The organism is Kribbella sp. VKM Ac-2569 (genome assembly GCF_004216905.1).
Classification (GTDB): domain Bacteria; phylum Actinomycetota; class Actinomycetes; order Propionibacteriales; family Kribbellaceae; genus Kribbella.
Map to the genome: position 1 here is coordinate 1185189 of NZ_SGXJ01000002.1, position 112305 is coordinate 1297493.

General features: G+C 68.3%; 116 protein-coding genes, 1 tRNA gene and 1 pseudogene (2 of these 118 running past the window's edge). 47 read left to right on the plus strand and 71 right to left on the minus strand.

The window, feature by feature from the left end; genetic code table 11:
- A protein-coding gene (locus tag EV649_RS18895; protein ID WP_130384745.1) for an LLM class flavin-dependent oxidoreductase crosses the window boundary here: on the minus strand, window positions 1-760 show its 5' portion. It extends 125 nt beyond the left edge of the window; 760 of the gene's 885 nt are visible here — the first part of the coding sequence; the start codon lies at window positions 758-760; its stop codon lies beyond the left edge, outside the window.
- A gap of 91 nt (window positions 761-851) precedes the next feature.
- Here EV649_RS18895 and EV649_RS18900 point away from each other — a divergent pair, with 91 nt between their 5' ends.
- Both EV649_RS18900 and EV649_RS18905 read left to right on the plus strand, forming a co-directional pair.
- Complete coding sequence (locus EV649_RS18900; RefSeq protein ID WP_130384746.1) at window positions 852-1277, plus strand: MarR family transcriptional regulator; 426 nt, start codon at window positions 852-854, stop codon at window positions 1275-1277.
- A complete protein-coding gene (locus EV649_RS18905; RefSeq protein WP_130384747.1) occupies window positions 1274-1960 on the plus strand; it encodes an alpha/beta fold hydrolase in 687 nt (228 codons plus the stop codon). The genes EV649_RS18900 and EV649_RS18905 overlap by 4 nt, the downstream gene beginning before the upstream one ends.
- Here EV649_RS18905 and EV649_RS18910 read toward each other — a convergent pair.
- From EV649_RS18910 to EV649_RS18930, 5 genes are all read right to left on the minus strand, one after another.
- On the minus strand, window positions 1957-2475 hold the full coding sequence (locus EV649_RS18910; RefSeq protein ID WP_130384748.1) for a YciI family protein: 519 nt from the start codon (window positions 2473-2475) through the stop codon (window positions 1957-1959). The two genes, EV649_RS18905 and EV649_RS18910, sit on opposite strands and share 4 nt — an antisense overlap.
- A gap of 88 nt (window positions 2476-2563) precedes the next feature.
- Window positions 2564-3655 (minus strand): hypothetical protein, encoded by a 1092-nt coding sequence (locus EV649_RS18915; RefSeq protein ID WP_130384749.1) that lies wholly within the window; start codon window positions 3653-3655, stop codon window positions 2564-2566.
- 80 nt (window positions 3656-3735) lie between these two features.
- The gene (locus EV649_RS18920; RefSeq protein WP_130384750.1) at window positions 3736-5928 is read right to left on the minus strand and encodes a PQQ-binding-like beta-propeller repeat protein; all 2193 of its coding nucleotides are present in this window, start codon (window positions 5926-5928) and stop codon (window positions 3736-3738) included.
- An 18-nt stretch (window positions 5929-5946) separates the two neighbouring features.
- Window positions 5947-6714 carry a potassium channel family protein gene (locus EV649_RS18925; protein ID WP_130384751.1) on the minus strand — a complete coding sequence of 256 codons (768 nt, stop codon included), beginning with the start codon at window positions 6712-6714 and terminating at the stop codon, window positions 5947-5949.
- A 426-nt stretch (window positions 6715-7140) separates the two neighbouring features.
- Window positions 7141-8058, minus strand: coding sequence for an aminoglycoside phosphotransferase family protein (locus tag EV649_RS18930; protein WP_198682554.1), 918 nt, complete (start codon window positions 8056-8058; stop codon window positions 7141-7143).
- A gap of 178 nt (window positions 8059-8236) precedes the next feature.
- On the opposite strand from EV649_RS18930, the gene EV649_RS18935 reads away from it, so the two are divergent.
- Window positions 8237-9019 (plus strand): tyrosine-type recombinase/integrase, encoded by a 783-nt coding sequence (locus EV649_RS18935; RefSeq protein WP_241998343.1) that lies wholly within the window; start codon window positions 8237-8239, stop codon window positions 9017-9019.
- Between the two features lie 127 nt (window positions 9020-9146).
- Here the strand turns inward: EV649_RS18935 and EV649_RS18940 are convergent.
- Window positions 9147-9229: transfer RNA gene (locus tag EV649_RS18940), tRNA-Tyr, on the minus strand.
- Between the two features lie 82 nt (window positions 9230-9311).
- Between EV649_RS18940 and EV649_RS18945 the strand changes: the two genes are divergently transcribed.
- Entirely contained in the window at window positions 9312-9803 is a 492-nt protein-coding gene (locus EV649_RS18945; protein WP_130384753.1) for a YajQ family cyclic di-GMP-binding protein, read from the plus strand.
- Here the strand turns inward: EV649_RS18945 and EV649_RS18950 are convergent.
- Entirely contained in the window at window positions 9790-10248 is a 459-nt protein-coding gene (locus EV649_RS18950) for a DUF6882 domain-containing protein (RefSeq protein WP_130384754.1), read from the minus strand. The genes EV649_RS18945 and EV649_RS18950 overlap by 14 nt on opposite strands.
- An 80-nt stretch (window positions 10249-10328) precedes the next feature.
- Between EV649_RS18950 and EV649_RS18955 the strand changes: the two genes are divergently transcribed.
- Window positions 10329-11270, plus strand: a complete 942-nt coding sequence (locus tag EV649_RS18955; RefSeq protein ID WP_157996259.1) for a phosphotransferase — start codon at window positions 10329-10331, stop codon at window positions 11268-11270.
- Window positions 11271-11383: 113 nt separating this feature from the next.
- Here EV649_RS18955 and EV649_RS18960 read toward each other — a convergent pair whose 3' ends face one another.
- The gene (locus tag EV649_RS18960) at window positions 11384-12115 is read right to left on the minus strand and encodes a hypothetical protein (protein WP_130384756.1); all 732 of its coding nucleotides are present in this window, start codon (window positions 12113-12115) and stop codon (window positions 11384-11386) included.
- 10 nt (window positions 12116-12125) lie between these two features.
- On the minus strand, window positions 12126-12941 hold the full coding sequence (locus EV649_RS18965; protein ID WP_130384757.1) for a helix-turn-helix domain-containing protein: 816 nt from the start codon (window positions 12939-12941) through the stop codon (window positions 12126-12128).
- A 101-nt stretch (window positions 12942-13042) separates the two neighbouring features.
- On the opposite strand from EV649_RS18965, the gene EV649_RS18970 reads away from it, so the two are divergent.
- Together EV649_RS18970 and EV649_RS18975 are read left to right on the plus strand one after the other, a co-directional pair.
- On the plus strand, window positions 13043-13909 hold the full coding sequence (locus tag EV649_RS18970; RefSeq protein WP_198682555.1) for a phytanoyl-CoA dioxygenase family protein: 867 nt from the start codon (window positions 13043-13045) through the stop codon (window positions 13907-13909).
- The gene (locus tag EV649_RS18975; protein WP_198682556.1) at window positions 13906-14202 is read left to right on the plus strand and encodes a hypothetical protein; all 297 of its coding nucleotides are present in this window, start codon (window positions 13906-13908) and stop codon (window positions 14200-14202) included. The genes EV649_RS18970 and EV649_RS18975 overlap by 4 nt, the downstream gene beginning before the upstream one ends.
- 3 nt (window positions 14203-14205) lie before the next feature.
- Here the strand turns inward: EV649_RS18975 and EV649_RS18980 are convergent, their stop codons facing one another.
- Window positions 14206-15219: a lactonase family protein gene (locus EV649_RS18980; protein ID WP_130384758.1), complete on the minus strand. Its 1014-nt coding sequence runs from the start codon at window positions 15217-15219 to the stop codon at window positions 14206-14208.
- An 18-nt stretch (window positions 15220-15237) separates the two neighbouring features.
- Window positions 15238-15750, minus strand: a complete 513-nt coding sequence (locus tag EV649_RS18985; RefSeq protein WP_157996260.1) for a GNAT family N-acetyltransferase — start codon at window positions 15748-15750, stop codon at window positions 15238-15240.
- A gap of 19 nt (window positions 15751-15769) precedes the next feature.
- Between EV649_RS18985 and EV649_RS18990 the strand changes: the two genes are divergently transcribed.
- Complete coding sequence (locus tag EV649_RS18990; RefSeq protein WP_157996261.1) at window positions 15770-16618, plus strand: arylamine N-acetyltransferase; 849 nt, start codon at window positions 15770-15772, stop codon at window positions 16616-16618.
- Here EV649_RS18990 and EV649_RS18995 read toward each other — a convergent pair.
- The 12 genes and pseudogenes from EV649_RS18995 to EV649_RS19045 all read right to left on the minus strand — a co-directional run bounded on the left by EV649_RS18995 (window position 16608) and on the right by EV649_RS19045 (window position 27549).
- A complete protein-coding gene (locus EV649_RS18995; protein ID WP_130384761.1) occupies window positions 16608-17036 on the minus strand; it encodes a hypothetical protein in 429 nt (142 codons plus the stop codon). The two genes, EV649_RS18990 and EV649_RS18995, sit on opposite strands and share 11 nt — an antisense overlap.
- Window positions 17037-17089: 53 nt before the next feature.
- Window positions 17090-18541, minus strand: a complete 1452-nt coding sequence (locus EV649_RS19000; protein WP_130384762.1) for an NADH-quinone oxidoreductase subunit N — start codon at window positions 18539-18541, stop codon at window positions 17090-17092.
- Window positions 18542-18656: 115 nt separating this feature from the next.
- On the minus strand, window positions 18657-20150 hold the full coding sequence (locus tag EV649_RS19005) for an NADH-quinone oxidoreductase subunit M (RefSeq protein ID WP_130385107.1): 1494 nt from the start codon (window positions 20148-20150) through the stop codon (window positions 18657-18659).
- Between the two features lie 5 nt (window positions 20151-20155).
- Window positions 20156-21919 (minus strand): NADH-quinone oxidoreductase subunit L, encoded by a 1764-nt coding sequence (locus EV649_RS19010; RefSeq protein WP_130384763.1) that lies wholly within the window; start codon window positions 21917-21919, stop codon window positions 20156-20158.
- The gene (gene nuoK, locus EV649_RS19015; protein WP_130384764.1) at window positions 21916-22224 is read right to left on the minus strand and encodes an NADH-quinone oxidoreductase subunit NuoK; all 309 of its coding nucleotides are present in this window, start codon (window positions 22222-22224) and stop codon (window positions 21916-21918) included. The genes EV649_RS19010 and nuoK (EV649_RS19015) overlap by 4 nt, the downstream gene beginning before the upstream one ends.
- Before the next feature lie 2 nt (window positions 22225-22226).
- Entirely contained in the window at window positions 22227-22757 is a 531-nt protein-coding gene (locus EV649_RS19020; protein ID WP_130384765.1) for an NADH-quinone oxidoreductase subunit J, read from the minus strand.
- Between the two features lie 134 nt (window positions 22758-22891).
- Window positions 22892-23113, minus strand: a pseudogene (locus tag EV649_RS41665) (4Fe-4S binding protein); the annotation flags it as partial.
- Between the two features lie 183 nt (window positions 23114-23296).
- Entirely contained in the window at window positions 23297-24064 is a 768-nt protein-coding gene (locus tag EV649_RS19030) for a methylenetetrahydrofolate reductase (RefSeq protein ID WP_130384767.1), read from the minus strand.
- Window positions 24065-24102: 38 nt separating this feature from the next.
- Window positions 24103-25299: an RNA polymerase sigma factor gene (locus tag EV649_RS19035; RefSeq protein ID WP_198682558.1), complete on the minus strand. Its 1197-nt coding sequence runs from the start codon at window positions 25297-25299 to the stop codon at window positions 24103-24105.
- Entirely contained in the window at window positions 25296-25637 is a 342-nt protein-coding gene (locus EV649_RS41155) for a YciI family protein (RefSeq protein ID WP_198682559.1), read from the minus strand. The genes EV649_RS19035 and EV649_RS41155 overlap by 4 nt, the downstream gene beginning before the upstream one ends.
- A gap of 35 nt (window positions 25638-25672) precedes the next feature.
- Window positions 25673-26884, minus strand: a complete 1212-nt coding sequence (locus EV649_RS19040; RefSeq protein WP_198682601.1) for a HAMP domain-containing sensor histidine kinase — start codon at window positions 26882-26884, stop codon at window positions 25673-25675.
- Between the two features lie 8 nt (window positions 26885-26892).
- Window positions 26893-27549, minus strand: coding sequence for a response regulator transcription factor (locus EV649_RS19045; protein ID WP_130384769.1), 657 nt, complete (start codon window positions 27547-27549; stop codon window positions 26893-26895).
- Window positions 27550-27654: 105 nt separating this feature from the next.
- Here EV649_RS19045 and EV649_RS19050 point away from each other — a divergent pair, with 105 nt between their 5' ends.
- Genes EV649_RS19050 through EV649_RS19065 form a run of 4 tightly spaced genes read left to right on the plus strand, consistent with a single transcriptional unit; the run spans window position 27655 to window position 31089 of the window.
- Window positions 27655-28164: a hypothetical protein gene (locus tag EV649_RS19050; RefSeq protein ID WP_130384770.1), complete on the plus strand. Its 510-nt coding sequence runs from the start codon at window positions 27655-27657 to the stop codon at window positions 28162-28164.
- Window positions 28164-29216: a peptidoglycan-binding protein gene (locus tag EV649_RS19055; protein ID WP_130384771.1), complete on the plus strand. Its 1053-nt coding sequence runs from the start codon at window positions 28164-28166 to the stop codon at window positions 29214-29216. The genes EV649_RS19050 and EV649_RS19055 overlap by 1 nt, the downstream gene beginning before the upstream one ends.
- Complete coding sequence (locus EV649_RS19060; protein WP_130384772.1) at window positions 29213-29878, plus strand: ABC transporter ATP-binding protein; 666 nt, start codon at window positions 29213-29215, stop codon at window positions 29876-29878. Before EV649_RS19055 ends, EV649_RS19060 begins: the two co-directional genes overlap by 4 nt.
- On the plus strand, window positions 29875-31089 hold the full coding sequence (locus tag EV649_RS19065; protein WP_198682560.1) for an ABC transporter permease: 1215 nt from the start codon (window positions 29875-29877) through the stop codon (window positions 31087-31089). Before EV649_RS19060 ends, EV649_RS19065 begins: the two co-directional genes overlap by 4 nt.
- On the opposite strand, the gene EV649_RS19070 is transcribed toward EV649_RS19065, so the two are convergent.
- Window positions 31086-32033 (minus strand): complex I subunit 1 family protein, encoded by a 948-nt coding sequence (locus tag EV649_RS19070; protein WP_241998345.1) that lies wholly within the window; start codon window positions 32031-32033, stop codon window positions 31086-31088. The genes EV649_RS19065 and EV649_RS19070 overlap by 4 nt on opposite strands.
- Before the next feature lie 62 nt (window positions 32034-32095).
- Between EV649_RS19070 and EV649_RS19075 the strand changes: the two genes are divergently transcribed.
- Together EV649_RS19075 and EV649_RS19080 are read left to right on the plus strand one after the other, a co-directional pair.
- Window positions 32096-33280, plus strand: a complete 1185-nt coding sequence (locus EV649_RS19075; RefSeq protein ID WP_157996262.1) for an NAD(P)H-binding protein — start codon at window positions 32096-32098, stop codon at window positions 33278-33280.
- 30 nt (window positions 33281-33310) lie between these two features.
- Entirely contained in the window at window positions 33311-33532 is a 222-nt protein-coding gene (locus tag EV649_RS19080) for a ribbon-helix-helix protein, CopG family (RefSeq protein ID WP_130384774.1), read from the plus strand.
- A 297-nt stretch (window positions 33533-33829) separates the two neighbouring features.
- Here the strand turns inward: EV649_RS19080 and EV649_RS19085 are convergent, their stop codons facing one another.
- From EV649_RS19085 to EV649_RS19100, 4 genes are read right to left on the minus strand one after another with little or no spacing between them, the layout of a single operon-like run.
- Window positions 33830-34762 carry a GNAT family N-acetyltransferase gene (locus EV649_RS19085; RefSeq protein WP_241998347.1) on the minus strand — a complete coding sequence of 311 codons (933 nt, stop codon included), beginning with the start codon at window positions 34760-34762 and terminating at the stop codon, window positions 33830-33832.
- Entirely contained in the window at window positions 34759-35469 is a 711-nt protein-coding gene (locus EV649_RS19090; protein ID WP_130384775.1) for an NADH-quinone oxidoreductase subunit C, read from the minus strand. The genes EV649_RS19085 and EV649_RS19090 overlap by 4 nt, the downstream gene beginning before the upstream one ends.
- A complete protein-coding gene (locus tag EV649_RS19095; protein ID WP_130384776.1) occupies window positions 35466-36023 on the minus strand; it encodes an NADH-quinone oxidoreductase subunit B in 558 nt (185 codons plus the stop codon). The genes EV649_RS19090 and EV649_RS19095 overlap by 4 nt, the downstream gene beginning before the upstream one ends.
- Before the next feature lie 4 nt (window positions 36024-36027).
- Window positions 36028-36882, minus strand: a complete 855-nt coding sequence (locus EV649_RS19100; RefSeq protein ID WP_241998349.1) for an alpha/beta hydrolase — start codon at window positions 36880-36882, stop codon at window positions 36028-36030.
- A gap of 68 nt (window positions 36883-36950) precedes the next feature.
- On the opposite strand from EV649_RS19100, the gene EV649_RS19105 reads away from it, so the two are divergent.
- The 7 genes from EV649_RS19105 (at window position 36951) to EV649_RS42055 (ending at window position 43536) form a co-directional block, all read left to right on the plus strand.
- A complete protein-coding gene (locus EV649_RS19105; RefSeq protein ID WP_130384777.1) occupies window positions 36951-38402 on the plus strand; it encodes a cytosine permease in 1452 nt (483 codons plus the stop codon).
- On the plus strand, window positions 38402-38917 hold the full coding sequence (locus EV649_RS19110) for a cysteine hydrolase (RefSeq protein WP_130384778.1): 516 nt from the start codon (window positions 38402-38404) through the stop codon (window positions 38915-38917). Before EV649_RS19105 ends, EV649_RS19110 begins: the two co-directional genes overlap by 1 nt.
- Window positions 38896-39624, plus strand: a complete 729-nt coding sequence (locus tag EV649_RS19115) for a GntR family transcriptional regulator (protein WP_241998351.1) — start codon at window positions 38896-38898, stop codon at window positions 39622-39624. The genes EV649_RS19110 and EV649_RS19115 overlap by 22 nt, the downstream gene beginning before the upstream one ends.
- A 189-nt stretch (window positions 39625-39813) precedes the next feature.
- The gene (locus tag EV649_RS40825; protein ID WP_157996263.1) at window positions 39814-39972 is read left to right on the plus strand and encodes a hypothetical protein; all 159 of its coding nucleotides are present in this window, start codon (window positions 39814-39816) and stop codon (window positions 39970-39972) included.
- Between the two features lie 216 nt (window positions 39973-40188).
- Window positions 40189-40317 carry a hypothetical protein gene (locus EV649_RS42050; protein ID WP_277875675.1) on the plus strand — a complete coding sequence of 43 codons (129 nt, stop codon included), beginning with the start codon at window positions 40189-40191 and terminating at the stop codon, window positions 40315-40317.
- Window positions 40318-40330: 13 nt separating this feature from the next.
- Window positions 40331-40492, plus strand: a complete 162-nt coding sequence (locus tag EV649_RS40830) for a hypothetical protein (RefSeq protein ID WP_157996264.1) — start codon at window positions 40331-40333, stop codon at window positions 40490-40492.
- Between the two features lie 104 nt (window positions 40493-40596).
- Window positions 40597-43536 carry a helix-turn-helix transcriptional regulator gene (locus tag EV649_RS42055; RefSeq protein ID WP_277875676.1) on the plus strand — a complete coding sequence of 980 codons (2940 nt, stop codon included), beginning with the start codon at window positions 40597-40599 and terminating at the stop codon, window positions 43534-43536.
- Between the two features lie 14 nt (window positions 43537-43550).
- On the opposite strand, the gene EV649_RS19125 is transcribed toward EV649_RS42055, so the two are convergent.
- The 5 genes from EV649_RS19125 to EV649_RS19145 form a co-directional block, all read right to left on the minus strand.
- Window positions 43551-43778: a hypothetical protein gene (locus tag EV649_RS19125; RefSeq protein ID WP_130384779.1), complete on the minus strand. Its 228-nt coding sequence runs from the start codon at window positions 43776-43778 to the stop codon at window positions 43551-43553.
- Window positions 43779-43959: 181 nt separating this feature from the next.
- Complete coding sequence (locus EV649_RS19130) at window positions 43960-45309, minus strand: serine hydrolase domain-containing protein (RefSeq protein WP_130384780.1); 1350 nt, start codon at window positions 45307-45309, stop codon at window positions 43960-43962.
- A gap of 4 nt (window positions 45310-45313) precedes the next feature.
- On the minus strand, window positions 45314-46330 hold the full coding sequence (locus EV649_RS19135) for a dipeptidase (protein ID WP_130384781.1): 1017 nt from the start codon (window positions 46328-46330) through the stop codon (window positions 45314-45316).
- Window positions 46331-46353: 23 nt separating this feature from the next.
- Window positions 46354-46710 carry an NADH-quinone oxidoreductase subunit A gene (locus EV649_RS19140; protein WP_130384782.1) on the minus strand — a complete coding sequence of 119 codons (357 nt, stop codon included), beginning with the start codon at window positions 46708-46710 and terminating at the stop codon, window positions 46354-46356.
- Window positions 46711-46723: 13 nt separating this feature from the next.
- Entirely contained in the window at window positions 46724-47479 is a 756-nt protein-coding gene (locus tag EV649_RS19145; RefSeq protein ID WP_130384783.1) for a hypothetical protein, read from the minus strand.
- A gap of 268 nt (window positions 47480-47747) precedes the next feature.
- Between EV649_RS19145 and EV649_RS19150 the strand changes: the two genes are divergently transcribed.
- Both EV649_RS19150 and EV649_RS19155 read left to right on the plus strand, forming a co-directional pair.
- Entirely contained in the window at window positions 47748-49724 is a 1977-nt protein-coding gene (locus tag EV649_RS19150; RefSeq protein WP_241998353.1) for a 2-oxoacid:acceptor oxidoreductase subunit alpha, read from the plus strand.
- The gene (locus EV649_RS19155) at window positions 49721-50800 is read left to right on the plus strand and encodes a 2-oxoacid:ferredoxin oxidoreductase subunit beta (protein WP_198682561.1); all 1080 of its coding nucleotides are present in this window, start codon (window positions 49721-49723) and stop codon (window positions 50798-50800) included. Before EV649_RS19150 ends, EV649_RS19155 begins: the two co-directional genes overlap by 4 nt.
- Here EV649_RS19155 and EV649_RS19160 read toward each other — a convergent pair.
- The gene (locus EV649_RS19160) at window positions 50797-51441 is read right to left on the minus strand and encodes an HAD family hydrolase (RefSeq protein ID WP_130384784.1); all 645 of its coding nucleotides are present in this window, start codon (window positions 51439-51441) and stop codon (window positions 50797-50799) included. The genes EV649_RS19155 and EV649_RS19160 overlap by 4 nt on opposite strands.
- A complete protein-coding gene (locus EV649_RS19165) occupies window positions 51438-52589 on the minus strand; it encodes an alpha-hydroxy-acid oxidizing protein (protein ID WP_130384785.1) in 1152 nt (383 codons plus the stop codon). Before EV649_RS19165 ends, EV649_RS19160 begins: the two co-directional genes overlap by 4 nt.
- Window positions 52590-52714: 125 nt before the next feature.
- On the opposite strand from EV649_RS19165, the gene EV649_RS19170 reads away from it, so the two are divergent.
- Genes EV649_RS19170 through EV649_RS19180 form a run of 3 tightly spaced genes read left to right on the plus strand, consistent with a single transcriptional unit; the run spans window position 52715 to window position 55751 of the window.
- The gene (locus EV649_RS19170) at window positions 52715-53914 is read left to right on the plus strand and encodes an MFS transporter (protein WP_241998355.1); all 1200 of its coding nucleotides are present in this window, start codon (window positions 52715-52717) and stop codon (window positions 53912-53914) included.
- Between the two features lie 35 nt (window positions 53915-53949).
- Complete coding sequence (locus tag EV649_RS19175; protein WP_130384787.1) at window positions 53950-55197, plus strand: DUF445 domain-containing protein; 1248 nt, start codon at window positions 53950-53952, stop codon at window positions 55195-55197.
- A complete protein-coding gene (locus EV649_RS19180; RefSeq protein WP_130384788.1) occupies window positions 55194-55751 on the plus strand; it encodes a DUF402 domain-containing protein in 558 nt (185 codons plus the stop codon). Before EV649_RS19175 ends, EV649_RS19180 begins: the two co-directional genes overlap by 4 nt.
- Here EV649_RS19180 and EV649_RS19185 read toward each other — a convergent pair.
- Entirely contained in the window at window positions 55748-56494 is a 747-nt protein-coding gene (locus tag EV649_RS19185; protein WP_130384789.1) for a D-Ala-D-Ala carboxypeptidase family metallohydrolase, read from the minus strand. The genes EV649_RS19180 and EV649_RS19185 overlap by 4 nt on opposite strands.
- Window positions 56495-56647: 153 nt before the next feature.
- On the opposite strand from EV649_RS19185, the gene EV649_RS19190 reads away from it, so the two are divergent.
- Both EV649_RS19190 and EV649_RS19195 read left to right on the plus strand, forming a co-directional pair.
- Window positions 56648-57184, plus strand: coding sequence for a SigE family RNA polymerase sigma factor (locus EV649_RS19190; RefSeq protein ID WP_347233135.1), 537 nt, complete (start codon window positions 56648-56650; stop codon window positions 57182-57184).
- A complete protein-coding gene (locus EV649_RS19195; protein WP_130384790.1) occupies window positions 57184-58608 on the plus strand; it encodes a hypothetical protein in 1425 nt (474 codons plus the stop codon). Before EV649_RS19190 ends, EV649_RS19195 begins: the two co-directional genes overlap by 1 nt.
- Here the strand turns inward: EV649_RS19195 and EV649_RS19200 are convergent.
- Both EV649_RS19200 and EV649_RS19205 read right to left on the minus strand, forming a co-directional pair.
- A complete protein-coding gene (locus EV649_RS19200) occupies window positions 58605-59357 on the minus strand; it encodes a TIM barrel protein (protein WP_130384791.1) in 753 nt (250 codons plus the stop codon). The genes EV649_RS19195 and EV649_RS19200 overlap by 4 nt on opposite strands.
- Window positions 59358-59420: 63 nt before the next feature.
- Entirely contained in the window at window positions 59421-59960 is a 540-nt protein-coding gene (locus tag EV649_RS19205) for a hypothetical protein (RefSeq protein WP_130384792.1), read from the minus strand.
- Window positions 59961-60083: 123 nt separating this feature from the next.
- Between EV649_RS19205 and rarD the strand changes: the two genes are divergently transcribed.
- The 5 genes from rarD to EV649_RS19230 all read left to right on the plus strand — a co-directional run bounded on the left by rarD (window position 60084) and on the right by EV649_RS19230 (window position 65673).
- Entirely contained in the window at window positions 60084-61001 is a 918-nt protein-coding gene (gene rarD / locus EV649_RS19210) for an EamA family transporter RarD (protein WP_130384793.1), read from the plus strand.
- 99 nt (window positions 61002-61100) lie between these two features.
- Window positions 61101-63167, plus strand: coding sequence for a PhoX family phosphatase (locus tag EV649_RS19215; RefSeq protein ID WP_241998356.1), 2067 nt, complete (start codon window positions 61101-61103; stop codon window positions 63165-63167).
- Window positions 63168-63240: 73 nt separating this feature from the next.
- Window positions 63241-63723 carry an Rrf2 family transcriptional regulator gene (locus EV649_RS19220; protein WP_130384795.1) on the plus strand — a complete coding sequence of 161 codons (483 nt, stop codon included), beginning with the start codon at window positions 63241-63243 and terminating at the stop codon, window positions 63721-63723.
- A gap of 94 nt (window positions 63724-63817) precedes the next feature.
- On the plus strand, window positions 63818-64273 hold the full coding sequence (locus EV649_RS19225; protein WP_130384796.1) for a cupin domain-containing protein: 456 nt from the start codon (window positions 63818-63820) through the stop codon (window positions 64271-64273).
- A gap of 92 nt (window positions 64274-64365) precedes the next feature.
- On the plus strand, window positions 64366-65673 hold the full coding sequence (locus EV649_RS19230; RefSeq protein WP_130384797.1) for a cytochrome b N-terminal domain-containing protein: 1308 nt from the start codon (window positions 64366-64368) through the stop codon (window positions 65671-65673).
- Here EV649_RS19230 and EV649_RS19235 read toward each other — a convergent pair.
- From EV649_RS19235 to EV649_RS19250, 4 genes are all read right to left on the minus strand, one after another.
- Window positions 65660-66778, minus strand: coding sequence for an XdhC/CoxI family protein (locus tag EV649_RS19235; protein ID WP_130384798.1), 1119 nt, complete (start codon window positions 66776-66778; stop codon window positions 65660-65662). The genes EV649_RS19230 and EV649_RS19235 overlap by 14 nt on opposite strands.
- Entirely contained in the window at window positions 66771-67253 is a 483-nt protein-coding gene (locus EV649_RS19240; protein WP_130384799.1) for a (2Fe-2S)-binding protein, read from the minus strand. The genes EV649_RS19235 and EV649_RS19240 overlap by 8 nt, the downstream gene beginning before the upstream one ends.
- Window positions 67254-67260: 7 nt before the next feature.
- Window positions 67261-69591, minus strand: a complete 2331-nt coding sequence (locus tag EV649_RS19245) for a molybdopterin cofactor-binding domain-containing protein (RefSeq protein WP_241998358.1) — start codon at window positions 69589-69591, stop codon at window positions 67261-67263.
- Between the two features lie 148 nt (window positions 69592-69739).
- Window positions 69740-70945 carry a helix-turn-helix domain-containing protein gene (locus EV649_RS19250; RefSeq protein WP_130384801.1) on the minus strand — a complete coding sequence of 402 codons (1206 nt, stop codon included), beginning with the start codon at window positions 70943-70945 and terminating at the stop codon, window positions 69740-69742.
- 121 nt (window positions 70946-71066) lie between these two features.
- Between EV649_RS19250 and EV649_RS19255 the strand changes: the two genes are divergently transcribed.
- Window positions 71067-71831, plus strand: a complete 765-nt coding sequence (locus EV649_RS19255) for a hypothetical protein (protein ID WP_130384802.1) — start codon at window positions 71067-71069, stop codon at window positions 71829-71831.
- Between the two features lie 533 nt (window positions 71832-72364).
- Here the strand turns inward: EV649_RS19255 and EV649_RS19260 are convergent.
- The 18 genes from EV649_RS19260 to EV649_RS19345 all read right to left on the minus strand — a co-directional run bounded on the left by EV649_RS19260 (window position 72365) and on the right by EV649_RS19345 (window position 91502).
- A complete protein-coding gene (locus tag EV649_RS19260; protein WP_130384803.1) occupies window positions 72365-72817 on the minus strand; it encodes a hypothetical protein in 453 nt (150 codons plus the stop codon).
- A 42-nt stretch (window positions 72818-72859) separates the two neighbouring features.
- Window positions 72860-73882: a polyprenyl synthetase family protein gene (locus EV649_RS19265; protein WP_130384804.1), complete on the minus strand. Its 1023-nt coding sequence runs from the start codon at window positions 73880-73882 to the stop codon at window positions 72860-72862.
- Window positions 73879-75459, minus strand: a complete 1581-nt coding sequence (nuoN, locus tag EV649_RS19270; protein WP_130385117.1) for an NADH-quinone oxidoreductase subunit NuoN — start codon at window positions 75457-75459, stop codon at window positions 73879-73881. The genes EV649_RS19265 and nuoN overlap by 4 nt, the downstream gene beginning before the upstream one ends.
- 5 nt (window positions 75460-75464) lie before the next feature.
- Window positions 75465-76988 (minus strand): NADH-quinone oxidoreductase subunit M, encoded by a 1524-nt coding sequence (locus tag EV649_RS19275; RefSeq protein ID WP_130384805.1) that lies wholly within the window; start codon window positions 76986-76988, stop codon window positions 75465-75467.
- Entirely contained in the window at window positions 76985-78853 is a 1869-nt protein-coding gene (nuoL, locus tag EV649_RS19280) for an NADH-quinone oxidoreductase subunit L (protein ID WP_130384806.1), read from the minus strand. The genes EV649_RS19275 and nuoL overlap by 4 nt, the downstream gene beginning before the upstream one ends.
- Before the next feature lie 11 nt (window positions 78854-78864).
- Window positions 78865-79164, minus strand: a complete 300-nt coding sequence (nuoK, locus tag EV649_RS19285) for an NADH-quinone oxidoreductase subunit NuoK (protein WP_130384807.1) — start codon at window positions 79162-79164, stop codon at window positions 78865-78867.
- Window positions 79161-79955, minus strand: a complete 795-nt coding sequence (locus EV649_RS19290; protein WP_130384808.1) for an NADH-quinone oxidoreductase subunit J — start codon at window positions 79953-79955, stop codon at window positions 79161-79163. The genes nuoK (EV649_RS19285) and EV649_RS19290 overlap by 4 nt, the downstream gene beginning before the upstream one ends.
- A complete protein-coding gene (nuoI, locus tag EV649_RS19295) occupies window positions 79952-80458 on the minus strand; it encodes an NADH-quinone oxidoreductase subunit NuoI (protein ID WP_241998450.1) in 507 nt (168 codons plus the stop codon). The genes EV649_RS19290 and nuoI overlap by 4 nt, the downstream gene beginning before the upstream one ends.
- Before the next feature lie 55 nt (window positions 80459-80513).
- Window positions 80514-81824 (minus strand): NADH-quinone oxidoreductase subunit NuoH, encoded by a 1311-nt coding sequence (gene nuoH, locus EV649_RS19300; RefSeq protein WP_130384810.1) that lies wholly within the window; start codon window positions 81822-81824, stop codon window positions 80514-80516.
- Complete coding sequence (locus EV649_RS19305) at window positions 81821-84250, minus strand: NADH-quinone oxidoreductase subunit G (RefSeq protein ID WP_130384811.1); 2430 nt, start codon at window positions 84248-84250, stop codon at window positions 81821-81823. Before EV649_RS19305 ends, nuoH begins: the two co-directional genes overlap by 4 nt.
- Window positions 84247-85557, minus strand: coding sequence for an NADH-quinone oxidoreductase subunit NuoF (gene nuoF, locus EV649_RS19310; RefSeq protein ID WP_130384812.1), 1311 nt, complete (start codon window positions 85555-85557; stop codon window positions 84247-84249). Before nuoF ends, EV649_RS19305 begins: the two co-directional genes overlap by 4 nt.
- Window positions 85558-85559: 2 nt before the next feature.
- A complete protein-coding gene (gene nuoE, locus EV649_RS19315; protein WP_198682562.1) occupies window positions 85560-86288 on the minus strand; it encodes an NADH-quinone oxidoreductase subunit NuoE in 729 nt (242 codons plus the stop codon).
- Window positions 86289-87626: an NADH-quinone oxidoreductase subunit D gene (locus EV649_RS19320; RefSeq protein WP_130384813.1), complete on the minus strand. Its 1338-nt coding sequence runs from the start codon at window positions 87624-87626 to the stop codon at window positions 86289-86291.
- Window positions 87626-88333, minus strand: a complete 708-nt coding sequence (locus EV649_RS19325) for an NADH-quinone oxidoreductase subunit C (RefSeq protein ID WP_130384814.1) — start codon at window positions 88331-88333, stop codon at window positions 87626-87628. Before EV649_RS19325 ends, EV649_RS19320 begins: the two co-directional genes overlap by 1 nt.
- The gene (locus EV649_RS19330) at window positions 88330-88884 is read right to left on the minus strand and encodes an NADH-quinone oxidoreductase subunit B (protein ID WP_130384815.1); all 555 of its coding nucleotides are present in this window, start codon (window positions 88882-88884) and stop codon (window positions 88330-88332) included. Before EV649_RS19330 ends, EV649_RS19325 begins: the two co-directional genes overlap by 4 nt.
- A gap of 1 nt (window position 88885) precedes the next feature.
- A complete protein-coding gene (locus tag EV649_RS19335; RefSeq protein ID WP_130384816.1) occupies window positions 88886-89245 on the minus strand; it encodes an NADH-quinone oxidoreductase subunit A in 360 nt (119 codons plus the stop codon).
- Between the two features lie 91 nt (window positions 89246-89336).
- Complete coding sequence (locus EV649_RS19340; RefSeq protein ID WP_130384817.1) at window positions 89337-90650, minus strand: geranylgeranyl reductase family protein; 1314 nt, start codon at window positions 90648-90650, stop codon at window positions 89337-89339.
- Window positions 90651-90803: 153 nt separating this feature from the next.
- Entirely contained in the window at window positions 90804-91502 is a 699-nt protein-coding gene (locus EV649_RS19345) for a demethylmenaquinone methyltransferase (RefSeq protein ID WP_130384818.1), read from the minus strand.
- Window positions 91503-91561: 59 nt separating this feature from the next.
- Here EV649_RS19345 and EV649_RS19350 point away from each other — a divergent pair, with 59 nt between their 5' ends.
- Complete coding sequence (locus tag EV649_RS19350) at window positions 91562-92842, plus strand: isochorismate synthase (RefSeq protein ID WP_130384819.1); 1281 nt, start codon at window positions 91562-91564, stop codon at window positions 92840-92842.
- A 2-nt stretch (window positions 92843-92844) separates the two neighbouring features.
- On the plus strand, window positions 92845-93459 hold the full coding sequence (locus EV649_RS19355; RefSeq protein WP_130384820.1) for an MBL fold metallo-hydrolase: 615 nt from the start codon (window positions 92845-92847) through the stop codon (window positions 93457-93459).
- Here EV649_RS19355 and EV649_RS19360 read toward each other — a convergent pair.
- The gene (locus tag EV649_RS19360) at window positions 93452-94273 is read right to left on the minus strand and encodes a GNAT family N-acetyltransferase (RefSeq protein ID WP_130384821.1); all 822 of its coding nucleotides are present in this window, start codon (window positions 94271-94273) and stop codon (window positions 93452-93454) included. The genes EV649_RS19355 and EV649_RS19360 overlap by 8 nt on opposite strands.
- Window positions 94274-94329: 56 nt before the next feature.
- On the opposite strand from EV649_RS19360, the gene EV649_RS19365 reads away from it, so the two are divergent.
- The 4 genes from EV649_RS19365 (at window position 94330) to mptB (ending at window position 98307) form a co-directional block, all read left to right on the plus strand.
- Window positions 94330-94959 (plus strand): PadR family transcriptional regulator, encoded by a 630-nt coding sequence (locus EV649_RS19365; RefSeq protein WP_130384822.1) that lies wholly within the window; start codon window positions 94330-94332, stop codon window positions 94957-94959.
- A gap of 153 nt (window positions 94960-95112) precedes the next feature.
- On the plus strand, window positions 95113-96102 hold the full coding sequence (locus EV649_RS19370) for an ATP-binding cassette domain-containing protein (protein WP_130384823.1): 990 nt from the start codon (window positions 95113-95115) through the stop codon (window positions 96100-96102).
- Window positions 96099-96863: an ABC transporter permease gene (locus tag EV649_RS19375; protein WP_130384824.1), complete on the plus strand. Its 765-nt coding sequence runs from the start codon at window positions 96099-96101 to the stop codon at window positions 96861-96863. The genes EV649_RS19370 and EV649_RS19375 overlap by 4 nt, the downstream gene beginning before the upstream one ends.
- 40 nt (window positions 96864-96903) lie before the next feature.
- A complete protein-coding gene (mptB, locus tag EV649_RS19380; protein WP_130384825.1) occupies window positions 96904-98307 on the plus strand; it encodes a polyprenol phosphomannose-dependent alpha 1,6 mannosyltransferase MptB in 1404 nt (467 codons plus the stop codon).
- Here mptB and menD read toward each other — a convergent pair.
- Genes menD through menE form a run of 3 tightly spaced genes read right to left on the minus strand, consistent with a single transcriptional unit; the run spans window position 98294 to window position 101945 of the window.
- A complete protein-coding gene (gene menD / locus EV649_RS19385) occupies window positions 98294-99934 on the minus strand; it encodes a 2-succinyl-5-enolpyruvyl-6-hydroxy-3-cyclohexene-1-carboxylic-acid synthase (RefSeq protein ID WP_130384826.1) in 1641 nt (546 codons plus the stop codon). The two genes, mptB and menD, sit on opposite strands and share 14 nt — an antisense overlap.
- Complete coding sequence (locus tag EV649_RS19390) at window positions 99931-100857, minus strand: o-succinylbenzoate synthase (RefSeq protein ID WP_130384827.1); 927 nt, start codon at window positions 100855-100857, stop codon at window positions 99931-99933. Before EV649_RS19390 ends, menD begins: the two co-directional genes overlap by 4 nt.
- Window positions 100854-101945, minus strand: coding sequence for an o-succinylbenzoate--CoA ligase (gene menE, locus EV649_RS19395; protein WP_130384828.1), 1092 nt, complete (start codon window positions 101943-101945; stop codon window positions 100854-100856). The genes EV649_RS19390 and menE overlap by 4 nt, the downstream gene beginning before the upstream one ends.
- A 62-nt stretch (window positions 101946-102007) precedes the next feature.
- On the opposite strand from menE, the gene EV649_RS19400 reads away from it, so the two are divergent.
- The gene (locus EV649_RS19400) at window positions 102008-102880 is read left to right on the plus strand and encodes a 1,4-dihydroxy-2-naphthoate polyprenyltransferase (RefSeq protein ID WP_130384829.1); all 873 of its coding nucleotides are present in this window, start codon (window positions 102008-102010) and stop codon (window positions 102878-102880) included.
- Here EV649_RS19400 and EV649_RS19405 read toward each other — a convergent pair.
- The gene (locus EV649_RS19405; RefSeq protein ID WP_130384830.1) at window positions 102863-104047 is read right to left on the minus strand and encodes an FAD-dependent monooxygenase; all 1185 of its coding nucleotides are present in this window, start codon (window positions 104045-104047) and stop codon (window positions 102863-102865) included. The genes EV649_RS19400 and EV649_RS19405 overlap by 18 nt on opposite strands.
- 78 nt (window positions 104048-104125) lie before the next feature.
- Here EV649_RS19405 and EV649_RS19410 point away from each other — a divergent pair, with 78 nt between their 5' ends.
- On the plus strand, window positions 104126-104590 hold the full coding sequence (locus EV649_RS19410) for a MarR family transcriptional regulator (RefSeq protein WP_198682563.1): 465 nt from the start codon (window positions 104126-104128) through the stop codon (window positions 104588-104590).
- Between the two features lie 199 nt (window positions 104591-104789).
- Here EV649_RS19410 and EV649_RS19415 read toward each other — a convergent pair whose 3' ends face one another.
- The 3 genes from EV649_RS19415 to EV649_RS19425 all read right to left on the minus strand — a co-directional run bounded on the left by EV649_RS19415 (window position 104790) and on the right by EV649_RS19425 (window position 106514).
- Window positions 104790-105023, minus strand: a complete 234-nt coding sequence (locus EV649_RS19415) for a hypothetical protein (RefSeq protein WP_130384831.1) — start codon at window positions 105021-105023, stop codon at window positions 104790-104792.
- Window positions 105024-105483: 460 nt separating this feature from the next.
- Window positions 105484-105921 carry an AAA family ATPase gene (locus tag EV649_RS19420; RefSeq protein WP_130384832.1) on the minus strand — a complete coding sequence of 146 codons (438 nt, stop codon included), beginning with the start codon at window positions 105919-105921 and terminating at the stop codon, window positions 105484-105486.
- Window positions 105918-106514: a TetR/AcrR family transcriptional regulator gene (locus EV649_RS19425; RefSeq protein ID WP_130384833.1), complete on the minus strand. Its 597-nt coding sequence runs from the start codon at window positions 106512-106514 to the stop codon at window positions 105918-105920. Before EV649_RS19425 ends, EV649_RS19420 begins: the two co-directional genes overlap by 4 nt.
- Before the next feature lie 112 nt (window positions 106515-106626).
- On the opposite strand from EV649_RS19425, the gene EV649_RS19430 reads away from it, so the two are divergent.
- Window positions 106627-107604 (plus strand): NADPH:quinone oxidoreductase family protein, encoded by a 978-nt coding sequence (locus EV649_RS19430; RefSeq protein ID WP_130384834.1) that lies wholly within the window; start codon window positions 106627-106629, stop codon window positions 107602-107604.
- A gap of 8 nt (window positions 107605-107612) precedes the next feature.
- Here EV649_RS19430 and EV649_RS19435 read toward each other — a convergent pair whose 3' ends face one another.
- Entirely contained in the window at window positions 107613-108731 is a 1119-nt protein-coding gene (locus tag EV649_RS19435) for a PLP-dependent cysteine synthase family protein (protein ID WP_130384835.1), read from the minus strand.
- An 82-nt stretch (window positions 108732-108813) separates the two neighbouring features.
- Between EV649_RS19435 and EV649_RS19440 the strand changes: the two genes are divergently transcribed.
- Genes EV649_RS19440 through EV649_RS19455 form a run of 4 tightly spaced genes read left to right on the plus strand, consistent with a single transcriptional unit; the run spans window position 108814 to window position 111026 of the window.
- The gene (locus tag EV649_RS19440) at window positions 108814-109182 is read left to right on the plus strand and encodes a hypothetical protein (protein ID WP_130384836.1); all 369 of its coding nucleotides are present in this window, start codon (window positions 108814-108816) and stop codon (window positions 109180-109182) included.
- On the plus strand, window positions 109179-109490 hold the full coding sequence (locus EV649_RS19445) for a hypothetical protein (RefSeq protein ID WP_130384837.1): 312 nt from the start codon (window positions 109179-109181) through the stop codon (window positions 109488-109490). Before EV649_RS19440 ends, EV649_RS19445 begins: the two co-directional genes overlap by 4 nt.
- A 34-nt stretch (window positions 109491-109524) precedes the next feature.
- Window positions 109525-110544 carry a M48 family metallopeptidase gene (locus EV649_RS19450; protein WP_130384838.1) on the plus strand — a complete coding sequence of 340 codons (1020 nt, stop codon included), beginning with the start codon at window positions 109525-109527 and terminating at the stop codon, window positions 110542-110544.
- Complete coding sequence (locus EV649_RS19455) at window positions 110544-111026, plus strand: GNAT family N-acetyltransferase (protein ID WP_130384839.1); 483 nt, start codon at window positions 110544-110546, stop codon at window positions 111024-111026. Before EV649_RS19450 ends, EV649_RS19455 begins: the two co-directional genes overlap by 1 nt.
- 59 nt (window positions 111027-111085) lie before the next feature.
- Here the strand turns inward: EV649_RS19455 and EV649_RS19460 are convergent, their stop codons facing one another.
- Window positions 111086-112305: the 3' portion of an MFS transporter gene (locus EV649_RS19460; protein ID WP_130384840.1), read on the minus strand. The gene runs 340 nt beyond the window's last position; the window shows 1220 of its 1560 coding nt (coding positions 341-1560); the start codon falls outside the window, past its right edge; it ends in the stop codon at window positions 111086-111088.

The window sequence follows — 112305 nt, forward strand, 5'->3', positions numbered from 1 at the left end:
CGGTAAGTTCCTCGATCCATTGCGCCGGGGAGCCGCCGAGCCAGCGGCCTTCCTCGTCGCGGGTACGGCGCAGCGGGGTCGCGGTGATCGCACCGGGGAAGTTGTAGATCGTCGCGACGTCCGACGGTTTCCGGCCGGCCGAGAGCGCCGCCTCGTCGATGATCGGGCGGGACCAGCGGAAGCGGTCGCTGAGCCAGTCGGCGGCATGACCGGGGATCCAGCCGTCGGCGTTCCGGCCGGTCGCCGCGAGCGACTTCGGGCCGTTCGAGCCGGTCCAGATCAGCGGCGCGGGTACCGCGGCCGGACGGAGCGCTCCGATCGGGTAGTGCTTGGTCGGCGCCGGCGTACCGCCGTCGGACATCGAGTGGACGAGCTGCATCGCCTCCTCGAACGCCTCGACCGCCTCGGCCGGGCGCAGTTCCGGCACGCCCATCATCGTGATGCGGTCCCACGCTCCGCCGGCACCGAGGCCGAGCACGAAGCGGCCGTCGGACAGTGCCGACAACGAGGTCGCCGTACGGGCGAGGACCGGCGCGGGCCGCAGCGGCAGGTTGGTCACGTTGACGAACGCCGACAGTCGCTCCGTTCGCCCCAGGATGAAGGCGATCGCGGCGTACCCGTCGAGCATGTCCGGTACGTACGGGTGGTCGGCGAGGCTGACGTGATCGAGACCGTCCCGATCGGCCTGCTGCGCGAGCCGGACGATCCCGGCGGACTCCCGCACCGCGTCCGGCGACCCGTATCCGAACCGCACGTTCATATCGACTCCTCAGATAGTTCGCTGTTCTAACTAGTTGTAGCACGAAATATTAGAACCGCAAACTATTAGGTCAACGGACTATCATGAGGACATGGTGACGACGACGGCTGCCCGGGACACCGATCTCGCGAGCGCGCTGGTGCAGACGATGCACCGACTGCAGGACCTGCACGGCGAGACCAGCCGCCCGCTCGGCCTGACCCCGCAGCAGGCGCATCTCCTGTGCGTGCTGCTCGCCGGCCCCCTCGGCATGACCGAACTCAGCCGCATCCTGAACATCGAACGCTCCAGCCTGACCAGCATGGTCGACCGCCTGGAACGCCGTACCTTGGTCGCTCGCACCCCCAACCCGACCGACCGCCGGGCCAGCCAGATCGAGCTGACCCCCGACGGCCTGGCCCTGGCTCACGAGGCCCACAACGCGGTGGTCGACCGCATCAACGCGATGACTGCTGACCTCCCGCGCGCTACTCGCGCGACCATCACCACAGCGCTGCAGTCGATCCTGACCCGATGAGCTATCAGTACGTCGCTGTGGCCGGCGCCCGCATCGCCTACCGGGCAAACGGTTCCGGGCCGGCGCTCGTATTGATGAAGAACAACCGCCGCCCGCTGGACTACCCGGTCGCGGACGTGCTCGCCCAGCGATTCCGGGTCCTGCAGATCCATCCGGTCGGGTTCGGCGCCAGCGACCGGCCGGAGGAATACGATTTCGGCAGCATCGGCCGGCAGGTTCTCGCCGTACTCGATCACGAAGGCATCGATCGGTTCGCCATCTGGGGATTCTCACAGCCGGCTTGTATGTCGGCCCTCGTCGCCCGGTCGACGGATCGGGCCGCTGCGCTGGTGATGGGCGGCGTAGCGCCGATCGGGTTCCCCAACGATGCCACGATGCGCCGGATGGCGCGGGAGCCGCGGCTGCCCAAGGCTGCGTTGGAGTTCTGGCGGAGCTATCGCTCGTACGACTGGCACCACGAACTCAGGTGCTATGCGGGGACCAAGGTGACGTACATGGGTACCGCTGACCCGGCGATCCGCCGGCTGCGGAAACTGAAGCCGGTGCTGGAAGGTATCGGCTTCAGCTATCTGGAGTTCGACGGGTTGAGCCATACCGCGTGCGGGCTGGGCGACGAGTCGGCCGACGGTCGGCGCGTCGCGCAGACGGTGGCGGATCGGCTACTTGGTCGCGAGACTCGCTAGCGCCGGCCGCCGAACTCCCACGGGTGTACTTCGGCGTTGTCGGCTTGGATGAGGTTCGTGGCTGCCTCTGGGGTCGGTGCCTCCAGCAAGGCGGCTCGTCCTACGTGACTGTTGTTGGTCATGAGGTCGCCGTACATGATCAAGTGGTCCGATGTGAGAGGGCGCGCGGCGTCCTTGGTGAGGACGAGGTAGCGGTTGTAGCCCTCGACGGCGGCCGCGAAGTCCCACATCGTGCGGCCCGGGTTGTGGTTGTGAAAACGCTGGATTTCCACGGTCTCGAAGGCGCCGGCGCGGTAGTACGGCTCGTCGTACGCGAACTTGCTCGCCGCATCGTCGTCCGGCAGTACGACGATGTGCAGGCTGCCCGTGGTTCGTTCGCCGTCCTCGGTCAACGTCGGGCCGCGGGCGATCAGGCCATCGGCGTACCCGTCCATGAACGCCCAGTGTTCCTCGTTCAGGGCAACCTTGATCTCGAACCCATCCGGCTTGTCCCGCCCGAAAACGAAGTACTCCATGCTCCGACCCTACGGCTCCTCCGGCCCGTGAGAGCACAGACGGTAGTGCGTACGACGGGTCGCCGTACGCACTACCGCGTGGTGCGGGTCAGGCTGTGGCGGCCAAGTGGATGCGCAGGATCGTGTCGTAGTCGACGACCTCGACGCCGGCCGCGGGGGCAACGGTTTCCTGGGAGGGGACGATCACCAGCTCGCGCAGGTCGTTGACGTCGACGTCGTACTTCGACTTCACCTGGGAACGGTTCTCCGGGTTGGCGAGGTACTCCGCGTACTGCGCAAGCTCGGTCGCGCTGTCCTGCACCGGCGTACGGAAAACGCGGCGGCGCTTCTTTCCGTTGACCGTGTCGACGACCGGGAGCTCTAGCCGGCCGACGACGTGGCTGCCGTCCGCGCGCTCGAGGATGAAGTCCGGGTGCAGGTCGCCGAGCGCCGGCTGCCGGACCAGCTTGGTCGCGTCGAACGCCGACAGCAGGATGCTCTCGTGCTTGTCCAGGAACTCGTCGACGGTCGAATCCTGCAGACCGTGCGCGAGGTACGTGCTCTCGAACGCGTCCGCCTTCAGCACGGCCGGGTCGATCGGCAGACTGACCGTGCCGATCGGGTCGAGGTGCGGGCTGGCGTTGGAATAGTTCCGCAGGAAATCGAGGTACTTGTCGGCCGGCTCCGAGCGGTGGATCGCGAGTGCGAAGAACACCCAGTGCGCGCGCAGCGACTCGCCTGCCGTGTGCACGAGCAGGGCGCGGTCGAAGGTCGAGTAGTTGCCGGGCGCGAACCGCAGCAGCTCGTCCGCCGGACCGACCACCTCGTCCGCAGAGATGTTCCCGGTGCCCGGAAAACGTTTTTCGAGGGCGCTCTTACCGACCTCGGTCGTGATGGTCGCGTCCTTGAACCAGTTCTGTCCTTGGAGGTTCGCAACCACGGTGCGGCCGTCGCCGAGCCCGAAGTACTCCTCGACGCTGGCAGCCTTCTGCCGCCGGACTTCGAGCGTCCGGTACTCGCGGCTCAGCCCGACGAGCTCGAGGATGTTCCAGTCCGGCGTCTCGGTCAGCACCATCATCCGCGGGAACAGCATCGGCCCGGGCAGCTCGGTCCGGTGACTCACCGGCAGGTGCCCGGCGGCCTCCTTCAGGTGCTCCCCCCAGAACTGGCTGTTCACCTTCACGAACTCGGTGGGTTTCATCGTTCTCCTCGCTCAGACACTCGGACTCAATCTTCAACTCCCGCCCGAGCAGACCCTATTCCCGGCTGCCCCGTTCCCCGCTATCTCAGGGCGATCAGGCTGTCTTTGTTGCTGACAAGGATCAGCTCGCCGGCGGCGACGACACCAGCTCGGCAGGTGACCTCCGGATCCAGTGCGACGTACTCGACGGGTGCGCCCGCGACGACCTTCGCGATCCGGCAAGCGTTTTCGTTGCCCATCAGGAACACCCTGCCACCCGGCGTCACGGCGTACCGGGTGCCCCACGGAATGCTCGGCTGCACGGTCGAGACGACCTGCCCGTTCGCCACGTCGACGAACCGTACGACGGTCTGCGACGTGCGCTCGGCAGCACCCGGGCAGCTGAGCAGTACGACGCGGTTGCCGGCCGGCTCCATCCGGACCGGGCAGGTCCAGTCCTCCGGAATCTCGGACTGCCAGCGCACTTCCCCGGAGTGCGGATCGACAGCGGTCAGCTGCCTCGGATGATCGACACCGCCCTCGATGCCGACGACCAGGCCGCCGACCGTCGTCAGGTCGCTGAGCGAGCCGTCGCGCATCCAGCGTTTTCCGCCGTCCTTCAGGTCCAGGCCGACTAGCTGGTCGGGGAGGTTGCCACAGCTGTGCCCCAGGTTGACGACGACCATGTCGGCAGTGGCCTCGGCGCTGATGCTGGTGCAGCGGCCGGGTTCGTACGTCCAGCGGTTGGAGCCGTCGAGGTTCGTGCCGTACAGCTTGTCGGAACCTTTGCTGACCGATTTTCCGGTGATGAGCGGGTCGTTGTCGTCGATGTCGTAGTCGCGGGTGCGGTCGCGCCAGCCCGCCGTACGTTTTCCGGTGTCGGCGTCGAGGACGAGGTACCCGAAGTCGTCGTACCGGACGAGCAGTTTCCGACCGCCGTCCAGGACGGACAGGTTCGCCTCGTCGTTCGTGTTCGCGCGGATGTAGCGCCAGCGGGTCTTGCCTGTCGCAGGGTCGAGCATCTCGACGGTGCCGCGTCCGCGCGCGACCGCGATGCCGTGCGCGGTCGCGACGGTCTCGCTGAAGTCGAGCCGGCCGGTGTTGGTCCACATCCGGTCGCTGCCGTACACGACAGATGCTGCGTCGACGTTCGCCGGAGGATGGTCGCCTTCGAGGTGCTCGTTCGCGCTCAACATGTAGGCGCGCTGGAGCGGGTCGATGACGTAGAGAGTCACGAGGACCACTGCCACGACGGCGCCGAGAGTGGCGAGCATCTGGCCGCGATTCCTGGTGACGCCCGGCGCGAATCTGGTCGCGGCGAAGGCCGCCGCGCTGGCCAGGATCAGCAGGACGGACACGATCACCAGGAGTGGAACACGTTGTCCGACCCCTGAGGCTCCGGTGGTCGGCGGGACGGTGAGCAGGACGATCACCAGGCAGACGAGCCCGATCGCTGCGGGTACGGCGGTGAGGATGCGGGCCTTGCGGTCGGCACGCCGTACCGCCCACCAGAGGCCGGCGACCGCTGCCGCCGCGAGCAACGCCATGACGATCGCTTGCCACTTCGGATCGCTCTTGAACGCGGGGATCTGCCACGGCTGCCCGATCGCCGCAGCGCCCGCCACGAAGGCCAGGAATGCGGTCAGCACAGCGAGCACCGACAGCCCGGTCCGCTGCCAGCCACGCCATACGGGCGGAGTCAGCTGGTCCAGCAGCTCCAGCTCGGCGGTGAGATTGGCCTGGGCCGCTTCGTCGTACCGCTCGTGAGCGAGCTGCGTCCGGTAGATCCGCTCGGACCCGAGCATGGTCTGGAGCTGCTCCCGCCGCGCCTTCGCGTCGAAGCGGGTGTCGTGGCGTACTTCGGACGCGTACGTCGAGTACTGCGAATCCGCGAGTACGGCGTCGACCGCATCAAGCAGCACGTCCGCATTGGCACCGTGGCCTTGGGCGGGCTCGCCTCCGGTGAGCCGGACCAGGCGGGCAACCTCAGCAGTCCGCACCGCGGTCACGCCGTACGTCGGCAGCAACTCCTCCGCCAACTGCGCCGACGCCTCAGCATCCTCCCGCGCCGTGTTCCCCTTGGCATGCTCCGCCCGATGGAACCAGGCAGCCAACCGCACCGCGACCGGGTCCGTGCACAACTGCTCCAACGATTCGAGTGCAGTCAGCACATCGACGAGATACCGATCCCGATAGGCAACCCGCCGCTTCTCCGCATACCGCCCCGCCAACTCATCCGCGAGCGCCCCCGCACCAGGAACCACGTCATCCCACATGCCCCGTAATCCAGCCACCCGCCGATACTGGCAGATTCAGGCGGCCGGGCCGATCCGTGTACTCGGTTCGGGCTGCGCCAGTTCACTCGGCGTACGGCGCAACTCGACGCGCAACGCCCGAACCTCCTCGACGAGCGCGGAGACCTGCACCCTCAGATCCGCCTCCTCACGTTCCTGCCGCGAGACGTGCTCGACGAACCAAGAAGCCAGCGCAGCAGTCACCACACCAAGCAGCGCGATCCCACCGAGCATCAGCCCAACACCAGCAACGCGGCCCGCCCCCGTAATCGGATACCGATCCCCATACCCCACCGTGGTGATGGTCGTCACAGCCCACCACGCGGCATGCCCGAAGTTCCTGATACTCGCCGACGGCTCGGAACGCTCCGCATCCAGCACCGCAACCGCCGCAGTGAACCCCAAGAGGCCAACTCCACCAACCACATAAACCATCGCGCGACCCCGCAACGAGGTCGCCGCCCGTCGATTCAGCCGACCCAACGCAGTCACAACCCGCAACGCCCGCAACGGCCGAAGCAGCGGCAACGCCAGCACCACCAGATCAACCACATGCTCCCGAAGAAACCGCCTCCGCCGCCGAGCAAGCCCCAACCGAAGTAGAAAGTCGCCCGCAAACACCACCCAGATCACAACCGTCGCGACCGAACAGACCTGCCGCAGCCCGCCCGCCATCCCAGGCTCAAGAACCGGCCAAGAGTAGGCCCCCAAGAACAGGACGGCGACCCCAGTCAACGGCCACTCAACAACCCTCTGATACCCCTCAGCGAACGCGTCCCTCCCCATAACTCCCCCTCACAGACAAACCCGCTCCCCAACCACAGTGTGTTACGAAACCCGCACCCCACCTACACCCCGACCCCAAGCTTCCCGCCCAGGCCAGCCACCGGAGCCGAGCGAAGCGAAGGCGCAAGGGGGTGCGGGTGGCGAAGCCCCCGCTAGCGGCAAGCGGAGCGCAGCCGCACAACACGACGAAGGCGAGGCGGTCAGCGCAAGAATTGCGCGACACACCTCGCCTATCGCGTCCGTGGCGGGTGCAGGGTTCGAACCTGCGTAGGCATAAGCCGACAGATTTACAGAGGGCGACGCGAAACGCTCTGACCAGCGCGGGAGCACACTTCGGACTCAATCTCCGCACCAATTCCACCCAACACGACTGTCTTACAGGCCCCCAAGTGGAGAGCAGCGTCGATTTCGGCACGCGCGACCACTTTATGACCACTGACTGAGAGCGGTGCGAAGGAAAGCGTCGCGCCTTTCGGTGACGGCAGCGGCGCCCAGGAGGCTACCGTCGTCGGCGAATCCCGCCCAACCGTCCATCACTGTCGGCGTGTTCAGCGCCGCCACGGCATCCCAGTAGGGCACGCCGACTGCCTCCCGGCCCGCCTGCCGCTCCCAGCCCTCCAACACATGGGACGGCGCGTCCTGGCCGTACTGAAGGGTCATCTGCATCCGCAGGCTGCCGAGATCGACGCCCGGATTACCAGCCCCGGCTGTATTCCAGTCGATCAGCGCAACGCAACGGTCACCCTCCCACAGCATGTTGCCGCCCCAGGCGTCACCATGCACGAACACCGACGCGACTGCCGGCATCCCGTGCGACCTGACCCGCTCGTCGGCCTGCTGCAGCAAAGGTGTGGTCGGCATCAGGCCCCGCCAGCGTTCATCGGCGCGGTCGTCGACGGCGCACGGCCGGGGCCGGTATGGCAGGTGGGCCTGCGGAACCAGCCTGAAGGCGTGGACCCTGGCAAGGGCCGCTCCCGCTTCGCGGAGCCGGGCGACCGAAACCGTCGGCGAGAGACCGGCGCTGCCGGGCAGGAAGGTCTCCAGGGTGGCGACGGTTCCGCTCGCCTTCCCGTCGAGATCCGCAGCGATCAGCCGCGGCGCGGCCAGGCCATGAGTCTCGGCCAGCTGAAGCGCGCGTGCGTTCGTGATCACCCACGCGGCGGCGATCCATCCCCGGACAGGGACCTTCAAGATCACGTCCCTGGTCCGGGCCTCCGGTCCTTCGATTCCCAGGCGGAACGTGCCCGAAGGGCGGTGCTCGCCGCGGGTCAGGCCCTCGGACGAAACGACGCTCGTCCCGCCAACCGCGTCGGCCGCCCAGCGCAGAACCTGGTCATTCGGCATCTTGCCTGTGTGTGCTCTTGCCATTTCATTACTTTATTACGCAGCAGTGGCTTTCCCAACACACAGTTAGAGGCAACGGCAACCGCGATTTGGATGCTCGCACCGGCATCACGGTCAACCAGAGTCACGCGCAGGCTCTCGCTGGCCGCCAAGGACGCACAACGCCTTGGAATACGCCGTGGAACTGGAACTCTTCGAGGCGAATCCGATTGACAAAGTGCAGTACATGAAGCGAGAGAACACGGACGTTGTTGACCGCCGTGTCGTCGCCAATTCTCAGCAGGCCTGCGCTTTTCTCAAGGCAGTCCGCGAGATCCATCCCGCCTTGGAGGCATTCTTCGGGTGCCTGTATTTCGCTGGGCTTAGGCCGTCCGAGGCAAAGCATCTACGCCTCACGGATTGCACGCTGCCAGAGAAAGGCTGGGGCGAACTGCTGCTGACCGGCTCAACCCAGCATGCCGGTGCGGAGTGGACCGACAGCGGCGAGGCGAGCGAGGATCGAAGTCTGAAGCATCGGCCCGACAAGGCGACGCGTCTTGTCCCGGCCTGCCCGGAACTGGTCGAGCTGCTGCGTCGGCACACGACCGAATTCCGCTGTGGCCCCGGCGGCCGACTGTTCGTCAGCCGCACTGGCCGGGCGGGCATTCCCCTACCTCCGCCGTACAGCAATCCGGTGTCCTCGAACACCTATGCCCGGGTCTGGGCAAAGGCCAGAGCGAAGGCTCTCGGAGAGACCCAAGCCGCGACGCCGCTCGCCCAGCGGCCGTACGACCTCCGACATGCGGCAGTGTCGCTGTGGCTGAACGCTGGCGTCCCCGCGACACAGGTAGCCGAGTGGGCAGGGCACAGCGTGAACGTCCTGCTGAAGGTCTACGCGAAGTGCGTCGATGGACAAGACGAGATCGCCCGGCGGCGAGTCGAGGCGGCACTGAGGGACGCGCCGGACGAGCGGGCCGCCTAGCGTTCAAACTTCCTCACGTATTCCGCACGGACAGCCGTGGTGGCCCGGATTTGGCCGGACGTGGCCGGACAGACGAAGACAGCCCCTGACCTGCGTTTCCGCAGGTCAGGGGCTGTTTTAGCGCTTGTGGCGGGTGCAGGGTTCGAACCTGCGTAGACATACGTCGACAGATTTACAGTCTGCTCCCTTTGGCCGCTCGGGCAACCCGCCAGGGTGCTGCCGGTTCGTGAACCGGCGTGGGAGACGATACAACAGGTAGTGGCCCTGACAGCAAATCGGAAAGGATGTGCCCATGGCTTCGGAGTCCTCCTTCGACATCGTGAACAAGGTGGACCGTCAGGAGGTGGACAACGCCGTGAACCAGGCGGCGAAGGAGATCAGCCAGCGGTTCGACTTCAAGAACGTGGAGGCCGGGATCAAGTGGTCCGGTGAGGCGATCGACCTGCAGGCGAGCACCGAGGAGCGGGTGAACGCCGTTCTCGACGTGTTCAAGGACAAGCTGGTCAAGCGGCAGATCTCGCTCAAGGGTCTGCAGGCGGACGACCCGAAGCTGTCCGGGAAGATCTACAAGATCAACGCCACGATCGACGCTGGCATCACCCAGGAGAACGCGAAGAAGCTGTCCAAGCTGATCCGCGACGAGGGCCCGAAGGGTGTCAAGGCCCAGATCCAGGGTGAGGAGCTGCGTGTCTCCAGCAAGAGCCGCGACGACCTGCAGGCGGTTCAGGCGCTGATCAAGGGTCAGGAACTCGACTTCGCCGTGCAGTTCGTCAACTACCGCTGAGGTCGTGGAGCAGGAAGTGCAGCTGGATGTCGCCGGCCTGGTCGGTCCACAGGCCGACGGCGTCCAGTACGGCGGCTGACACCACCCTGGCCTCCCGCACCAGCGCTGGATGATGGTCGAACGACTCCCACGGCAAGACCGGGAACCCGTGGAGCTCGCCGTACTGGCGCACTGCCTCCATGTCGCCGACCGCGCTGCGCGGTAGCGAGTCGTTGGCCCACGACCAGAGCCAACTCGACTCGGCCAGGCTCACCGTGCCGATCAGGGTGAGCCGCGCACTGCAGAACTCGGCGCCCGCCCGCGACCAGGTGATGGCGGCCTGCTCGAGGTCCCAGGAGTACTGCGCGTCCTCGCCGAGCCACCCGATCAGGCGCTCCTGACGCTCGGCGGCACGGTGATGGGCCGCCTGTACGACGGCCTCCCAGTCGGCGTGATCGTGTTCCATCCAAGCGATCGTTCCAGCTCGCGAGGGCACCTGCCGTAATCGGTTCGCTGGTCGGCTGGTTGCCGGGCATGCTGGCGGGTGTGGGTGAGACGTTGATGCGGAAGTGGTTGCTGGCGGACTTCGGGCTCGAGGTGGTGGAACTCACACCGGTCGTGTACGGCGCGGACGTCGCGGCGCAGGTGTGGCGGGCGACCACGGCGACCAACACGTACGCCGTGAAGTGGAGCGGCGCGGGCACCAACACGGGCCATCAGGTCGCGGCGTTCCTCGCCGACAGCGGGCTGTCCGGCGTACCGGAGATGATCCGGACGTCCGAGGGCGGGCTGTGGAGTGTGCACGCGAAGAAGCGGTTGACGATCACGCCGTGGATCGACGGTCCCCGGGCGGCTCAATCCGGGCTGACGGACGAGCAGTGGTCGGGGTACGGCGTACTGCTGCGGCGGGTTCACGACGCAGAGCTCCCGCCCCGGCTGCGGGACGCGTTGCCGAAGCACAGTCACATCGATGCCCGTACGCCGGCGCTCGCGGAGGAGGTCCGTATGCGGCTCGAGACCCCCGAGGGCGAGGTTGAGGAGGAGCTGGCGGCGGTGTGGAAGCAGTACGAGCACGTGATCGCGGACCTGCTCACCAACCGGCCGCCCGCGCCGTACGGCCCGCGGGTTGTGTGCCACGGCGACCCGCATCTCGGCAACGTTCTGGTCAACGATGGACTGCACCTGATCGACTGGGACGACGTCATCTACGCGCCCCGTGAGCAGGACTTGATGTTCATGCTCGGCGGCATGGGCGATGTCGGGCCCACGACCCCCGCGCAGCAGGATGCCTTTCTCGCCGGCTACGGCCCGCACACGCTCGACCAGGACGCTGTCCACTACTACCGCCACGTCCGGGCGTACGAGGACGTGGTCGGCTGGTCCCACCAGGCGATCACCGGGCCCGACGAGGCCGAGGCTCTCGAGGTGACGAAGGGCATTCTCGCCGAGGGGCTCGCTGCCCTGGCGGTTCAGTCCAGTAGGAGCTGACTGTCGATCAATCCAGCGGATCGCCACGCCATCACAATCGACGAGCGGCGGCGATTCGCACGCTGAGCTCTGCCGACGGCGGGTGATTGTGATGGCCTGGAGAGCCGGGACAGTCAGGCGTGGCGGAGCCAGATGTTGGGCTCGACGTAGATGCCGGTGTCGGCCTCGCGGTCGATGGTGAGGGTGGTCAGGCCGTCCGGGATCGTGTACGTGCCGGTGGACGGGAAGGGCATCTTGGTCCACTTCTCCCAGTCCTCGACGGTGCCGGTCATGGTCTGGGAAGCGGGGGCGGGCGCGAGCAGGGTGGCGCCCAGGCGGACGTGGGTGCGGAGCCACGGGTCGAGCGGTAGACCGTCCTCGCGCGTCCAGGTCATGAACGTCTCGACGGGGGTCAACGGGTAGCGCGACTTCAAGGTCGGGCGCACGGGAGCGATCACCTGGCCCAGACCTTTGTCGACGGCGCGGTCGCGGATGGCAGTGATCACCCGGCCGGCGTGGCCACGGCCCTGTTCGTCGGACCGTACGGCGGCCGCCATCAGCACGAACGTGTTCGGTACGACGTTTTCCTCGTACGACGTCACGGCCCGCGCCAACGTGTCGGTGAAACCACCGGGCAGATCCGCCACCGTCGCGTCCCAGGCGATCGGCACGCCCCAGCAGCCCGCGATCAGCCGGTCATCGGCGACGAGGTAGAACTCCCAGTCGCGGAAGTACTCAACCCGCCGCTCCCGGAACGGCGTCACGCCCTCGTCGTGGAAGATGAACTCCGGCCAGTCCTCGGCGAATCGCTGCTCGGCCTCGTCGTCGTACTGCGTGCCCTCGGCAGCCGGAATCAACTCGTACATGTGCCGAAACCTAGTCGTCGTGCAGCGTTTTCCGCAGCTGCATTTTCCGCGTTCCGGAAACAGTTTCTCCCGCGGCCTGCCGCACCGACCGGGGTGAGGCGCCCAGCTCGCGGCGGCAGGTCTTGTTGAACGCCTGCAGGTCGGAAATCCCGACGGATGCGGCGATTGCCGGAATCGACAGCGTCGACGAGATCAGCAGGTGACGCGCCCGCGCCATCCGGCGTCGGCGGAGGTATGCGATGACGGTTGTCCCGGTCTCCTCCTGGAACAGGCGGGTCAGATGGTTGTGGGAGACGCCGGCCAGACGGGCCAGGTCGGGTACGACGAGCGGCTGGGCGAGGTTGGCCTCGATGTACGAGATCGCGGCGGCAACCGCCGGATGGCCGGCCTCGGTGGTGGCGGGCGTCAGCTCGACGATCCGCCAGAGTGCCGTCCACACCTCCGCGGTGGTGCGGGCCGAACCGGACGGAGACGACTCGATCGCGGACCGCAGCAGACCGGACAGCAGCGGCGCAGCCGCCCCGGCATCCTGTACGACGGGAACGTACGACGGATCGCCCGCGACGACCGGCCGGAAATGCGCGTAAAGGTGCTCGGAACGTCCGCGGTAGTCGAACTGCACCTGGGTCCCCGCCGGCGTCAGCGAGACGTAGCCGGGCGCCACGGAATACGTCGTACCGAGCAGCGTCAGCTCGGCCGAGTAGTTGAAGAGGTGCAGCTGCCAGAGGTCCGGCAGCCGGAACCTGTCCCGCAGGCCGCGGACGCCGTGGATGCCCGCGCCGGCGTTCACCACCTCCGGCGGTTGCGCGAGGTGCAACTCGATCATGGTGAGAAATTACCAGCAGTGGTGAACACAACCAACGCGAGCGAACGACGTTTTTGCCTAGCCTGGTGGAGTAGCAACCACTACCCACCATGGGAGTCTCCATGCCCCATCCGCATCGCAAGCACCTGCTCACCTCGGTACAGATGGCACAGTTCGTGGCCACCGGCGCGTTCCGGATGGACGCCGTCGTACCGGACGACATGAACCAGCAGGCGATCGAGGTCCTGAAAGCCGGCATTCCGGGCGTTCCGTACGGCACCCCGCTGTCGGAGGCGTTCGTGGACAGCGAGTTCGTCGAGCGGCTGGTGCAGCTGCCCGAGGTGGCCGGCGCGATCCACAGCCTGGTCGGCCCGGAGCCGACCGTCGACCACCACGCGGTCCACATCCGCAAGGCCCACGAGGGCGAGGCGCAGAACCTGCACGGTGACGCGATCATCGACGTCCGCACCGACGCCTTCGACGTACAGCTCATGTACTACCCGCAGGACGTGACGCTCGAGATGGGCGGCACGCTCAGCGTTCCCGGCAGCCACCTGCGCCGGACCAACGAGTCCGACACCGGCCGCTACCAGAACCTGCGCGGTCAGACCCGCCTGGTCTGCCCGGCCGGCACCGTCCAGTTCCTGCACCACGGCATCTGGCACGGCGGCCGCAAGAACGACAGCGACCTCGACCGCTACATGTTCAAGATCCGGTTCAACCCGACCGTTCGCCAGGTGCGGCTCTGGAACACCGACGACCTGTACGAGGAGCAGGTCGCGGCCGAACTCGAGCAGAACTTCCCCTGGTACGAGAACGCCACCGGCCGGTTGGAGAAGTACAACCGGATCAAGCTGTGGCAGGCGATCACCGGTGATGACACCTACGACCCGAACTACTGGGTCACCCGCGTCTCGAACCGCCCGCAGCGCGTGGTCGCCGACCGCTCCAACAACCCGCACGCCAAGCAAAAGAAGGAGATGGTATGACCGCCACCGCAGAGACTCCGCAGCAGACGGGCCTGCGTCAGCAGGTGCTGGTCCTCTACCTGGCCTCCTCCGCGCTGGACGCGCGCGTGGTCGGCTGGTCGACGTACGACGGCACGGGCGAGACGCACCCCACAACGGGTGACAGCGACGTACCGCCGTACGAGACCGGGCTGGACGCGCTCAAGGACGGCTGGCGCCTCTTCCAGGCGTCCCAGCTGAACCCGCCGTACCCGGGTCACGAGTACGACGTGTCCTTCCTCAAGCACGAGTTCTTCTTCGAGAAGCTGGCCTAGGTCCTACACAGGCACGACGCACACCGGCTTCGGCCAGACGGCCGGCTCGCCCACCTGGGTGAGCCGGCCGTCGGCGATGGTGAACGTCGCGATCTGGTCGGAGCGCTCGTTGGCGGCGTACAGCGTTTTCCCGTCGTTGCCGAAGGCAAGGTGCCGCGGCCAGTCCCCGCCGGAGGAGATGGTCTGCACCAGCTCGACCGACTGCCCGTCGGCGGCGGTCTCGAACACCGCGATGGTGTTGTCGCCACGGTTCGATCCGTACAGGAACCGGCCGTCGGCGGAGATCAGCAGCTCGGCCGGGAAGTTCTCGCCGGGCGAGTCGGCCGGCCGGGTCGAGGCGGTCTGCACGACCTGCAGCTTCCCGTCGGAGTAGCTGCAGACGGTCAGCGTCGAGTCGAGCTCGTTGATCACGTACGCCGCGTCCGCCGTCGGGTGGAACACCATGTGCCGCGGACCGGCGCCGGGGTGGATGCGCAACTGGTCGACCTCGTGCAGCACGCCGTTCTCGTCCAGGGTCGACGAGTAGACCGTGTCTGAGCCGAGGTCGATGTCGAACACGTAGGCACCGGCCGGGTCGAACGCGATCTGGTGCGCGTGCGGCCCCTCCTGACGCTCCGCGTTCGGTCCGGTCCCGGAGCGCTGCACGAAGTACGCGCGCTTACCCACCGATCCGTCCTCGTTCAGAGGGTGGACGGCAACGGACCCTGACGTGTAGTTCGCCGACAGCAGGAACCGGCCGGACGGGTCAATGTCCAGGTGGCACGGGTGCACACCACCGGTCGGCTCCTGGTTGAGCAGCTCGAGCCCGCCGTCCGGCTGGATCGCAAACGCCGCGACCCGGCCGTTGTCCTCCTCGTCGGTCGAGTAGAGGAACCGCCCGTCCGCGGAAATGACCAGGAACGACGGGTCGGCGACCGTCGCCACCGTCACGATCCCGTCGAGGGGGCCGAACGCGATCCCGTCCCCGCCACCGGCCTGACTGGTATAGCTCCCGACATAGATCCGCTCAGAAGTCATGACCCATACCCTGCCAGGTCAGCGGTCGACGGGCATACCTCTGTCCATTCCGTAGAGCGCCGAGCCCCAGCCGAGGTCCGGGACGAGGAGCTTCCACCCCAACCGTCGGTACAGGCGCGGTGCCGGACGGTCGTCGACGTACGTCGTGAGCAACGCCCGCAGGTTCGGCAGGTCGCGCATCAGCTCCTGCATCAGCGCGGTCCCGATGCCCTGCCGTCGAGCGTCCGGGAGTACGGCGAGCTCGACGACCTCGAAGTGCCCGCCGATCCATTCCGCCGTCAGCTCCGGCCCGATCGCCTCACCGACCCGGTCGGACCACCACTGTCCACGTTTTCCGGTGAATCCGTACGCGAACCCGACAACGTTTTCGTCCCGCGCCGCGACCAGCTTGAAATCGTCGCGGTCCGCGTGCGTGGGGAGCTGGTCGGTTGCGAAGTGCTCGGCATTCGCATCATCGAACGAGGCGGCGAACACCTGGCCGAGCTCATCGGCGATGGCAAGAGCGGCAACTCGGTCGAGGACGCTGATCACCTCGCTTAGCCTAAGGCGCATGGACACCAAGGCGCTCCTGCAGCGAATCGGAATCGACAGGTACGACGGTCCGCCGCGGCTGGAGGCGTTGACGCAGTTGCACGCGGCGTACGTGGACCAGGTGCCGTACGAGACCGTGCAGTACCAGCTCACGCCGGGTGGTCCATTCGAGCCAGAGGATGTGGCGAAGCGGATCGTGGCGCGGGAGACCGGCGGGTACTGCTTCCAGCTGAACGGCACGTTCGCCCTGCTGCTGACCGAGCTCGGGTACCACGTCCAGATGCACCGCGGCGGCGTACAGACCGTCAACCGCCCCGGCGACATCGACGGCAGCCACATGGTGCTGACTGTCAGCGGGCTGGTCGAGGATCCCGAGCGCCAGTGGCTCGTCGACGCCGGCCTCGGCGACGGGCTGCGCTTCCCGATGCCGCTGGAGACCGGCGAGATGGAGCAGCACCCGTTCACGTTGCGGCTCCGCCCGTCCGAGAAGACCGACGGCTGGCGGCTCGACCACGATCCGCGCGCGAGCCTGATCGGCATGGACTTCGAGTCTGCCCCGGTTATCCTCGACGCGTTCGCAGCCCAGCATGCAGCGCTTTCCGCCGACCCCGCGTCCCCGTTCGTACGATTGGCGTCCGCGTTCCGCCGTACGCCGGAAAGCGTTGTCGTACTGCGTTCCGTCGGCCTGAGCGAAACGTTTTCCGACCACGTCGACAGCACGTTGCTCGAGAACCCGACGGACTACTTCGCCGCGCTGGCCGACATTTTCCGTCTGCCCCTCCCGCACTACTCCGCCGCAGACCGCGACACCCTGTGGCGCCGCGTCTGGTCCCAGTACGAGGACTTCCTGACGCGGGCTACTGCGTAGCGAAGGTCACGAGGACGGTGTCACCTTCGGCGTACGTCAGGGTGGCGATGTGGAGAGGGCCGCCCTGTTCGCTCCAGCTGACTGCGGCGAGACCGCCGGAGGCGCCTCCGGCACTGCCGCCGCCGCTGCGGCTGACGTCGCTGCCACTCTTGCTCAAGGAGATGTACCCCTTGGAGTCGGTGAGCTTGAGCGCGCCGTCGAGCACCGTCGCCGTGAACTTGTCCCCGTTGAGGTTAAGGGCAGCCTTCTGACGGATCAGCACCTCACAGACGCCGTCGGCACAAGCCTTGTAGTTCTGGCCGTCCTTGGCGACCGGAACTGTCGGGCTCGCCGACGTCGCAGAGCTGGTCGGTGTCTCAGAGCTACAACCGACCGCCGCAGCCAGCAAGGTCAGCACGATGATGCCTCGCGTGATCATTCATCGAAGGTAGATCCCCGACGCCCCGCGCCTCCGCGTATGGCCGGAACCTGTCAGGTTGCGAGGGCGAACATGATGCTCGGGAGGACCGAGAGTACGGCGGCTACTGCGGTGCAGAGGGAGATCATCGTGACGGCCGGGGTCTCGATGTCGACCGAGAAGGGGTCGTCGGCGGGGAGGCGGAAGAGTTCCGCGATCCAGCGCAGGTAGACGGCGAGGCCGATCATGACGTTGACGGCCATGACGATCGCCAGCCAGCCGAGGTGGCCGTCGATGACAGCCTGGAACGCGGCGAACTTGGTGAACAGGCCCGCGAGACCCGGCGGCAGGCCGGCCAGGACCACCAGGAAGAAGATCAGAGCCGCGGCCAGACCGGGCTCGGACCGAACCATGCCGCGGTAGTCGGTCAGCAGACCAGCAGGGCGATGACGTTGGACGACGGCCACCGCTCCGAAGGCGCCGAGCGTGACCACGACGTACGCCGCGAGATACCCGACAACCGCCTGCGCATTATCCACGGCCAACGGCGCCAGCAGGAAGCCGACTTGGCCGATCGACGACCAGGCCAGCAGCCGGACCGCCTCGACCTGACGCAGCGCTGCCAGGTTGCCGACCGTCATCGTGACCGCTGCCAGGATCGCGATCACCGTCTGCAGTTGCGAGCCGTCCGGCGCGATCCCGGACGTCACCAGCACGAGCAGTCCGGCCACACCGGCGGACTTCGACACGACCGCGAGGAACGTGGTCACCTCGACCGGCGCGCCGACGTACGTGTCCGGCAGCCACGCGTGGAACGGCACCGCCGCGATCTTGAACGCGAAGCCGACGATCACGAACAGCCCCGCCGCGAACGCCACCCGTGCGAGGTCCGGATCCAGCCCGGTCAGCCGGTTCGCGATCGTGGACAGGTACAGCGACCCGGTCACGCCGTACAGATAGGAAACTCCGAACAGCATCACGGCCGTCGACAGCACCGACACCAGGAACGCCTTCATCGCGCCCTCGGAACCGCGCCGGTCTCGCCGCAGCGCGACCATCGCGAAGCTCGGTAGCGACACCACCTCGAGCGCGATCACCAGCGTCGCCAGATCCCGCGCACCGGCCAGCACCGTCGCGCCGGTCAGCGCGCTCAGCAGCAGGAAGTGGTACTCCCCGATCGGCACGTCCGCGGCCAGCAAGCGGTACGCCGACAGTCCGACGACGCCGAGCCCTCCGATCAGCAGCACCGCCCACAACCCGGCCGTCAACGGTTCGAAGACCAGGCTGCACTGCGCCGGCCCCTCGACCGCGGGCCGGCAGAACGCGGGCTTGAAGTCGTCCCGATGCGCCCACACGAACACGAGCCCGAACAGGATCACCACGCTGGTCAGCAGCGTGACAACGGTGTGCCGCAGCTCGGCCGAAGCACTCCTCCAGAAGCTGTCGACCAGCAGTACGGCGACCGCACCGATCGCCAGCACCAGCGGTACGGCGATCGCCTGCCAATCGGTCCAGGTCAAGGTCATGGGGCCTCCCGTCCTGGACTGAGGAGCGGAGGGAGCGAAGCGACCGGAGCGACGAGGGAAGGACGGGAGTTACAGCCCCATGACCCGCCGCGACGGAGTCGCGGCATCAATACCGTCACAGGGCACCCCACTGTTGGAGGAGGAGGCCGGGCCAGACGCCGAGCAGCACCGTCAAGGTGATCAGCGGGGCCCAGGTGACCAGCTCGATGCGGCTGAGGTCGACCGCGAACGCGGCCGGTGGGTTCTCGGCCGGATCGCCCTGGCACAGGTTGCGGACCAGCCGCAGGAAATACGCCGCGGTGAGCACCGTTCCGAGGCCGGCGATCACCATGAACACCAGGAACGTTGTCCGGGGCAACCATGGCGCCGGGTGGTAAGCGCCGAGCAGAACCAGCATCTCGCCCCAGAACCCGGCCAGCCCCGGCAACCCGAGCGACGCGAGACAGGCGAACGTCAGCAGCGCAGCGATCCGTGGCAACCGGGCGTACAGCGCCCGCCCGATCGTCCGCAGGTCGCTGGTGTCGTGGCGATCCTTGATCGCACCGGCCAGGAAGAACAGCAGCCCGGTGATCAGCCCGTGCGCGATGTTCGCGAACAGCGCGCCGCGCAGACCGGCCGGCGACAGCGTCGAGATGCCGAGCCCGATGAATCCCATGTGCCCCACGCTCGAGTACGCGATCAGCCGCTTCACGTCGGTCTGCGCCAGGCAGGCCAGCGAGCCCGCGACGATCGCGACCGTCGAGAACGCCCCGAGGTACGGCGCGATCGTCGCTGTCGCGTCCGGCAGCACCGGCACGAGGATCCGGATCATGCCGTACGTCCCCAGCTTCAGCAGTACGCCGGCCAGCAGCACCGAGCCGACCGTCGGCGCCTTCGCGTGCGCGTCCGGCAACCAGATGTGCAGCGGCCAGAGCGGCACCTTCACCGCCAGCCCGACCGCGATCAGCAGCGCCGCGACCAACGGGATCCCGTGCCCGCCGCGCACCGGCGAACTGGTCAGCTCGACGATGTCCAACGTCCCCGCCACCCGCTGCACCAGCAGAAATCCGAGCAGCATCAACGCGGAACCGAACACGGTCATCAGTACGAAAGTGTTCGCGGCGCGTTTCCGTCCGGCAGGATCGTGGTGGTCGCCCCAGATGTCGATGACCAGCCACATCGGGATCAGCACGATCTCGAAGCAGACGAAGAACAGCACCAGGTCCAGCGCGGAAAACGTTCCGATCACGCCGGTCTCGATGACCAGCAGCAGCGCGATCAGGGAGCGGGTCCGGCCGATCCGCGGCGTGATCTTCAGCGAGTACAGGCAGCACAGGAAGGTCAGCAGCGCGGTGAGCACGATCAGAGGCACCGAGATCGAGTCGACCCCGAGGTGGAAGCGGACGCCGAGCGACGGGATCCACGCGACGTCGATCTCGGTCCTGGGCTCGTCCTGCGGACCGTAGGCGAACCAGCCGCCGTTCTGCGGCCAGAGCAGCACCGACCCGACCAGCACGAGCCCGGAAATCACCGATCCGTACGCCGCCGCCAACCGATCCCCGATCACCGCCGGGACCGACCAGAGCGCACCCGCGGCCAGGAGCGGCAGCACGAGGATCGCCAGCAGCATCGCGTTCACGAGCCGATCACCCCCGCCAGCACAGCCAGCGCGACCACGCCGATGACGGCCGCGGTGAGATAGGTCTGCACGTTCCCGGTCTGCATCCGCCGGAAACCTTGCGACGCCAGCGTCCCCGTCCGGCCGACCGCGCGTACATAAGCCCCGATGACATCGCGATCCCCCGCCACAGTCAGCTTCGCCAGCCACCGCACGGGTACGACGACCAGACCGTGGTACGCCGGATCGGCGCCGAACTCACGCTCCAGCAGGAGCGGCCGCGGATCCGCCCCACGCCGCCACAGCGAGTACGCCGGGAGCGCACCGAGGAGCACGAGCGCGGTCGAGATCAGCCCGATCACCCAGTTGAGATGCACGCCGTCGGCGTACCCGAGCGCGATCGCGGCGACCGCAAGGAGAACGAGCGGCGCCAGCATCACCCAGGGCGCGTCGCGCAGCTTCGAGCTGTCGGGCTCGTCGAGGTCGGCCGCCGCGTCACCGTCCTCGAACGCACCGATGCCGCCGGCGAGCGCCGGCGTACGGAAGAAGGTCCACAGCCACAACCGCACGCAGTAGAACGCGGTCAACGCCGCCGTCAGGCAGACCGAGAGCAGCACGACCCAGCCGACGGCCGACCCGTCGTGCGCCTGCTCCCAGGCCGCTTCGATCACCGTGTCCTTGGAGAAGAACCCAGCGAACCCGGGTACACCGGCCAGTGCCGCGAGCCCGACCGTCATCGTCAGGAACGTGACCTGCAGCGCTTTCCGCGACTTTCCGCGGCGCGTGTACCGACGCAGGACGACGAGGGCCGCGCTGCCGACCTGGTGCAGGAGCACGCCGGCGCAGAGGAACAGCAGGCCCTTGAACGCGGCGTGCGTGACGAGGTGGAAGAGCGCCGCGTGCCGGCCGTCCGCCGTACCGAGGGACAACGCGGAGAACATGATCGCGAGCTGGCTCACCGTCGACCAGGCGAGGACCCGCTTCACCTCGATCGCCGCGGACGCGCAGAGAGCGGCGAACAGCATCGTCACGCAGGCGACGATCGCCAGCACCGTCAGCGTCGTCTCCGAGGCGGAGAACACAGTATAGAGACGGGCGATCAGGAAGACGCCGGCGGCAACCATCGTGGCCGCGTGGATCAGCGCACTGACCGGGCTCGGACCCGGCATCGCGTCCGGGAGCCAGGTCTGCAACGGGACCTGCGCCGACTTCCCGACGACACCGACCAGGAGCAGCAGGGTCCCGGTCGTCAGCACCCCGGGGGAAATCCGAGCCGGATCGATTTCGGAAATCCGGAAAGTGTGCGCCCCCAGACCGAGCACGAAGATTCCGAACAGGAATCCGACGTCGGCGAACCGCGTCATCAGGAACGCCTTCACCGCGCCGGAGCGGGCGTCGCGGCGTTCCCAGTAGTGGCCGATCAGCAGGTACGAGCAGGCGCCCATCACTTCCCAGCCGATCAGCAGGAAGAACAGGCTGTCCGAGATCACCACGGTCACCATCGCGGCGGTGAACAAGGCGACGAGAGCGTGGTACGACGCCGGGCGCTGGTGCAGGTACCCGAGTGAGTAGACCTGGACGCACGTCGCGATCACGCCGACCACCGCGAGCAGCAGGACGGTCAGGTCGTCGGTGCGGACCGCGAAGCCGATCGTGAGGTCGCCGACCTGGGAGTTCATGAACGCGTACTGGTCCGGGGTGGCGCCGTACAGGAGCGCGGCGAACAGGAGGATCAGCAGCGAGAAGCCGACGCCGGCCACCCGCCAGACGGTGGCGATCACGACGCCTCCTCCAGGTCGCGGGCCGCATCGGCGTCGACGTGGCCGTGACCGCGGAACAGCAGCAGGACGATCGCCAGGCCGAGTCCGATCTCCGCCGCGGCCAGCGTGATCACGAAGATCGCGAGCGTCTGCCCGGTGGCTTCGTCCACCCGCCACGCGTCGAACGCGACCAGGTTCAGGTTCACGGCGTTCAGCATCAGCTCGAACGACATCAGCATCGTGATCACGTTCCGGCGCGCGAGGACGCCGTACACGCCGATGCAGAACAGGACCACGGCCAGCAGCAGCGGGAGGACCAACGGCATCGTCAGTCCTCCTTCTTCCGCTGCGCCGAGTCGCTCCGTTGGGCCGAGTCGCTTCGTTGGGACAGGGCGATCGCGCCGATCAGCGCCGCCAGCAGCAGGACCGACAGGACCTCGAACGGGAGCACCCAGTTCTTGAAGATCTGAGTGCCGATCGTGGTGGCCGATCCGTCGGTCACCGGCTTGACCTTCTCGTTGCCGAAGGCAAGCACAACGCCGGTGCCGAGGATCAGCGCGAGCACCGCGGCGACGACGGCAGCGAACGGGCTGCGGCGGGTGGTGAGCTCGGGCAGCGGATTCGTCGGCGCCTTGGTGAGCATCAGCGCGAACAGGACGAGGACGACGATCGCGCCGACGTACACCAGGATCTGGACCAGCGCGACGAACTCGGCCTGCAGCGCGCCGAAGCAGCCGGCGACCGCCCCGAGCGCGAGCACCAGCCAGAGCGCGGCGTGCACGATCCGGCGGGACACCACCACGACAACGGAGGCCACCACCGCCACCACGCTTGCGACGGAGAAGAGAGCAGTGGTCACGCTTGGTCCTCGGAGGCCTCGGATGCCGCCGGACCAGGGTCGATGGGCTGCGGCGCCGGGACCGTCCACATCCAGTCGCGGAGCCGGTCCTTCTCGTGGGTCAGGTTCCGGATGTCGGTCTCGGCGTACTCGAACTCAGGCGACCAGAACAGCGCGTCGAACGGGCAGGCCTCGATGCAGATCCCGCAGTACATGCAGAGGCTGAAGTCGATCGCGAACCGGTCCAGCACGTTCCGGCTGCGTTCCCGGGCCTGCTCACCGACCGACGGCGCGGTCTCGGTGTGCGAGTCGATGTAGATGCACCAGCTCGGGCACTCGCGGGCGCACAGCATGCAGGAGGTGCAGTTCTCCTCCATCAGCGCGATCACCCCGCGGCTGCGCGGCGGCAACTCCGGCTGGACGTCCGGATACTGCTCGGTGACGGAACGACGGGCCAGGGTCCTCGCGGTGACCTTCAACCCCTCGACCAGGCCCTTGCCAGGCAGTCCCACGCTCCTCCACCTCCCGTCTCTAAGCAGGACATTAGCCGATCTGCCGCCTCACAAGTCGCGTTCGAGCAAGTCGCGTTCGAGGCGGGCCGCGACCTGGCGGTACCGGCTGACCGGTATCAGGTGAACGCCCTCGAAGGCTCCGGAGTCACGGATCTTCAGGATCTGCTCGCAGGCGTGGTCCACGCCGGCGTCCCGGTCCCGCTCCACCGCGTCGATCAGCTCGGCCGGGATCTTGAGCTGGGGCAGCTTGGCGAGGTTGTGGGCCATCTGCGCCGAGGCCAGCACCATCACCCCGGCGTACACCGGGATGTCGAGCTCGACCGACTCGCGCCAGCGGAGCAGTTCGTCGAGGTCGTAGCTGACCTGGACGTACAGGAAGTCGGCCTCGGCCTTCCACTTCGGCACCGGCCGGAGACGGGTGGCGGCCCCGACCTTGAACGGGTCACAGCCCGGGTACGTCGTCTCGCGGGTCTGCTCGATCATCCGCCGTACCGTCAACTGACTCGTGCGGGCGCCCTCCGCCGGGTCGTCCCCGTGCACGAACAGAAAACGTTCTACGCCGTACGCCGCCGCGGTCAGCAGGTCCCGCCGGAAACCGAGCAGATTCCGGTCCCGCGAGTTGAGGCACGCGATTCCGCGGGCGCCCATCAGCTGCACTTCGTTGGCCACCGCAACACTCGAAACGGTCGCCCGCCCGATGTGGTTGTCCGGGATCAGGAACCCGTCGGCGATCGGACTCATCACCCCGATCTGATGCCGCACCTTCTTCAGGTCCGGCCGCGTCGGCGGCTCCACCTCACAGATCAGCTCGAACACCCTCCGGACCCTACAGAACGTCGGCCGGCTGGGCCGGGCTATCTCATCCGTGTTCGGAGGAAGTCCTGCTCGGCCTGGTTCGGGGTTCGGTCCAGGGCGGCCTTGTAGGCGGCCCGGGCTTCGGGGGTCCGGTTCAGCCGGGTCAGCAGGTCGGCTCGGATGGCGTGGAAGAGGTAGTAGGTGTCGAGCGGAAGGGCGTCGACGAGGGCGAGAGCGGCGGCGGGGCCTTCGACTTCGGCGACGGCGACGGCTCGGTTGAGGGCAACGACCGGCGTGGGGTCCAGCGTGAGGAGGTGGTCGTAGAGCTGGAGGATCTGGCGCCAGTCGGTGTCGTCGGGGGTTGCGGCGTCGGCGTGGACGGCGTTGATGGCGGCCTGGAGCTGGTACGGGCCGGGGTGGTTGCGGCTCAGGCATCGGCGGACGAGCGCCTGGCCTTCGTCGATGAGCGCACGGTCCCACAGGTCGCGGTTCTGGTCGCGGAGTCGGACGAGCGTGCCGTCGGGCGCGACACGGGCCGGGCGTCGGGAGTGCTGGAGGAGCATCAACGCGAGCAGGCCGACGGCTTCGGGCTCATCCGGCATCAACTCAACCACCAGCCGACCTAGCCTGAGAGCCTCGGCGGCGAGTTCGTCGCGGACCAGGGTTTCGCCGGACGAGGCGGCGTACCCCTCGTTGAAAATCAGGTAGACGACGGCGAGTACGCCGCGAACGCGCTCGGGCAGATCCGCCTCGTACGGGACGCGGTACGGAATGCCCGCGGTGCGAATCTTGGCCTTGGCGCGGACCAGGCGTTGCGCCATCGTCGGCTCGGGTACGAGAAACGCGCGGGCGATCTCGGCCGTGGTGAGGCCGCCGAGCATCCGTAGGGTGAGCGCGACCCGGACGTTCAGCGCCAGCGCGGGGTGGCAGCAGGTGAAGATCAGCCGGAGACGGTCGTCCTGCACGACGCCCTCCTCCACTGGCTCGTCCTGGGCATGCAACAGCGCTGCCTCGGCCTGCTTGTCCGGCCGCGCCGATTCCCGCCTCAGACGATCGATGGCGCGATTCCGTGCGGTCGTGATGATCCACCCCGCCGGGCTCGGCGGTACGCCGTTTTCCGACCATTTCTCCACCGCCGCGGCGAACGCGTCCTGGACGGCGTCCTCGGCGATCTCCAGGTCGCCGAAGACGCGCGTCAGCACAGCGACCGCCCGCCCGTGCTCGGCCCGGAAGATCGCGGTGAGGTCAGGGGTCACGACTGCGAGGGCCTGACCTCGACCGGCAGACCGAGGACCTTGGTGAGCCGACGGGCCCAGTGCAGCGCGGCGTCGAGATCCTCGACCCTGATGACGATGAAGCCGCCGAGGTGTTCCTTGCCCTCGGTGAAGGGTCCGTCGGTGACGAGGATGTCGTCGCCGGACGCCTTCACGACGGTCGCGGTGTCCGGCGGGTGCATCCCGGCGTCGAACACCCAGACGCCGGCCCCCCGCAGCTCCGCGTTCAGGGCCTCCAGGTCGCGCATGATCGGGTCCAAAATCTCCGGCTCGGGGACCGGACCGTCGGGCTGGTAGATGCTGAGCACGTATTGGTTCATCGTTTTCCTCCTTCTCGCCCTCTACACGAACGGCTTCAGCCCGGATCGACAGGCAACACCACAGTAATTTCCAACCCGCCCCCAGCCCTCGGCATCGCGGTGACGGTCCCACCATGCGCCTCCGCCACCGATCGCACGATCGACAGTCCCAGTCCGGCCCCCTTGCCGCCGACCAGCCGCTCCGCGCCCAGGCGGTAGAACGGCTTGAACAAGCTGTCCACCTCGTACGGCGGGATCTCCGGGCCGGTGTTCGTCACGGCGACCTGCACCTGGTCGCCGACCCGCTTGCTGACCACCCGGACCCATCGCTCACCAGAGGCCAGGTTGTGGCGGATGCCGTTCTCGACCAGGTTGTGGACCAGGCGTTCGAGCAGGAGCGCATCGCCACGCGTCGGCGCGTCACCCGGTCCTCGGATCAGGTCGACGCCGGCGGTGGTCGCCTCGCTCGTGAGCTGGGCGGTCACGTGGGTCACCACGTCGGCGAGGTTCACCGGGTAGACCGTGGTCAGCTGCTTCTCCGAGTCGGCCAGGATCAACAGCCCCTCGATCAGCTGCTCGTGCCGCGTGTTGATCGTCAGCAGGCTCTCGCCCAGTTCCTTCACGTCGGAAGACGCCGTACGTCGATGCATCGCGACTTCGACCAACGCCCGTCCGAGTGTCAACGGCGTACGCAGCTCGTGGGAGGCGTTGGCGACGAAGCGGCGTTGGCCGTCGAAGGAATGGTCCAGGCGCTCGACCATCGTGTCGAAGGCGTCCGCCAGGTTCTTCACCTCGTCGTCCGGGCCCTTCAGGGCAATCCGCTCGTGCAGGGCTGACGGTGATGCGGCGATCCGGCGTGCGGTATCGGTGACCTGATGCAGCGGGGCCAGCACTCGTCCGGCGACCAACCACCCGAATCCTGCCGCCAACGCGCCGACGGCAATGAGGGCGATACTCCCCTCGGTCAGCAGCGACTTGATCGCCGCCTGCCGCACCTGCTCACGCTGCTGGGCGAGGACCTTCTCCGCATCCGTGCCGGTGAGTACGGCGCCGTCCTTGTTCATCACGTACACGTCGTTGGTCGGCGGCGGCGGCCTGTTCTGCCCAGGGCTCGGGCTCAGGTACGTCCCTTTCACGATCACCTGGTACTTCTGCCCGAGGTTCGCGGTGAACAGGGCGTAGGTGACTCCGAGCAGCACCACGCCGGCGACCATGAACAGCCCGCCGTACAGCAGCGTCAGTCGGCCGCGCAGCGACAGTTTCCTCAAGGGATTTCTCACGGGATGCGGTAGCCGACGCCGGTGACGGTCTCGACCAGCCCCGGCTCGCCCAGTTTCCGGCGCAGTTTCAGGATCGTCAGCCGGACCGCTCCGGTGAACGGGTCCACGTGCTCGTCCCATGCCTTCTCCAGCAGTTGTTCGGCCGACACGGTCGCGCCGTCGGCTCGCAGCAGCTCCACGAGTACGGCGAATTCCTTCTTCGACAACGGCACGTACCGGCCGTCGCGGAAAACCTCGTGCCGCGCCGGGTCGAGCGTGACCCCGGCGCGTCGCAGTACGGGCGGATCGGCCGGGCGACTCCGCCGGCCCAACGCCAATACCCGCGCAGCCAGCTCCGCGAACGCGAACGGTTTGGTCAAGTAGTCGTCCGCGCCCAGACCGAGCCCCTCGACCCGGTCGGTCACAGCGGCCGCCGCGGTCAGCATCAGCACCCGCGTGGCGGACCCGGAAGCCACCAGTTGGCGGCACACCTCGTCCCCGTGGACGACCGGAATGTCGCGGTCCAGCACGAGGACGTCGTACGCGTTCACCGACAGCCGTTCCAGCGCCGCGCCGCCGTCACCGGCCACGTCGACGGCATGTGAGTCGTCGCGCAGCCATTCCGCGATCGCTGCCGCCAGCAACGGCTCGTCCTCGACCACCAGTACCCGCACGCACCCCATGATCCCCGACGTTCCTGTTTCCGCCGCGTTTCCGCACTCGGAAACGGTCCGGAAACGGCCGACCGAGAAAGGTTTCCGGAAACGAGAGGAGCACCGATGCGCAACACCATCCTGGCCGTTTCCGTTCTGGTCGCCGGCCTGATCCTGACCGGCTGCGGAGCCGACGAGCCCGATGCCCAGGTCGCCTCCGGGAGTGGAGGGCAGCAGTCCACGGCGCCGAGCAGTGCGCCGGCCAGCCTCAGCCAGGACGAGATGGCGGTCAAGTTCACCCAGTGCCTGCGGGAGAACGGCCTGAACGTCCCGGACCCGGAGCCGGGCAAGGGGCCGATGCTGAGGTTCGACAAGAACTCCGGGGTCACCAAGGAGCAGGTCGACAAGGCGATGGAGGCCTGCCAGGAGTACAACCCGCAGGCCCAGGGCAGCGCCAACCCGCAGCAGGCGGAAAACGGCAGAAAGTACGCCGAGTGCATGCGGAAAAACGGGGTCGAGAAGTTTCCGGACCCGAAGCCGGACCAGCGCGGCATCATGATCGGGCCGGGCGTCGCGGACGACCCCGACTTCAAGAAAGCGCAGGACGCCTGCCAGAGCATTCTGGCGGCACGCTGATGCGAAAGGCACTGACGGCTGTCGTCGTCCTGGCCGCCGGGGGCGCCGCAAGCGCGTTCCTGGTGAGCCGGGGCGACACCAGCCAGGCAACGAACCCGGCCGCGCAGGCCACGCCGATCAACACGACCAAGGTCACGCAGCAGACCTTGAAGGACACCGAGACCGAGGACGGGCGACTCGGATTCGGTACGTCGTCCTCCGCGGTCAACCGGGTCGCCGGCACGGTCACCGCCGTGCCGGACAGCGGGCAGGAACTGCGCCGCGGAAACACCGTGTACAGCATCGACAACAAGCCGACCACGTTGCTGTACGGCGCACTCCCGGCGTACCGCAGGCTCGCGATCGGGACCGAAGGCACCGATGTCCTGCAACTCGAGCAGAACCTGAAGGCGATGGGCTACACCGGGTTCACCGTGGACGACGAGTACACCGACGCGACCGCTGCTGCGGTCGAGGAGTGGCAGGAGGATCTCGGTCTGGAAGAGACAGGCGTTGTCGAGCTCGGCAGCGTCCTGTTCGCGCCCGGTCATCTGCGGGTGGACAGCGTGCAGGCCGAGGAAGGTTCACCGCTCGGCCCGAACCAGCCCGTACTCAGCTACACCGGCACCACCCGGGCCGTCACCGTCCAGCTCGACGCGGCGGACCAGCGGCTGGCCACGCTCAACGCGGCGGTCACCGTCGCACTCCCGGACGGAAAGTCGGTGCCCGGAAAGATCCAGAAAGTTTCCACGGTGATCATTCCGGCGGAAAGCCCGGACAAGGATCCGGAAACCAAGGTCGAGGTGATCGTTGCCATCGCCAACCAGCAGGCGGTGGCCGCGTGGTCGTCCGCGGCCGTCGACGTCACCTTCACGGCCTCGGAACGCAAGAACGTGCTGACAGTTCCGGTTGCGGCCCTGGTCGCGCTCCGGGAGGGCGGCTTCGGCGTCGAGGTCACGGACGGTACGACGTCGCGGTACGTGCCGGTGAAGACCGGGCTGTTCGCGAGCGGCCAGGTCGAGATCAGCGGCACCGGCATCACGGCCGGTACCACGGTGGGGATCCCGAAGTGATCGAGCTGACCGAGGTGACCAAGGTGTACCCGGGCGGAGTGAACGCGCTCGCCGGTGTCAGCCTGCGGATCGACCCTGGCGAACTGGTCGCGATCGTCGGCCCGTCGGGCTCCGGCAAGTCCACGATGCTGAACGTCCTCGGCACCCTCGACCGCCCGACCTCCGGCACGGTCCGGATCGACCGGTACGACGTGGCACGGCTGTCCGACGCGGGACTGTCGGCGTTGCGCGCGACCCGGATCGGGTTCGTCTTCCAGCAGTTCCATCTCGCAGCCGGCGTACGCGCCGTCGACAACGTCGCCGACGGGCTGCTCTACTCCGGCCTCCGTCTGTCGGTACGCCGGAAGCGTGCGGCGGCTGCCCTGGAACGGGTCGGTCTCGCGCACCGCCTCGATCACGAGCCGCACGAGTTGTCCGGCGGCGAGCGGCAACGCGTAGCTGTTGCACGGGCAGTCGCCGGCGAACCCGCCGTACTGCTGGCCGACGAGCCGACCGGGGCGCTGGATTCCGCGTCGGGCGCTGGCGTGATGCAACTGCTACGAGACCTGCACGCCGCCGGCACGACGGTCGTGGTGATCACCCACGACCGCGACATCGCCAGCTCGCTCCCCCGCCAGGTGCGCATGCGCGACGGCTTCATCGTCGAGGAGGTGCGCTCATGAGCGGAATGCGGCGGAGCGGCGAACTCAAACCCGCGGCGCTGAAGGTCCGGGATGTTGTCCGCGTAGGGGCGGTGGGGTTGCGGACTCGGCCGATGCGGGCGTTCCTGTCCGCGCTGGGGATCGCGATCGGGATCGCCGCGATGGTCGCGGTGGTCGGCATCTCGTCGTCCTCGCGGGCCGAACTCGACGGCCAACTCGATGCCCTGGGCACCAACCTGCTGACCGTCACCCCCGGCACCCGCCTGACCGGCGAACAGGCCCAGCTCCCGCTCGCCGCCGAATCCATGGTCCGCCGGATCCCACCGGTACGTGCCGAGTCCGCCATCGGGAAGGTCGACGACGCATCGGTCTACCGGACCAACAAGATCCCGGACGTCCAGACCAACGGCATCATCGCGTACGCCGCCCGCACCAACCTGCTCGACACCATCGGCGCGACCATCCGCAGCGGCAAGTGGATCGACGCCGCGACAGGCAGCTACCCGGCGACTGTCCTCGGCGCGAGCGCAGCCGAGCGGCTGGGGATCACCAAGGCCGGCCCGGATACGCAAGTGCTGATCGGCAACCAGTGGTTCACCGTGCTCGGCATCCTCGAACCGGCCGCACTCGCACCCGAGCTGGACAGCGCCGCACTCATGGGCTGGCCCGCGGCGAGCGATCTCTCCTTCGACGGGCACCCGACCACGATCTACACCCGCTCGGACGACACCCAGGTTCCGGCAGTCCGATCGGTCCTCGGGGCAACGGCCAACCCGGAAGCGCCGAACGAGGTCGAGGTGTCGCGACCGTCCGACGCACTTGCAGCGAAGCAAGCCGCCGGTCAGGCCTTCACCGGACTCCTGCTCGGCCTGGGCGCAGTCGCGCTGCTGGTCGGCGGCGTCGGGGTCGCGAACATCATGGTGATCTCGGTGCTCGAACGCCGCGCCGAGATCGGTCTGCGCCGATCCCTCGGGGCGACCCGCGGCCAGATCCGCACCCAGTTCCTGACCGAGTCGCTGCTGCTGTCCGCGCTCGGCGGGATCGGCGGGGCACTCCTAGGATCCGCGGTCACCGCCGGCTATGCGTCGTACCAGAACTGGTTGACCGTTATCCCGGTCTGGGCACTGGCCGGCGGGGTCGCGGCGACGCTGGTGATCGGAGGACTCGCCGGTCTCTACCCTGCGGTCCGGGCCTCCCGACTCTCACCGACCGAGGCACTCGCAACGCCTTAGAAGACGACGACGCCGATGCCGGTGAGCGCGAGCTGGAGCAGCGCCACCGGCACCAGGCCCTGCCAGGCCAGCTTCTGCAGCTGGTCGGCACGCATCCGCGGGAACGAGACCCGCACCCAGATCACCACGACCGACACGAACGCGACCTTCAGAACAGTCCAGATCCAGCCGATCGACTCCGGCCCCGGCCCGCTCCAGCCACCGAGGAACAGGACCGTGGTGAGGCCCGCGAGTACGACGATCCCGGCGTACTCGGCGAGCAGGAACATCGCGAACCGGAGCCCGGTGTACTCGGTGTACGGGCCGAAGATCACCTCGGAGTCCGCGACCGGCATGTCGAACGGCGGCCGCTGCAGCTCGGCCAGGCCGGCGATGAAGAACACCACCAGACCGGGGAGCTGCCAGAGCAACCACCACGGGTTCCACGCGTGCGCGATGCCGGTCAGACTGAGCGACCCGGCCGCGACCGCGACACTCGCCGCGGACAGTACGAACGGCAGCTCGTAGCTCATCAGCTGCGCCGCGACCCGGAGTCCGCCGAGCAGGCTGTACTTGTTCCCGCTGCCCCACCCGGCCATCAGTGAGCCGAGGACACCGATGCTCATCACCGCGAGCACGAAGAACAGACCCGAGTCCAGATCGGCGCCGACGACGCCCGGCGCCAGCGGGATCGCGGCCAGCGCGGCCATGTACGGCAGGATCGCGACGATCGGGGCCCACTCGAACACCCGCTTGTCAGCGGCGGCCGGGACCACGCTCTCCTTCTGGATGAACTTCACCCCGTCCGCGACCAGCTGCGCCCAGCCGTGGAACCCGCCGGCGTACATCGGGCCGAGCCGTGACTGCATGTGCGCCATCACCTTGTGCTCGGCCTGACCGACCAGCAGGGGCGCCACCAGGAAGGCGACCAGAACGCCGACCACCCGCACCACGAACTCCAGCATGAACGGCAGCCTAGTGGGTTTGACTTGACCTCAACCAACGTTCAGGTCCAAGGCTGTGTCTCATGACCACAATTCTTGTCACCGGAGCCACCGGCCGCGTCGGCCGCCACGTCGTCGAGGGACTGCGCGCCGCGGGCGTGACCGTCCGAGCCCTCGTCCGTACGCCGGACCTCGCCGGCTTCCCGCCTGACGTCGAGCTGATCAAGGGCGATCTCTACGACTCCAACGCCGTACGCCGGGCCGCGGCCGACGTCGACGCCGCGTTCCTGCTCTGGCCGTCGTTCAGCGCCGACGGAGCCGCCGACGTGGTGGCCGAACTGCCGCGGCGGGTCGTCTACCTGTCCTCGTTGAGCGCGCCAGGCGGCGGGGTGTGGGCCGACATGGAAGAGCTTCTTCGGGAGAAGGATTGGACGTTCGTACGCCCGGGCGGGTTTGCGGTGAACGCGCAGGGCTGGGCGGGCGAGTTTCGCACTGGAGACGTCGTTCGGGTCGCGTCCCCCGAGGCCGGCCGGTCGTTGATCCACGAACGGGACATCGCCGCGGTCGCCGTACTCGCGCTCCTGAACGACCAGCACATCGGGCAGGTCTACAACCTCACCGGACCCGAGGTGCTGACCCAGGCCGAGCAGATCCGGACCATCGCGCGGGCGATCGGCAAGGAGATGCGCGTCGAGGCGCTGACCGACGCGGAGGCGCGGCAGGCGATGCTCGACCTCGGCGCCGACCCGATCCTCGCCGAGAGTTCGGTCGCCTACTGGGCCTCGCTCGTCGACAACCCCGAGCCGGTCACCACCACCGTCACCGAACTCACCGGCCGCCCCGCACTCACCTTCGCCGAGTGGGCGGACGAACACGCCGACGAGTTCCGCGTCCTGTCCGCGGCGGAGGTCGCCCGGCGGTACGTCGACGCGCTGTCCACCGGCCGCCTCGACCGGGCACTAGCCCTCTCGGCCCCCGAGGTCGTGCGCGTCGCACCCCTCGAGACCGGTGGCGAGGAGATCGAAGTCAAAGGCGCCGACGCCATCCTCGAGAACGCCCGCCGCCTGAACGCCGACATCGAGTACCTCGGCGTCGACATCGTCGGCCCACTACTCCTCGACGACCACTTCGCCGTCCGCTTCACCTTCGACCAACTGAACGTCCGCACCGGCACCCGCTCCCAAACCACCAAACTCTCCCTCTACACAGCCAAGGACGGCCGAGTCACCCGCGAGGAAGTCTTCTACTACACGCCACCACACTCCTGAGATCATCAGCTATCGACTAGGAGGTGATGTATGGCCGACGTTCTCATTCACGATGTCCCTGACGAGGTGCTCGCGGTGATCGACCGCCGAGCCGTCGGCCTAGGATTGTCCAGGAGCGAGTATCTGCGCCGGCTGCTCAGCCAGGAGGCCGGGCGCTCAGAGGTACCCGTGACCGTTGCCGATCTGCAGCGACTCTCGTACCTCGCGCGCGATCTGGATGACCCTGACGTCATGAACCAGGCCTGGTCATGACGCCCACGGCTGTGAACCGGCGCTAGAGTCCCGCGCTGGAGATTCATGCCATAGGTCCCGAGTCGGCTGGACGCCCGCCTCTGGACCCGGCCCCGAACCGGTTTGGGGAGGCCTACCCGCCCGAATCGAGCAGTTGCGCTCCCCGGTCGGAGGCAAGAGCCTCCCCAAACTGGTTCGGGGAGGCTTGTGGAGCGCGAGGTCCGGTCTGAGCGGGCTGGCGCGGAGTGCCGCGATCGCACCGGGCCCGACTTACGACGCGAACTTGCGACTCAGGACACTAGCTGATCGACGACTTGCTCAGGCCTGACCGAGGGGAAGTTGGAGCCAGCCGCCGATGTCTTGGCGGCCGGATTTCAGGGCGGCGGTTCGGGCGCCGTGGTTGGCTTCGTGGATGGTGCCGATGAGGATGCGGGTGGGGTCGGGGAGGGACTGGGCCAGGAGGGCGCTGAGGTGGGGGCCGTAGCCGTGGCCTCGGTGTTGTGGGGCCAGGACCAGTTCGCGGACGACGTACGCGGGGAGGCCTAGGGCGTCGTACGGCTTGATGATGGCGGCCGCGTAGCCGGCCCATTCGTCGTTCACCGTGACGTCGAAGAGGAGGCCTTCGTCCGCTGCCTCCTGGAGGTCCTCGCGGTCCTGGATGGTTGCTTCCTCAGGGTGGTGTGGGTGGTCGGCGTCGACCGCGGCGTACGCGCGGCGGGCCTCGTCGTAGTGGTCGACGGTCTTCGCCGGGCGGAGCGCCAGGCCGGGCGGTACGTCGTACGCGCGGAGCTCACGGATCGGGGCGGCGAGGAAGCGGCGGTCGGGGGCGGTGCCGGGAATGCCTGCGTCGGCGGTCCACAGGCGGACGTACAGCGGGTGGTGGATGCCGTAGTGCTCTTGCGCGGCTGCGGCTAGGGCGGGTAGGTCGGACGGTTGCGGTGAGCGGCTCATCGGGGTTGCGTCGACGAACGGCCTGGCGGGGTTCAGGTTTTCGAAGCGCATGCTGAACATCGCATGCAGGTCGTTGCCCACGGCAATCCAGCGGTTGAGCATCGCCTCGGGCGGTTTTCCTGGTGCCAGTCGTTCGGTGCGCTGGACGGCGATCTCCAGGTCCTCGGCCAGCAGGATGTCCAGGGCCGCATGCTCCTCGGCGAGCGTTGCCAGCCGTCGCGCGTCGTCCACCCAGGTCCGCGTGATCGGATGCTGCCGCTCCAGGGTGTACCGCGCCAACTCGTCCGCAGAAGGAATCACGACGACTCAGTCGGTGGTTCGGTTGGCGTGGATTGGCGGCGGGTTCGGCGTTCTCCTCCGGCGCCCGCGCGGCGGGGGCGGGCGGGGGTGGCGGCAGCTTCGGCCGGGGCCAGGGGGTCGGGGTCGGGAGAGCCAGGTGGGCGGGGGCCCCAGGTTTCTGGGTCTGGTACGCCGGGCGGGAGGGTACGGCGGCGGCTCGGGGCACCCGACGGGGCGTGGTCTGACTCGCCTGGCTCCTTCGCGCCCGGCCACGGCTTCGCGACCCGCGACGCGAGCACGAACTCCTTCCGCAGCGGATGCCCCTCGAACTCGTCCGGCAGCAGCAACGTCGTCAGATTCGGATGCCCTTCGAAGGCGATCCCGAACATCTCGTGCGTCTCCCGCTCATGCCAGTTCGCCCCGGCGTACAGCTCCGACAGCGTCGCCAGTACGGCGTTGTCGCGCGGCACCAACGTCCGCACGAGCAGGTGGTCGACGTGCGATCCGCCCCAGAAGTCCGCGAGATGCGACACCACCCGGAACCCGTCCTTGAGCTCGTCGGACGCGCTCAGGAAGTCGAAGAACGTGAGACCGACCGCGTCCCGCAGTACCTCGTGCGCCGCGACCCACGACTCCGGCGGTACGTCGAGCGCGGTCGGCCCGAAGCTGTCCGTCGACGTTGCGGCGATCCCGGCACTCGTCAGCGCCTCGAGCGCGTCGGTGCTCAAGGCTGCACCAGCCCCCGGGTGAGAGCGGCCGCGGACGGCTCGTCGTACCGGCTTGCCAGTGTTTCTCCGGCGATCTTCTCCTGCAGCTTGAGGATGCCCTGCAGCAACGCCTCCGGCCGCGGCGGGCAACCGGGCACGTACACGTCGACGGGGATGATCTGGTCGACGCCCTTCGTCACGCAGTACGAGTCCCAGTACGGGCCGCCGGAGTTCGAGCAGGAGCCGAACGAGATCACGTACTTCGGCTCCGGCATCTGGTCGTACAGCCGCTTGATCGCCGGCGCCATCTTGTCGGTCACGGTGCCCGACACCACCATCAGGTCGGCCTGCCGCGGTCCGGGCGCGAACGGGATCACGCCGAGCCGGATGAAGTCGTGCCGGCCCATCGACGCCGCGATGAACTCGATCGCGCAACACGCGAGCCCGAAGTTGAACACCCAGAGCGAGTACTTCCGGCCCCAGTTCAGCAGGTATCGGACCGGCTGCGGCGCGAGCCTCGCCAACGCACCCACCGCCGGCCGCACGGTCGGCATCCCCAGCTCGATCTCGGCCATGTGGTCAGCCTAGTCCGACAATCTCCTCTGCGAGGATCTCCGGGTACTCGAGTGGCGCGTAGTGACCGGCGCCGTCGACGTACCGCACCCTGACGTCGCTGAAGAAGTCGTCCACCCGGTCGGACCAGGCCCGCGGGAACAGCGGGTCGAACTCCGGCCACAGCACCACGGTCGGTACGGCGATCCGGTCGTACGACGGTGGCGCCGTCTCGGCCGCCGACGTCGCGACCGAACCGGCTCCCGCCCGGTACCACTGGATCGACGCCGTGAACGCGCCCGGCGCCGAGTAGACCTCGACCAGGTGATCCAGCTCCGGTTCGAACTCCGGCCCGGACCAGTGCGTCCAGAAGTGCCGCAGGTACGAACGGACCGCGTCCGGGTTGCCGTCGATCAACTCCTCGATCACCGGCAGCCGGTGGAACGCCTGGTACCAGAACTCCGCCTGCGCCTGCTCGGAGAACACCCGCTTCCCGATCCCCGGCAACGGCGGCGCGATCACGAGCCCCTCGATCAGGTCCGGACGCGTCCGCGCGATCCCCTGCGCGATCCGGCTCCCGACGTCGTACCCGGCGAGCACGGGTCGCTCCAGACCGAGCTCCTCGATCAGACCCACCACGCTCCGCCCCTGCGCGGCCACGCCGTACTGCGCGGGATCCATGGACTGACTGTCCGACTCGCCGAACCCGCGCAGATCCGGAACCACAGCCTCGACTCCGCGCTCGGCCAGCATCGGCGCCAGCAACCGGTAGTCGGTGCGATCACCCGGCCAGCCGTGCAGCAACACCACCGACGGGCCCTCGCCGATCCGGTCGTACGCCAGCTGGAACCCGTCCACCGCGTCACTCAGCATGAGGTTCATTGTTGACCACCTCACCGGCCAGGCCTACCGTGTTGAACAGGACTGAACAGGTTCTTTGAGGAGCCGATATGACCGACCAGGTCGAGGGGCAGCAGACCCGTGCGCTCGCGGTGGAGAGCAACGGGCTGAACGTGATCGCGGACGCGGACCGGAAGGGCCGCCCGAACCAGCTGTTCTGGCCGTGGTTCGGCGCCAACGTGTCCGTGCTCGGACTGAGCTACGGCGCGTTCGCGCTCGGGTTCGGGATCTCGTTCTGGCAGGCGGTGATCGCCGGGCTGATCGGGGTGGTGTTCTCGTTCCTGCTCTGCGGGCTGATCGCGCTCGCCGGCAAGCGCGGGTCGGCGCCGACGATGGTGCTCGGCCGCGCCGCGTTCGGGGTGCGGGGCAACAAACTGCCGTCGCTGGTCTCGTGGCTGCTGACCGTCGGCTGGGAGACCGTGCTGACGATCCTCGCGACGCTGGCGACCGCGACCGTGTTCGAGCGGCTCGGCTGGGGCGGCGGCACGCTGACCAAGGTGATCGCGCTGCTCGTGGTCGGTCTGCTGACAGTCGCCTGCGGCGTACTCGGGTTCGACCTGATCATGCGGGCGCAGACAGTCATCACGATCGTCACCGGCGTACTCACGGTCGTCTACATCATCCTGGTCGCCGACCAGATCCACTGGAGCACCGTCTCCTCGCTGCCGAGCGGGTCCGCGCAGGCGGTGATCGGCGCGCTGGTCTTCCTGATGACGGGCTTCGGGCTCGGCTGGGTGAACGCGGCGGCGGACTACTCGCGGTACCTCCCGCGCAGGTCGTCGAGTGGCGGCGTGGTCGGTTGGACTACGTTCGGCGGCTCGCTGGCTCCCGTCGTCCTGCTCGTGTTCGGTCTGCTGCTGGCGGGGTCGTCGGAGGATCTTTCGAAGGCGATCGGTGCTGACCCGATCGGGGCGCTCGCCGAGGCGTTGCCGACGTGGTTCCTGGTGCCGTTCGTGATCGTGGCGGTGCTCGGACTGGTGGGTGGCGCAGTACTGGACATCTACTCGTCCGGGCTCGCGCTGCTCTCGCTCGGGTTGCCTGTGAAGCGGTACGTCGCGGCGTTCATCGACGGTGTGGTGATGATCGCGGGGACCGTGTACGTGGTGTTCTACGGCGGCGAGTTCCTCGGGCAGTTCCAAGGGTTCCTGATCACGCTCGGCGTACCGATCGCGGCGTGGTGCGGGATCATGCTCGCCGACATCGCGTCCCGGCGGCGCGACTACGCGGAGGACGACCTCTACCGGCCTACGGGGCGGTACGGCGACGTGCAGTGGCTGCCCGTGGCGACGATGGTCGTTGCCACCGGCATCGGGTGGGGACTCGTCACGAACACGCTGGCGTCGTGGCTGACCTGGCAGGGGTACCTGCTCGGAGCGTTCGGTCTCGGCGGCAAGGAAGGCGCGTGGGCGTACGCGAACCTCGGCGTACTGGTGGCGCTGGTGCTCGGTTTCGTCGTGCAGTGGTTCGGCGGGCGGTCCGCCGTACGGCGTCAGGAGGCCTGATGGTGCTGGCCCTCATCGACCTGCAGCGGATCTTCGCGGACCCGGCGTCCGGGTGGGCGACGCCGGATTTCCAGCGGGTCGTCAAGCCGACTCGGGAGCTGATCAAGCTGTTCGCGCCGGAGGTGGTGTTCACGCGGTTTGTCGCGCCGGAGGAGCCGGCCGGTGCGTGGGTCGGGTACTACGGGCAGTTCCCGTTCGCGCTGCAGCCGGCGGACTCGGAGGACTATCAACTGGTCGACGAATTCAAGGGCGCTCCAACTCTCGACAAGACCACGTTCGGGGCTTGGGGGCCTGAGCTGGCGGCACGGGCCGACGGGCGGCTGGTGCTGGCCGGGGTGGCGACCGATTGTTGCGTGATCAGTACGGCGCTTGCCGCGGTGGATGCCGGCGTACAGGTCCAGGTCGTCGAGGAGGCGTGCGCCGGGTCGACCGCGGAGAACCACGGCAAGGCGATCGACGTGATGCGGCTGTACGCGCCGATGCTGGAGATCGTGTGCGTGGAGCAGTTGCGATGATGCGCCGGATCTCCCTGAAACACGAGCGGATCGCGCGGGTGCTCGCGCGGGAGATCAAGTCCGGCGTCGTACGGCGGGGCACGCAGCTGCCCGGTGAGGTCGAGCTGGCGAAACGGTTCTCGGTCAGCCGCAATACCGTCCGCGCCGCGCTCGCCGTACTCGCCGAGGACGAGCTGATCGCGACGCACACCGGCAAGGGGTCGTACGTGCTGTTCGACGGGCGACCGCTGGATGGGCGGCTCGGGTGGACGCATGCGTTGTCGGAGCAGGGTGTGGAGACCCGGATGCGGACGGTGCGGATCGAGCTGGAGGAGGATGCTGCGCTGGCTGCTCGGCTCGGGTTGTCGTCTCCGGAGATGGTGGTCATCGAGCGGGTTCGGCAGCTGACGGACGGTACGGCGATCTCGCTCGAGCGGAGCCGGGTTCCGGCGATCGAGTCGCTGCGGGACCTGCCTGAACGCGGTCTGGACAACGGGTCGATCAGCGTCACGCTCAACCGCGCCGGGCTGTACCTAGATCACTGCGAGCAACGCCTTCGCGGCCGTCCACTCACCCCCGTCGAGGCCGGGCACCTGGCCCGCCCGCACGGCACCTGGTTCCTCCACACCACCCGAACCAGCTGGACCGCCACCGACACCTTCGCCGAACACGCCGACGAACTCCTCGACCCCACCCACTACGAGCTGAGCCTGACCTACCGCAGCTAGGTCAGCGGTGGACGCCCACGCAGGCAGAAGTAGCTCCCGCACGGCGTGTCACTGCCGTTTTTGGGGGGTTATGCCTGCGTGGCGGTCCACCTAAGGACTCCGTTGCCCTGGGCATAGGGAGTTGTGCTGATGTGGGGAGTGTCCTCAGGGGAGCACTGTCTTGTCATCGACAGGAGCTCGGAGGACATCATGTTTGTTTACTCGACTGACGCGGTGCGGGCGGAGATCAAGTACCGGCAGGACAAGATTCGGCGGGACTACCAGCGCCCGTTGTGGTTCCTGCCCAAGCGTGCGCCGCGGCCGCCCCAGCCCTGCGCGCCTGAGCTTCGGGCCCGTCCCGCGATGTGACCGCACGATCACCGCCCCAGCCCCCTCCCCCAAGGCGCGGCCGGCTCTTCGGAGCCGGCCGCGCCACCGTCATTCCGGGACCCCTAGGACCCCCTCAGAACACCTAGGTACCGCCCACCCGCGGGGATAGGGAGGACTTCCGATGTGCGGGTCCTCCTCAGAAGAGCAGATTTACACCTGTCGGCAGGCAGCCGGCACCAGCAAACGGAGGAACACATGTTCACGAACGCATCTGTCAAGGCCGAGGTCGACTACCGCAGGGAGCGCCTCAGCCGTGACTTCCGGCAGACCCGGAACACCCGGGGCCGCCGGACCATCAGCCACCTGTTCGGCCGGAAAGCCTGAAGGGAGGGAAACCATGATCAACATGCCACTGACCCCGGACGCCGTGAAGGCGGAGACGACCTACCGGCTGGAGCGCGCCAAGCGTGACTTCCGGGTCGCGAACCGTCGGCAGCGCAAGGAGCGGACCACGCAGTCCGAGCCGCGCCACGCCCTCCGACCCCGCCCGGCCGCATGACACCCGAAACCGCCGTCCCTGATCGAGAACTCGCGATCAGGGACGGCGTTTCTGCGCCTGGGAGAAAGCCTGGGCGCAGCCAGCGGACGGGATACCGTCGATTTGTGTCGGCACCAGGGGCGAAGATGGACGACGTGCCCTGGAACTCGACACCTCTCGTCGGCCGCTCATCCGAGATGGCCACTCTGCTCAGCGCCGTGGACGACGCCAAGACGCGTCGCGCCGGCGCCGTGCTGCTTTCCGGTGACGCCGGCGTCGGCAAGACCCGGCTACTGGACGAGGTGGCGACCGGAGCGCACGAGCGCGGATTCGGCGTCCTGGTCGGGCACTGCACCGACTTCGGCGACGCCGGCCTGCCGTACCAGCCGTTCTCGGAGATCTTCGGCCGGCTGGCCGGCGACCGCCCCGACCTCGTCGAGGGCGTGCTGACCAACTTCCCGGCGATCGGCCGGCTGCTCCCAGCGCACCGCCTGCTGAGCGCGCAGCCGGTGCCGCAGGAGGGCCAGCTCGACCGGGCCGCCCTGTTCGACGCCGTCCTCGGCGCATTCACCGCGCTGGCCACCAGCGAGCCGCAGCTGGTGATCATCGAGGACGCCCACTGGGCCGACGACTCGACCCGGGACCTGATCGGTTTCCTGATCACCCGGCTGACCTCGCAGCGCCTGGCGCTCGTGGTGTCGTACCGCAGCGACGACCTGCACCGCCGGCACCCGCTGCGCCGCCCGATCGCCGAGTGGTCCCGAAACCCCCGGGTACGTCGCGTGAACCTGCTCCCCCACGACGCCGACGAGGCCCGCACCCTCCTGCACCTGCTGCTCACCGACCCGCTGTCACCGGCCGAGGAGCGCCGCATCCTCGAGCGGGCCGGCGGCAACGCGTTCTTCACCGAGGAGCTCGCCGCCGCGGCTTCGATGGGCGACGGCGACGCCGTGCCACCCGATCTCGCGGACCTGCTGCTGGTCCGCCTCGACCCGCTGTCCGACGAGGCCCGCCAGGTCGCCCGGGTGATCGCGGTCGCCGGCCGCCGCGTCCCGCACGACCTGCTCACCGCCGTCGCGAAGCTGCCGGATCGTGAGCTCGACGACGCTCTGCGCGAGCTGATCGACGCCCACATCATCGACGTACCGACCAGCGATCGGTACTACTTCCGCCATGCCCTGCTGGCCGAGGCCGTGTACGACGATCTGCTGCCGGGTGAGCGCGTTCGCCAGCACGCGGCGTACGTACAGGAGCTGGAGAGTCAGACCGTCGCGGGCACCGCGGCCGAGCTGGCTGGGCACGCCACCCGGTCCCACGACCTGGCCACCGCGTTCGAGGCCCGGGTTCGGGCCGGTCAGGAAGCGCTGTCGGTCGCCGCGCCGCAGGAGGCGCTGAAGCACTACGAGATGGCCCTCGAGCTGTTCCCGAACGCAGCGCCGACGAGCACGGTCGACAAGACCTGGCTGGTCGTCGACACGGCGATGGCGGCCACCTTGTCTTCCCAGCACCTGCGCGCCGTCAAGCTGCTCCGGAAGGCGCTGGCCGACCTGCCGCCCGACGCGCCGAAGCTGCAGCGGGCCGAGCTCCTGCTGCCGTTGGCGGACATCGCGCTGGTCATCGACCAGGACAAGGAGGCGAGCGAGGCCGTCTCGCAGGCGCTCAAGCTGGTCCAGGACGAGCCGGCCAGCGTGTTCAAGGCGCAGGTCGCGTCGCTGTACGCCCGCGTCTCCGACGCGCTCGGCCGGCCGATGGAGGCCGAGCGCTGGGCGCACAAGGCGCTCGAGATCGCCCGCGAGGCCGGCCAGGAGTCCGCGGCCAGCGACGCCGGGATCACGTTGGCCCAGCTCCGTCGCCGGGCGGGCGATCCGGAGACCGCGGCGAAGCAGCTCGAGGAGGCCGCCGTACGGGCGCAGCTCACCGGCGACTCCCCCGCCGAGGTTCGCAGTCGGTTCTTGCTCGGGTCGACGCACTACGAGCAGGGCGACCTGCTGAACGCGAAGGCCTCGCTGTCGTTCGCGACGAAACGGGCCGGTGAGCTCGGGCGGCAATGGGCGGCGTACGGGTTCGACGCGCGCCGGATGCTGGCGCTGACCCAGTTCATGCTCGGCGAGTGGGACGAGGCGGCAGCGACGGCCCGGACGGACGCGATGACGCCGGCGGCGGCCGCGGCGGCGTTGCGGGCAGTGGAGTTCTCGGTCCGCAGCGGGCGGGGCGACACCGCGGTCGCGGAGGAGTTCGAGCTGTCCCGGAAGTGGTGGGATCTCGACGTGATGCTGCCGATCATCGGGCTGCAGCCGGCCGTCGACGCGTACCGCGTGCTCGACAAACCGGCCGAGGCAGAGAAGCTGATCGCGGAGGTGTCCGCGCTGTGCGCCGACGTCTTCCAGACCGAGTGGTTCCTCGGGCGGATCCGGTTCTCCACGCTCGGGATGCAGCTGCTGTGCCACCGTGCCGTCGGTGAGCCGTCGGCCGCGGCCGAGCTGGTCGCGCGCGGTGCGGAGCTGCTCAACGTCGGGCAGGCGACCGCCGAGAAGGGGATGCCGCCGGGGCGGCTGATGGGTGTCGAAGGGCTCGCGTGGATCGCGCGGCTGGAGTCGGAGTGGGATCGGCTGCGGTGGCTGGCCGGGATCGACGCGCCGACGCCGGAGGAACACGTCGCCGCCTGGCAGCGGACGACGGACGCCTTCGGTTACGGGTACGTCTTCGAGCAGGCCTGGTCGCGGATCCGCCTGTCGGCGGCACTACGCGCCGCGGGCCGGGTCGCCGAGGCGAACGAGCAGACGGCGATGGCGGCCGAGGTCGGTCGGGAGTTGAACGCGCGACCGCTCCTGGAGGAGGCCGGCGGCGTCGACACCGGTGGCGCCAGTGCGTTGACGTCGCGGGAGACCGAAGTACTGCGGTTGCTGGCGGAAGGACGGACCAACCGGCAGCTGGCGCGGGAGCTGTACATCAGCGAGAAGACCGTCAGCGTGCACGTGTCGAACATCCTCGCGAAGCTCGGCGTCCGCTCCCGCACGGAAGCAGCCGCGGTGGCCCGCCGCGACGGACTCCTCGACGGGGACTAGTTCGACGGGGACCGCTAGCCGTGCCTGCGGCGCCGGTCGCCGGCTTCGGTCTCCAGATGCCGGGCCCGGGCGCGAGCCAGGTCGTCACCCGCGGGCACCGGTTCGGCGGGATGCTCGGCCGTGGAGTGATCGAGCTCGGTGATGTCGTCGAAGACCTTGCGGGCGTGCCGCATCCTCGCTGCGGCCAGCAGCACCAGCCCGGCCGCAGTGAGGGCCATCAATACCCACAGTTGCCACGACATAGCCTCACCGCCACGTATTCGCCCCGTGTCCCCGAGTAATCACCATAGCCCCGATGTCGGCACTTGGCGATCAGGTGTACGCATTCCGTGACCTCAGCGCTTGAAACTCACGTTTTGTTGCCCATTGCAAACACATAGGGTGATCGGGCAACGAGCCTGGAGCGGCGAGGGGCGACTACTTTCAGTGACTGCGCGGCGTGCGTCTGCCGCCGCGGAACAGGTACGCCGCGCGGCCGTCGACCGCCTCGCGGAAAGCGAGCACCTCGTGCGTCCCGTGCTCCGCCTCGGCCGCGATCAACCGGGTGTCGTCGAGGGCGACGAGCCTGGTCCGGTGCGGCTCCGGGTACAGCAGCCGCGCCTCGTCGCTGACCGCCTCGTCGAGCACCCAGAACTCCCCGTCCTGGACGCTGATGGTGGCCTGCGCCAGTACGCCGGTGTAGCGACCGGTGACCAGCTCCGGTGAGATGTCGACGGGCTCCGTCGGCGGCACCGGCCGGGTCGGCAGCTCGACCCCGGCGGTCTCGCGGAGGATGTGGCCGACCAGTTCGTCGTACAGGGGTCCGGTGCTGCCGCCGTTGGTGAGGAGCACGACCGCGACGCCCTTGTCCGGCACCAGCCGGAAGAACGCCGACTGGCCGACGGTCCCGCCGTCGTGGCCGTAGAGCCGCCCGCCCTCGACGTCGAAGATCATCCAGCCGACTCCCCAGTGCTGCGCGAACCCGCCGATCGCCGGTACGTCGACCTGCGGCTCCCACAACTGTTCGATCGTGTCCCGATCGAACAGCGTCGCGTCCAGGTACCCGCGGCCGAACGTGAGCAGGTCCCGAGCACTCATCGCCAGCAACGACCCGGCCGGGGCCATCGCATGCACCAGGCTCCACACCGGCGCGGTCTGCAACGGAGCACCCGGCTTCGGCGCCACGTGCCCCAGCGCCGCGCGATACAGGAGCGCCTCGTCCGCGATCGTCGCGACGTGCTTCAGTCCGAGCGGTACGGCGATACGCTCCCGGACGAGCTGGTGGAACGGCTTCCCGAACAGGACCTCGGCGATCCGCCCGAGCACCACGAAACCGGAGTTGTTGTACGAGAACCCGGCGCCCGGCGCCACCTCCTGCGCCAGCCCGGGCAGCACATCCCGGACGAACAACTCGACCGCGTCGTCACCACGCGAGGTCGGGGTGAAGGCGTCGCCGGAGAACCCGCTGGAGTGGGTGAGCAACTGCCGCGGCGTGATCACCGCGGCGGCCTCCTCGTCAGCGAGCTTGAACTCGGGCAGGTAGTCCCGCACCGGCCGGTCGAGATCGACCTTGCCATCGGCAACCAGCTGCAGGATCAGCGTGGTCGTCCAGAGCTTGGTGATCGACCCGATCTGGAACACCGAGTCGACGGTTGCCTCGACTCCCGTATCCAGGTTGAGGATGCCCGCGGCCGCCGTACTCACCTCGCCGTCGGCAAGGACAGCGACCGAGGCCGCCGGTACGCCGTGCTTCGTGATCAGGTCCGCGAGGTTGTCGTCCAGCCAGCTCTGCACGTCGTCACTCCTTGGATGAGAGAACCCGGACCAGGTTCTGGCCGAGGACCTTCCGGATGGTTGGTTCGGGCAGTCCCCGGGCCAGCAGGGCGTCGGTGACCAGCGGCATCCCGGCCGGGCCTTCGAGGCCGGGGACGTACAGCTCGGCGTCGAGGCCCTGGACGACCACCGGCCGGTCGCAAGCCGGGATCTTCTCGCCGAAGACCTCCGCGACGAAGTCACTGCCGAGCCCGACGTGGTCCTCGCCGGCGACGTCGAGGATGTGCAGCACGTGGTCGGCCAGGTGATCGACGGTCGGCTTCTCGGCGGTGGTCAGGAAGCCGGCGAAGAAGTTCACGCAGATCACGCCGCCGGTCGCGGCGATCGCACGCAACTGCTCGTCGGTCAGGTTGCGGTGGTGCTCGCGCAGCGCGAACGCGCTGGAGTGCGAGGCGACGACCGGCCTGGTGGCGAGCTCGAGGATGTGCTCGGTGCCGGTGCGGCCGACGTGCGAGACGTCGATGAGTACGCCGAGCTCCTCGAGGAGCCGTACTGCCTCGACGCCGGCGTGCGTCAGTCGGCTTCCGGTCGCGTCCTCACCCGATCCGTCGCCGAGCGCGCTGCGCCCGAAGTGCGTGAACGAGACCATCCGGACGCCGAGTCGCTGGAGGGTCTGCAGGAGCTCGAGGTCGGTGTCGATCTGCGGGCAGCCTTCGAGGGCCAGGATCAGCGCGATCTTGCCCGCCGCGGTCGCGGCCTCGATGTCGCCGGGCGCCGTACACAGCGCGACCTCGTCGGCGTTCGCTTCCGCGATCCGGTGCGCGGCCTCGATCATCCGGAGCGTCTCGCGCAGCGCCCCTTCGGGCAGGAACTCCGAGTCGATGAACACCGGCAGCACCTGGACGTCGATACCGCCGTCCCGCAACTGCGGGATCCACCGCTCCCTGAAGTACGCCGACCAGACCTCCTTCGGCCGCCGCGCGACCAGCATCAGCAGATCGTTGTGCGCATCCGCCACCACCGCGTCGCGGTGCAGGTCCATCCGTTCCCCCTCGAAGTCAGCGGTCACGTCCAGCGCAGGACGCCCTTGCGGTACGCGTACAGCAGGCCGACGGCGACGAAGGCCAGGAAGACGAACATCTCGATCAGGGTCGCGACGCCGAGGGTCGCGAAGATCGTCGCCCACGGGAACAGGTAGATCGCGTCCACGGCGAAGATCACGTAGAGGTACGCGAACAGGTAGTACCGGATGTGGACCTGGGCCCAGCCCTCGCCGACCGGGTCGACACCCGACTCGTAGGTCTTGAGCTTGCCCTCGGTCGGATAGGTGACCGTCAGCGCCTTGTTCAGCGCGAAGGCACCGAGCAGCCCGACGAGGCCGAGCGCGACCACCGCGGCGATGACGCCATAGCTCTCCGACACGGCAGCAGTCTAGCTAGTTCGTGCAGAGAAGCAGGGAGTCGATCGAGACGTACGGGCCGTAGCCGGAGCGGACGTCGGCGACCTGGAGGCGCAGGCGGGTCACACCGGTGACGTCGTAGTTCAGCCAGGTCTCGGTCTCCTGCTGCATCCGGACCGAGGTCAGCGCCGTCGTCCCGTTGTGCAGCGACACCCGGACCAGACCGTCGGTGAGGTTGCCGAGCCAGTTCCGCGAGTACCGGCACCCGGTCGAGTCGACGTCACCCCAGACGTACCCGCCCTGGTTCGCCAGCAGGTCCGCCTCGGCCCGCCGCGGCCCCTCCTTCGGCGGTACGACGGTGAACTGCGGCTGGCCCGCCCCACCCGCGGCCTTCAGGCCCTTCTTGAACATCCCCCGCCACACGTAGTGCTTGAAGCTGATCATCGGCGAGATCGCCGCCGTGTACGGCGCCTGCGGGCCGACAGCGATCCGGTACGTCCGGATCGACCCGGGCTGCACCGTGGTGATCGTCACGCTGCTGCCCGACGAGTACCCGTGCGCGACCTCCTGCCAGCGCTTCAGCGACGGGATCCACTGGTGCAACGGGATCCGGGTGCCCGTGACGGGCGCCGGCGACAACGTTCCGACGACCGTGATCACGCCCTTGGTCGCGTCCGTCGTACGAATGCTGTAGATCTTCGCCGTCCGCGCCGGTGACGGGACCGCGGATGCGATCGGGGCAGCGCACCCCAGCATCAGCAAAGTCAGCAGTCCGATCAGCACACGGCGCATGAAGCAACTCCCTGAATTCACAGCTAGATGAGGTCACCCTGCCGGTTCTCACTCCTGATCGCAAGCGAGCGCTTGCACACGGTGACCCCGACCGGTTTCGCCCCTACCCGACCGGATCACCTTGTAACACCACGTCCCAGGCTGTGGACCACTGGGGCTTCCGCATGATTCCGTTCTAAGGGCGAACTAATATTGGGGTTATCGCCCTGACGGGGGGATCGACCTGTCACCCACAAGGTGGCTGGACGACCCAAGCTTCGACTTGGAGATGAACAGAACAGTGACCATCGAGGTCAAGCAGCTCGACCGCGTGGTGATCCGCTTCGCCGGCGACTCCGGCGACGGGATGCAACTCACGGGGGACAGGTTCACAGCGGAAACGGCATCGTTCGGCAATGATCTGTCGACCCTGCCCAACTTCCCAGCGGAGATCCGGGCACCAGCCGGAACCCTGCCGGGAGTGTCGTCGTTCCAGCTCCACTTCGCCGACCACGACATCCTCACGCCGGGTGATGCGCCCGACGTGCTGATCGCTATGAATCCCGCGGCGCTGAAGGCGAACCTCAAGGACGTGCCGCGGGGCGCGACCCTGATCGTCGACACCGCGGACTTCACCGCGCGCAACCTGAAGCGGATCGGGTACGACGAGAATCCGCTGGAGACCGGCGAGCTCGACGGCTACCACGTCGTACCGCTGAACCTGACCGGCATGACGGTCGAGTCGGTCAAGGAGTTCGGCCTGACCCGCAAGGACGCGTCCCGGGCGAAGAACATGTACGCGCTCGGCCTGGTGTCCTGGTTGTTCCAGCGGCCGGTCGAGTCGACCATCACCTTCCTGCAGACCAAGTTCGCGTCCAAGCCGGACATCCGGGACGCGAACATCGCGGCCTTCCGCGCGGGCTACAACTTCGGTGAGACCGCCGAGGAGTTCTCGGTCCGGTACGAGGTGAAGCCGGCCCACATGGCCACCGGCACCTACCGGAACATCTCCGGCAACCTGGCGCTGGCGTACGGCCTGGTGGCGGGCGCCCAGCGGGCCGGTATGCCGCTGGTCCTCGGTGCGTACCCGATCACCCCGGCGTCCGACGTACTGCACGAGCTGTCCAAGCTCAAGCGGTTCAACGTCACCACGATCCAGGCCGAGGACGAGATCGCCGGTGTCGGCGCCGCCCTGGGCGCGTCGTTCGGCGGTGCCCTCGGCGTCACCACGTCGTCCGGTCCGGGCATCAGCCTGAAGTCCGAGACGATCGGTCTCGGCGTGATGCTCGAGCTGCCGCTGGTGGTCTGTGACATCCAGCGCGCCGGCCCTTCGACCGGGATGCCGACCAAGACCGAGCAGGCCGACCTGCTGCAGGTGATGTTCGGCCGCAACGGCGAGGCGCCGCTGCCGGTGATCGCCGCCCAGTCCCCCGCGGACTGCTTCGCGATCGCGGTCGAGGCGGCCCGGATCGCGATCACCTACCGCACGCCGGTGATCGTGCTGTCCGACGGCTACCTGGCGAACGGTTCCGAGCCGTGGCGGATCCCGGTCATCGAGGACCTGCCGACGATCGACCCGGACTTCACCGTCGAGCCGAACGCGACCGACGACAAGGGCGCCCCGAAGTACCTCCCCTACCTGCGCGACCCGGAGACCCTCGCCCGTGCCTGGGCGGTGCCCGGTACGGCGGGCCTGGACCACCGGATCGGCGGTCTGGAGAAGGAGGACAAGACCGGGAACATCTCCTACGACCCGGCCAACCACGACCTGATGATCCGCACCCGCCAGGCGAAGGTGGACGGGATCGCCGTCCCGCCGGTGGAGGTCGACGACCCGGACGGTACGGCGAAGGTCCTGGTGCTCGGGTGGGGTTCGACGTACGGCCCGATCGGCGCCGCTGTCCGCCGGGTCCGCAAGGTCGGCGGCAAGATCGCCCAGGCGCACCTGCGGCACCTGAACCCGTTCCCGTCGAACCTCGGCGACGTGCTGAAGTCGTACGACAAGGTCCTCGTGCCGGAGATGAACCTCGGCCAGCTGGCGATGCTGCTGCGCGCCAAGTACCTGGTCGACGTGGTCTCGTACGCGCAGGTCCGCGGTATGCCGCTCGGCGCCGCGGAGCTGGCCGAGGTGATCGGCAACCTGGTCGAGGAGACCGAAGGCATCGACGACGACGCCCGCCACCTGGGGGCGGCCGCGGCCGCCGTCAAGCACGGCGAGGCACTGGCCGACCAGAACGGTCATCTCAAGACGGAGGGAGCACGATGAGCACCGTAGAGCTCGGTATGCCGAGCCTGCCGAACGGTCTGCACGGCGTCCCGGCCGCGACCGAGCCGCAGAACCGCAAGGAGTACGTGTCGGACCAGGAGGTCCGCTGGTGCCCGGGTTGCGGTGACTACGCCGTACTCGCGGCCTTCCAGGGCTTCCTGCCCGAGCTCGGGATCAAGCGCGAGAACGTCGCGATGGTCTCCGGGATCGGCTGCTCGTCCCGTTTCCCGTACTACCTGTCGACGTACGGCATGCACTCGATCCACGGCCGCGCGCCGGCGATCGCGACCGGGCTGGCGACGGCCCGGCCGGACCTGAGCGTGTGGGTGGTGACCGGTGACGGCGACGCGCTGTCGATCGGCGGCAACCACCTGATCCACACGCTGCGGCGGAACGTGAACCTGAAGATCCTGCTGTTCAACAACCGGATCTACGGCCTCACCAAGGGGCAGTACTCGCCGACGTCGGAGCCGGGCAAGGTGACGAAGTCGACGCCGATGGGCTCGGTGGACAACCCGTTCAACCCGGTCTCGCTGGCGCTCGGCGCGGAGGCGACGTTCGTGGCGCGCACCGTCGACTCGGACCGCAAGCACCTCACCTCGGTGCTACGGGCCGCGGCCGAGCACCGCGGTACGGCGTTCGTGGAGATCTACCAGAACTGCCCGATCTTCAACGACAACGCGTTCGAGGCGTTCAAGGACCCGGAGACCCGGGACGACGCGATCATCCCGCTCGTGCACGGCGAGCCGATCCGGTTCGGTACCGACGGGCATCTCGGCGTCGTGCGCGACGGCTTCGCTTCGCTGGCCGTCCGCGAGGTCGCCGACCTGCCCGGCGGCGAGTCGGACCTGGTCGTCCACGATGCCCACACCGACGATCCGGCGTACGCGTTCGCCCTGTCCCGGCTGACCGACGCCGGCGTCCTGCACCAGGCCCCGATCGGCGTGTTCCGGTCCGTCGAGCGCCCGGCGTACGACGACCTGGTCCGCCAGCAGATCACCACCGCCCAGGAAACCCAGGGCACCGGCGACCTGCAGTCCCTGGTCACCGGCGCGGACACCTGGACCGTGAACTAGAGCAGCTCGAGCAAGGTCTGCCCGGCCGCGCGGTCCAGATGCCGCGCGGCCAGGCCGGCCGCTTGTGCAGCCACCACATCCAGCTCGAGGTTGTCGCCGATCATCAGCGCCTCGGACGGATCGACTCCCAGCGCTTCGCAGACCCTCTGATAGGCGCGCGGGTCGGGCTTGCTGAAGCCGAGCGACTCCGAGGTGCAGACGACGTCGATCAAGTCGGCCAGTCCGATCGCCTGCAACTTGGCGTTCTGCTGCCGGGTGCTGCCGTTGGTGAGCACGCCGATCCGCCATCCGTTGCCCCGAGCAACTTCCAGCGCAGGACGCGCGTCAGGGTAGGCGATCCAGTTGTTCACGTACTGCGTGAGGTACCCCTCGAACACCTCGTCCAACTCGGCGTCCGTCGCCGGCACCGGCCGACCGAGCACCGGCAGAAACGCGCGCAGCCGCCCGCGCCGCTGCCCCTGATGCGTGAGCTCCCCGGCCAGAAACCGTCCGAACTGATCCTCCTCGATCACGAACCACTCAGCGACCAACTCATCCGTCGGCGCAATCCCAAGCCCCGTCACCCAACTCCGAAGCCCCGCCACCGCACACCCCGTGTGATCGAACAACGTATCGTCCAAATCAAACACAACCGCCTTCATGCGCGGACTACCGAGTCGCGGTTTAGTTCTCGGTGGTTGGCGTGGCCGGAGAGGGCGAGGGTTAGGTCTAGTTCGGCCAGGAAGCAGCGGAGGACGTGCTCTACGCCGGCTTGGCCGGCCAGCGCTAGGCCGTAGAGCAACGGGCGGCCTAGGAGGATCGCTTTCGCGCCCAGGGCGAGTGCTTTGGCTGCGTCAGCGCCGGTGCGTACGCCGGAGTCGAAGAGGATCGTGAGCTGTTCGCCGACCGCGTCCGCGATCGCCGGGAGTGCGTCCAGCGAGGCGATCGCGCCGTCGACTTGGCGGCCGCCGTGGTTCGAGACGACGAGGCCGTCAACGCCGTGCTCAGCCGCGAGCTTGGCGTCCTCGACGTGGGTGATGCCCTTGAGCACGATCGGTCCGTCCCAGTTGTCGCGCAGGAACGACAGGTCGTCCCAGGACAGGCCGACGTTCGGGAACATCTGCGCCCAGTGCATCACCGCCGCGCCGGGGTCCTCCTCGATCGGCTTGGCCAGCTTGGCCCGGAACGCCGGGTCGCTGAAGTAGTTCGCCAGCCCCTCCCCCTTCAGGAACGGCAGGAACCCACGGTCCAGGTCGGCGGGCCGCCAGCCGATCGTCCCGGTGTCCAGGGTGACGACGAGTACGGCGTACCCCGCGGCCTTCGCGCGCTGCAGGAAGCTCAGGCAGACGTCGCGGTCGGTCGGGTAGTACAGCTGAAACCACTTACTGGTTGCCTCGATCTGCTCGATCGCGTGGCTGGCCTGCGTCGAGTGCGTGTAGGTCAGGCCGAGGGTGTTCGCGGCGCGCGCGGTCGCCAGTTCGCCGTCCGGGTGCGCGAGGGTCTGTACGCCGATCGGCGCAACCAGGACCGGTGCGGGCATCGCCGTACCGAGGATCGTGCAGGAGAGATCGCGCTCGGTGCTGCCGCGGAGCATCCGCGGCACCAGGCGCCAGCGGTCGAACGCGGCCCGGTTGGCCCGTGCGGTCGAGCCTTCGCCGGCGCTCGGCACGACGTACCCCATCGCCTCGGCCGGCAACTTCCCAGCCGCCTGCGACTCCAGCCGCGCCAGGTCGGTCGTGATCTCCGGCGTCACCCCCTGCAACATCCCCTGCAGGTAGATCTGCAACTGATAGTCCCCGAAGTTGGCCATGCCGGATCCTTGCATGACGCGGACCGCCAGGCCATCACAACGAGCTCTGTCCTGGGGTCTCTGCGCTCAGCAACCGCCGGGTGGGCGAATTGTGATGGCCTGGCGGTCCAGTGCGAGAATCAGGCGTGACAAGTTCAGTCGCTCCTGACACTGCCCGACACGTCAATCTTGCGTTGTTCGCGCTGGCGACGGGTGGGTTCGCGATCGGGACCACTGAGTTCGTCACGATGGGGCTGCTGCCGCAGATCGCGGAGGGTGTGCACATCTCGATCCCGACGGCCGGTCACGTGATCTCGGCGTACGCGCTGGGTGTCGTGGTCGGCGCTCCCGTGATCGCGGCGCTCGGCGCGCGGACCGGGCGGAAGCGGTTGCTGCTCGGGCTGATGGCGGTGTTCGTGGTCGGCAACGTGCTGTCGGCGGTTGCCTCGAGCTACGAGTTCCTGCTGGCCGCGCGATTCCTGTCCGGCCTGCCGCACGGCGCGTTCTTCGGGATCGGCGCGGTGGTCGGTGCGTCGATGGTGGCGCCGGATCGGCGGGCGCGGGCGGTGTCGATGACGATGGTCGGTCTCCCGGTCGCGAACGTCATCGGCGTACCTTTGACGACCCTGCTCGGGCAGCAACTCGGGTGGCAGGTGCCGTTTCTCGCGGTCGGCGTACTGGGGTTGCTGACGCTGGTCGCGGTTTGGTTCTGGGTGCCGCCGCAGCCGGTCGGCAGCGATGTCAACGTCCGCAGCGAGCTCAGCGCGCTGGCCCGGCCCCAGGTGTGGATGGCGTTGCTGGTCGGGATGGTCGGGTTCGGCGGGATGTTCGCGACGTACTCGTACATCACGCCGACGATGACGGAACTGTCCGGTTTCTCCGAGTCCGCCGTGACGATCGTGCTCGGCGTGTACGGCGTGGGCATGACGGTCGGCACTGTCCTCGGTGGCCGCCTCGCCGACCGGTGGTTGATGGGCAGCGTGTACGGCGGATTGGTCGCGGTGGCCGTCGTACTGGGAATGTTCGGCTGGCTCGCGCAGACCCGGCCGGGCGCACTGGTCGGTGTGTTCGCGATGGGCTGCTCCGCGAGCATCCTGGTGCCGGCGTTGCAGACCCGCCTGATGGACGTCGCGCACGAAGGGCAGTCGCTGGCTGCGTCGCTGAACCACTCCACGCTCAACATCGCCAACGCACTCGGCGCCTGGCTCGGCGGCGTCGTACTGGCCGCCGGCTACGGCTACGAATGGCCCAGCCGCCTCGGCGCCGCGCTCGCCGTCGCCGGGCTGATCCTGGCCGTGATCTCCGGTCTCATGGAACGACGCGGGTCCACTCAGGTACTTGCCTGAGGGGTTCGTCACCGCCGACTTGGTTAGATCGGTGTATGGCGACCTTGACCTTCGGCGCGGCCGATCTGGTACGGCGGCGTGGGCTGCGGCAGATGCGATCAGTGGCGTTGGCGCTGCTGGTCCTGGCAGCGGTGATCTACGTGGTGACGCTGCACCGCAGCGGCGGCTGGGCGTACGTGAACGCGGCGGCCGAAGCGGCGATGGTGGGCGCGCTGGCGGACTGGTTCGCGGTGACGGCGCTGTTCCGGCGTCCGCTCGGGCTGCCGATCCCGCACACCGCGATCGTGCCGACCCGGAAGGACAGCCTCGCCGAGAGCCTGGAGCAGTTCGTCACCGAGAACTTCCTGTCCGAGGAGGTCGTCGCGGAGAAGATGCGGACCGCGGAGGTGAGTCGGCGGGCCGGTGAGTGGCTTGCCGCCGGCAACCACGCCGAGCGGATCGTGGCCGAAGGCGCGCGGACGGTCGGGGCGGCGCTGCCGAAACTCGGCGACGACGACGTGACCGCGTTCGTGAGCGGATCGTTGCTGCCGCGGTTCGTGAAGGAGCCGTTGAGCCCGATCGCCGGGCACTTCGTGGAGTCGGTGGTGGACGACGGCGCCCACCACGCTCTGTTGGACCTGTTGCTCGTTGAGGCACACGACTGGCTGGCCGACAACCGGGACCTGCTGGCGGATGTCGTCGGGCCGCGGGCGCCGCGGTGGTCACCGCACTGGGTGGACCGGATGGTGATCGACCGGATCCACCGCGAGGCGCTGGCATGGCTCGCCGACGTACGGGACAACCAGTCGCATCCGGCGCGGCGGGCGATCGATCGGCTGCTCGGGCAGCTGGCTCACGATCTGCAGCACGACTCGGACACGATGGCGCGGTTCGAGGCGTGGAAGGCGCGGATGCTGACGCACCCGGACATGGGTTCGAGCCTGACCGCGGTCTGGGACGCGATGCGCACCGCCCTGATCGACTCGATCAACGACCCGGACAGCACACTCCGGGCGCGGGCGATCCGGGCCCTGCAGGAGCTGGGGCAGCGACTCCAGGACGACGAGTCGCTGCGCGCGAAGGTCGACAGCCGCGCGGCCGAGGCCGTCGGGTACGTCGTCCGCACGTACGGCCGCGAGATCGTCTCGGTCATCTCCGACACCATCGAACGCTGGGACGGCCGCGAAGCCGCCGCCCGCATCGAACTCCACGTCGGCCGCGACCTCCAGTTCATCCGCATCAACGGCACCGTCGTCGGTGCCCTGGTCGGCCTCACCATCCACACCGTGAGCCAGCTGCTGTGAACCCGACGTACATCCGCAAACGCAAACGGCCGCAGGGGTCTGGGTTGTGGTCGGCGTATCCGATGGGGACCGATGCGTTCGGGAGTTGGTTCTACACGCCGGCGCATTCGCTGTTCCGCGGCGACAACGGCGAGTTCTGCGAGGTCGCCCAGCTCGGCCCTGGTGGTCCGGGTGAGCATTCTGTGCAGCTCGCTCCGCACGATGGTTGGTGGTTCGCGTACTTCCGGGCGAGCGGGCTGATCCACGTCGACGTGAGTACGCCGCCGGTGATGGCCGGGGCGGAGTGGACGTTCGAGGACCTGGAGCTGGATCCCTTCCGGCGGCCGGACGGGACGGTTGGCACCGAGGACTGGGATGAGCTGGAGGAAGCGCACGCGGTTGGTCTGGTCAGCGACGTGGAGCGTGACGCGGCTGAGCAGGCCGCTCGCACCTTGGAGAACGACCTCGCCGCCGGCGTGGAGCCGTTCGGGCGCGTCGGTTGGGATCGGTTGGCGGCGGCGGTAGCGCTCGGGCTACCGCCGCTCACCGACTTCGGAGATCGTCCGCTGGATTAGATGCCGCAGTTCGGGGCGCTCCAGTAGTTGCTGGTGCGGATGTCCGCGTGGGTGTGGTCGTTGTGGCCGGGGTAGCCGGGGCCGAGGATGCCGCCGAAGCCGTGGTAGCGAGCTTGCTTGGCGAGGGTGCAGAGCGAGTGGACACCGACCAGGTCCGCGGACCGGCCGTAGAGGTGCTGGCTGTCACTGGCACCGCCGACCTGGCTGTTGCACGAGTAGCTGCGGAAACCGCTGGTGATGGTGAGGGGCTGGTCACCGAGCGCGTGCCGCATCGCCTCCAGGTGCCACATCGTCTCGAGCGCGTTGGCCTTGGTCGCTGCCTCGGACAGCGGACCGCCGTCGTACCCCGATCCACCGCAGCCGTCGTCGAGCTCGGCGTACGTGAAATGGATCGGCGTGCAGTCGTCGTCCTGCAGCGCATAGATCTTGGTGAACGTGGCCGAACCGGCGACTCCATCCTGCGCCAGCCCGTAGGCCGCCTGGAATCGCTGTACCGCGGCCTTCGTCGCCGGGCCGAACTCGCCGTCGATCGCCAGGTGCGCGCCGTATCCGGGATAGCCAGAGACCCGGATCTGCAGCTGGCGCACGTCCGCGCCGGACATGCCTTGGCTGAGAGTGCGGCCCCACGTGTAACAGCCGTCCGCGTGGGCGACGGTCGTGGCCACGACCTGTGAAGCGGTGAGGGTCGCCACGAACAGCAGGAGTACGGCGAACAGCCGCGGCAACGGTCTAGTGATGGACATCGGACACCTCCGGGGCGGTGAAGGAATCTGTCCCGGAACAGCATTCCGTCATTTTCCGCCTCTTGGCCAGCGCTCGCGGGAAATTTCCGACAGACAGCAGACTTTCCGACACGGCAGGCAACTTTCCGGAACGGCCAGCCGGTCCAGCAGGATGTGAGCATCGACGACGGCGTCTTGGCGACGGGGGTGACCGCGGTGCACGACGGCACGGACACCTTCGACGCGTTCGTCGCCGCGCGCTCGCGGGCCCTGCTGCGGACCGCCTACCTGCTGACCCGCGACCACGCGCTGGCCGAGGACCTGGTCCAGACCGCGCTGGCGAAGGCGTGGTTCCACTGGTCCCGGATCCACGAGGACAACCCGGAGCCGTACGTCCGGCGGATCCTGGTCACGACGTACTCCTCCTGGTGGCGCCGCCGCTGGAACGGCGAGATCCCGACCGAGGAACTGCCCGACGCCCCGACCGCGGACGGCGAGGACGGACTCGACCTCTGGGACGCCATCGGCCGTCTCCCCCGCCGGCAACGCGCGGTCGTCGTACTGCGCTTCTACGAAGACCTCAGCGAGGCCGAGACCGCCCGCCTGATGGGCAGCTCCGTCGGCACCGTCAAGAGCCAGACCGCCAAGGCTCTCGCCAAGCTCCGCCTCGACCCTTCCCTTGCCACCCCAGCAGATCTGGAGACCCCGTGATGAACCTCCAGGACCTGCGCGACGAGCTCGCCACCCGCGCCACCTCCGCCGACCAGCACTCGGGCGATCTGCTACCCGGTGTGCGGCAGAAGATCCGCCGCACCAAGCAGCGCCGTACGTTCACCGCGCTCGGCGTGGTCGCCGTACTCGCGGCCGTCGCGGCCGGTCTCGTCCCCAACCTGAGCCCGACGCCACCGGCCGACACCCCACCCGAGGACTACACCAGGGACGGCCTCACGGTCCCCGGAACGGTCGGCAGCGACAAGTTGCTCAAGGCATGGATCGGCGACCGCGGCCAGAGCAGTCTGACGTTCGCGTGGACCCCGACCACGAACTCGATCACCTTCCACGCCGACTGCGAGGCCGCCGGCGGCATGTCCACGATCCGCTTCCGCATCAACGGCTGGTACGTCGGCGACGCGAGCTGCGGCACCGGCCCGGAGGCGTGGGCGATGGCCAGCGGCGTCACCTTCGCGCCGGACTCCGCCTTCTGGCTGGTCTCTCCGGTCGGCAAGCCGGCGCAGGTCTCCGCCGAGCTGATCGACCTGGAGACCCAACGGCCGGTCGGCAAGGACAGCCGGATCTGGTTCGGCATCTACTCCACACCGTCCGAGCCGCCGAGCAGCAACGGCGCACCGGCACGGATGGCCCCGGTCGACGCGGGCGCCTACCAGAAGGACGGCGTGGTCTACCGGAAGACGGTCGGCGGCGACACCCTGGCCGCCGCGAAGGTCGCCGACCCGGGACGCAACGAGGTGCGGTTCAGCTTCACCGCGACCGGAGTCAAGCTGGTCCTGCACGACTTCTGTACGGCGAACGCGGGATCCGCCGGCGACAACCTGCCGTACACGGTCGAGATGCGCGTCGGCCCCGGGCAGCCGTTCAAGTCCACCTGCGAGGCGAGCTCCACCGACGCCGTGAAAGGCAGCAGCCTGACGATCGCCTCGCCGGTACCGGCCGGGCAACGCGTTGACGTGGTCGCGACGGTGATGCCGACGCACGGTGTCCGCCCGCCGATTCCACCGGACGTCCGGCTTGGCCTTGGCGTCTATTTCCAGGGTACCCAGCGCGTCATCGACGGGATGGAACTCCCGGAGCAGACCGAGGTGGCCGGATACCGGTACCGGCTCGCCGAGGTGAAGACCGCGCCCGGCCCGGACCGGCGCCTCGCGACCGATACTCCGGCGGATCAGCCGTACGTCGTCGCCTACGGAGGCTCTCCACTCGGCACGGGCGGCGGGTTCCGGGCCAGTCTCACGGTCGGCAAGACCGAGACCGGCGTCGGCGTCGCGTCGGACGCCGGCGGCATGGGCATCGGCTGGGACGCACACGGCGCCGGCCCCTCCGAGCGCGCCACCCTGACGATCGCCGAGGGCAAGCCCACCAAGGGAACCCTGATCCTGGCGATCTACCTGCCCGACTAGACCCAGCTCTGCAGGTCGGCGGCGTCCTTGGCGAGCTGCTCGAGTGAGTCGTCCGCGACGAACTCCAGCAGCGCGTTGATCTCGCGCGGCTCGGCGGCGAGGCGGTCGAGGACCGGCCGCCACAGCGACTCCCGGCCCGCGAGCGGCAGCCGGTTGTTGGACGGCCACCACGAGAACACATGCACCGTGCTCAGCCACGGCATCAGCGCCTCGAGCTGCTGCAGGCACTTCGCGTCGTCGAGATCGACCGGCGGCTGCCAGTACGTCGTGAGGTTCGGCGCGCCGACGTCGAGCAGCAGCGTGATCGTCGAGTCGACCTCGTCGGTGAGCGTGTTGCGATGGAACTCCATCGCGATCTCGATCCCCGCGCCGGCGGCCATGTCGGCGAGCTCGCCGAGTCCACGGGTCACGGCCATCCGGTCGCCGACGCCCGCATCCGCCGTACCGACATTGCCCGCCCAGACCCGGATCCGGGACGCGCCGAGCGCCTCGGCGGTGGCGATCGCGGAGCGCATCTCCTCGCGGTCCACGCTGCCGGCCCGCAGGTACGAGCCGTACGCCGCGACCTGCAGGCCGTGCACCTCGGTCAGGTTCCGCACCCGCTTGGCGTTGACCAGGTTGCCGAGCGGGACGTGCACGTCTCCGCCCCACTCGATCGCCGCGAGCCCGGACTTCGCCGCCACCTCCACCACCTGGTCGACCGGCAACTGGCGAAACGTCACCGAGACCAGACCGGTCCTCACACCCACGCGCGCCTCCTGGTGTTCACTCCTCCATCCAACCGCATCACACCAGCGGCCTCACGCAGCGAGTCACCCGATGGACGGTCCGCGCCTGTTCGCACCTACGTCTTTGACAGCTGGCACTCCGGCCTTGCCGGCGACGACCGGACCAGCTGCCGCACCAGCGGCGGCAGCAGGTGCCTGGGACGGTCCACCGGGCGCCTTCTTGGCCGCCGCCTCCGCGGCGAACACGACAGCGTGCGCGATGTAGTCCTCGGCGCGCCCGGTCCGCTCCGAGTCCATGGTGTTCGTCCGATCGTCCGCGGCCAGCAGCTCCGCCGCCAGCTTTCGTGCCGCTGCTGTTTCCGGCCGCGCCTGGTCCTGCTCGACGTGCGGTCGGTCGTTGCTGGCCAAGTAGTCGCTGAACGGTTCCGCTTCAGGACGGTCCTTGTCGCCGACGGTCGCCGCGACCACATCGCGGTGCGCCCCCATGGCCTCCGCCGCGATCGCCTGCCGAACACGCTGCCCGGCCAGCACGCGATCCTCCGCGGTGAGACTGGCCGACGCGAGCGCCGTACGTGTGACGTCGTCGGTCAACTCGTCGATGAGCTTGCCGCGGGACTGCGCCATCCGATTCCTCCTGTGGTCCATGGCCAAATCGCGCACAGCGTATCCACGCGGGAGGCCGCGGTCGTCTCACGTCATGAGCAAAGCGATTGGATGCGGCTGTCGGTCAGGCATAGTCTGAGCACCGTGCCAGACCAGCGAAAAGGATTCACCTACGGGTTCGCCGCATATCTGATCTGGGGGCTGTTCCCGCTGTACTGGAAGCTTCTCGACCAGTCCGGGGCGCTCGAACTGCTGGCTCACCGCGTGCTCTGGTCGCTGGTCACGATCGTGATCCTGGTCGTCGTACTGCGGAAGTTCACGGCCGTGAAGGCCCTATTGGCGGAACCGCGGCGGCGGTGGCCGTTGATCGCGGCGGCGTTCCTGATCTCGGCGAACTGGGGCACCTACATCTGGGCCGTCAACAACGGTCACGTCGTGGAGACCTCGCTCGGGTACTTCATCACGCCGCTGTTCACGGTCCTGCTCGGCGTCTTCGTCCTCAAGGAACGGCTCCGGCCGGTGCAGTGGACCGCGCTGGGGATCGCGTTCGTGGCCGTCGCCGGACTGACCGTCGAGAACGGGCGGCCGCCGTGGGTGGCGATCATCCTGACGTTCTCGTTCGGGTTCTACGGGCTGGCGAAGAAGCAGGCCGGCGCGGGCGCGATCGAGGGGATGGCGATCGAGTCCGGCACCGTCGTACCGTTCGCGGTCGCGGGGATCATCGCCCTCGGGCTGCACGGCGACGCGTCGGTCACCCACCACGGGACGGCGTACCTCGTGCTCGTGCTGCTGACCGGGCCGATCACCGCCGTACCGCTGCTGCTGTTCGGGGCCGCGGCGACCCGGGTGTCGATGACGACGCTCGGGCTGCTGAATTACATCGCGCCGATCATGCAGTTCATCTGCGGCCTGGTGATCTTCCACGAGCAGATGACGCCGATGCGCTGGTTCGGTTTCGGCCTGGTGTGGGTCGCGCTGGCGCTGTTCACCTTCGACAGCATGCACACCCGGCGCCGCAACATCGCCCTCGAACGCGCCGCGGTCACTGCTTCCGCAGTGTGATTGTTCGACTGCGCTTCGCTTTCTTAGGTCAACCTAAGCCGTGTGACGTTCACCTGACCTTCACTCAGTCGGCTCTCAGCTTCCCTAGGGTCGCTGATCGTGACCAAGTTCCTGCCGCTGATCAGTCAGATCGGCACCCGCCACGGGTCCCGCTCCCTCCGCACCTGCGAACTCAAGTGCGCGAACCAGTGCGACCACCCCGAGCCGAACACGTCCGGCAACGAGCACATCCAGACCGTGATGCGCTCCGCGTTCAGCCGCCGCAAGGTGCTCGCGATCGGCGCGGCCGGCGTCGGCGCCGCCGGTGTCGCCACGCTCGCGATCAACGCGCCCGCGATCGCCGACCAGACCAGCCGCGGATCCGGCAACGGCTCTGACAACGGCGCCTTCCCAGGCTTCGGCCACCGCGGTGAGCTGACGCACAGCGTCGTACCGCCGAACCGTCAGGACGACATCGTCGTGCCGAACGGGTACGACCAGGCCGTGATCATCGGCTGGGGCGACCCGGTGCTGCCGGGCGCGCCGAAGTTCGACCCGTACAAGCAGTCCGCCGAGGCGCAGGCGCGGCAGTTCGGGTACAACAACGACTACACGATGATCGTGCCGCTGCGCGACGACCGGGTGGCATTGCTGGTCTGCAACCACGAGTACACCGACGAGAACCTGATGTTCCCGACCGGCAAGTACTCGGCCGCGGAGATCGCGAAGATCGGGATGGCCGCGCACGGCATGGCCGTCGTCCAGATCGAGCGCGTCGGCCGCAAGGGTGAGTGGCGCCGCGACCAGCAACTGTCCCGCTACAACCGCCGGATCACCGCGTCCACGAAGTTCGAGGTGACCGGGCCGGCGGCCGCGGACGCCCGCGTCGGGAAGGTTGCCTACGGCACCTTCGGGAACTGCTCCGGCGGCGTCACGCCGTGGGGCACGATCCTGTCCGGCGAGGAGAACTTCAACGGGTACTACGACGTGAGCGGCACGATCCCCGCCGAGCACGTGGATTCCTACAAGCGGTACGGCGTACCGACGACCGTGACCAAGTCCGCGCGGCAGTGGAGCGTCGTCGACCCGCGGTTCGACCTGACCAAGACGCCGACCGAGGTCTACAAGTCCGGCTGGGTGGTCGAGGTCGACCCGTACGACCCGCGGTCGACGCCGAAGAAGCGGACCATGCTCGGCCGGCTCAAGCACGAGGGCGCGACCGTCACGATCACCGCCGACGGGCGGATCGCGGTCTACACCGGCGACGACGAGAAGGGCGAGTACCTCTACAAGTTCGTCTCGGCCGGCAAGTACGACCCGAAGAACCGCAAGAACAACTTCGGCCTGCTCGACGAGGGCACGCTGTACGTCGCCAAGTTCACCGGCGACGGCACCACGGACGGCGTGTACGACGGTATCGGCCAGTGGATCCCGCTGACCTCGGACACGAAGTCCTTCGTCGACGGCATGTCCGTGCAGGAGGTGCTGATCAACACCCGGGTCGCCGGCGACAAGGTCGGCGCCACCCGGATGGACCGCCCCGAGGACGTCGAGCGGAACCCGGTCAACGGCCGGATCTACGCCGCGCTGACGAACAACGACAAGCGCGGCGGCAGCTTCCCGGTCGACGAGGCGAACCCGCTCGCCGTCTCGCACGTGCGGGAGACGCTGGGCGGTCCGCTGGTCGAGAAGGCCGGCAACCGCAACGGGTACATCCTCGAGATCAGCGAGGAGGGCGACGACGCAGCCAAGACCGGCTTCTTCTGGACCCTGTTCCTGATCTGCGGCGACCCGGCCGCGCAGGAGACGTACTTCGGCGGCTTCGACAAGTCGAAGGTCAGCCCGATCTCCTGCCCGGACAACGTGGCCTTCGACGGCTCCGGCAACCTGTGGATCTCCACCGACGGCAACGTGCTCGGCTCGAACGACGGCATCTTCACCGTTCCGGTCGCGGGCCCGAACCGCGGCCAGGTCAAGCAGTTCCTGTCCGTGCCGTTCGCCTCCGAGGCGTGCGGGCCGCTGGTCTCCGACGACGACAAGACCGCGTTCGTCGCCGTACAGCACCCGGGCGAGACCGACGACGCGACCTTCGAGAAGCCCACCTCGACCTGGCCGCACACCGACAAGTTCCCGCGCCCCGCGATCGCCTGCGTCTGGCGCCGCGACGGCGGCCGCGTCGGCAGCTGACGACTCTCGAGGCCCGGCGCTTCGGTGCCGGGCCTCTTGACGGTGGCTATTCTGGACGTCTAATATCCAGGTTATGAAGATGAACGAGGGCGTCGAGTGGGCGATGCACAGCTGCGTGAATCTCAGCTGGGCGCCCGGTGAGGCGGTCACCGCCAAGCGGCTCGCGGCTTTCTACAACCTGCCCACGGCATACCTGAACAAGCAGCTCCAGGCGCTCACCCGGGCCGGCATCCTCACCTCGGTCTCGGGCCCGAAGGGTGGCTTCCAGCTGGCCCGCGACCCGGGCGACATCAGCCTGCTCGACATCGTCGTCGCCATCGACGGGCCGGACGACGCGTTCCGCTGCATGGAGATCCTCAAGGAAGGTCCGGGCGCCGATGCGCAGGCCGACTACACCAAGATCTGCGTGATCTCGCAGGCGATGCGCGGCGCCGAGCTGACCTACCGCCGCGAACTGGCGAACCGCTCGATCGCCGACATCGCCGCCGAGGTCGTCCGGCTGAACCCGACCGCCCCGAACAACACCCGAAACCGCTTCGCCAACCTCAAGTCATAGGCGGATCTCCACGCAGGCAGAACCCCCGAAATCTGCCGTTCGCGGCACGAAAAACGGCACTTCTGCCTGCGCGCCCGACCACCAAAGGAAACCCATGACCGTTCTGATCCGTGCCGCCGAGGCCGAGAGTTTGTCCGCGAGCGGTGTCACGTTGCTGGCCGACGTGCCGGACACCGACGGGCACCTGACCAGCCACCGCTCGATCTTCCAGCCCGGCAAGGAAGGCGCTCCCCCGCACCTGCACCGCGAGGCCGCCGAGCTGTTCTTCGTCCTGAGCGGCTCACTCCGCGTCCTCACCGGGGAGAAGCTCATCGAGCTCCACCAGGGCGACTTCCTCCACGTCCAGCCCAACACCGCCCACGCCTTCGAGGCCGCCGGCGACGAGCCCGCCGAGGTCCTGTTCGTCCTCACCCAGGCCAAGCCCCGCTTCGGCTACTACCGCCTCCTGGAACGCGCCTACCGCGGCGAGACGGACTGGTCCGAGGTAGCGAAGACCAGCGACCTGTACGACAACCACTACGTCGAAAGCCCCACCTGGCAGAACCGCTGACCTTCAGCCTCTGCGCGAAGCGTGATGTGTGACACGGGACGTCACATTCTCGGTGGCTGCGGTGTCGTATGGGTGACCGAGGGAGGTCGGGCATGCAGCGTCCTACGAGCAACCTGCGAGCGAGAGTATTTCCCAACCACTGGTCGTTGTTGTTCGGCCAGATCGCCTTCTACAGCTTCGTGGTGATCCTGTTCAGCGGCGTGGTCCTGATGCTGGACTACAAGCCGTCAACAGAACAGGTCGTGTACGACGGGCCGTACGGACCGCTGCGCGGAACGGAGATGTCGCGGGCGCTGGACTCGACGCTGGCGATCACCTTCGAGACCCGTGGTGGGTTGCTGATCCGCCAACTCCATCACTGGGCCACGCTGATCATGGTGGCGGCGATCCTGCTGCACATGCTGCAGCTGTTCTTCACCGCCGGCTTCCGTCGGCCACGGCGCCTGAACTGGCTGGTGGTTTTCGGCCTGCTGGTCATCACGTTGGGCGCAGCCCTCACCGGGACCTCGCTCCCGGACGACATGGCGTCGGGGACGAGTCTCGCCGTGCTCGACGGGGTCCTGCAGGCGACGCCGTTCGTCGGCTCCGCCCTGTCGTGGCTGCTGTTCGGAGGCGAGTTCCCCGGCGATGTGATCTCACAGTTCTACCCGCTGCACATCGCTGTCCTGCCCGCCGTGATCGTCGTACTTTTCCTTGCCCTCAGGCGGAAATCTGAACGAACCGTCGTAGGACGCGCCGCGACCGTAGCCGTGATCAAGCGGGTCGGCCTGTTCTGCTTCGTGGTCGGTGTCTCGGTCGTCATGGCCGCGACGGCAACCATCAACCCCGTCTGGCTGTATGGCCCGGCCGACCCGGCGGACACCTCGGCCGGTGTCGGCCCGGCCTGGTACCTCGCCTTCCTGGACGGCTCGCTCCGGCTCGCACCGGGCTGGGAAGTCGTCTGGTGGGGAAGGACGATCAGCTTCGCCGTGCTGTTGCCGGTCGCGATCTGCACGCTGTTCCTCGCGCTCGTCGCGGTCTACCCGTTCATCGAGGAACGGCTGACGGGCGACCGCAAGGAGCACCACGTACTCGAGCGGCCGCGCGCCAACCCGATCCGCACCGGCATCGGCGTCGCGGGCATCGTCTTCTACGGCGTCCTGTGGGCGGCCGCCGGCGCCGACACGATCGCCGTACAGTTCCATCTCTCGTTCAACACGCTGCTGCGGGTCTTCCAGATCCTCCTGATCCTGGGCCCGCCCGCTGCGCTGGTGATCACCCGCCGCGTCTGCCTGGGTCTGCAGCAACGCGACACGGAGATCGCGACGCACGGCATCGAGACCGGCCGGATCGTGCGGCGTCCCGACGGCGGGTACGTCGAGGACCACCGCCCGTCCTTGCGTCAGCTCACGTCGCACTGACGAGATGGCTCTGGCCATGAATCCGGCCCGTAGTCGTGGAGAGTGGACGTGCACTCGCCGCACTGCGGGTCGCGATGATCTCGGCCGCGATCGAGATCGCCGTCTCCTCCGGCGTCCGGGCGCCGAGGTCCAGCCCGGTCGGCGACGTCAGGCGGGCCAGCTCGTCCTCGGTCACGCCCGCGGATCGCAAGCGGGCCAGTCGATCTTCGTGGGTACGCCGTGATCCCATCGCACCGATGTAGCCGGCGTCCGTCCGCAAGGCCAGTTCCAGCAGCGGTACGTCGAACTTCGGATCATGGGTCAGCACGCACAGCGCCGTACGGCGATCGATCTGGTCGAGTGCACCGGCCAGGAAGCGATGCGGCCAGTCGACCACGACCTCGTCCGCCTCGGGGAACCGTGCCCGGGTGGCGAAGACGGCGCGGGCGTCGCACACCGTCACGTGATAGCCGAGGAACTTGCCGACCCGCGCCACGGCCGCCGCAAAATCGATCGCCCCGAACACGAACATCCGCGGCGGCGGGGTGAACGCCTGCACGAACACCGACACCTCGGTACGCCGGCATTCCCCGTGCGCGCCGTACTGCTTGATCGCGGTGGAGCCGTTGCCGAGCATCGCCACCGCGTCCTCGACCACGGCCGCGTCCAACCCCGGATCGCCCAGACTGCCGGTGACCCCGTCGAGCTCGACGACGAGACGCCGACCAAGGCCCTCCCCCGCCGTGACCACGGTCGCGACCGCGATCGGCCGACCCGAGTCGATCGCGGCGGCGACGGTCTCGAACTCCGCGAACGACGCCCGATCGATCGGCTCCACCAGCACCTCGATCACGCCACCGCACGTCAGGCCGATCGCGAACACGTCGTCGTCGGACACGCCGTACCGGCGGACCGTCGGCACACCCGTACGGATGACCTCCTGCGCCACGGCGTACACGTCGGCTTCGACGCAACCGCCGGACACGCTGCCGACCGCGACGCCGTCGCCGGACACCGCCATCGTCGCGCCGGGTTGACGTGGGGCAGAGCGGAACGTGTCGATCACCGTGGCGAGTGCGAACCGCTCTCCGTACCAAGGGCGGACGCGCGCGAGGACGTCACGCACCCATGTCCTCCGCGCCCGCCTTGACCGCTTCGCGAATCCGCGAGTACGTACCGCAGCGGCAGATGTTGCGCAGCTCGTCGAGGTCCGCATCAGTGATGTCACGGCCCTCGGCCTGAGCCTGCCGGACCTTCGCGACGGCGGCCATGATCTGGCCGGGCTGGCAGTACCCGCACTGCGCGACGTCGTACTTCAGCCACGCCTCCTGCATCGGATGCAGGTCCTTGCCGACCGTCGCCGGCAGCCCTTCGATGGTGGTGACCTCGTCCGCCGGCTCGATGTCCTTCACCTGCACCGAGCACGGGTTGAACGCCTTGCCGTTGATGTGCGAGGTGCACGACTTGCACACCTCGAGCGCGCACCCGTACTTCGGACCGGTGACGCCGAGCAGGTCCCGCAGAACCCACAGCAGCCGGACGTTGTCCTCGGCCTCGACGCTGATCTGCTTGCCGTTGAGCTTGAAAGTGTGCGTAGGCATGGATTCCTCAGAACGTGTGGTCGAGGCCGTCGGTCGGCGACTGCGGGGTGGACGGCTGCAACGGCAACGGCTCGAAGCTCAGCTTGCCGTGGTTGATCGGGAAGTACGTCGGCATCGTGCCAGTCGCCCGCGCATAGGCACACGCGACCGCGGCGAACGCCGGCGCCACCGACAGCTCACCGGCGCCGCTCGGGCTGTCGCTCGTGTTCGGCATGATCACCACCTGCACGTCCAGCGGCGAGTTCCACTCCCGCGTGTAGAAGTAGTTGTCCCAGCTGCCTTCCAGCGGGATACCGTTCTTGATGTGCAGGCTCGAGGTCAGTGCCAGCGCGATCGCGTCCTGCAGACCGCCGAACATCTGGGCCTCCAGACCACGCGGGTTGATGCAGAACCCGGGATCGACGACGATCACCGCCTTGGTCACCCGCGGGCCGGTCACACCCTCGCCCTCGACCGGCCGGTTCACCGTCTCCGGCCGGCAGTCGATCTCCACCAGCGTTGCGACGGCCGCCCGGTACTCCGAGTGCACGCCGACGCCCTGCGCCGTACCCTTCGGCATCGCCTTGCCCCAGTTGCCGACCTCGGCCGCCTTGTTCAGGACCGCGAGCAACCGCTGATCCTTGAGGAAGTTCCGGCGGAACCGGACCGGGTCCTGGCCCATCTTCGCGGCGAGCTGGTCGACCACCAGCTCCTCCGCGCAGACCACGTTCGGCGAGTAGATGTTGCGCATGCTGCCGGTGTTGAACTTCAGCGGGATCTCGTTGAGCAGCTGCGTCGTGACGCCGAAGTTGTACGGCGACGACTGGGTGAGCGCGAAGATCGTCTCGGCGAACGACAGGTTGCCGCCGACCGGAAGATCCGCCGCGAACGCCGTGATCATCTCGCCGAGACCGTGACCGAAGTCGGTCTCCACACTGGTGTGCCGCTGCTCGTAGGTGAGCACGTTGCCGGCCAGGTAGTTCACCCGGACGCGGGAGGTGCACATCGGGTGCGTGCGGCCCTGGCGGAAGTTGTCGGTGCGGGACCAGGACAGCTTGACCGGCTTGCCCATCTTCTGCGAGATCTCCGCCGCCTCGGCCGCCACGTCGTGGAACAGGTGCCGGCCGAACGAACCGCCGCCCTGGACGACGTGCACCTTGACCGCGTCGATCGGCAGGCCGAGCTGCTTGGCGATGTCCTCCTGGGCCACGATCGGCACCTTCAGGCACGACCAGATCTCGGCGCTGTCCGGGCCGACGTCCGCGATCGCGCAGTCCGGTTCGAGCGGGCTGTTGCTGGTGAACGCGAACACGAACTCGGCGTCGATCGTCTTCGTCAGCAACGGCAGCGCCGGAGCGGCCATCGGCAGCTGGGCCGCGCGCAGCTTCGCCAGCACGGTGGTGTCCGACTCGTCGTCCACCGTGCCCGGGCCCCAGGTCGCGTCGACCTTCTGGATCGCGTCGATGCACTGGCCGAACGTCTCGCCTCTGATCGCGACACCGTGGGTGATGCCAACAACATCGGTGATCCCCGGCAGCGCCCGCAGCGCCGCGAGGTTGTTGATCGATCGCAGCGTCCCGTTGATCGTCGGCGGCCGGGCCACCATGGTCGGCTTCGCACCCGGGACGTCCAGGTCCATCGCGAACTGCTTGCGGCCGGTGACGATGTCGTGCGCGTCGACGCGGTTCCGCGGCTTCCCGAGGACGCTGAACTCGGACGGCGACTTGAGCTCGGCGGACACGGTGATCGTCTTGGCGGTCGCGGCAAGCTTGGCCAGTGAGCCGTACGTCGCCGTACGGCCGCTCGGACCGCTCAGCACACCCTTGCGCGTGGTCACCTTGCCGGCCTCGACACCCCAGTGCGTGGCGGCCGTCTCCACCAGGCGCTGCCGGGCGATCGCGGCTGCAGTACGCACCGGGAGGTACATGCTGCGCATCGAGTTCGAGCCGCCGGTCAGCTGATTCATCAGCAGCTCCGGACGGGCGTCGGCGAGCGCGATCTCGACCTTGTCCATCGGGAGATCCAGCTCTTCTGCAACCATCATCGCGAACGCGGTGGTGATGCCTTGGCCGACCTCGGCCCGCGGTACGGCGAAGTACGCGGTGCCATCGGACTTCAACTGGACCGTGATCAGCCCGGACGTCGGTGCCGCCGCGAGGTTCTGCAGGTCGCCGAGGTCGAAGATGTCCACCGGCTGCGGCACCGAGGGAACCGCCGCATCGGCCGCCCGCGGGTCGGACTCGTTCGTCATCCAGCTCACGCCGACCGCGAGCGTCGGTGCGGCGATCAGGTACCCGAGAACCTTGCGCCGGCCCAGCAGACCGCGTCTGTCGGCCGGTCGGTCGCTTGGTCGATCCAACGAACGACGATGTTCGGCCATGAAGGTTCCTCCGTGCTCGAGCAATGCTGGGAACGCAGTCTGGCACCGTCATCGGCGTGGCGGCATGGCCACGATGCCCACGTTTTGCGCGGTCTTACTGTGCACAACGCACAGCCCGACCCTTCGGTCACGCAGAGGGCGGGAACAGTCTGAAAGCACGCAGCGCAAGGCCGAGCTCCAGGTGGAAGCCTTCGTCGCTGAGGTTACGGCCGGTGATCTGATGGACCCGGTGCAGGCGGTTGATGACCGTGTTGCGGTGACAGTGCGCAAGGTCCGCAGTACGACGTACGGAACCCGCCGCGAGCACCCACTTGTCCAGGGTGTCGAGCAATAGTTCGCGTTCGGCCGCGGGTACTGTCATCAGCGGCTCCAGCCAGTGCTGCACGAGCTGCTCGGCCAACTCCGGTGCGCTGAGCAACAACGCCTCGGGCAGCCGCTCGGTCAGCGCCGCCACGTCGATCTGACCGGCCGGGAGCGTACGCCGGGCCAGCATCGCCTGCCTATACGCGATATTCACGTCGGCCAGACCGGAGACAACGCCGGACAGACCTGCCGGTGCGTGTACGACGTCACGCAGCGTGCGGAGCACTGTGACCGGGGATTCCGTGCCCACAGCAAGCAAACCGACGACGGTCTGCGGACGTACCTGCCACGCGGAAGCGATGCGGAGGCCCGCAAAGCGCCGTACAAAAGAGGATGTCGTGCACTCGTCGTCGATCAGGTTGTCGATCGCCACCACCGCGTAGCCGCCGTTCACGGGTACGTCGAGGACGGTGGCCGCCTCTTGTATGAACGCCCGGTCCTTCCCGGGGCCGTGCAGCAGGCCTTCCCAGAGGGTCGACCTGCGCCGCTCGTCGGCACGGACGAGTTGCCGCTCGGCGGCGTGATAGGCGGCCGCGACCTGCGAGGACGTTCGGTCGACGACTTCCCAGACCTTGCTCGCAACGTCAAGCAGCGCCTCGGAGTCGACCACGCCCTGCGCGCGAGCCTCGTCGATCAACGCCTCCCACACCAACCGCCCGCCAAGGCGGAACGACTTGAGTACGTCGTCCAGCGGCATCCGCTGCTCCGCCCGCCGCCGCCCGGTCGCCTGCGCCGCGTCGAAGTGGTCGTCGTTGTCGGCAATCATCTGCACAACGCGGGCAACGTTGTCATGACAGGACCGCCACAGATCCTGCTGCGGCACCGCATCCATCTCGCGATACGCAGGGTTCTGCTCGTAGATCGTCTCGACCAACGCATCGGTCAAGGCCGGCAGATGCAGCAACACACTCTCGGCCAACGCCTCAACCGTCAGCCCCACCACCGGCAACGCAACATCCCGCTCACCCATAGTCGGCACAGCATCGCACACAGTCGCGTACTTGGGTACGGGTGAAGTACGGGCAGCGAGCTGTTCCACCAGGTCCTTACTGTTCGCAGCTGACCCGACCCCTCACATCCTGGATGGAACTGTGCGCAAAGTCATCGCCGGGCTGGCCGCCCTTGCCGCCGCCGGCGCCACGCTCGTCGCCGTCTCCGCCGGCGCCGAAGCCGCCACCACGTGGCAGGCTCACGACAAGAACTGCAAGACCGTCCCCGGCCCAGAGGGCGTGTCGATCGGCTCGGTCTGCGCCGAGGTGCAGAAGCAGGTCACCGACTCCGGATCGATCACCGGCTACCGCGGGCGGGCCTCCGTCGCGCCCGCCGCCGGCCAGTCGATCACGCCGGATCACTACGTCTGGAACAGCCAGATCACGGAGTACTGTTCCGGCGGCGAATGCGCTCCGAAGACCACTGCGTGGACGTCGTCCTGGTCCCCGGTCCTGACGTCCGAGAGCGCGTATGTCACGTGGGGCGACTATGGGGACGTCGGGGCCTCCTGGAGCCGGTGGTGGAAGATGGCGGGCAAGTGCGTGACGTACGTCGCGGGCGAGGTCTGCGTCAACCGGTACGAGCGCGAGTACCGCACGTACCACGAGGAGCGCGGACAGCTCATCGTCAAGCCCGCCTCGGGCCAGTGGATCGAGCCGCGGTGGGTCCGCGTCGGCCACGTCATCAACGGCACGAGCACCTCGCAGACCACCAACCTGTGCGACCCGTCCTGCACGCGGACCAGCACGAACTTGTCGCGCTCGGTCGTGCGTTCCTTCGACAGCGGCTACGAAGAGGGCTTCGCCTCCGCCAGCTGGGCCCTCCCCTCCGGAGCAGTCAAGAGCATGCGCGTCGCCTACCCCTGACGACCTGGCAAGGGCGCTGATGCAGTCAGCTGTTCGCGGCTTTTCGTACTGCCTCGAGAGACAGTGACAGCTCGGGTCCGAGACGATGTGGCCGAAGGTGTCGTTTGGCGAAGGGTGACACCGGCCTCGGCGGTGGCGTGCGCGGTGAGCACGTCCCGCTGGTAGGGGTACGTACGCCGGTCGTCGAGGAAGGTGCGGTACGCGTACCAGGGGTCGACGAAAATCCAGCCCGAGCAAGGGCCGCGGTCCGCCGACCGCGGCCTTGCTCAGCAGGTTGTGCACGATCTCGGTCCGTTCGACCAGTACGGCGATCCTGGGCACTCCGCATCCGCCATCGCCCATGTCCTCGCGCACACGCATCGATCCCGGCCGACCGTTGCGGCGTGCGCGGTGGCGCGGCTGCCCGCCGAATCGTGGGATTCGGCTATGAAATCGCCGCTTTCGGCGCCTCGATCCACGACTCGCGGTGCGGGGTGCCTGCCAAACGCCACGACTCGATGGGGTGACCTCTCAAACCAGCGAGGCTGCGGAGGCTACTTTCGCAGTTCGATCCGGACCGTACGTAACACGTCCTTGAGAGCCTTCTGGATCTCTTGATGGCGGCGACTGAGCTCTTCGTAGTCGTCGGCCTCACTCAGACCGTGCACTGCTGAGTGCACGGATTCGAAGCGATCGTCGAGACCGGTGTTTCCGCTCAGGTACGTCGCTTGTCCGATCGCCGACCGCGCTCTGGACTCAGAGCGATAAACCTCCTGCCGAAGGGCCTCCCGGTCCGCCTCCGGTTGCCGGCGCAGACGCGCTCTTGCGCGGCCGAAGTTGGCTCGCTCGTACTCGTACAACGCCTCCGTACACTCGCCGAAGACCCGCACCTTCGCATCGAGGATCTGGGCATCTCGAGCGCCTTTGCGCTGAAGCACTTGCGAGACAACGATGCCGACGACCGTCCCCACGAGAGCGAGGGCGCCGCCTACGAGTGTGCCAAGCATCCGCCAACAATACGGCGCTCACGACGTGCTCGGCGTGACGGCTCAGACCGAGCGGGTGGCTACCAGGTCGCAGAGGGCGTCGAGGGCTTCTCGGCCGGGGCCTTCGGGGAGGGTGGTGAGGAGTTTGCGGGCGTCGGCTGCGCGGCGGCGTACGTCGTCTTCGGCTTGGCGGAAGGCGGGGTGCGAGCGGAGCAGGTCCAGGGTCTCCGCCAGGCGGGCGTCGTCGGACAGGTCGGAGTCCAGGAGGTCCAGGAGGCGGGCGTCCGTGGGATCCGAGGGGTCTGCCTGGGCGCGGAAGATCAGGACCGGAAGGGTCGGGACACCTTCGCGGAGGTCGGTGCCGGGGGTTTTGCCGGACTGGCCGGACTCGGACGCGATGTCGAGCAGGTCGTCGGCGAGCTGGAAGGCCACACCGATCTCCTCGCCGAACGCCCGCAGCGACTCCTGGATCTCCTCGGACGCACCGGCGTACCGGGCGCCGAAGAGGGCGGACGTCGCGATCAGTGAACCGGTCTTGTCGGCGACCACCGACAGGTAGTGCTTGAGTGGGTCCTGGCCTTCGCCGACGCCCATCGTCTCGCGGATCTGGCCCTCGACCAAGCGGCCGAAGGTGCGGGCCTGGATCCGGACCGCTTCCGGCCCGAGATCCGCGACCAGGTCCGAGGCCCGGGCGAACAGCCAGTCACCGGACAGGATCGCGACCGAGTTGTCCCACCGCGCGTTCGCCGTCGACGAGCCCCGCCGCAGCGCGGCCTCGTCCATCACGTCGTCGTGGTGCAGCGTCGCGACATGCGTGAGCTCGACGACAACCGCTGACTTCACGACGTCGTCGGCTGTGACGTCAGCACCGAACTCGGCCGCCAGCAGCACCAGCAACGGCCGGAACCGCTTGCCGCCGGCAACCATGACGTGCTGGGCGGCCGCCGTGACGAACGGCGCCTCCGACTGGGTCGCGTCGAGCAGCGCCTGCTCCACACGCTCCAGCCCAGCACGAACCCGGGACTCGAGCGCCGCGTCGGCGAACTCGAATCCCAGGCTCTCGGCCGGCAGCGGGGTCGGACTCAACGGATGAACTCACCAGCTCGGGCCGCCAGGTCGAGCACCGGTCCGGGAACCAGACCGAGAACCACCGTGGCGGCAAGACCCAGGGCGACCGCCGACGTGGTCTGCCAGCCCGGCAGCGCCACGTCCGGCGCGTCGGCCGGCAGGTCGGAGAAGAACATCAGCACGATCACGCGGACGTAGAAGAACGCGGCGACCAGGCTGGACAGGACAGCGACGACGACCAACGGCCACGCGCCACCGGTCCACGCCGCGCTGAAGACCGCCCACTTGCCGGTGAAGCCCGCGGTCAGCGGGATACCGGCGAAGGACAGCAGGAAGAACGCGAAGATACCGGCCAGCAGCGGCGACTTCTTGCCCAGGCCCGCCCAGCGGGACAGGTGCGTCGCCTCGCCGCCCGCGTCGCGCACCAGCGTGACGACCGCGAACGCGCCGATGGTCGGGAAGCCGTACGAGACCAGGTAGAACAGCACCGCCTGCGTCGAGGTGATGCCGTTGTGGACGCCGCTCCCGGCCTGCGCGAGGCCGACGAACGCGGTCAGCAGGAAGCCCGCGTGCGCGATCGACGAGTACGCCAGCATCCGCTTCACGTCGGTCTGCGTGATCGCGACGATCGAACCGACCACCATGGTGAGGATCGCGATGATCCACATCATCGGCGCCCAGTCCCAGCGCGAGCCGCCGAGCGCGACGTAGAAGACCCGCATCAGGCCGACGAACGCGGCAATCTTGGTGCAGGCCGCCATGAACCCGGTGACCGGCGTCGGAGCGCCCTGGTACACGTCCGGCGTCCAGGAGTGGAACGGTACGCCGCCGACCTTGAACAGCAGGCCGACACCCAGCAGGCCGGTGCCGGCGAGCAGGATGGTGTCGCTACCGGTGTCCGAGCTGAGCGCGTCCGCGATCCCGCCGAGCGACATCGTGCCCGCGTACCCGTAGAGCAGCGCGATCCCGAACAGCAGGAACGCCGACGAGAAGGCGCCGAGCAGGAAGTACTTCATCGCGGCTTCCTGCGAGATCAGCCGGCGACGGCGCGCGAGGCCGCACAGCAGGTACAGCGGCAGCGAGAAGACCTCGAGCGCGACGAACAGCACCAGCAGGTCGTTCGACGCCGCGAACAGCATCATGCCGCCGACCGCGAACAGCGTCAGCGGGAAGATCTCGGTGTGCTCGATGCGCGCCGCCGTACCCTCGCGCTCGGCCTCGGACCCCGGTACGGCGGCCGCTTGGCCGGCGAACGCGGACAGGCCGCCGTCGATCGAACGCTCCGCGAACAGCAGCACGCTGATCAGGGACAGCGCCAGCAGGATCAGCCAGGTGAACAGCGCCGGGCCGTCGACCGAGATCGCACCCTGGGCGGCGAGCAGCTCCTTCTTGCCGTTCATCAGGATGCCGGTCAGCACACCGGACACGACCACGGCGACCACCGTGATCGCCAGCTGCACCAGGTGCCGCAACGGCCGCGGCAGGAACGCCTCGACCAGGACGCCGACGCACGCCGCGCCGAACACGACGAGCAGCGGAGCCAGCTCGTTGTACTCGATCTTGGGCGCCGTGAAGTCCGCCAGCGGCAGCAACATCGCGCTCACTTCTGTCCCTCCGTCACGGGGATCTGCGGTGCCTTGTCGGTCACGCCGACCCGCTGCATGGTCTCGTCGACCGCGGGCTTGATGATGTCGACCACCGGCTTCGGGAAGATCCCCAGGCCGATGATCAGGACCACGAGCGGCGCGATCGCCAGCACCTCACGCGCGTTCAGGTCCTTCAGCTTCTCGATCCCGTCGCGGACCGGACCGGTCATCGTGCGTTGGTACATCAGCAGGATGTACAGCGCGGCCAGCACGATACCGAGGACGGCGATCACCGCGATCACCTTGTGCCGGCTGAACGTCCCGGCCAGCACCATGAACTCGGAGATGAACGGCGACAGACCGGGCAGCGCCAGGCTCGACAGTCCCGCGAACAGGAACGTGCCGGCCAGCACCGGAGCGACCTTCTCCACCCCGCCGTAGTCGGCGATCCGCGCGGAGCCGCGCCGGGAGATCAGGTACCCGGCGACGAGGAACAGCGCCGCGGTGGAGAGACCGTGGTTAAACATGTACAGCGTCGACCCGGTCAGGCCCTGCGACGTCAGCGCGAAGATACCCATCACGATGAAGCCGAAGTGCGAGATCGAGGTGTACGCGATCAGGCGCTTGATGTCGGTCTGGCCGATCGCCAGGAGCGCGCCGTACAGCACCGAGATCAGCGCCAGCACCAGCACGACCGGGGTGGCCCACTCGGACGCGTTCGGGAACAGGCCCAGGCAGAACCGGATCATCCCGAAGGTGCCGATCTTGTCCAGGATGCCGACCAGCAGCACCGACGTCCCCGGCGTCGCCTCACCGGCCGCGTCCGGCAGCCAGGTGTGGAACGGCACCATCGGCGCCTTCACCGCGAACGCGAAGAAGAAGCCGAGGAACAGCCACCGTTCGGTGTTCTGGCTGATGTCGAGCTTCATCAGGTCGCTCAGCAGGTACGACGGCTCACCGGCCTTGGCCGAGATGACGTACAGACCGACCACCGACGCCAGCATCAGCAGACCGCCGAGCAGCGAGTAGAGCAGGAACTTCACCGCGGCGTACGAACGCTGCGGGCCACCGAAGCCGCCGATCAGGAAGTACATCGGGATCAGCGTGGCCTCGAACAGCACGTAGAAGAGGAACACGTCGGTGGCGGAGAACACGCCGATCGACAGCGCCTCGAGGCCCAGGATCCAGGCGAAGAAGGACTTCTCCGACCAGCGGCCGTGCTGCGCGTCGTTCCAGGACGCGATCAGCACGATCGGCGTCAGCAGCGCGGTCAGCACCACCAGCACGATGCCGACACCGTCGAGACCGAGCGCGTAGTGCGCGCCGAAGGCCTTGATCCAGGTGTGCGTCTCGGCGTACTCCTCGCCGCCGTTGCGGTGGTAGCCGACCGCGACGATCGCGGTCAGCACCAGCGTCACGAGCGAGAACCCGAGCGCGACCTGCTTGGCCGTCAGCGCTTTCGCCTTCGGCACCAGCATCGTCGCGACGGCCCCGACGAACGGCAGGAGCAATAACAGGGTCAGCCAACCGATGTTCACGACAACCTCACCGCGAGGAGGGCGACGACCACGAATGCGGCGCCGAAGACCATGCTGAGTGCGTACGAACGGACGAAGCCCGTCTGGAACCGGCGGAGCCGGCCGGACAGACCGCCGAAGAGTGCGGCCAGGCCGTTGACCAGGCCGTCGACGCCCCGGTTGTCGAGCCAGACCAGCGTCCGGGTCAGGTACTGCCCGGGCCGCATCAGGACCGCCTCGTTCAGCGCGTCGCCGTACAGGTCCCGGCGGGCGAAGACGGTGACCGGCGAACCGGCGGGCGCCTCCCGCGGGATGTCCCGGCGGTACTTGAGCACCGCGATGACGATGCCGACGGCAACCACCGCGAGGGTGATCAGCGTCATCACCAAGGCACTCACCGGCGGGTGCTCCTCCTCGTGACCGACGATCGGCTCCAGCCAGTCGACGATCCAGTGACCCGCGAAGTACAGCGCGCCGCCGCCCAGCGACAGCGCCGCCAGGATGATCAGCGGCCAGGTCATCACGGCCGGCGACTCGTGCGGGTGCACGTCGTCCGCCCAGCGCTTCTTGCCGAAGAACGTCATCAGCATCACCCGCGTCATGTAGAACGCGGTGATTCCGGCGCCGAGCAGCGCGCACAGACCGATCACCGTGTTGTCCGCGAACGCGGCCTCGATGATCTTGTCCTTGCTGAAGAAGCCGGCGAACGGCGGGATGCCGAGGATCGCCAGGTAGCCGAAGGCGAAGGTCGCGAAGGTGATCTTCATCGGCGTCCGCAGGGCGCCGTAGTGGCGCATGTTCACGTCGTCGTTCATGCCGTGCATGACCGAGCCGGCGCCGAGGAACATGTTGGCCTTGAAGAAGCCGTGGGTGAGCAGGTGGAAGATCGCGAACACGTACCCGGCCGGGCCGAGACCCGCGGCGAGCATCATGTAGCCGATCTGGCTCATCGTCGAACCGGCCAGGGCCTTCTTGATGTCGTCCTTGGCGCAACCGATGATCGCACCGGCGAGCGCGGTGACCGTACCGACGATCACCACCGCGGTGGACGCGGCGTCGGTGACCTCGTAGATCGCGTGCGACCGGACCACCAGGTAGACGCCGGCCGTGACCATGGTCGCCGCGTGGATCAGCGCCGACACCGGGGTCGGGCCCTCCATCGCGTCCAGCAGCCAGGACTGCAGCGGCACCTGCGCGGACTTACCGCAGGCGGCCAGCAGCAGCATCAGGCCGAGCAGCGTGGCCCAGGTACTCGAGACGTGCTCGGCGCCGGCGTTCACGGTTGCGAAGGCCGAGGAGCCGAAGAGCGCCCACATGCTCATCACCGCGAGCGAGAGGCCGATGTCACCGACCCGGTTCACGACGAACGCCTTCTTCGCAGCGACCGCGGCCGAGTTCTTGTGCTGCCAGAAACCGATCAGCAGGTACGACGCCAGACCGACGCCCTCCCAGCCGACGAAGACCAGCAGGTAGTCGGCCGCCAGCACCAGCAGCAGCATCGCCGCGATGAACAGGTTCAGGTAGCCGAAGAACCGCCGCCGGCGCGGGTCGTGCTCCATGTAGCCGATCGAGTAGATGTGGATCAGCGAACCCACACCGGTGATCAGCAGCACGAACAGGATCGACAGCGGGTCGATCAGCAGCGTGAAGTCGACCTTGATCTGGCCGACCGAGAACCACTCGAACAGCCGGACCGTCTCGGACCGCTCCTCGCTCGCCTGGCCCCTCATCTGGAAGAACAGCACGACGCCGAAGGCGAAGGAGATCACCGGCGCCAGCGTGCCCAGCAGGTGACCCCATGCGTTGGTGGCCTTGCCACCGAGCAGCAGGATCGCCGCGGACAGTGCCGGTACCGCGACCAGCAGCCACGTCAGCTCATGACTCATCGGTGCTTACCTCAGTACTTGAGCAGGTTGGCGTCGTCGACCGAGGCCGAGCGACGGGTGCGGAAGATGGCCATGATGATCGCCAGCCCGATCACGACCTCGGCCGCGGCCACCACCATCACGAAGAAGGCGGCGATCTGGCCGTCGAGGTTGCCGTGCTGGCGGGCGAAACTCACGAACGCGAGGTTGGTCGCGTTCAGCATCAGCTCGACGCACATGAAGACGACGATCGCGTTCCGGCGTACCAGCACGCCCAGCGCACCGATACTGAACAGAATCGCCGCGAGCACGATGTACGGCTCGGTCGTCACTTGTCGTCTCCTTCTGACTCACCGGCGTCGAGCTTGCGGACCTCTTCGATGTCCGCGCGCTCCTCGGCTTCGGGGAACACGGTGCCACGTGCCTGGAGCACCCGCGAAACCGAGGTCGGTGCGATCGACCCGTCCGGCAGCAGGGCCGGGGTGTCGACGGCGTTGTGCCGGGCCAGGACACCGGGCGTCGGCAGCGGGCCGGGGTGGATGCCCTGTTCGGCGTACTTGCGGATCCGCTCCTCGGCGTGGTCGCGCTGCGTCTTCTTCTTGGTCAGCCGCTCGCGGTGGGCCAGCATCATGGCGCCCATCGCCGCGGTGATCAGCAGCGCCGACGTGACCTCGAAGGCGAACACGTACTTGCCGAACAGCAACTGCGCGAGGCCCTTGACGTTTCCGTCCGGCTGCGCGTCGGCCAGTCCGGCCGGGTTCCCGTAGATCGCGTTCCCGACCGCGGCGAGCAGCAGTACGCCGAAGCCGAGGAAGGCGATCCCAGCGAGCAGCCGCTGACCGCGGATCGTCTCGACCAGCGAGTCGGAGGCGTCGACGCCGACCAGCATCAGCACGAACAGGAACAGCATCAGGATCGCGCCGGTGTAGACGATGATCTGTACGGCGAACAGGAACGGTGCGTCCTGCGCGGCGTACTGCACCGCGAGGCAGATCATCACGGTCGCCAGCAGCAGCGCCGAGTGCACCGCCTTACGGACCAGCACCATGCCGATCGCGGCCAGGATCATGACCGGGGCGAGCAGCCAGAACGCGACCTGCGGCCCGGTGACCAACCCGATCATTTGGCGTCACTCCCCTGCGTCTGACTTCCTGGGGCCTTGGCGGCCGCACCGGTCAGTCCGAGGTAGTAGTCCTTCTCGGTCGTGCCGAGCTGCATCTCGTGCGGCGGCTCCTGCATGCCCGGAAGCAGCGGCGCCAGCAGGTCCTTCTTCTCGTAGATGAGGGACTCGCGGCTGGTGTCGGCCAGCTCGTACTCGTTGGTCATGGTGAGCGCCCGGGTCGGGCAGGCCTCGATGCACAGACCGCAGAGAATGCAGCGCAGGTAGTTGATCTGGTAGACGCGGCCGTACCGCTCGCCCGGCGAGAAGCGACCTGTCGAATCGTCCGCGTTGTCCGCGCCCTCGACGTAGATCGCGTCCGCGGGGCAGGCCCACGCGCACAGCTCACAGCCGATGCACTTCTCCAGCCCGTCCGGCCACCGGTTCAGCTGGTGCCGGCCGTGGAACCGCGGGGCGGTCGGCTTCTTGTAAAACGGGTACTCCTCGGTGAACACCTTCCGGAACATCGTCCGGAAGGTGACCCCGAACCCGGCTACCGGGTCCCAGAGGGACTCTTTGACACTAGCCACGGCTGCCTGCCTTCGATTTCGGCTCGGTCTGCTGACTGGGGAGCGGTGGTGGCACCGGGAACCCGCCGGCGAAGGCGTCGAACTCCTCGCCGTCGGCCACCTCAGCCGGCTCTTCCTTGGGCTTCTGCGGAATGAACATGCTGATCACCGCGATCACCAGCACGATCGCGGCCGCGACCAGCAGCGTCGTACGGCTGAAGTTGGTCTCGCGGCCGACCGCGCGAACGGTGGCGACCAGCAGAATCCAGGCCAGCGAGATCGGGATCAGGACCTTCCAGCCGAACTTCATGAACTGGTCGTAGCGCAGTCGCGGCAGCGTTCCGCGCAACCAGATGTAGAAGAAGATGAAGCCCATCAGCTTGCCCATGAACCACAGCACCGGCCAGAAGCCGGAGTTCGCGCCGTCCCAGATCGAGATCGGCCACGGCGCCCGCCAGCCGCCCAGGAACAGCGTGGTGGCCAGCGCGGACACCGTCGCCATGTTGATGTACTCGGCCAGGAAGAACATCGCGTACTTGATCGAGGAGTACTCGGTCAGGAAGCCCGCGACCAGCTCGCCCTCGGCCTCGGGGAGGTCGAACGGCGCCCGGTTCGTCTCGCCGATCATCGAGATCACGTAGATCACGAACGACGGGAAGAGCAGGAACGCGTACCACCCGGGCAGCGGGATCTCGGCCCCGAACCAGTGCACGGTCTGGTGCGACTGCGCCGCCACGATCTCCGAGGTGGACAGCGAGCCCGCGAACAGGAACACCGTCACCAGCGCCAGTCCCATCGCGACCTCGTACGAGATCATCTGTGCGCTGGACCGCAGGCCGCCGAGCAGCGAGTACGTCGAGTTCGACGACCAGCCGCCGAGCACGATGCCGTAGATGCCGATCGAGGCGATCGCCATCACGTACAGCACCGAGACCGGCAGGTCGGTGAGCTGCAGCCGGGTGTAGGTGTCGGTGAACGGGATCTTCACCGTCGGGCCGAACGGGATCACCGCGAAGGTGAGGAAGGCCGGTACGGCGACGATCGCCGGCGCCAGCACGAAGACCAGCCGGTCGACGCCCTTCGGCATCAGGTCTTCCTTGAGCATCAGCTTCACACCGTCGGCCAGCGACTGCAGCAGACCCTGCGGGCCGTGCACGTTCGGGCCGATCCGGTGCTGCATCCGCGCGACCACCCGGCGTTCCCACCAGATGTTGAAGAGCGTCAGCACCACCAGGAAGACGAAGATGAACAGCACCTTGATGAGAATGACCCACCAAGGGTCATGTCCGACCCCGGCGTCCGGCACCGCGAGCGGGATGTTCATGCGTTCCCTCCGGCGATCGTCACGATCGAGCCATGGTCTGCGTGCAACGACCGGCGGACGTGGGAGTCGGCCGAGTTGGTCGGCAGCCAGACCACGTTGTCGGTCATCGGGGTGATGACGACCGGCAGCCGGATGCTCCCGGCGTCGGTGCTCACCACCAGCTCGTCCCCGTCGGCGACACCGATCCGGCGCGCGGTCGTGAGCGAGACCCGGGCGACCGGCGTACGCGCGGTCGCGGTCAGGTGCGGCTCACCGTCGCAGGCGCGGCTGTCGTCGATCAGCATCCGCCAGGTCGCGAGCCGGGTGGAGTCGAACGCGCCGAGGGCCGGACCGGCCTGGTACGTCGGCTCCTGGGCCCGGTCACCGTCCCAGCGGCCGAGCTCGTCGTACTCACGCTTGGCGCCGCCGGCCGTGCTGAAGCCGAGCGGGTTGCCCATCTCCTGCGCCAGCGCGGCCAGCGCGCGGACGTCCGGCATCGCGGCCGGCACCTCGAGCACGACCGGGAACGGCCGCTCGCGGCCCTCCCAGTTCACGAAGGTGCCGGACTTCTCCGCCGGCGGTACGACGGGGAAGACCACGTCGGCGTACTCGGTCACCTGCGAGTTGCGAACCTCGAAGCTGACCACGAACGGCGCGGCGTCCAGCGCAGCGAGCGCCGCGGCCGGGTCGGGCAGGTCGTCGATCTCGACACCCGCGACGACCAGCGCCTGCAGCGATCCCGCGTTGGCGATGATCTCGGTGAGGTCCTTGCCGGGCTCACCCGGAAGGTTGTCCACGCCCCAGGCGGCCTGCAGGTCGACGCGCGCCTGCGGGTCGCTGACCAGCCGGCCACCGGGCAGCAGGCCCGGAAGGCAGCCGGCCTCGAGCGCGGCCCGGTCACCCGCACGCCGCGGGATCCAGGCAAGGTCGGCACCGGTGTCGAGCGCCAGCCGGAGCGCGTTCGAGTAGCCACCCGGTACGGCGGCCAGCCGCTCGCCGACGACGATGATCGAGTCCGGACCGAGCGCGGCCCGGGCTGCTGCCCCGGCCTCGCCGGCGTTACCGAGATCCGCGAGTACGGCGGCCTCGGTGCCCGGCGACGCCTGGACGACGACGCCGTTCAGCTTCTCCACACCGCGGGACGCGTACGACGCGACCGTGAACACCTTGGTGCCGTGCGTCTTCACGCCCTTGCGCACCCGGAGGAAGACCGACGGTGCCTCTTCCTCGGGCTCGAACCCGACGAACAGCACGGTGCCGGCCTTCTCCAGGTCGGAGAACGTCGTACCCAGGCCGGTGCCGGCCACCGCGGCGGCGAGGAAGTCCGCCTCCTCCGCGGAGTGCGGGCGGGCCCGGAAGTCGATGTCGTTGCTGCCCAGCGCGACCCGGGCGAACTTCGAGTACGCGTAGGCGTCCTCGACCGTCAGCCGGCCACCGGTCAGCACCGCCGCATTGCCACGCGCCGCCGTCAGCTGCTCGGCCGCGAAGGTCAGCGCCTCCGGCCAGGACGCCGGCCGCAGCTCGCCGTCCTCGCGGATCAGCGGGTGGGTCAACCGGTCACCGGTGGTCGCGTACTGGAACGCGAACCGGTCCTTGTCGGAGATCCACTCCTCGTTGACCTGCGGGTCGTCACCGGCCAGCCGGCGCATCACCTTGCCGCGCCGGTAGTCGACCCGGATCGCCGCACCGGACGAGTCGTGCTCGGCCACCGACGGCACCGACACCAGGTCGAACGGCCGCGAGCGGAAGCGGTACGCCGCACTCGTCAGCGCACCGACCGGGCAGATCTGGATCGTGTTGCCGGAAAAGTAGCTCTCGAAGGGCTCCTTCTCGTAGATGCCGACCTGCTGCAGCGCGCCGCGCTCGATCAGCGCGATGAACGGGTCACCGGCGATCTGCTCGGAGAAGCGGGTGCAGCGCGCGCAGAGGATGCAGCGCTCGCGGTCCAGCAGCACCTCGGCCGAGATGTTGATCGGCTTCGGGTAGGTCCGCTTGATCTCGGTGAACCGGGACTCGCCGGCGCCGTTGCTCATCGCCTGGTTCTGCAGCGGGCACTCGCCGCCCTTGTCGCAGACCGGGCAGTCGAGCGGGTGGTTGATCAGCAGGAATTCCATCTGCCCGTGCTGAGCCTTGTCCGCCACCGGCGAACTCACCTGGGTGCGGACCACCATGCCGTCGGCAACGACGATCGTGCAGGAAGCCTGCGGCTTGGGCATCCCGCGGCCGTTCCCGGCGTCGGTGATCTCGACCAGGCACTGCCGGCAGGCGCCGACCGGGTCGAGCAGCGGGTGGTCGCAGAACCGCGGGATCTGGATCCCGATCTGCTCGGCCGCCCGGATCAGCAGGGTGTTCTTCGGAACCTTCACCTCGATGTCGTCGATGGTGACCGTCACCAGGTCGGTGCGCTCCACCTCCGACCCGGCCGGCGGGTTCGCTTGGATCGTCATGCGCTAGCTCCAGCAGTCGCGAAGACAGTGCTTGCCATCGGGTCGAACGGGCAGCCGCCGTTCTCGAAGTGCGCCAGGTACTCGTCCTTGAAATGCGCGATCGAGCTGGTGATCGGCGCGGTCGCACCGTCGCCCAGCGCGCAGAACGACCGGCCGAGGATGTTCTCGGACAGGTCGAGCAGGACGTCCAGGTCCTCGTCGGACCCCTGACCCTTCTCCAGCCGCTCGAGAATCTGCACCAGCCACCACGTGCCCTCGCGGCACGGCGTGCACTTGCCGCAGGACTCGTGCTTGTAGAACTCGGTCCAGCGCAGTACGGCGCGCACGACGCACACCGAGTCGTCGAAGATCTGCAGCGCCTTCGTACCGAGCATCGAGCCCACCGCGCCGACGCCCTCGTAGTCCAGCGGTACGTCGAGGTGCTCGGACGTCAGCAGCGGCGTCGACGAGCCGCCCGGCGTCCAGAACTTCAGCTCGTGGCCCTCACGGACCCCACCGGCCAGGTCGAGCAGCTCCCGCAGCGTGATGCCCAGCGGGGCCTCGTACTGACCCGGACGGGTGACGTGACCGGACAGCGAGTACAGCGTCATGCCCTTGGACTTCTCGGTGCCCATCGAGGAGAACCAGTCCGGCCCGTTCTTGATGATGGCGGGAACGGAAGCGATCGACTCGACGTTGTTGATAACAGTGGGGCAGCCGTACAGACCGGCCACGGCCGGGAAGGGAGGACGCAGCCGAGGTTGACCGCGACGTCCTTCCAGCGAGTCGAGCAGCGCCGTCTCCTCGCCACAGATGTAGGCGCCGGCGCCGGCGTGCACGACCACGTCGAGGTCGTAGCCGCTGCCGAGGATGTTCGTGCCGATGTAGCCGGCGTCCTTGGCCTCCTGGACCGCCTGCTGCAGCCGGCGGATCACGTGCAGGACCTCACCGCGGACGTAGATGAACGCGACCGACGCGCGGATCGCGTAGGACGCGATGACGACGCCCTCGACCAGCGTGTGCGGCGAGGCCATCATCAGCGGGATGTCCTTGCAGGTGCCCGGCTCCGACTCGTCGGCATTCACCACGAGGTACTTCGGGTTCGGGTTGTCCTGCGGGATGAACTGCCACTTCATGCCGGTCGGGAAGCCCGCGCCACCTCGGCCGCGCAGCCCGGAGTCCTTGACCGTGGCAACGACATCGGCCGGCTGCATCGCGAGCGCCTTGCGCAGCGCGTCGTACCCGCCGGACCGCTGGTACGACGACAGCTGCCAGGACCTGATCTGGTCCCAGTTGTCGGACAGCACCGGAGTCAACGTGTCAGCCATGGTCAGTCCTCCTTCTGGGTCTCGGCGTTGGAGGAGCCACCGGGCGCAGTCCAGCCGCGCTCACGGGCCAGGCGGAGGCCGGCCAGCGTGGCCTTGCCGCCGGTCGGGCCCTCGTCGGCACGGCCGTCGGGGTAACCGGCCAGCACCCGCTCGGTCTCGCGCCAGGTGCAGACCGTCGCACCGCGCGGCGACTTCACCTCGTTGCCGTCCCGCAGGTCGTCGACCAGCTGGGTGGCGGACTCCGGCGTCATGTCGTCGAAGAACTCCCAGTTGACCATCATCACCGGCGCGTAGTCACAGGCCGCGTTGCACTCGAGGTGCTCGAGGGTGATCTTGCCGTCCTCGGTGGTCTCGTCGTTGCCGACGTCGAGGTGCTGCTTCAGCCGGTCGAAGATCAGGTCGCCGCCCATCACCGCGCACAGCGTGTTGGTGCAGACGCCGACGTGGTAGTCGCCGACCGGGCGGCGCTTGTACATCGTGTAGAAGGTGGCCACCGCCGACACCTCGGCGCCGGTCAGCCCGAGCACGTCGGCGCAGGCCTCGATGCCCTCCGGGGTGACCCGGCCCTCGACCGACTGCACCAGGTGCAGCATCGGCAGCAGCGCGGACCGGGCGACCGGGTACCGCGCCGCGATCTCGCGCATCTCCGCGATCGTGGCGTCGGTGATCTTCGAGTCGCCGGTGCTGTAGGGCACCGTCTTGTCGGTAGCAGTCGTGTGGTTCTCGGCCATTTAGCGGTCCACTCCACCCATCACCGGGTCAAGGCTGGCGACGGCGACGATCACGTCGGCGACCTGGCCGCCCTCGCACATGATCGGCATCGCCTGCAGGTTTGCGAAGGACGGGTCACGGAAGTGCACCCGGTACGGCTTGGTGCCGCCGTCGGAGACGACGTGGCAGCCCATCTCGCCGCGCGGCGACTCGAGCGCGACGTACGCCTGGCCGGCCGGCACCCGGAAGCCCTCGGTGACCAGCTTGAAGTGATGGATCAGCGCTTCCATCGACTCGCCCATGATGTGCTTGATGTGGTCGAGCGAGTTGCCCATCCCGTCGGCGCCGACGGCCAGCTGGCTCGGCCAGCCGATCTTCTTGTCGGCGACCATCACCGGCTGGCCGTCCATCTTCTCCAGCCGGTCGGCGCACTGCTCGACGATCTTCAGCGACTCGTGCATCTCCTGCAGCCGCACGCGGAACCGTCCGTACGCGTCCGAGGAGTCCCAGGTCGGTACGTCGAAGTCGTACGTCTCGTACCCGCAGTACGGCTGGCTCTTGCGCAGGTCGAGCGCGTAGCCGGTGGAGCGCACCGTCGGGCCGGAGATGCCGAGCGCCATGCAGCCGGCCAGGTCCAGGTAGCCGACGTCCTGCAGCCGCGCCTTGAAGATCGGGTTGGCGTTGCAGAGTTCGGCGTACTCCTTGAGGTGCCGGTTCATCCACGTGATGTACTCGCGGATCTTGTCCAGCGCACCCGGCGGGAGGTCCTGCGCGACACCGCCCGGCCGGATGAACGCGTGGTTCATCCGCAGCCCGGTGATCAGCTCGAACAGGTCCAGGGTCTTCTCACGCTCGCGGAAACCGATCGTCATCACGGTCAGCGCGCCGATCTCCATACCGCCGGTGGCGATGCAGACCAGGTGGCTGCTGATCCGGTTGAGCTCCATCAGGAGCACCCGCATCACGTTCGCCTTGTCCGGGATGTCGTCCTCGATCCCGAGCAGCCGCTCGACCGCCAGGCAGTACGCCGCCTCGTTGTAGAACGGCGACAGGTAGTCCATCCGGGTGACGAACGTGACGCCCTGCACCCAGGAGCGGAACTCCATGTTCTTCTCGATACCGGTGTGCAGGTACCCGATGCCGCAGCGGGCCTCGGTCACGTTCTCACCGTCGAGCTCGAGGATCAGCCGGAGCACACCGTGCGTGGACGGGTGCTGCGGGCCCATGTTGACGACGACGCGCTCTTCCGGCTCCTCGTCGAGGCCGGAGACGACCGAGTCCCAGTCCTGGCCGGTGACGGTGAAGACCTTGCCCTCGGTGGTGTCCCGGGTGGTCGCGTACGGATCTGTTGCGGTCATTAGTTGTACGACCTCCGCGTGTCGGGCGGTGGGATGACAGCGCCCTTGTACTCGACGTCGATACCGCCGAGCGGGTAGTCCTTGCGCTGCGGGTGACCCGGCCAGTCGTCGGGCATCTGGATCCGGGTCAGGGCCGGGTGTCCGTCGAAGATGATGCCGAAGAAGTCCCAGGTCTCCCGCTCGTGCCAGTCGTTGGCCGGGTAGACCGAGACGACCGACGGGATGTGCGGGTCGGCGTCGGGCGCCGACACCTCCAGCCGGATCCGGCGGTTGTGGGTGATCGACAGGAAGTGGTAGACGGCGTGCAGCTCGCGGCCGGTCTCTTCCGGGTAGTGCACACCGCTGACACCGGAGCAGAACTCGAACCGCAGCGCCTCGTCGTCGCGCAGGTGCTGGCACACGTCGACCAGGTTCTCGCGCTTGATGTGCAGGGTCAGCTCACCGCGGTCGACGACGACCTTCTCGATCGCACCGTCGGCGGCCAGGCCTTCCAGCCGGTCCACCGCACCGTCGAACCAGGAGCCGTACGGCTTCGGCGTACCGCCCGGCAGCGCGACCTGACGACGCAGGCCACCGAAGCCGGAGGTGTCACCGGTACCGCGGACACCGAACATGCCCTCGCGCTGTTCGATCACCTCGGCCTGCGGCGTCTGCGCGTCACTGGCGGCAGACGTCGCCGGAAGGTTCTCGGGCTGGGAGTCACTCACCGGAGCAGACCCTTCATCTCGATCGTCGGGGCGGCGGTCAGGGCCGCGGCCTCCAGCTCGGTCTCCAGCGCCTTCTTGTGCGCGCCGAGCTTCATGTGCTGGATCTGGTCGTGGATCTTCAGGAACGCGTCCAGCAACATCTCCGGCCGCGGCGGGCAGCCGGGCAGGTACATGTCGACCGGTACGACGTGGTCCACGCCCTGCACGATCGCGTAGTTGTTGAACATGCCGCCCGACGACGCGCACACGCCCATCGCCAGCACCCACTTCGGGCCGGGCATCTGGTCGTAGATCTGGCGCAGTACCGGAGCCATCTTCTGGCTCACCCGGCCGGCCACGATCATCAGGTCGGCCTGTCGCGGCGAGGCCCGGAAGACCTCCATGCCGAACCGCGCGGCGTCGTACCGCGGGGCGCCGGTGGTCATCATCTCGATGGCGCAGCAGGCCAGCCCGAAGGTTGCCGGCCACAACGAGGCCTTGCGCATGTAGCCGAGCAGTCCTTCGACGGTGCTCAGCAGGACGCCGGCCGGAAGCTGTTCCTCAAGACCCATGTCAGTCCCACTCCAGTCCGCCGCGGCGCCATACGTAGGCGTACGCGACGAAGACGGTGACGATGAAGATGACCATCTCGACGAGCCCGAACAGTGCCATCTGGTCGAAGGCCACCGCCCACGGGTAGAGGAAGATGATCTCGATGTCGAAAACGATGAACAGCATCGCGGTGATGTAGTACTTCACCGGGAAGCGCCCACCGCCGACCGGCTGCGGAGTGGGCTCGATGCCGCACTCGTAGGAGTCCAGCCGGGCCCGGTTGTAGCGCTTCGGGCCGACCAGCGCGCTAACGGTGATGCTGCCTGCGACGAAGAGCGCCGCGAGCACACCGAGAGCGAGAATCGGTGTATAGGGGTGCATCGCTGCGTGCTCCCTCCTTCAGCCGGTGGTCTGTACTTAACTTGTCTTTGGATATCAGTAGCGCTGTGGCTCAGCTCACTCGCCCCGCCGGTCAGGCGGCCGGGGCGAGCTTGGTGAGGCCGTTGATGATCTTGTCCATCACGTCCCCGTCACGCGGGTCGGTGAGGTTGGCAAGCAACTTCAGGGTGAACTTCATCAGGGTGGTGCGCGGCAGACCGTACTTGGTGCAGAGCCGCATCACCTCCGGATTTCCGATCAGCTTCACGAAGATCCGGCCGAGCGTGTAGTAACCGCCGTACTCCTGCTTCAGCGCCTTCGGGTACGCCGACAGCGCGCGTTCCCGCTGGTTCGGCTGCCGGTGCAGCGCCTGGGCGGCGACCTCGGCGGCGAACGCCCCGGACTCCATCGCGTACGGGATGCCTTCGCCGTTGAACGGGTTGACCATGCCGCCGGCGTCGCCGAGCAGCATCAGGCCGCGGGTGTAGTGCGGCTGCCGGTTGAAGCCCATCGGCAGCGCGGCGCCCCGGATCGGGATGGTCTGGAACTCGTCCCGGAACTGCCACTCCTCGGGCGTGACCTTGAGCCACTGCTTCAGCAGGTCGGCGTAGTCGACCTTGCCGAACGCCTCCGAGGTGTTCAGGATGCCGAGGCCGACGTTGACCGTGCCGTCGCCCATCCCGAAGATCCAGCCGTAGCCGGGAAGCAGCACGCGGCCACCGGGCTGCTTCGGGTCGTCGGCCCACAGTTCCAGCCAGGACTCGAGGTAGTCGTCGTTGGTCCGCGGGCTGGTGAAGTACGTCCGTACGGCGACACCCATCGGGCGGTCGTCGCGCTTGTGCAGGCCCATCGCGATGCTCAACCGCGACGAGTTCCCGTCGGCCGCCATCACCAGTGGCGCCCGGTACTCGACGTCGCCGCCGGCCCGGCGGCCGTTGTCGTCGACCGGCTTCGCGGTGACCCCGACGATGTCGCCGCGGCCATCGAGGATCGGGCCGGTCACGTTGGTCCGCTCCCGCAGCCGCGCCCCGGCCTTCTCGGCCTGCCGGGCGAGCATCTCGTCGAAGTCCATCCGGTTCCGGGTCAGCCCGTAGTTCGGGTGGCTGGCCAGATCCGGCCAGTCGAGCTGCAGGACGTGCCCGGCGCCCTGGATGCGGAGTCCGTAGTTCCGGATCCAGCCGGCCTCTTCGGAGATGTCGATGCCCATGTTGATGAGCTGCTTGGTGCCGCGCGGGGTGAGCCCGTCGCCGCACACCTTCTCCCGCGGGAACGCCGTCTTCTCCAGCAGCAGGACGTCCAGTCCGGCGTTCGCCAGGTGGTACGCCGCCGCCGATCCGGCGGGTCCGGCACCGACGACGATCACATCGGCGGTCTCCGCCTGCTGCCCGCTCGGCACGCTCTGGCTCATCTCTTCCCGGCCTGGATGTTTAGGGGCGTGTGCGCTCGTGAAGTGATTCACGAACCCTCTTCACTCGACAGTCTAGGACTGCCTGACGCGGACACGAAACTCGCCCCAACCCCCTTGCGGGCAAGCGATTTTCGCTTAAGTTCCGTTGCGTTATTAATCGGCCTTGACGGCCCGGTGGATGGCGACCAGGCCGCCGGTCAGATTGCGCCACTGCACACGGGTCCACCCGGCGCCTTCGATCGCCCGGGCCAGCGGCTCCTGCGGCAGCCAGGCGCGCGTCGACTCCGCGAGGTACTCGTACGCCTCGGGGTTGGTCGACACCACCTTCGCCACCGCCGGCACCGCCCGCATCATGTACTCCAGGTACACGACCCGGAACGGCTTCCAGGTCGGGTGCGACTGCTCGAGTACGACGAGACGTCCGCCGGGGCGGGTCACCCGCAGCATCTCCTGCAGCGCGGCGCCGACGTCGTTCACGTTCCGCAGCGCCCAGGAGATCGTCACCACGTCGAACGTGTCGTCGGCGAACGGCAGCCGCAGGGCGTCGCCCGCGACCAGGTCCAGCTCGGGGTGCCGGCGCTTGCCGACCCGGAGCATGCCGACCGAGAAGTCGCAGGACACCACCTCGGCGCCGGCCTCGCGCAGGTGAATGCTGGAGGCGCCGGTCCCGGCCGCGAGGTCGAGGATCTTCATCCCCTTCCGCGGCGCGATCGCGGCCAGCGTCGCGGGCCGCCAGTACAGCTTCTCCAGCCCCATCGTCGCGACCGCGTTGGTCCGGTCGTACCCCTCGGCCACGTTGTCGAACATGGCCGCCACGGCCTGCGGGTCCTTGCTCAGATCTGCGCGCGTCACCTGTCTAGTTGATCACGCGAGGGGGAGTCGGGCGGACGGGAGGCATACGCTTGCATCTCGTGAGTGCATCTCCAGGTAGCCGTGCGGCCCTCGCGACCCGAGGCCCCGCACCGCAGTTGGTGGTTCGCAGTCAGTCGGTGGACGGGGTCTCGGCGCAACTGCTGGACCATCTGCCGGACGAGGGCGGACTCGCGTGGGTACGGCGGGGCGACGGCCACGTCGGCTGGGGCGTCGCCGCCCGGCTGGACGTTGCCGGTAGCAACCGCTTCGAGGAGGCCATGACCTGGTGGCAGGAGCTGACGTCGGCCGCGGTGGTCCGCGACGAGGTCGGCGTACCGGGCTCCGGGCTGGTCTGCTTCGGCTCCTTCGGCTTCACCGATCAGGACCCGGGTGAGCTGGTGGTCCCCGACGTGATCGTCGGCCGCCGCGGCGACACGACCTGGGTGACCACGATCTCGCCGGCCAGCTCGCTGGGCGCACCGCCCGAGCTGGTCGTGCACGAGCCGTCGCCGGTTTACGACGTGGCGTTCGCGGACGGCGCCCGGACCGGGACGGACTGGTCGACCATCGTCGCCGACGCGGTCCGCCGGATCACCGCCGGCGAGCTTGAGAAGGTGGTGCTGGCCCGCGACCTGATCGCGATCGCCGAGCAGCCGATCGATCTGCGCTGGCCGCTGCACCGGCTCGCGACGGCGTACCCGAACTGCTGGACGTTCTCCGTCGACGGCCTGATCGGCGCCACCCCGGAGCTGCTGGTACGCCGGGAGAAGGGCCTGATCACGTCCCGCGTGCTGGCCGGGACCATCCGCCGTACCGGCGACGACGAGCACGACCTGGCGCTGGCCGCGTCGCTGGCCCGGTCGTCGAAGGACCTCGAGGAGCACGAGTTCGCGGTCCGCTCGGTCGCCGAGGCGCTGGAGCCGCACTGTACGTCGATGAACGTGCCGGAAACCCCGTTCGTGCTGCACCTGCCGAACGTGATGCACCTTGCGACCGATGTCGCCGGCGTCGCGAACAACGGCGCGTCCGCGCTGGGCCTCGCCGCCGCCCTGCACCCGTCCGCGGCCGTCTGCGGTACGCCGACGCCGGTCGCGCGGGACCTGATCGGTGAGATCGAGGGCATGCAGCGCGGCCGGTTCAGCGGACCGGTCGGGTGGATGGACGCGGCCGGCGACGGCGAATGGTGCATCGCACTGCGCTGCGGCCAGGCCGACCCGGAGGAGCCGCGCCGGATGCGCCTGTTCGCCGGCGCCGGCATCGTCGCGGGTTCCGACCCGGACGCCGAACTGGCCGAAACGAACGCCAAGCTGGTGCCGATGAGAGACGCGTTGGGAGACTGACTGTGAAGCTGACGAAGTTCGCACACGCCTGTGTCCGTCTGGAGAAGGACGGGAAGGTGCTGCTGATCGACCCGGGCACGTTCTCCGAGGACGCGGCCTTCGAGAAGGCGGACGCGGTGCTGATCACACACGAGCACCCCGACCACGTCGACGTCGAGCGGCTGCGCGGGTTGCAGGTGCCGGTCTTCACCACCGCCGGTGTCGCGGCCGCGCTGAACGACGAGCGGGTCACGGTCGTGGCGGACGGTCAGTCGTTCGACGCGGCCGGTTTCGCGGTCCGTGCCTACGGCAAGGATCACGCGGTGATCCTGCCCGAGCTCGGCGTACCGTGCGAGAACATCGGCTACCTGGTCGACGACGCGGTCTACCACCCGGGCGACTCGTTCACCCAGCCGGACCGCGAGGTGCACACCAACCTGGTCCCGATCTCCGGCCCGTGGTTCTCGCTGGCGCCGGCGGTCGAGTACGCCCGCTCGATCAAGGCGGAGCAGACCGTCGGCATCCACAACGCCCTGCTCAGCGACGTCGGCCTCGGCATGATGCAACGCTGGATCGGCGAGGCCGGCGGCCGCCCGTACCACGGCCTGGCCCCCGGTCAGTCCCTCGAGATCAACTGAACTCGGCCTCGACGAAGTCGGCGACCGGGCGGTAGCCCGCCTGGTAGTAGATCTTGTTGGAGGTCGGGTTCGCCAGGTCGGTGAACAGGCAGGCCTGGTTGCCATCGGCAAGGATCATCGCCGTCACGTGACTGGTCAACGCACCGGCGTACCCGTGCCGGCGCCGCTCCGGAGGCGTGTAGACCGGACCGACCCGGCTGACGCCGAAGACCGGCTGATGGAAGCCGACCATGCTGACCGGCTCGCCGTCGACCTCCCAGATCAGCATGCTCTCGTGCTCCAGGTGCCGCTCGGCCCACTCGCGGTGGCCGACGGTCAGCTCTTCGGCAAACCCGTCCTTGCCCCAGGCCGCGACCAGGTCGACCTCATCCGCGGCCATCAAGCGCGCCGCGCCTGCATCGGCCTCGAGCGGCGTGAGCTCGATCAGCTTGTGCAACCGCGTGCCACGCACCACCGTCGCCTGCCCACCGCGGTGCGCACACCACCGTTCGCCGAACCTCGTCACGACAGGTCGATCCCCCGCGACGCCGGGGACGTCCGGCAGTACGTCGGCCAACGCGTCGGCGACCGGCTCCGCGAGATCTTCGCGCAGCGCGCCGAGGTACACGTAACGCCCCGGCGTGCGCATCGCGACGCCCACCACATCCGGGTCGTGCACGGAGACGTAGTACGACGGCTCGGTTTCACTCATCCGGCCGGTCGCGCGCTCGTGGACGACGGTCATGACGAGGTTGTTCAGCACCGGATCCTGTTGCAGGAAAGGAAACACGGTCTGCTCGAAAGCCTGTGGATCGCTCGTCACGCGGACATCCATGTCCGGGAGCGTACGCCTGCAGCCCCGGACAGGTCGTCCGGATTTACACTGCGAGCATGTCCACCACGCGGTTGTTGCTGCTCGGCGTCGTGCGGATCTTCCAGCCGGCGTACGGGTACCAGCTGCGGCGTGAGTTGCTGACGTGGAACGTGGAGGCGTGGGCGAACGTCAACCCCGGCTCGATCTACACGGGGCTGCGTACGCTGGCCAAGCACGGGTACCTCCAGGAATTCGAGCAGGACGGCGCACATCGCCCCGGGCGTACGTCGTACAAACTGACCGCAGACGGTGAGACGGAGTACTTCTCGCTGCTGCGCGGCATGCTGTGGACCGTCGACGGATTCCACCCCGACAAGATGCAGGCCACGATCAGCTTCATGTGGTCGCTGCGCCGCGACGAGGTGATCGCCGCCCTCGAGGCGCGGATCAGCCAGCTGGAGTCCTGGCTGAAGGCCGAGCCGTACTCCGAACGCCACATCCTCGAGGACCCGGCCACCCCGAACCACGTGGTCGAGATGTTCCGGATCACCTCCGCCCGCGACGGCGGAGAGCTCCGGTGGACCCGCGAGTTCCTCGACCGCATCCGCGAAGGCGCCTACGCCTTCGCCGGCGAAACCGCCGACTGGGAGCCCTACCCCGGCATGGTCACCCACTGGGGCGAAATCCCCGACGCCCCCACCTCCTGACTCCACCCCCGCTCCCCCGGCTTCCGCGCCCAACTTTGAGAAGCCACCGATCATTTTCGCGGTCTCGTGATGGTCGGTGGCTTCTCAAAGTTGGGGTTGGAGGGGTGGTAATCAAGATTGACTAGTCAAAGTTGATTAGTCAGACTGGCCCGCATGATGATCGAAGCTCGCGGGCTGGTGCGGACGTTCAAGACGAAGCGAGGCCCTGTACAGGCGGTGCAGGGGGTTGACCTTGATGTGGCCGATGGGGAGATCGTCGGCTTTCTGGGGCCGAACGGGGCCGGTAAGACCACGACGATGCGGATGCTGGCGACGCTCATCCAGCCGACGGCGGGGATCGCGACGGTCGCCGGATGCGATCTCGCGAAGGACCCGGTGGGTGTCCGCCGCGGCATCGGGTATGTCCCGCAGAGCGGGTCCACCCTGCCCGAGGCCATCGCCGGCGACGAGGTCGTCGATCACGCCCGGCTGTACGGCGTACCGAAGGCGAAGGCGACCGCGGAAGGGCAGCGCCTGTTCGAGGAGCTCGACCTCCCCGGCCTCTGGCGCCGCCAGTGCAAGACGCTCTCCGGCGGGCAGCGCCGACGTCTCGACATCGTGATGGGCCTGATCCACGACCCGAAGCTGATCTTCCTGGACGAGCCGACCACGGGCCTCGACCCCCAGGCGCGCGCCAACCTCTGGGAGCACATCCGCGGTCTCCGCGACCGCGGCGCGACGATCTTCCTGACCACGCACTACCTGGACGAGGCGGACGCCCTCTGCGACCGGATCCTCGTCATCGACCACGGCAAGATCGTCGCCGCCGGTACGCCGGAGAACCTGAAGCAGCAGGTCTCCGGGGACGCCGTCCGGCTGAGTATCGCGGACACCTCGCAGGCACCGGCGGTGATGAAGATCGTCCGCGAGCTCGAGGGTGCGGTCGAGGTCGAGACCGAGGACGCCGTGGTCGGTTTCCGGATCCCCCGCGGCGGCTCGGTGCTACCCGGGCTGCTCCGTTCGATCGATGCCCAGGGCATCGAGTTGCACGGGGTCGAGGTCCATCGGCCGACGCTCGACGACGTGTTCCTGACCATGACCGGCCGCTCCCTCCGCGACGAGGACGCCACCGGGACCGAGGAGAAGAAGGAGAGCGCGGCGTGACCGTCCTGCGTGAAACCTGGATCGTTTTCCATCGCCAGATGCGGCTGTCGCTGCGCAACCCGATGTGGTCGATCCTGATGCTCAGCCAGCCGCTGATGTACCTGTTCCTGTTCGGCCCGCTGCTGAAGCCGATCACCGCCCAGATCAGCGAGGGCGCCACCACGAACGCGTACCAGGTCTTCATTCCCGGCCTGATCGTGCAGCTCGGCATGTTCGGCGCGATGTTCGTCGGCTTCGGCCTGATCGCGGAGTACCGGGCCGGCGTGATCGAGGCCGACCGCGTCACCCCGGCCTCCCGCATCGCGCTGATGGCAGGGCGAGTACTGCGGGATGTCGTCGTACTCGTGGTCCAGTCGGTCCTCCTGCTGCTCGCAGCACTGCCTCTGGGTCTGCGTGCCCCGTGGGCCGGCGTACTGCTCTCGCTGGTGATCGTCGCGCTGCTCGGCGCCACGTTCGCCTCGCTGTCGTACTCCGTCGCGCTCATCACCAAGAGCGAGGACGCACTGGCACCACTGCTGAACGGCATCGCCATGCCGCTCCTGCTGCTGTCCGGCATCCTCCTGCCGATGCAGATCGGTCCGACGTGGCTGCAGCGGCTGTCCGACATCAGCCCGCTGAAGCACGTGGTCAACGGCGTACGCGCTCTGTTCCGCGGCGACATCAGCAGCTCGTCGTCGCTCTGGGGCCTGTTCTGGGTAGTCCTGCTGACCGTCATCGGACTGGCTGTCGGCGCAAGAACGTTCCGCAAGGAATCCGCTTGATGTTCATCGACCTGTCGCATGGCCGGGCTACGGTCCGGCCATGCGCTCGCCGATGGTCCGTGGGGTCGTCGGCTCTGTTGTAGTCGCGCTGGCGAGCCTGGTGACGTCTGTCGTGCCGGAGTCGTCCTGGGTCGCTCCCATCCCGCTGCGCCACTCCTTGACCGGCCGGATGGTCGGGTTGACGTTCATGGTCGCTGGGCTCGGGCTGATGGCCTGGGCCTGGCTGACCGTGGGCAGGCGCGTCATAGCCGGCGAACGCCTCCCACTGCTTCGTATGACGGCGTGCTGGAGCGCACCGCTCCTGCTGGCCCCGCCGCTGTTCAGCCGCGACGCCTGGAGCTACGCGGCCCAGGGCGCACTGGTGGCCGAGGGCTACAACCCGTACGACGTGGGTCCCGGCGTACTGTCCGGCCACATCATCGAGGCCGTTGACCCGATGTGGCTGCAGACACCTGCTCCGTACGGTCCCCTGCCACTCGCGTACGGAGGTCTGGTCGCCCACCTCACCATGGACCCGTACCTGCTGATGCTGGCGCACCGCCTCCTCGCCGTACTGGGCATCGTCCTCATCGCCTGGGCCGTACCGCGCCTGGCGACCGCATGTCGCGTCGACCCGGCTTTCGCCACCTGGCTGGTCGTACTGAACCCCATGCTGATCACCCACGGCATCGGCGCGGCACACAACGACGTACTGATGCTCGGGCTGGCCAGCAGCGCGTTCGCACTGGCACTGACTGGTCGCTGGGGTACGGCGGCAGTCGTGGCCGGCGTAGCGGCCGCGGTGAAGCTCCCGGGCGGACTGGTGGTGATCGCCATCGCCGCAGTGATGAGCCCACTGGCCGGACGGATGCTCCGGTTCGCCAGCCTGGTGATTGCGGGCGCAGTGTCGGTGCTGACGCTCGTCACCATCGGTGCACTGACCGGTGTGGGCTCTGGCTGGCTCGGTGCGCTCGACGTACCCGGCCTGGTCCGTTCACCCTTCTCCATCGCCAACCTGATCGGTATGGCGGCGTCCGGCGTACTGGGCTGGCTAGGGGAGGACACTGCGGCCGCACAAGCGCTGCAGATCGTCCGACTGGTCGGCATGGTCGCCGCACTCGGTCTGATCGCGTGGCTGAGTCTCCGGTCGTCGATCCACTACGCAGCAAGGGCTGTCGGCGTCGCACTACTCGCGGTCGTCGTACTCGGGCCGAGCGCGCACGACTGGTACTTCCTCTGGTGCCTGCCGTTCCTGGCCGTCGCACGTCCCGGACGGCGGCTGACCACGATCATCACCGCGGTCAGCCTGATCTTCACGATCGCCGCTCCACTCAACTCGTCTCTGCGCGGTGCGACGATCCCGATCCTCACGACGACCGCACTGGTCATCGCGATGGCCGTGCCGCTGCTCAGCCACCTCCGGACGCTGCAACCGGCGCGGAAGGTCCCTGTTACAGCTGCTTGAGCGCCGCGACCAGCGCCGCGCCGAGCGGCCGGTGATCGTCCCGGGAGATCCGCACCTCGACCACGTCCAAGCCGGCGACCGTGGGCGTCAGCGCGGCCCGCAACTCGTCGACGGTCTGCACCAGCGTGTACGCCGTACCGCTGGCCGCGCACAGTGCGCCGAGGTCGACGTTGTGCGGCGTACCGAAGATGCGCTCGAAGTGCGTCGCGTGGGTCGGATCGCCTTGCTCCAGGGTGGAGAAGATCCCGCCGCCGTTGTCGTTCACGACCACGATCCGCAGATCGGGCCGCGCCTCGTCCGGCCCGATGACGAGCCCGTTGCTGTCGTGCAGAAAGGCGAGGTCGCCGATCAGCGCGTGCGTCGGGCCGGCGTTGGCGAGGGCGGCGCCGATCGCGGTCGAGATCGTGCCGTCGATACCGGCCAGGCCGCGGTTCGCGATCGTGCGGATCGGGACGATCGGGGCGAGGTCGAGGTCGCGGATCGGGTTCGAGGAGGCGACGACGAGCATGCCGTCGGCGCCGACGGCCTCGCCGACGAGGGCCGCGACGCGCGGTCCGCTCAAGCCGTCCGCAAGGACCTTGTCGATCTCGGGACGGGCTAGCTGATCGGCGTCCTGCCAGCGCGCCAGCCAGTCGGTGGAGTCCGGTGCGGTGACCTCGAGCGCCGTCACCACGGACTTGGCGCGGCGCGCCGGGTCCGGCCACAGCCCGGTCGGTGACACCACGATCACCTCGACGTCCGGCCGCGCCAACAGCTTCGAGATCGGCCGCGACAACGTCGGGTGGCCGTAGACCAGCACACGCTCGATCTCGCCCGCCAGAGTGCTTGCCTGCAGCAACAACCGGTACGCCGGGATGACCGACGGCCCGGTCCGTGCGCGGCTCGACGGCTCCGCGAACAACGGCCACTGCCCGGCCTCCGCCGCCAACCGCGCGGACTGTGACGCACCGTCGCCCGCGACGACCACTGTCTTCGGTCCGGGCGACACAGCTGCCGGACGGCCCGCTGCTGCGTGAATGGAGGTCCACGGTCCGGTGCTGCGTCCGCTCAGCGGCTCAGGCCACTCTGGTCCCTCTGTCGGGATCAGCGGCTCCGAGAACGGACAGTTGAGCTGCACTGGCCCCGGGTCGGCGGTACGGGCACCTACTGCCGTAGCCACGGCTCTTGCCACCTGCGAGCGCCAGTACGCGACCTGACCGATCTCACGGACCGGCGTACCCATTTCGTGGAACAGGCGGACCGCAGAGCCGAACACCTTGATCTGGTCTGTCGTCTGGTTCGCACCGCTGCCTCTCAGGGCAGGTGGCCGGTCTGCGCTCAGCACGATCAGCGGGAGGCCGCTGTGCGACGCCTCGAGCACAGCCGGGTGCAGGTTCGCTACCGCAGTGCCTGAGGTGGTCACCACGGGTACTGGTAGACCGCTGCCTCGCATCAAGCCGATGGCCAGGAATCCCGCCGTACGTTCGTCGATGCGTACGTGCAGTCTGAGCCGCCCGTCACGGTCTGCCGCTGCGAGTGCCAGGGCCAGCGGGGCGCTGCGGGAGCCGGGCGACACCACGGCCTCGCGTACCCCGCAGCGGATCAGTTCGTCGACCACCACAGTCGCAAAAGCCGTGGACGGGTTCATCCGGCACTCCTTACTCGGGACAGGCGTTCTTCCCACACCTTTGTCCGGTCTGCGTCCGCACGCGCGGCTTCCAGCAGCTCGGGATCCGGTACGACGTTTCGAACCGGCAGGAACCCGTTGGTGGGCAGCAGCGGCTCGGCGACCACCTCGCGGGTGAACATCGACACGGTGGCCAGACCGCAGGCGTAGGGCAGTTCCGGAAGCGCAGCAGCGAGTGCGACGCCGGCAGCGATGCCTACTGAGGTCTCCAGAGCAGACGACACCACTACGGGCAGTCCGATCTGCTCAGCGATCTCCAGGCAAGCGCGGACGCCTCCAATCGGCTGTACCTTCAGCACGGCGATGTCTGCGGCGTCGAGCTTCTTGACCCGCAGCGGGTCCTCGGCCCGGCGGATCGACTCGTCAGCGGCAACAGGTACGTCGGTACGTCGCCGTACGTCGGCCAGCTCCTCCACGGTCGCGCACGGCTGCTCGACGTACTCCAGGTCGAACCGCTGCAACTGCTTGAGGTTCTGCACAGCCTGGTCCACCGACCACAGCCCGTTGGCGTCGATGCGTACCTGTCCGCTGCCGATCGCGTCCCGCACCGCTTCGACCCGCTCCAGGTCGTCAGCGAGTGTCTGACCCGGCTCAGCGACCTTGACCTTCGCCGTACTGCAGCCGGACGCTCTGACGATCTCCGCAGCTCTCTCGGGTCCAATGGCCGGCACCGTGCAGTTGACGGGCACGCGGTCGCGGACCCGTGCGGGCCAGCCGTCCTCGGCCGCCTCCCGCGCCGCCCGCAGCCAGGACACACAGGTGGCGTCGTCGTAGTCGAGGAACGGGCTCCACTCCGCCCAGCCCGCAGGGCCTTCGTACAGCATCCCCTCGCGCACTGTGATGCCACGGAACTTGTTCTTGAGGCCGATCGAGTACGTGATCACCGCATGCCCTCCAGCAACCGCTGCCGGTCCACCTTGCCCGAGGCAAGCATCGGCAACGCCTGGAGCTGTACGACGTCCCGCGGGGCCCACGTCCGCGGCAGAGTCTGGCTGACCCAGTCCCTGAGTTCGTCGCGCGTCGGCTCACCTACGACGAACGCGACCACACGCGCCCCCCACTCGGTGTCCGGAACTCCAAGTACTACAGCGTCCGCAAGCTTCGGATGCTCGAGCAGGCGCGCCTGCACAGTCGTCAGCGTGACGTTCACTCCGCCGGAGATCACCACGTCGTCCACGCGACCGATCACGCGCAGCCGCCCGTCCACGAGCTCACCGCGATCCTGCGTGCGGAACCACCCGTCTCGCAGTACTTCGGCGGTGAGCTCCGGCCGCAGCCTGTACCCATCGAAGAGCGTGCTCCCCTTGATGAGGATGCGTCCGTCGTCCAGGTCGATCGACGTACCGTCCAGCGGCACACCGGCGTACACGCACCCGCTGCCGGTCTCGGTCATTCCGTACGCCGGGATCGCGTTGACGCCGGCCTCCGCGGCCTTGACCTTCAACGGCTCGGGTGTGGACGCCCCGCCGATGATGATCGCGTCGAACGACCGCAGCGCGTCCAGATCCGTCTCCAGATAGCGCGCCAGCTGCGTCGGAACCATCGCGGTGTACCGGCGTACACCGGTCATTTGACGCGCCGCCGCGGTGAAGCTGTCGCCCAGCGGCACAGGCGTCGTGCCGGCGACCAGTGAGCGCGTGAGGATCTGCAGGCCGCCCACGAAGTACGGCTTCATCGGGAGCAACCACTGCCCCGGCCCCCCGAGTCGGTCGTGCGTGGCGGTCGCCGACGCGATCAGCGCCTCCCGCGAGAGCAGCACGCCCTTCGGCTCGCCGGAGGACCCGGAGGTGGTCAGCACCACCGCACAGCCGTCCTCGACCGGCTCGTCCGGCTTGGCCGCGTCATGTACCCGCGTAGCCGCGGCCGGGTCGCTCGGCACCGGCGCGAACGGCGTACCGCTGCCGTCCAGCACCCCGGCGAGCGCCGCCAACACTCCGTCCGGCGTCCCCGGAACCAGTCGCAACCTAGACATGACACACCGAGCGTACGGCCCGCCTCCGGACGCCCGGCTCCCGGCTGACACAATCGATGGTCATGGCCACCCCTGCCCAGTGGATCGAAGGCGCCCGCCCGCGAACCCTCCCCGCCGCGATCTCCCCCGTTCTCGTCGGAACCGGTGCGGCCGCGTTCCTGGACGGCTTCGTCTGGTGGAAGGCGCTGCTCGCCCTCGGCGTCGCGCTGGCCCTGCAGATCGGCGTCAACTACGCCAACGACTACAGCGACGGCATCCGCGGCACCGACGAGAACCGGGTCGGCCCGCTCCGCCTGGTCGGCTCCAAGGTCGCCACCCCGCGGGCAGTCAAGACCGCCGCCTTCACCTGCCTCGGTATCGGCGCTGCGCTGGGCATCGTGCTGTGTGCAACGACCACCTGGTGGCTCCTCGTCGCCGGGGCAGCGTCGTTGCTGGGCGCCTGGTTCTACACCGGCGGCAAGAAGCCGTACGGCTACCGGGCGCTCGGTGAAGTCAGCGTGTTCCTCTTCTTCGGCCTGGTCGCCGTCCTAGGTACGACGTACGCCCAAGCGGAAACGCTGCACTGGTCGGCCATCGCCGGCGCTGTCTCGGTCGGCGCGATCGCCTGCGCTCTCCTGGTCGCCAACAACCTCCGCGACATCCCGACCGACTCGGTCACCGGCAAGCGCACCCTCGCCGTAGTCCTCGGCGCCGCGCTCTCCCGCCGGTTCTACGCCGCGCTGATCGCGCTGGCCTTCGTCCTCGCGGCCGTCTCCGTCATCGCCACCCCGTGGACCCTCCTGGCCTTCATCGCACTTCCGCTGGCCGTGAAGTCCACCCGGATCATCCTCAGCGATGCAGTCGGGCCCGCTCTCATCCCCGTGCTGAAGTTCACCGGCCTCACCGAACTCCTCTACGCCATTGGGCTCGGCGTGGGGCTAGCGCTGGGCAGCTGAGCCGTACTCCGGCAGGTCCAGCGCGGTGTGCGCTTCGTGGCGTTGAGCGCTGGCCGCGGCCCCTGATCGGAGGGCGGCGTTGCGGGCGTCGATGAGCTCCTGGGTTTCCGGCGCCAGTGAGCTGCGGCCGTTCTCGACCAGGGCCTGGTTCTGCTCGACGAAGCCGCGGATCCGCTGCTCGTAGGCGGTGAAGGCGGTCGCGTGGTCGGCGTACGTCGCCAGCTCGCCGGCCAGCACGTACGCGCCGACGAGCGCGACGCTCGACCCCTGGCCGGACAGGAACGACGTCGCGTGGGCCGCGTCGCCGGCCAGCGCGACCCGCCCGCGGGACCAGGTCGGCATGTGGATCTGGCTGACCACGTCGAAGAACATGTCGTCCGCTTCACCCATGGCCTGCACCAGTCGCGGCACGTGCCAGCTCTGCTCCGGGAACTTGGCGGCCACCAGCTCGCGCTGGGCCTGCGGGTTGCGAAAAGCGTCGTACGGCGGCTCCTCCTGGCGGAACGTGAGGAAACCGTGCACATCCTGGTCCGGCTCCTGGGCGTAGAAGACGGCAGCGCGGCCCGGCACGTTCCAGACGACACCTTCGCGCGAGAGCCCGAAGTCGTTGGGCAGGGTGAAGCCGGCGAACGCGTAGCCGATGTACCGGTGGAACTGCTCCTCCGGGCCGAAGACGAGCCGGCGGGTGTTGGAGTGCAGGCCGTCGGCACCGATGACCAGGTCGAAGGTCCGCGCCGTGCCGCTCGCGAAGACGACGTCGACCCGGTCACCGCGATCGTCCAGCGTCGCGATCGAGTCGTCGAAGAGGAACTCGACGCGGTCCTTGATCGGGGCGTAGAGCGCGTCGGCCAGGTCACCTCGGCGTACCTCCAGATCCAGGCCCTCGGCTCCGCCGGTCAGCGACTCGGGCTGAATCGCGGCGATCGGCGTCCCGTCGGGGTCGACGAACGAGATCCTGCGGGTGCCGACGTGCGCCTTCTGCAGCCGCGGCAGCAACCCCATCCGGTCGACGACATCGCGGGCGGTGCCGCGGATGTCGATCGGGTACCCGCCGCCGCGGATCACACCCGACTTCTCCACCACGGTCACCTCGAACCCGTAGCGGTCGAGCCAGTAGGCGAGGGCAGGGCCGGCGATGCTGGCGCCGGAGATCAGCACAGTGGTCATGATGGAGATCCCTTCCAGAAGTATGTACCTTAGGTATCTAGTTGCTCCAAGGTAAACATACCTAAGGTAGGTAATCAAGTGACCGCTGATTCTCCTGACGAGCTGGCGTTGCTGCCGCGCCTGGCTCAGCTGAGTACGGCGATCAACCGCGGCCGGCTCACCCAGCAGGCGACGGAGGCGACCGGGCTCGCACTGGACCGGCCGGCGATGACGATCCTGCTGACACTGTCGATGGCGGACAGCGCGCTCCGCGTCGGCGAGATCGCCGACCGCATGCAGGTCGTCGGCCCGCACGTCACCCGGCAGGTGCAGGCCCTCGAACAGCGCGGCCTGGTCCGCCGGGTCGCCGATCCCAACGACCGCCGAGCCAGCCTGATAGAAGCCACCGAAACCGGCACCGAGGCCGCCAACCGCTACACCACGACAATCGTCGACTGGTTCCGCGAGGTAGTCGCCGACTGGCCCGCCAACGACCGCACCGAACTAGGCCGCCTCCTCGCCAAACTCGCCGACGACATCACCACCCGAATGACCCAACCCTGACTTCCGCCTCACGCACCGGCTCGTGACGCGGCGAACACCCAGGAAAGGTGGGGCCGAAGCGCCATCAGGAGAGCAGGGGTTATCCGGTTCTCCTGTCTGATGTGCGGGCGGCGATCAACCCGATCCGGGATCGTGCAACAGGCAATGGTGAGTCGGCACCTGGCATTACCTGTCCCCAGTCACCACTGCCTGTCCCCAGTCACCACTGCCTATCCCCGGTCACCACCACCGCCCGGCGGTCGCTCACCACTCCGATGGATCGGTCCGACGACTCCTCGAGCGAAGGACGACCCCAGTGCCGATGTGCGTCGTACCGCTGGTATTGCGGTACGGCGCGCGCCAGGTACAACGAGCCGTGGGCATCGGCGGTGCCCCCGGCAGTCAGCTGCGGCGTCGTCCCACGTGAGCTGTCTTGCCGGGAAGAAACCGTCACGATATGCAACTTTGTTTCCCCACTCTTCGGGCCCGACCCCGACCAGGCAGCAGAGCGAAGCCACACACATCCCACCCCCCACCTCCCGGCGGTCAGAGCTCCCCAAACCAGTTTGGGGACGATCACCTGCCGTTTTCGGGGGGCAGGGCTCCCCAGTCCCGGACGAAATGGTCCCCGAACTGGTTTGGGGAGCGAGAGCAGCCACGGGGTTTGCCGGGGTGCGGGTCAGTTCGACGGGTCGGGCACCGGCGAGACGCCGTACGCGCGGGCGCGATCATGCTGAGGTGCACTACCTAGCCAGTCGACACGTCCTGTCGAGAATGCATGCCCAGCCGTTCGCCGCCAGCCCCGGCACACTATCCACCCACACATCAGTCACAAGAGCCGGATGACCCGTCGTCTGCTCGACGAGTGGGTGCCGACCGGCGGGGAAGTGGGGACAGGCGGATTATCGGACGGTCTAAGTCAGGCTCTCGATGGTGTTGGCGAGGGTGGTTACTGGTTGCTGGGTGTCCAGTTCGAGGGTTGCGCCGGCGCGGAGTAGCGGTTCTACGGTTTGGGCGTAGTGGGCTATTTCGGCTTGTTGTTCTGGGGTTTGGCCGTATGGGTTGTTCGTACGGCGCCTCACGCGCTCGATGAGGATGTCGAGCGGGGCGGTGAGGAGTACGACGTGGTCGAAGCGGTCGTAGAACTTGCCCTGGTTCTCGACCGTTCCCGAGACGATCACGTCGACCTGATCGGCCAGCAACTGGTCCATGCGTCGCTCGTCCCACGTGCCGTCAGACAACACCCAGCCGTCATAGTCGGTGTCGATGGCGTGGTGGCCTCGGCTGGTGAGTTCATCGAGGAGGGTGGTCTTGCCGGTGCCGGACATTCCGGTGATCAGGATGCGGGTCATGAGGCGAGGGTTTGCCAGGCGGCCATGGCGCAGGTGATGACGGTTTCGAGTTCGGCACGGGTGGCGCCGTCGCGGGCTTGAATCGAGAGGCCTTGGACGACGGTGGTGTAGTAGCGGGCCATCGCCTCGAGTCCGGCAGGCGGTACCTGGAGGTCACCGTCCCGGGCCAGGCGGTCTTTGATCTCGACGTACATGTCGTGGCGGCGATCGGCCAGGAACTCCCGTACTGCGTGGTTCTCGACGGCACCGGTGGGGGCGGCGAGGATCAGCATGCAGTAGTGCGGGTGCTCCGGGTGGGTGATCTGATCGGCGGTCGCCTGCAACATCGCGTGGATTGCGGCCTGAGCGGTCGGTCCCTCGCGGAGCGCGCGGCGGGGCGGTTCGCCGGCTGTTGCGCCGTACAGGGCCATGACCTGCCGGAACAGGCTTTCCTTACTGCCGAAGCAGGCGTAGATGCTGGCGGACTTGATCCCCATCGCCTGGGCCAGGTCATTCAGGGAGGTGCCTTCGTAGCCGCGCTCCCAGAAGACGTCGAGGGCCTGGCGCAGGGCGATGTCCGGGTCGAAGGTACGCGGTCTGCCGCGAGTGGCCATCCGGGTCCCTTCGGAAGATTTCTTGGTCGATCGATCAAGTTTATCTTGACCCCCGGATCCAGCGGTGTCACCCTTTGTTGGTCATTCGACAAACAAATGGGAGGCGGCCGCGATGCGTGCGTTGGAGCAAACGTCCTTGAACGGACCGGCGGACCTACGGCTGATCACCGACGCACCGGTCCCGGTCCCCGGCCCGGGCGAGGTGCTGATCCGGGTCGTTGCCGCTGGCATCAACTTCGTCGACGTCTCGCAGGCTCGCGGAACGTTCGCGGGTGGCCCGCAACCGCCGTACGTGGCCGGCATCGAGGCCGCCGGTGAAGTGACGGCTGTCGGCGAAGGAGTGGAGTCGGAGCTCGGCACTCACGTGGTCGGAGTCAGCATCCGGGGCGGGGCGTTCGCGGAATACCTGGTGCTGCCGGGGGTCGCGGCCCTTCCGGTGCCGGCTGGTTGGGACGACGAACAGGCGCTGGGTCTGGTTGTGAGCTGGCCGACCGCATTGGCTGCCCTCAGGCCTTTGGGCGGGCTCGTCGCCGGACAGACCGTACTGATCCACGCCGCGGCCGGCGGGACCGGGCAGGCTGCGGTGAAGATGGCGAAGCACTACGGCGCGACGGTGATCGCGACCGCCTCACCTGAGAAGCACGACGTGGTGCGCGGCCTGGGCGCCGACCATGTCCTGAGCTCCCGCAGCACCGATCTCGCCGCCGAAGTACTGCGCCTGACCGATGGCGTCGGCGTCGACCTGACGCTCGAGTCGGTGGGCGGCCCGACCCTCGACGCGAGCCTGTCCGCCACAAAACGCGTCACCGGCCGAGTAGTCGTCTTCGGCCTACCCGCCGGCGAGGCCGCACTCAGCAACTGGGACCTCGTCTACAAACATCAGGTCCAGCTCATCGGCCTGAACATCGGCATCCTGATCCAGACCACGCCACAGCTGTACGGCGAGATCATGGGCGAACTGTTCCGCCTGCTCGCGGCCGGAGTACTCGGCCCCAGCGAGCCCACGACATACGAACTCGCCGACGGCCCGAAGGTCCTCACAGAACTCGAATCCCGCACCACAGTCGGCAAGCTCGCGCTGCTGCCATAAAAATGGCGCTACTCGGGTTCGGTCCAGTGGCCGGTCGTGGCGAACGTTTCGAGGGTGGTGGTGAAGGGGGTGATGTCGATGCCGCTGGTGCGGAGCCAGGCGTCGTCGTAGTAGGTGTTGCCGTAGCGCTCGCCGCTGTCGCACAGGAGCGTGACGATGCTGCCGCGGGCGCCCGTACGGCGCATTTCGGCGGCCAGCCGTAGCGAGCCCCAAAGGTTGGTGCCGGTCGAGCCGCCGACGAGGCGGCCGGTGACGCGGGAGCAGAAGCGCATCGCGGCGATCGAGGCGGCGTCGGGGACCGAGATCATCCGGTCGACGACGCCGAGCACGAAGGACGGTTCGACGCGCGGGCGGCCGATTCCTTCGATGCGGGACGGGCGGCCGGTCGAGAACTCGTGGTCGCCGGCTTCGAAGGCCGGGAAGAACGCCGAGTTCTCCGGGTCCACCACGGCGACCGACGTGTCGTACCGCTGGTAGCGGACATAGCGCCCGATGGTCGCCGACGTACCGCCGGTCCCGGCGCCGACCACGACCCAGGTCGGGATCGGGTGCTGTTCCAGCGAGAGCTGCCCGAAGATCGACTCGGCGATGTTGTTGTTGCCACGCCAGTCCGTCGCGCGCTCGGCGTACGTGAACTGGTCCATGTAGTGGCCGCCGGTCTCGTCGGCCAGGCGCTTGGCCTCGCCGTAGATCTGACCGGAGCGTTCGACGAAGTGGCAGCGGCCGCCGTAGAACTCGATCAGCTCGACCTTCTCGGGGCTCGTCGAGGCCGGCATGACCGCGATGAACGGGAGGCCGAGCAGGCGGGCGAAGTACGCCTCGCTGACCGCGGTGGAGCCACTGGACGCCTCGATGACCGTGGTGCCCTCGTGGATCCAGCCGTTACAGAGGGCGTACAGGAACAGGGACCGGGCGAGCCGGTGCTTGAGCGAGCCTGTGGGGTGCACGGACTCGTCCTTGAGGTACAGGTCCACACCGGAACCCTCCGGCATCGGGAACACGTGCAGATGCGTGTCCGCGCTCCGGTTCGCGTCGGCGTCCACGATCCGGATCGCCTCGGACACCCAGGCACGCGCCTTCTCGTCCCGGCGATCGACCTCACGGCACACCCCGTCAACCTCACTCATGCGGGCCAGGCTAGGACGAATGGGGCGATTTGAGTATTCCTACGCTCTGCAACCACCTGCTCCGGCGGCGAGGATCGGTCCCATGATCGAATTCCCTGACTGGTTCGTCGCGCTGATGATCGCGGCTCTGGCAGTGGGCGGCGCCGTCCCGGCGAGCGGCCCGCTCGCGGTGGTCGGCTACCTCCGGGGCGGACGCCACCGCCTCTGGAACGGGTTCTGGTACTGGGCGTGGAGCACCGCGCTGTCGACCGCGATCATGGCCGCCTGCGCCTTCCTGGACACCTTCTGGTGCGCGGCGGTCCTCGACTGGGCGCTGCTCTGGACGCTCGCCTGGTTCCTCATCCCCCGCGCCCAGCGGGACCGGATCCTGCACCGCCGAACCGCCCAACCCATGCCGATGCCGCAGATGCAGCAGCTGCACACCCAGCAGTACGCCGGGTGGCCCCGATGATCCCGCTCGGCGCCATCCACTTCTCCCCCGCGCAGGTCGCAATGCTCCTCGCGATCCTCACCTTCGGGTCGATCGCCCTGGCGCTGCCGGCCACCCTCACCCTCGCCTGGGTCGGATACCGCCGCGGCTTCCAGCGAAAGGCCGCGAACGCCCTCGGATACTGGCTCGGCGGTACGGCGCTCTCCGTCGCGACGACCGCGATCGCGGCAGGACAGGGCCTCGGCTGGTTCGCCGTACCGATCGGTTGGATTCCCACGTTGTTGCTGGCTGTAGCGCTCAATCCCCGCTGGACCCCGAACGCGAGCTAGGTTGGGAACCCATGACGAACGGGCAGGGGGAACGATGACCGAGAACAGTGATCGGCCGACGCGGCAGCGGGTGACGTTGACCGATATCAGCTCGCGGGCGTGGGAGCACCCCGCGGACCGTGGTGCGCTCGTCGCGCTGCGGCAGCTGAAGGGGTTCGACTACGTCCTGCGGAAGATGTCGGGACTGATCAACGAGCGCGCGTTCCGGCTGCAGTACCTCGGCTCGGCGATCCGGGTCGACGAGCGGCAGTTCCCGACCGTGCACCGGCTCTACACCGAGGCCGCCTCGACGCTCGACGTCCGCCAGCTCCCCGAGCTGTACGTCACCAACAGCCCGATCTGGAACGCGGTCACGATCGGCATGGACAAGCCGTTCATCGTGGTGAACAGCGCCCTGTTGCAGGGCCTGGACGAGGAGGAGCTGCGGTTCGTCCTCGGTCACGAGCTCGGTCACGCGCAGAGCGGGCACGCGCTGTACCAGTCGCTCCTGCTCTGGCTGATGCGCCTCACCGGTGCCATCGGCTGGCTGCCGATCGGCGCGCTCGGGCTGCGCGCGATCATCGCCGCCCTGCACGAGTGGTCCCGCAAGGCGGAGCTGTCCGGTGACCGGGCCGGTCTGCTCGCGGTCCAGGACCCGGCGGTCGCGCTGCGCGTCCAGATGAAGCTCGCCAGCGGCGGTCAGCTCAACGAACTCGACACCACCGCGTTCCTTGCACAAGGTACGGAGTACGAGAGCGCCGGCGACCTGCGCGACAGCGTGCTGAAGCTGCTGCTGCTCGAGGCGCAGTCGCACCCGCTGGCCGTGATCCGCGCGCACGAGCTGCGCCGCTGGGTCGACGAGGGCGAGTACACGACGATCGTCTCGGGTGACTACCCGAAGCGCCAGGAGGACGGCGACGCGTCGATCTCGCAGGAGGCGAAGAACGCCGCGAAGTCGTACACCGACGCGTTCAACCGCTCGCAGGACCCGCTGGCCAAGTTCCTGCGCGACCTCGGCGACGGCCTCGGCGGCGTCCGCGACTGGGTGTCATCGAAGTTCCCGCCGAGGAACTGATGGTCGAGCTGAACAACGTCGGTCCGGACGACTGGAAAGCCTGGCGGGAGCTGCGGCTGGCGGCACTTGAGGAAGCGCCGTTCGCCTTCGGGTCGCAGCTCGCGGACTGGATCAACGCTCCCGAAGAACGCTGGCGGGAACGGCTCTCCGTGCCGGACGCCTACCAGGTGATCGCCTCGATCGACGGTACGCCGGCCGGTATGGCTGGAAGCTTCATCGGCGAGGCGCCGCAGACGGCCGAGCTCGTCTCGATGTGGGTCGCGCCCGCGGGCCGCGGCAAGGGCGTCGGCAACGCGCTGATGACCGCGATCGAGGACTGGGCCCGCGGCGTCGGCGCCGCGACCCTCGAACTGTCAGTTGTCCCGGGCAACGACCCGGCGCACAACCTGTACCTGCGCCACGGGTACGTCGACACCGACGAGCTCGGCGACCTGATGCCGGACGGCGTACGTCGCGAGATCGTGATGCGCAAAGCCCTGTAGACAAACGAAAGGCCCGCTTCCCCCCTCCCGGGAAGCGGGCCTTTCGAGTATTGAGCCGATCAGCCCATGTGGACCGGCTGGCCGTCGTTGGCCAGGTCCTTGTGCTTGATCGACAGGCCGACCAGCGTGATCAGGGCCGCACCCAGCGCCAGGAACGCCGACCAGACGAACGCCCGGGTGAACCCGTGCGTCGTGGCGAGCGCCGTGAACTGCCCCTGCAGCTGCTTGATCTGGTCCGGTGACTGCCCGGACTCGGCCGCCTTCTGCAGGCCCGGGGCCAGCTCGGCGAACTTGTCCTTGATCGCGTTGGCGGAGATCGTGCCGAGCAGCGCCAGGCCTACCGCACCACCGATCTGCTGCACCGTGTTCAGTACGGCGGAACCGACGCCGGAGTCCTCGTCCCCGACCCCACTGACCGCGGTCAGCGTGAGCGGCACGAAGATCAGGCCCATCCCGAACGCCAGCACCAGGATGTACGGCAGCAGGTGGGTCCAGTACGTCGAGTCCACCTCGAGCCGGCTGAACCCGAACATGCCGGCCGACACCAGCACGCCGCCGGCGCCGGAGATCCAGCGCGGGTCCATCCGCGCCACCAGCGTCGACGCGACCTGTGCGGCGGCCACGATGCCGAAGCTGAACGGCAGGAACGACAGACCGGTCTTGATCGCGCTGTAGCCCATGATGCTCTGCACGTAGATGCCGAGGAAGTAGAACATCGAGAACATCGCCGCGCCCACGATCAGCATCACGAAGAAGCTGACGCCACGGGTCCGGTTCGCGAGGATCCGGAACGGCATCAGCGCGTGCCGCGACCGGGCCTCGATGACGAGGAAGATCGCGATCAGCGCGAGCCCGCCGAAGATGAAGGTCAGCGTCGCCGCGTCACCCCAGCCGTTCGAACCCGCGTGGGTCAGGCCGTAGACCAGCGAGGTCAGTCCCACCGTGCCGGTGATCGCGCCAGGCAGGTCGAACTTGCCGGTCTGCCGGGGCGACTCGCCCAGGAACCGGAACGCCAGCACCGCCACGATCAGGCCGATCGGCGTGTTGATGAAGAAGGTCCAGCGCCACGACGCCTCGGTCAGCGCACCACCGAGGATCAGACCGACGGCCGCACCGGCCCCGGACATCGCGGCGTACACGCCCATCGCCCGGTTGCGCTCCTTGCCTGCCGGGAAGGTGGTGGTGATCAGTGCGAGCGCGTTCGGTGAGGCCGCCGCGGCCGCGAGGCCCTGCAGGATCCGGCTGGCCAGCAGCACGCTCTCGCTCTGGGCGATACCGC

What these genes read in the sequence shown, in the direction of transcription:
- EV649_RS18975 (WP_198682556.1), top strand. Translation starts at nt 13,906, where the DNA reads ATGACCGCCACCGCAGAGACTCCGCAGCAGACGGGCCTGCGTCAGCAG.
- EV649_RS19230 (WP_130384797.1), top strand. Translation starts at nt 64,366, where the DNA reads ATGCAGCGTCCTACGAGCAACCTGCGAGCGAGAGTATTTCCCAACCAC.
- EV649_RS19335 (WP_130384816.1), bottom strand. Translation starts at nt 89,245, where the DNA reads ATGCACCCCTATACACCGATTCTCGCTCTCGGTGTGCTCGCGGCGCTC.
- EV649_RS19225 (WP_130384796.1), top strand. Translation starts at nt 63,818, where the DNA reads ATGACCGTTCTGATCCGTGCCGCCGAGGCCGAGAGTTTGTCCGCGAGC.
- EV649_RS40830 (WP_157996264.1), top strand. Translation starts at nt 40,331, where the DNA reads ATGATCAACATGCCACTGACCCCGGACGCCGTGAAGGCGGAGACGACC.
- nuoN (WP_130385117.1), bottom strand. Translation starts at nt 75,459, where the DNA reads ATGTTGCTGCCGCTGGCGGACTTCACGGCGCCCAAGATCGAGTACAAC.
- EV649_RS19425 (WP_130384833.1), bottom strand. Translation starts at nt 106,514, where the DNA reads ATGGCCACTCGCGGCAGACCGCGTACCTTCGACCCGGACATCGCCCTG.
- EV649_RS19105 (WP_130384777.1), top strand. Translation starts at nt 36,951, where the DNA reads ATGACCGACCAGGTCGAGGGGCAGCAGACCCGTGCGCTCGCGGTGGAG.
- EV649_RS19050 (WP_130384770.1), top strand. Translation starts at nt 27,655, where the DNA reads ATGCGCAACACCATCCTGGCCGTTTCCGTTCTGGTCGCCGGCCTGATC.
- EV649_RS18905 (WP_130384747.1), top strand. Translation starts at nt 1,274, where the DNA reads ATGAGCTATCAGTACGTCGCTGTGGCCGGCGCCCGCATCGCCTACCGG.
- EV649_RS19240 (WP_130384799.1), bottom strand. Translation starts at nt 67,253, where the DNA reads ATGCCTACGCACACTTTCAAGCTCAACGGCAAGCAGATCAGCGTCGAG.
- EV649_RS18930 (WP_198682554.1), bottom strand. Translation starts at nt 8,058, where the DNA reads ATGCCGAATGACCAGGTTCTGCGCTGGGCGGCCGACGCGGTTGGCGGG.
- EV649_RS19455 (WP_130384839.1), top strand. Translation starts at nt 110,544, where the DNA reads ATGGTCGAGCTGAACAACGTCGGTCCGGACGACTGGAAAGCCTGGCGG.
- EV649_RS19360 (WP_130384821.1), bottom strand. Translation starts at nt 94,273, where the DNA reads ATGGATGTCCGCGTGACGAGCGATCCACAGGCTTTCGAGCAGACCGTG.
- EV649_RS19150 (WP_241998353.1), top strand. Translation starts at nt 47,748, where the DNA reads ATGAACAGAACAGTGACCATCGAGGTCAAGCAGCTCGACCGCGTGGTG.
- EV649_RS19430 (WP_130384834.1), top strand. Translation starts at nt 106,627, where the DNA reads ATGCGTGCGTTGGAGCAAACGTCCTTGAACGGACCGGCGGACCTACGG.
- nuoH (WP_130384810.1), bottom strand. Translation starts at nt 81,824, where the DNA reads ATGAACATCCCGCTCGCGGTGCCGGACGCCGGGGTCGGACATGACCCT.
- EV649_RS18910 (WP_130384748.1), bottom strand. Translation starts at nt 2,475, where the DNA reads ATGGAGTACTTCGTTTTCGGGCGGGACAAGCCGGATGGGTTCGAGATC.
- EV649_RS18995 (WP_130384761.1), bottom strand. Translation starts at nt 17,036, where the DNA reads ATGATCACGCGAGGCATCATCGTGCTGACCTTGCTGGCTGCGGCGGTC.
- EV649_RS19065 (WP_198682560.1), top strand. Translation starts at nt 29,875, where the DNA reads ATGAGCGGAATGCGGCGGAGCGGCGAACTCAAACCCGCGGCGCTGAAG.
- nuoF (WP_130384812.1), bottom strand. Translation starts at nt 85,557, where the DNA reads ATGGCTGACACGTTGACTCCGGTGCTGTCCGACAACTGGGACCAGATC.
- EV649_RS19000 (WP_130384762.1), bottom strand. Translation starts at nt 18,541, where the DNA reads ATGACCTTGACCTGGACCGATTGGCAGGCGATCGCCGTACCGCTGGTG.
- EV649_RS19365 (WP_130384822.1), top strand. Translation starts at nt 94,330, where the DNA reads ATGTCCACCACGCGGTTGTTGCTGCTCGGCGTCGTGCGGATCTTCCAG.
- EV649_RS19340 (WP_130384817.1), bottom strand. Translation starts at nt 90,650, where the DNA reads ATGAGCCAGAGCGTGCCGAGCGGGCAGCAGGCGGAGACCGCCGATGTG.
- EV649_RS19185 (WP_130384789.1), bottom strand. Translation starts at nt 56,494, where the DNA reads ATGTCCATCACTAGACCGTTGCCGCGGCTGTTCGCCGTACTCCTGCTG.
- EV649_RS40825 (WP_157996263.1), top strand. Translation starts at nt 39,814, where the DNA reads ATGTTTGTTTACTCGACTGACGCGGTGCGGGCGGAGATCAAGTACCGG.
- EV649_RS19070 (WP_241998345.1), bottom strand. Translation starts at nt 32,033, where the DNA reads ATGCTGGAGTTCGTGGTGCGGGTGGTCGGCGTTCTGGTCGCCTTCCTG.
- EV649_RS19195 (WP_130384790.1), top strand. Translation starts at nt 57,184, where the DNA reads ATGAACCTCCAGGACCTGCGCGACGAGCTCGCCACCCGCGCCACCTCC.
- EV649_RS18965 (WP_130384757.1), bottom strand. Translation starts at nt 12,941, where the DNA reads ATGATCGAGTTGCACCTCGCGCAACCGCCGGAGGTGGTGAACGCCGGC.
- EV649_RS19160 (WP_130384784.1), bottom strand. Translation starts at nt 51,441, where the DNA reads ATGAAGGCGGTTGTGTTTGATTTGGACGATACGTTGTTCGATCACACG.
- EV649_RS19220 (WP_130384795.1), top strand. Translation starts at nt 63,241, where the DNA reads ATGAAGATGAACGAGGGCGTCGAGTGGGCGATGCACAGCTGCGTGAAT.
- nuoL (WP_130384806.1), bottom strand. Translation starts at nt 78,853, where the DNA reads ATGAGTCATGAGCTGACGTGGCTGCTGGTCGCGGTACCGGCACTGTCC.
- EV649_RS19155 (WP_198682561.1), top strand. Translation starts at nt 49,721, where the DNA reads ATGAGCACCGTAGAGCTCGGTATGCCGAGCCTGCCGAACGGTCTGCAC.
- EV649_RS19080 (WP_130384774.1), top strand. Translation starts at nt 33,311, where the DNA reads ATGGCCGACGTTCTCATTCACGATGTCCCTGACGAGGTGCTCGCGGTG.
- nuoK (WP_130384764.1), bottom strand. Translation starts at nt 22,224, where the DNA reads ATGCCGTTGGTCCTCCCGCTGCTGCTGGCCGTGGTCCTGTTCTGCATC.
- EV649_RS19290 (WP_130384808.1), bottom strand. Translation starts at nt 79,955, where the DNA reads ATGATCGGGTTGGTCACCGGGCCGCAGGTCGCGTTCTGGCTGCTCGCC.
- EV649_RS19205 (WP_130384792.1), bottom strand. Translation starts at nt 59,960, where the DNA reads ATGGCGCAGTCCCGCGGCAAGCTCATCGACGAGTTGACCGACGACGTC.
- EV649_RS18900 (WP_130384746.1), top strand. Translation starts at nt 852, where the DNA reads ATGGTGACGACGACGGCTGCCCGGGACACCGATCTCGCGAGCGCGCTG.
- EV649_RS19055 (WP_130384771.1), top strand. Translation starts at nt 28,164, where the DNA reads ATGCGAAAGGCACTGACGGCTGTCGTCGTCCTGGCCGCCGGGGGCGCC.
- EV649_RS42050 (WP_277875675.1), top strand. Translation starts at nt 40,189, where the DNA reads ATGTTCACGAACGCATCTGTCAAGGCCGAGGTCGACTACCGCAGGGAG.
- EV649_RS19305 (WP_130384811.1), bottom strand. Translation starts at nt 84,250, where the DNA reads ATGACGATCCAAGCGAACCCGCCGGCCGGGTCGGAGGTGGAGCGCACC.
- EV649_RS19405 (WP_130384830.1), bottom strand. Translation starts at nt 104,047, where the DNA reads ATGACCACTGTGCTGATCTCCGGCGCCAGCATCGCCGGCCCTGCCCTC.
- EV649_RS19125 (WP_130384779.1), bottom strand. Translation starts at nt 43,778, where the DNA reads ATGTCGTGGCAACTGTGGGTATTGATGGCCCTCACTGCGGCCGGGCTG.
- EV649_RS19420 (WP_130384832.1), bottom strand. Translation starts at nt 105,921, where the DNA reads ATGACCCGCATCCTGATCACCGGAATGTCCGGCACCGGCAAGACCACC.
- EV649_RS19175 (WP_130384787.1), top strand. Translation starts at nt 53,950, where the DNA reads ATGGCGACCTTGACCTTCGGCGCGGCCGATCTGGTACGGCGGCGTGGG.
- EV649_RS19250 (WP_130384801.1), bottom strand. Translation starts at nt 70,945, where the DNA reads ATGGGTGAGCGGGATGTTGCGTTGCCGGTGGTGGGGCTGACGGTTGAG.
- EV649_RS19075 (WP_157996262.1), top strand. Translation starts at nt 32,096, where the DNA reads ATGACCACAATTCTTGTCACCGGAGCCACCGGCCGCGTCGGCCGCCAC.
- EV649_RS19445 (WP_130384837.1), top strand. Translation starts at nt 109,179, where the DNA reads ATGATCCCGCTCGGCGCCATCCACTTCTCCCCCGCGCAGGTCGCAATG.
- EV649_RS18980 (WP_130384758.1), bottom strand. Translation starts at nt 15,219, where the DNA reads ATGACTTCTGAGCGGATCTATGTCGGGAGCTATACCAGTCAGGCCGGT.
- EV649_RS19260 (WP_130384803.1), bottom strand. Translation starts at nt 72,817, where the DNA reads ATGCTTGGCACACTCGTAGGCGGCGCCCTCGCTCTCGTGGGGACGGTC.
- EV649_RS18970 (WP_198682555.1), top strand. Translation starts at nt 13,043, where the DNA reads ATGCCCCATCCGCATCGCAAGCACCTGCTCACCTCGGTACAGATGGCA.
- EV649_RS18990 (WP_157996261.1), top strand. Translation starts at nt 15,770, where the DNA reads ATGGACACCAAGGCGCTCCTGCAGCGAATCGGAATCGACAGGTACGAC.
- menD (WP_130384826.1), bottom strand. Translation starts at nt 99,934, where the DNA reads ATGAACCCGTCCACGGCTTTTGCGACTGTGGTGGTCGACGAACTGATC.
- mptB (WP_130384825.1), top strand. Translation starts at nt 96,904, where the DNA reads ATGCGCTCGCCGATGGTCCGTGGGGTCGTCGGCTCTGTTGTAGTCGCG.
- EV649_RS18950 (WP_130384754.1), bottom strand. Translation starts at nt 10,248, where the DNA reads ATGGAACACGATCACGCCGACTGGGAGGCCGTCGTACAGGCGGCCCAT.
- EV649_RS41155 (WP_198682559.1), bottom strand. Translation starts at nt 25,637, where the DNA reads ATGAACCAATACGTGCTCAGCATCTACCAGCCCGACGGTCCGGTCCCC.
- EV649_RS19400 (WP_130384829.1), top strand. Translation starts at nt 102,008, where the DNA reads ATGGCCACCCCTGCCCAGTGGATCGAAGGCGCCCGCCCGCGAACCCTC.
- EV649_RS19435 (WP_130384835.1), bottom strand. Translation starts at nt 108,731, where the DNA reads ATGAGTGAGGTTGACGGGGTGTGCCGTGAGGTCGATCGCCGGGACGAG.
- EV649_RS19005 (WP_130385107.1), bottom strand. Translation starts at nt 20,150, where the DNA reads ATGCTGCTGGCGATCCTCGTGCTGCCGCTCCTGGCCGCGGGTGCGCTC.
- EV649_RS19145 (WP_130384783.1), bottom strand. Translation starts at nt 47,479, where the DNA reads ATGCGCCGTGTGCTGATCGGACTGCTGACTTTGCTGATGCTGGGGTGC.
- EV649_RS19450 (WP_130384838.1), top strand. Translation starts at nt 109,525, where the DNA reads ATGACCGAGAACAGTGATCGGCCGACGCGGCAGCGGGTGACGTTGACC.
- EV649_RS19135 (WP_130384781.1), bottom strand. Translation starts at nt 46,330, where the DNA reads ATGGACCTGCACCGCGACGCGGTGGTGGCGGATGCGCACAACGATCTG.
- EV649_RS18960 (WP_130384756.1), bottom strand. Translation starts at nt 12,115, where the DNA reads ATGTACGAGTTGATTCCGGCTGCCGAGGGCACGCAGTACGACGACGAG.
- EV649_RS18915 (WP_130384749.1), bottom strand. Translation starts at nt 3,655, where the DNA reads ATGAAACCCACCGAGTTCGTGAAGGTGAACAGCCAGTTCTGGGGGGAG.
- EV649_RS19440 (WP_130384836.1), top strand. Translation starts at nt 108,814, where the DNA reads ATGATCGAATTCCCTGACTGGTTCGTCGCGCTGATGATCGCGGCTCTG.
- EV649_RS19165 (WP_130384785.1), bottom strand. Translation starts at nt 52,589, where the DNA reads ATGGCCAACTTCGGGGACTATCAGTTGCAGATCTACCTGCAGGGGATG.
- nuoI (WP_241998450.1), bottom strand. Translation starts at nt 80,458, where the DNA reads ATGTTCCGGAAGGTGTTCACCGAGGAGTACCCGTTTTACAAGAAGCCG.
- EV649_RS19330 (WP_130384815.1), bottom strand. Translation starts at nt 88,884, where the DNA reads ATGGGTCTTGAGGAACAGCTTCCGGCCGGCGTCCTGCTGAGCACCGTC.
- EV649_RS18945 (WP_130384753.1), top strand. Translation starts at nt 9,312, where the DNA reads ATGGCTTCGGAGTCCTCCTTCGACATCGTGAACAAGGTGGACCGTCAG.
- EV649_RS19320 (WP_130384813.1), bottom strand. Translation starts at nt 87,626, where the DNA reads ATGACCGCAACAGATCCGTACGCGACCACCCGGGACACCACCGAGGGC.
- EV649_RS19095 (WP_130384776.1), bottom strand. Translation starts at nt 36,023, where the DNA reads ATGGCCGAGATCGAGCTGGGGATGCCGACCGTGCGGCCGGCGGTGGGT.
- EV649_RS18925 (WP_130384751.1), bottom strand. Translation starts at nt 6,714, where the DNA reads ATGGGGAGGGACGCGTTCGCTGAGGGGTATCAGAGGGTTGTTGAGTGG.
- EV649_RS19110 (WP_130384778.1), top strand. Translation starts at nt 38,402, where the DNA reads ATGGTGCTGGCCCTCATCGACCTGCAGCGGATCTTCGCGGACCCGGCG.
- EV649_RS19370 (WP_130384823.1), top strand. Translation starts at nt 95,113, where the DNA reads ATGATGATCGAAGCTCGCGGGCTGGTGCGGACGTTCAAGACGAAGCGA.
- menE (WP_130384828.1), bottom strand. Translation starts at nt 101,945, where the DNA reads ATGTCTAGGTTGCGACTGGTTCCGGGGACGCCGGACGGAGTGTTGGCG.
- EV649_RS19100 (WP_241998349.1), bottom strand. Translation starts at nt 36,882, where the DNA reads ATGAACCTCATGCTGAGTGACGCGGTGGACGGGTTCCAGCTGGCGTAC.
- nuoE (WP_198682562.1), bottom strand. Translation starts at nt 86,288, where the DNA reads ATGGCCGAGAACCACACGACTGCTACCGACAAGACGGTGCCCTACAGC.